General features: G+C 44.7%; 115 protein-coding genes, 1 other RNA gene and 2 pseudogenes (1 of these 118 cut by a window edge). 64 read left to right on the forward strand and 54 right to left on the reverse strand.

All coding sequences use genetic code 11. The annotated features are described in order from the left end of the window. Positions 1-62 precede the first annotated feature (62 nt). Positions 63-357, forward strand: a pseudogene (locus BOQ04_RS00005) (integrase core domain-containing protein); the annotation flags it as partial. A gap of 96 nt (positions 358-453) precedes the next feature. After that, positions 454-987, forward strand: coding sequence for a tyrosine-type recombinase/integrase (locus tag BOQ04_RS00010; protein WP_076022740.1), 534 nt, complete (start codon positions 454-456; stop codon positions 985-987). A gap of 12 nt (positions 988-999) precedes the next feature. Here the strand turns inward: BOQ04_RS00010 and BOQ04_RS00015 are convergent, their stop codons facing one another. The 14 genes from BOQ04_RS00015 to BOQ04_RS00080 form a co-directional block, all read right to left on the reverse strand. Beyond that, entirely contained in the window at positions 1,000-1,809 is an 810-nt protein-coding gene (locus BOQ04_RS00015) for a glycosyltransferase family 2 protein (RefSeq protein ID WP_198929258.1), read from the reverse strand. 21 nt (positions 1,810-1,830) lie between these two features. After that, a complete protein-coding gene (locus tag BOQ04_RS00020; RefSeq protein WP_076022742.1) occupies positions 1,831-2,187 on the reverse strand; it encodes an EamA family transporter in 357 nt (118 codons plus the stop codon). After that, on the reverse strand, positions 2,184-3,020 hold the full coding sequence (locus tag BOQ04_RS00025; RefSeq protein ID WP_076022743.1) for a sugar phosphate isomerase/epimerase family protein: 837 nt from the start codon (positions 3,018-3,020) through the stop codon (positions 2,184-2,186). The genes BOQ04_RS00020 and BOQ04_RS00025 overlap by 4 nt, the downstream gene beginning before the upstream one ends. Before the next feature lie 2 nt (positions 3,021-3,022). Then, positions 3,023-3,811, reverse strand: coding sequence for an NAD-dependent epimerase/dehydratase family protein (locus BOQ04_RS00030; protein ID WP_076022744.1), 789 nt, complete (start codon positions 3,809-3,811; stop codon positions 3,023-3,025). Continuing rightward, complete coding sequence (locus BOQ04_RS00035) at positions 3,808-5,595, reverse strand: hypothetical protein (protein WP_076022745.1); 1,788 nt, start codon at positions 5,593-5,595, stop codon at positions 3,808-3,810. The genes BOQ04_RS00030 and BOQ04_RS00035 overlap by 4 nt, the downstream gene beginning before the upstream one ends. After that, the gene (locus BOQ04_RS00040; protein ID WP_076022746.1) at positions 5,582-6,700 is read right to left on the reverse strand and encodes an NAD(P)/FAD-dependent oxidoreductase; all 1,119 of its coding nucleotides are present in this window, start codon (positions 6,698-6,700) and stop codon (positions 5,582-5,584) included. The genes BOQ04_RS00035 and BOQ04_RS00040 overlap by 14 nt, the downstream gene beginning before the upstream one ends. 2 nt (positions 6,701-6,702) lie before the next feature. Then, positions 6,703-7,731 carry a glycosyltransferase gene (locus tag BOQ04_RS00045; RefSeq protein WP_076022747.1) on the reverse strand — a complete coding sequence of 343 codons (1,029 nt, stop codon included), beginning with the start codon at positions 7,729-7,731 and terminating at the stop codon, positions 6,703-6,705. A gap of 179 nt (positions 7,732-7,910) precedes the next feature. After that, positions 7,911-9,896 carry a hypothetical protein gene (locus BOQ04_RS00050; protein WP_076022748.1) on the reverse strand — a complete coding sequence of 662 codons (1,986 nt, stop codon included), beginning with the start codon at positions 9,894-9,896 and terminating at the stop codon, positions 7,911-7,913. Beyond that, on the reverse strand, positions 9,889-10,662 hold the full coding sequence (locus BOQ04_RS00055) for a class I SAM-dependent methyltransferase (RefSeq protein WP_076022749.1): 774 nt from the start codon (positions 10,660-10,662) through the stop codon (positions 9,889-9,891). Before BOQ04_RS00055 ends, BOQ04_RS00050 begins: the two co-directional genes overlap by 8 nt. A gap of 1 nt (position 10,663) precedes the next feature. Further along, positions 10,664-11,944 carry a rhamnosyltransferase WsaF family glycosyltransferase gene (locus tag BOQ04_RS00060; protein WP_076022750.1) on the reverse strand — a complete coding sequence of 427 codons (1,281 nt, stop codon included), beginning with the start codon at positions 11,942-11,944 and terminating at the stop codon, positions 10,664-10,666. A 2-nt stretch (positions 11,945-11,946) separates the two neighbouring features. Continuing rightward, positions 11,947-14,895: a rhamnan synthesis F family protein gene (locus BOQ04_RS00065; RefSeq protein WP_076022751.1), complete on the reverse strand. Its 2,949-nt coding sequence runs from the start codon at positions 14,893-14,895 to the stop codon at positions 11,947-11,949. Next, positions 14,888-16,255 carry an ABC transporter ATP-binding protein gene (locus BOQ04_RS00070; RefSeq protein ID WP_076022752.1) on the reverse strand — a complete coding sequence of 456 codons (1,368 nt, stop codon included), beginning with the start codon at positions 16,253-16,255 and terminating at the stop codon, positions 14,888-14,890. The genes BOQ04_RS00065 and BOQ04_RS00070 overlap by 8 nt, the downstream gene beginning before the upstream one ends. Then, positions 16,245-17,087, reverse strand: a complete 843-nt coding sequence (locus BOQ04_RS00075; protein ID WP_143742126.1) for an ABC transporter permease — start codon at positions 17,085-17,087, stop codon at positions 16,245-16,247. The genes BOQ04_RS00070 and BOQ04_RS00075 overlap by 11 nt, the downstream gene beginning before the upstream one ends. Positions 17,088-17,102: 15 nt before the next feature. Further along, a complete protein-coding gene (locus BOQ04_RS00080; RefSeq protein WP_076022753.1) occupies positions 17,103-18,095 on the reverse strand; it encodes a glycosyltransferase family 2 protein in 993 nt (330 codons plus the stop codon). Positions 18,096-18,331: 236 nt separating this feature from the next. On the opposite strand from BOQ04_RS00080, the gene BOQ04_RS00085 reads away from it, so the two are divergent. Genes BOQ04_RS00085 through BOQ04_RS00095 form a run of 3 tightly spaced genes read left to right on the forward strand, consistent with a single transcriptional unit; the run spans position 18,332 to position 19,259 of the window. Next, the gene (locus tag BOQ04_RS00085) at positions 18,332-18,610 is read left to right on the forward strand and encodes a type II toxin-antitoxin system RelE/ParE family toxin (RefSeq protein WP_076022754.1); all 279 of its coding nucleotides are present in this window, start codon (positions 18,332-18,334) and stop codon (positions 18,608-18,610) included. An 11-nt stretch (positions 18,611-18,621) separates the two neighbouring features. Next, positions 18,622-18,945, forward strand: coding sequence for a HigA family addiction module antitoxin (locus tag BOQ04_RS00090; protein ID WP_083657483.1), 324 nt, complete (start codon positions 18,622-18,624; stop codon positions 18,943-18,945). After that, positions 18,945-19,259 (forward strand): hypothetical protein, encoded by a 315-nt coding sequence (locus tag BOQ04_RS00095; protein ID WP_076022756.1) that lies wholly within the window; start codon positions 18,945-18,947, stop codon positions 19,257-19,259. The genes BOQ04_RS00090 and BOQ04_RS00095 overlap by 1 nt, the downstream gene beginning before the upstream one ends. A 196-nt stretch (positions 19,260-19,455) precedes the next feature. Here the strand turns inward: BOQ04_RS00095 and BOQ04_RS00100 are convergent, their stop codons facing one another. Further along, positions 19,456-20,154: a M23 family metallopeptidase gene (locus BOQ04_RS00100; RefSeq protein WP_076022757.1), complete on the reverse strand. Its 699-nt coding sequence runs from the start codon at positions 20,152-20,154 to the stop codon at positions 19,456-19,458. Positions 20,155-20,297: 143 nt separating this feature from the next. Between BOQ04_RS00100 and BOQ04_RS10680 the strand changes: the two genes are divergently transcribed. Together BOQ04_RS10680 and BOQ04_RS10970 are read left to right on the forward strand one after the other, a co-directional pair. Continuing rightward, positions 20,298-20,450: a hypothetical protein gene (locus BOQ04_RS10680; RefSeq protein WP_158025464.1), complete on the forward strand. Its 153-nt coding sequence runs from the start codon at positions 20,298-20,300 to the stop codon at positions 20,448-20,450. Between the two features lie 467 nt (positions 20,451-20,917). Then, entirely contained in the window at positions 20,918-21,049 is a 132-nt protein-coding gene (locus BOQ04_RS10970) for a hypothetical protein (protein ID WP_269844376.1), read from the forward strand. 71 nt (positions 21,050-21,120) lie between these two features. On the opposite strand, the gene BOQ04_RS00105 is transcribed toward BOQ04_RS10970, so the two are convergent. Beyond that, on the reverse strand, positions 21,121-22,203 hold the full coding sequence (locus BOQ04_RS00105) for an MraY family glycosyltransferase (protein ID WP_076022758.1): 1,083 nt from the start codon (positions 22,201-22,203) through the stop codon (positions 21,121-21,123). 143 nt (positions 22,204-22,346) lie between these two features. On the opposite strand from BOQ04_RS00105, the gene BOQ04_RS00110 reads away from it, so the two are divergent. Beyond that, a complete protein-coding gene (locus tag BOQ04_RS00110) occupies positions 22,347-23,162 on the forward strand; it encodes a DUF3108 domain-containing protein (protein WP_143742127.1) in 816 nt (271 codons plus the stop codon). A 40-nt stretch (positions 23,163-23,202) separates the two neighbouring features. Further along, positions 23,203-23,436: a hypothetical protein gene (locus BOQ04_RS00115; protein ID WP_076022760.1), complete on the forward strand. Its 234-nt coding sequence runs from the start codon at positions 23,203-23,205 to the stop codon at positions 23,434-23,436. Between the two features lie 36 nt (positions 23,437-23,472). On the opposite strand, the gene BOQ04_RS00120 is transcribed toward BOQ04_RS00115, so the two are convergent. Next, entirely contained in the window at positions 23,473-24,492 is a 1,020-nt protein-coding gene (locus BOQ04_RS00120; protein ID WP_076022761.1) for a calcium:cation antiporter, read from the reverse strand. 98 nt (positions 24,493-24,590) lie between these two features. Between BOQ04_RS00120 and BOQ04_RS00125 the strand changes: the two genes are divergently transcribed. Beyond that, positions 24,591-24,956, forward strand: a complete 366-nt coding sequence (locus BOQ04_RS00125; RefSeq protein WP_076022762.1) for a sirohydrochlorin chelatase — start codon at positions 24,591-24,593, stop codon at positions 24,954-24,956. Here the strand turns inward: BOQ04_RS00125 and BOQ04_RS00130 are convergent. From BOQ04_RS00130 to BOQ04_RS00160, 7 genes are all read right to left on the reverse strand, one after another. Continuing rightward, the gene (locus BOQ04_RS00130; RefSeq protein ID WP_076023138.1) at positions 24,949-25,734 is read right to left on the reverse strand and encodes a MipA/OmpV family protein; all 786 of its coding nucleotides are present in this window, start codon (positions 25,732-25,734) and stop codon (positions 24,949-24,951) included. The two genes, BOQ04_RS00125 and BOQ04_RS00130, sit on opposite strands and share 8 nt — an antisense overlap. A 190-nt stretch (positions 25,735-25,924) precedes the next feature. Next, positions 25,925-26,725, reverse strand: coding sequence for a uroporphyrinogen-III C-methyltransferase (cobA, locus tag BOQ04_RS00135; protein ID WP_076022763.1), 801 nt, complete (start codon positions 26,723-26,725; stop codon positions 25,925-25,927). 8 nt (positions 26,726-26,733) lie between these two features. Then, complete coding sequence (locus BOQ04_RS00140; protein WP_198929259.1) at positions 26,734-27,276, reverse strand: DUF934 domain-containing protein; 543 nt, start codon at positions 27,274-27,276, stop codon at positions 26,734-26,736. Then, positions 27,276-28,991 carry a nitrite/sulfite reductase gene (locus BOQ04_RS00145; protein ID WP_076022764.1) on the reverse strand — a complete coding sequence of 572 codons (1,716 nt, stop codon included), beginning with the start codon at positions 28,989-28,991 and terminating at the stop codon, positions 27,276-27,278. Before BOQ04_RS00145 ends, BOQ04_RS00140 begins: the two co-directional genes overlap by 1 nt. Before the next feature lie 143 nt (positions 28,992-29,134). Continuing rightward, positions 29,135-29,527 carry a type II toxin-antitoxin system HicB family antitoxin gene (locus tag BOQ04_RS00150; protein ID WP_076022765.1) on the reverse strand — a complete coding sequence of 131 codons (393 nt, stop codon included), beginning with the start codon at positions 29,525-29,527 and terminating at the stop codon, positions 29,135-29,137. A 10-nt stretch (positions 29,528-29,537) separates the two neighbouring features. Continuing rightward, positions 29,538-29,672, reverse strand: a complete 135-nt coding sequence (locus tag BOQ04_RS00155; protein WP_420875815.1) for a type II toxin-antitoxin system HicA family toxin — start codon at positions 29,670-29,672, stop codon at positions 29,538-29,540. Positions 29,673-29,855: 183 nt separating this feature from the next. Beyond that, positions 29,856-30,074 (reverse strand): hypothetical protein, encoded by a 219-nt coding sequence (locus tag BOQ04_RS00160; protein WP_076022766.1) that lies wholly within the window; start codon positions 30,072-30,074, stop codon positions 29,856-29,858. A gap of 120 nt (positions 30,075-30,194) precedes the next feature. Here BOQ04_RS00160 and BOQ04_RS00165 point away from each other — a divergent pair, with 120 nt between their 5' ends. The 6 genes from BOQ04_RS00165 to BOQ04_RS00185 all read left to right on the forward strand — a co-directional run bounded on the left by BOQ04_RS00165 (position 30,195) and on the right by BOQ04_RS00185 (position 36,257). Beyond that, positions 30,195-30,776: an HdeD family acid-resistance protein gene (locus tag BOQ04_RS00165; RefSeq protein ID WP_076022767.1), complete on the forward strand. Its 582-nt coding sequence runs from the start codon at positions 30,195-30,197 to the stop codon at positions 30,774-30,776. Between the two features lie 19 nt (positions 30,777-30,795). Next, complete coding sequence (locus BOQ04_RS10685; protein ID WP_158025465.1) at positions 30,796-30,966, forward strand: hypothetical protein; 171 nt, start codon at positions 30,796-30,798, stop codon at positions 30,964-30,966. Positions 30,967-31,011: 45 nt separating this feature from the next. Continuing rightward, positions 31,012-33,183: a TonB-dependent receptor gene (locus tag BOQ04_RS00170; RefSeq protein WP_076022768.1), complete on the forward strand. Its 2,172-nt coding sequence runs from the start codon at positions 31,012-31,014 to the stop codon at positions 33,181-33,183. A gap of 162 nt (positions 33,184-33,345) precedes the next feature. Continuing rightward, positions 33,346-34,572: a PQQ-dependent sugar dehydrogenase gene (locus BOQ04_RS00175; protein ID WP_233126589.1), complete on the forward strand. Its 1,227-nt coding sequence runs from the start codon at positions 33,346-33,348 to the stop codon at positions 34,570-34,572. Then, a complete protein-coding gene (locus BOQ04_RS00180; RefSeq protein WP_076022769.1) occupies positions 34,569-35,171 on the forward strand; it encodes a c-type cytochrome in 603 nt (200 codons plus the stop codon). The genes BOQ04_RS00175 and BOQ04_RS00180 overlap by 4 nt, the downstream gene beginning before the upstream one ends. Before the next feature lie 21 nt (positions 35,172-35,192). Further along, positions 35,193-36,257 carry an acyltransferase family protein gene (locus BOQ04_RS00185; protein ID WP_076022770.1) on the forward strand — a complete coding sequence of 355 codons (1,065 nt, stop codon included), beginning with the start codon at positions 35,193-35,195 and terminating at the stop codon, positions 36,255-36,257. 3 nt (positions 36,258-36,260) lie between these two features. Here the strand turns inward: BOQ04_RS00185 and yjgA are convergent, their stop codons facing one another. Next, positions 36,261-36,788, reverse strand: coding sequence for a ribosome biogenesis factor YjgA (yjgA, locus tag BOQ04_RS00190; RefSeq protein WP_076022771.1), 528 nt, complete (start codon positions 36,786-36,788; stop codon positions 36,261-36,263). 163 nt (positions 36,789-36,951) lie between these two features. Here yjgA and BOQ04_RS00195 point away from each other — a divergent pair, with 163 nt between their 5' ends. From BOQ04_RS00195 to BOQ04_RS00225, 7 genes are all read left to right on the forward strand, one after another. Continuing rightward, a complete protein-coding gene (locus BOQ04_RS00195; RefSeq protein ID WP_076023140.1) occupies positions 36,952-38,577 on the forward strand; it encodes a GMC family oxidoreductase in 1,626 nt (541 codons plus the stop codon). Between the two features lie 7 nt (positions 38,578-38,584). Then, complete coding sequence (locus BOQ04_RS00200) at positions 38,585-39,496, forward strand: EamA family transporter (protein ID WP_076022772.1); 912 nt, start codon at positions 38,585-38,587, stop codon at positions 39,494-39,496. 165 nt (positions 39,497-39,661) lie between these two features. Continuing rightward, the gene (locus BOQ04_RS00205) at positions 39,662-40,858 is read left to right on the forward strand and encodes an ABC transporter substrate-binding protein (RefSeq protein WP_076022773.1); all 1,197 of its coding nucleotides are present in this window, start codon (positions 39,662-39,664) and stop codon (positions 40,856-40,858) included. 140 nt (positions 40,859-40,998) lie between these two features. Beyond that, entirely contained in the window at positions 40,999-41,877 is an 879-nt protein-coding gene (locus BOQ04_RS00210; RefSeq protein ID WP_076022774.1) for a branched-chain amino acid ABC transporter permease, read from the forward strand. A 2-nt stretch (positions 41,878-41,879) separates the two neighbouring features. Beyond that, positions 41,880-43,811, forward strand: a complete 1,932-nt coding sequence (locus BOQ04_RS00215; RefSeq protein ID WP_076023141.1) for a branched-chain amino acid ABC transporter ATP-binding protein/permease — start codon at positions 41,880-41,882, stop codon at positions 43,809-43,811. Between the two features lie 31 nt (positions 43,812-43,842). Beyond that, positions 43,843-44,565 carry an ABC transporter ATP-binding protein gene (locus tag BOQ04_RS00220; protein WP_076022775.1) on the forward strand — a complete coding sequence of 241 codons (723 nt, stop codon included), beginning with the start codon at positions 43,843-43,845 and terminating at the stop codon, positions 44,563-44,565. A 101-nt stretch (positions 44,566-44,666) separates the two neighbouring features. Next, complete coding sequence (locus tag BOQ04_RS00225) at positions 44,667-45,281, forward strand: carboxymuconolactone decarboxylase family protein (RefSeq protein WP_076022776.1); 615 nt, start codon at positions 44,667-44,669, stop codon at positions 45,279-45,281. A 3-nt stretch (positions 45,282-45,284) separates the two neighbouring features. On the opposite strand, the gene BOQ04_RS00230 is transcribed toward BOQ04_RS00225, so the two are convergent. Genes BOQ04_RS00230 through BOQ04_RS00245 form a run of 4 tightly spaced genes read right to left on the reverse strand, consistent with a single transcriptional unit; the run spans position 45,285 to position 48,012 of the window. Beyond that, entirely contained in the window at positions 45,285-45,710 is a 426-nt protein-coding gene (locus tag BOQ04_RS00230) for a hypothetical protein (RefSeq protein WP_076022777.1), read from the reverse strand. Then, on the reverse strand, positions 45,707-46,540 hold the full coding sequence (locus BOQ04_RS00235) for an FAD:protein FMN transferase (RefSeq protein ID WP_076022778.1): 834 nt from the start codon (positions 46,538-46,540) through the stop codon (positions 45,707-45,709). The genes BOQ04_RS00230 and BOQ04_RS00235 overlap by 4 nt, the downstream gene beginning before the upstream one ends. Continuing rightward, positions 46,537-47,085 (reverse strand): FMN-binding protein, encoded by a 549-nt coding sequence (locus BOQ04_RS00240; RefSeq protein WP_076022779.1) that lies wholly within the window; start codon positions 47,083-47,085, stop codon positions 46,537-46,539. The genes BOQ04_RS00235 and BOQ04_RS00240 overlap by 4 nt, the downstream gene beginning before the upstream one ends. A gap of 12 nt (positions 47,086-47,097) precedes the next feature. Further along, positions 47,098-48,012: a DUF6662 family protein gene (locus BOQ04_RS00245; RefSeq protein WP_076022780.1), complete on the reverse strand. Its 915-nt coding sequence runs from the start codon at positions 48,010-48,012 to the stop codon at positions 47,098-47,100. A 141-nt stretch (positions 48,013-48,153) separates the two neighbouring features. Between BOQ04_RS00245 and BOQ04_RS00250 the strand changes: the two genes are divergently transcribed. After that, the gene (locus BOQ04_RS00250) at positions 48,154-48,393 is read left to right on the forward strand and encodes a DUF3820 family protein (protein ID WP_076022781.1); all 240 of its coding nucleotides are present in this window, start codon (positions 48,154-48,156) and stop codon (positions 48,391-48,393) included. A gap of 22 nt (positions 48,394-48,415) precedes the next feature. On the opposite strand, the gene BOQ04_RS00255 is transcribed toward BOQ04_RS00250, so the two are convergent. Beyond that, on the reverse strand, positions 48,416-49,423 hold the full coding sequence (locus BOQ04_RS00255) for a DNA/RNA non-specific endonuclease (RefSeq protein WP_076022782.1): 1,008 nt from the start codon (positions 49,421-49,423) through the stop codon (positions 48,416-48,418). A 394-nt stretch (positions 49,424-49,817) separates the two neighbouring features. Here BOQ04_RS00255 and BOQ04_RS00260 point away from each other — a divergent pair, with 394 nt between their 5' ends. Then, on the forward strand, positions 49,818-50,822 hold the full coding sequence (locus BOQ04_RS00260) for a transglycosylase SLT domain-containing protein (protein WP_076022783.1): 1,005 nt from the start codon (positions 49,818-49,820) through the stop codon (positions 50,820-50,822). Between the two features lie 80 nt (positions 50,823-50,902). On the opposite strand, the gene BOQ04_RS00265 is transcribed toward BOQ04_RS00260, so the two are convergent. Further along, positions 50,903-51,250, reverse strand: a complete 348-nt coding sequence (locus BOQ04_RS00265; protein WP_076022784.1) for an FKBP-type peptidyl-prolyl cis-trans isomerase — start codon at positions 51,248-51,250, stop codon at positions 50,903-50,905. A 245-nt stretch (positions 51,251-51,495) separates the two neighbouring features. Between BOQ04_RS00265 and BOQ04_RS00270 the strand changes: the two genes are divergently transcribed. Next, positions 51,496-53,733 carry an NADP-dependent isocitrate dehydrogenase gene (locus BOQ04_RS00270; protein ID WP_076023142.1) on the forward strand — a complete coding sequence of 746 codons (2,238 nt, stop codon included), beginning with the start codon at positions 51,496-51,498 and terminating at the stop codon, positions 53,731-53,733. A gap of 45 nt (positions 53,734-53,778) precedes the next feature. On the opposite strand, the gene BOQ04_RS00275 is transcribed toward BOQ04_RS00270, so the two are convergent. After that, positions 53,779-54,552, reverse strand: a complete 774-nt coding sequence (locus BOQ04_RS00275; RefSeq protein ID WP_076022785.1) for a sulfurtransferase — start codon at positions 54,550-54,552, stop codon at positions 53,779-53,781. A gap of 88 nt (positions 54,553-54,640) precedes the next feature. Here BOQ04_RS00275 and BOQ04_RS00280 point away from each other — a divergent pair, with 88 nt between their 5' ends. The 5 genes from BOQ04_RS00280 (at position 54,641) to BOQ04_RS00300 (ending at position 59,689) form a co-directional block, all read left to right on the forward strand. Beyond that, positions 54,641-55,498 (forward strand): pirin family protein, encoded by an 858-nt coding sequence (locus tag BOQ04_RS00280; RefSeq protein WP_076022786.1) that lies wholly within the window; start codon positions 54,641-54,643, stop codon positions 55,496-55,498. Next, a complete protein-coding gene (locus BOQ04_RS00285) occupies positions 55,498-56,667 on the forward strand; it encodes a 50S ribosomal protein L11 methyltransferase (RefSeq protein ID WP_076022787.1) in 1,170 nt (389 codons plus the stop codon). The genes BOQ04_RS00280 and BOQ04_RS00285 overlap by 1 nt, the downstream gene beginning before the upstream one ends. 109 nt (positions 56,668-56,776) lie before the next feature. Beyond that, a complete protein-coding gene (locus tag BOQ04_RS00290) occupies positions 56,777-57,349 on the forward strand; it encodes an energy transducer TonB (protein WP_076022788.1) in 573 nt (190 codons plus the stop codon). Between the two features lies 1 nt (position 57,350). Then, positions 57,351-57,527, forward strand: a complete 177-nt coding sequence (gene hemP / locus BOQ04_RS10590; RefSeq protein WP_083657454.1) for a hemin uptake protein HemP — start codon at positions 57,351-57,353, stop codon at positions 57,525-57,527. Positions 57,528-57,610: 83 nt separating this feature from the next. Then, entirely contained in the window at positions 57,611-59,689 is a 2,079-nt protein-coding gene (locus tag BOQ04_RS00300; protein ID WP_076022789.1) for a TonB-dependent receptor family protein, read from the forward strand. 91 nt (positions 59,690-59,780) lie between these two features. On the opposite strand, the gene BOQ04_RS00305 is transcribed toward BOQ04_RS00300, so the two are convergent. The 5 genes from BOQ04_RS00305 to ompA all read right to left on the reverse strand — a co-directional run bounded on the left by BOQ04_RS00305 (position 59,781) and on the right by ompA (position 64,314). After that, complete coding sequence (locus BOQ04_RS00305) at positions 59,781-61,751, reverse strand: acyltransferase family protein (RefSeq protein ID WP_083657455.1); 1,971 nt, start codon at positions 61,749-61,751, stop codon at positions 59,781-59,783. 101 nt (positions 61,752-61,852) lie between these two features. Beyond that, positions 61,853-62,212: a transfer-messenger RNA gene (ssrA, locus tag BOQ04_RS00310) on the reverse strand. A 61-nt stretch (positions 62,213-62,273) separates the two neighbouring features. Beyond that, on the reverse strand, positions 62,274-62,960 hold the full coding sequence (locus tag BOQ04_RS00315; RefSeq protein ID WP_076022790.1) for an HAD family hydrolase: 687 nt from the start codon (positions 62,958-62,960) through the stop codon (positions 62,274-62,276). After that, on the reverse strand, positions 62,957-63,646 hold the full coding sequence (ubiG, locus tag BOQ04_RS00320) for a bifunctional 2-polyprenyl-6-hydroxyphenol methylase/3-demethylubiquinol 3-O-methyltransferase UbiG (RefSeq protein ID WP_076022791.1): 690 nt from the start codon (positions 63,644-63,646) through the stop codon (positions 62,957-62,959). Before ubiG ends, BOQ04_RS00315 begins: the two co-directional genes overlap by 4 nt. A 95-nt stretch (positions 63,647-63,741) precedes the next feature. Further along, positions 63,742-64,314, reverse strand: coding sequence for an outer membrane protein OmpA (gene ompA, locus BOQ04_RS00325; protein ID WP_076022792.1), 573 nt, complete (start codon positions 64,312-64,314; stop codon positions 63,742-63,744). A 158-nt stretch (positions 64,315-64,472) separates the two neighbouring features. On the opposite strand from ompA, the gene gyrA reads away from it, so the two are divergent. The 15 genes and pseudogenes from gyrA (at position 64,473) to cysM (ending at position 81,791) form a co-directional block, all read left to right on the forward strand. Continuing rightward, positions 64,473-67,187 (forward strand): DNA gyrase subunit A, encoded by a 2,715-nt coding sequence (gyrA, locus tag BOQ04_RS00330; protein ID WP_076022793.1) that lies wholly within the window; start codon positions 64,473-64,475, stop codon positions 67,185-67,187. A gap of 31 nt (positions 67,188-67,218) precedes the next feature. Next, positions 67,219-68,316, forward strand: a complete 1,098-nt coding sequence (gene serC / locus BOQ04_RS00335) for a 3-phosphoserine/phosphohydroxythreonine transaminase (RefSeq protein WP_076022794.1) — start codon at positions 67,219-67,221, stop codon at positions 68,314-68,316. Beyond that, positions 68,316-69,398 (forward strand): prephenate dehydratase, encoded by a 1,083-nt coding sequence (gene pheA / locus BOQ04_RS00340; RefSeq protein ID WP_076022795.1) that lies wholly within the window; start codon positions 68,316-68,318, stop codon positions 69,396-69,398. Before serC ends, pheA begins: the two co-directional genes overlap by 1 nt. Before the next feature lie 26 nt (positions 69,399-69,424). Beyond that, positions 69,425-70,549, forward strand: a complete 1,125-nt coding sequence (hisC, locus tag BOQ04_RS00345; RefSeq protein WP_076022796.1) for a histidinol-phosphate transaminase — start codon at positions 69,425-69,427, stop codon at positions 70,547-70,549. 7 nt (positions 70,550-70,556) lie between these two features. Further along, on the forward strand, positions 70,557-71,438 hold the full coding sequence (locus BOQ04_RS00350; protein WP_076022797.1) for a prephenate dehydrogenase: 882 nt from the start codon (positions 70,557-70,559) through the stop codon (positions 71,436-71,438). After that, complete coding sequence (gene aroA / locus BOQ04_RS00355) at positions 71,438-72,766, forward strand: 3-phosphoshikimate 1-carboxyvinyltransferase (RefSeq protein ID WP_076022798.1); 1,329 nt, start codon at positions 71,438-71,440, stop codon at positions 72,764-72,766. Before BOQ04_RS00350 ends, aroA begins: the two co-directional genes overlap by 1 nt. 5 nt (positions 72,767-72,771) lie before the next feature. Further along, complete coding sequence (gene cmk / locus BOQ04_RS00360) at positions 72,772-73,440, forward strand: (d)CMP kinase (protein WP_076022799.1); 669 nt, start codon at positions 72,772-72,774, stop codon at positions 73,438-73,440. Between the two features lie 122 nt (positions 73,441-73,562). Next, the gene (gene rpsA / locus BOQ04_RS00365) at positions 73,563-75,236 is read left to right on the forward strand and encodes a 30S ribosomal protein S1 (protein WP_076022800.1); all 1,674 of its coding nucleotides are present in this window, start codon (positions 73,563-73,565) and stop codon (positions 75,234-75,236) included. Positions 75,237-75,287: 51 nt separating this feature from the next. Further along, positions 75,288-75,626, forward strand: a pseudogene (locus tag BOQ04_RS00370) (integration host factor subunit beta); the annotation flags it as partial. A gap of 66 nt (positions 75,627-75,692) precedes the next feature. Next, complete coding sequence (gene lapB / locus BOQ04_RS00375) at positions 75,693-76,904, forward strand: lipopolysaccharide assembly protein LapB (protein ID WP_076022802.1); 1,212 nt, start codon at positions 75,693-75,695, stop codon at positions 76,902-76,904. Positions 76,905-76,973: 69 nt separating this feature from the next. Next, entirely contained in the window at positions 76,974-78,338 is a 1,365-nt protein-coding gene (locus BOQ04_RS00380) for a UDP-glucose dehydrogenase family protein (RefSeq protein WP_076022803.1), read from the forward strand. Between the two features lie 27 nt (positions 78,339-78,365). Then, positions 78,366-79,295, forward strand: a complete 930-nt coding sequence (rfaE1, locus tag BOQ04_RS00385; protein ID WP_076022804.1) for a D-glycero-beta-D-manno-heptose-7-phosphate kinase — start codon at positions 78,366-78,368, stop codon at positions 79,293-79,295. Next, complete coding sequence (gene rfaD / locus BOQ04_RS00390; protein ID WP_076022805.1) at positions 79,292-80,311, forward strand: ADP-glyceromanno-heptose 6-epimerase; 1,020 nt, start codon at positions 79,292-79,294, stop codon at positions 80,309-80,311. The genes rfaE1 and rfaD overlap by 4 nt, the downstream gene beginning before the upstream one ends. Before the next feature lie 98 nt (positions 80,312-80,409). Continuing rightward, positions 80,410-80,838, forward strand: a complete 429-nt coding sequence (locus tag BOQ04_RS00395) for a ComEA family DNA-binding protein (RefSeq protein WP_076022806.1) — start codon at positions 80,410-80,412, stop codon at positions 80,836-80,838. A gap of 41 nt (positions 80,839-80,879) precedes the next feature. Next, entirely contained in the window at positions 80,880-81,791 is a 912-nt protein-coding gene (gene cysM, locus BOQ04_RS00400) for a cysteine synthase CysM (RefSeq protein ID WP_076022807.1), read from the forward strand. A gap of 24 nt (positions 81,792-81,815) precedes the next feature. On the opposite strand, the gene mltB is transcribed toward cysM, so the two are convergent. Further along, entirely contained in the window at positions 81,816-83,045 is a 1,230-nt protein-coding gene (gene mltB / locus BOQ04_RS00405) for a lytic murein transglycosylase B (RefSeq protein WP_076022808.1), read from the reverse strand. Between the two features lie 81 nt (positions 83,046-83,126). Here mltB and BOQ04_RS00410 point away from each other — a divergent pair, with 81 nt between their 5' ends. From BOQ04_RS00410 to BOQ04_RS00430, 5 genes are all read left to right on the forward strand, one after another. Next, a complete protein-coding gene (locus BOQ04_RS00410; protein ID WP_076022809.1) occupies positions 83,127-84,047 on the forward strand; it encodes a histone deacetylase family protein in 921 nt (306 codons plus the stop codon). Positions 84,048-84,073: 26 nt separating this feature from the next. Beyond that, entirely contained in the window at positions 84,074-85,726 is a 1,653-nt protein-coding gene (locus BOQ04_RS00415; protein ID WP_076022810.1) for an acyl-CoA synthetase, read from the forward strand. A gap of 91 nt (positions 85,727-85,817) precedes the next feature. Then, the gene (locus tag BOQ04_RS00420) at positions 85,818-86,567 is read left to right on the forward strand and encodes an electron transfer flavoprotein subunit beta/FixA family protein (protein ID WP_076022811.1); all 750 of its coding nucleotides are present in this window, start codon (positions 85,818-85,820) and stop codon (positions 86,565-86,567) included. After that, positions 86,568-87,503: an electron transfer flavoprotein subunit alpha/FixB family protein gene (locus BOQ04_RS00425; RefSeq protein ID WP_076022812.1), complete on the forward strand. Its 936-nt coding sequence runs from the start codon at positions 86,568-86,570 to the stop codon at positions 87,501-87,503. A 56-nt stretch (positions 87,504-87,559) separates the two neighbouring features. After that, complete coding sequence (locus tag BOQ04_RS00430; protein ID WP_076022813.1) at positions 87,560-89,347, forward strand: acyl-CoA dehydrogenase; 1,788 nt, start codon at positions 87,560-87,562, stop codon at positions 89,345-89,347. A 36-nt stretch (positions 89,348-89,383) separates the two neighbouring features. Here BOQ04_RS00430 and BOQ04_RS00435 read toward each other — a convergent pair whose 3' ends face one another. Continuing rightward, on the reverse strand, positions 89,384-89,824 hold the full coding sequence (locus tag BOQ04_RS00435) for a hypothetical protein (RefSeq protein WP_076022814.1): 441 nt from the start codon (positions 89,822-89,824) through the stop codon (positions 89,384-89,386). A gap of 38 nt (positions 89,825-89,862) precedes the next feature. Next, positions 89,863-90,348, reverse strand: a complete 486-nt coding sequence (locus BOQ04_RS00440; protein WP_233126592.1) for an META domain-containing protein — start codon at positions 90,346-90,348, stop codon at positions 89,863-89,865. Between the two features lie 281 nt (positions 90,349-90,629). Between BOQ04_RS00440 and rpsP the strand changes: the two genes are divergently transcribed. From rpsP to BOQ04_RS00470, 6 genes are all read left to right on the forward strand, one after another. Next, positions 90,630-90,875, forward strand: a complete 246-nt coding sequence (gene rpsP / locus BOQ04_RS00445) for a 30S ribosomal protein S16 (RefSeq protein WP_011902362.1) — start codon at positions 90,630-90,632, stop codon at positions 90,873-90,875. Between the two features lie 93 nt (positions 90,876-90,968). Beyond that, positions 90,969-91,532: a ribosome maturation factor RimM gene (rimM, locus tag BOQ04_RS00450; protein WP_076023146.1), complete on the forward strand. Its 564-nt coding sequence runs from the start codon at positions 90,969-90,971 to the stop codon at positions 91,530-91,532. Positions 91,533-91,534: 2 nt separating this feature from the next. Next, entirely contained in the window at positions 91,535-92,281 is a 747-nt protein-coding gene (gene trmD / locus BOQ04_RS00455; protein WP_076022815.1) for a tRNA (guanosine(37)-N1)-methyltransferase TrmD, read from the forward strand. Between the two features lie 127 nt (positions 92,282-92,408). Next, the gene (rplS, locus tag BOQ04_RS00460) at positions 92,409-92,801 is read left to right on the forward strand and encodes a 50S ribosomal protein L19 (protein WP_076022816.1); all 393 of its coding nucleotides are present in this window, start codon (positions 92,409-92,411) and stop codon (positions 92,799-92,801) included. A 64-nt stretch (positions 92,802-92,865) separates the two neighbouring features. Then, a complete protein-coding gene (locus tag BOQ04_RS00465) occupies positions 92,866-93,600 on the forward strand; it encodes a CoA pyrophosphatase (protein ID WP_076022817.1) in 735 nt (244 codons plus the stop codon). After that, complete coding sequence (locus BOQ04_RS00470; protein ID WP_076022818.1) at positions 93,597-94,556, forward strand: CobD/CbiB family protein; 960 nt, start codon at positions 93,597-93,599, stop codon at positions 94,554-94,556. The genes BOQ04_RS00465 and BOQ04_RS00470 overlap by 4 nt, the downstream gene beginning before the upstream one ends. Here the strand turns inward: BOQ04_RS00470 and rsgA are convergent. Then, positions 94,501-95,514: a ribosome small subunit-dependent GTPase A gene (gene rsgA, locus BOQ04_RS00475; protein WP_076022819.1), complete on the reverse strand. Its 1,014-nt coding sequence runs from the start codon at positions 95,512-95,514 to the stop codon at positions 94,501-94,503. The genes BOQ04_RS00470 and rsgA overlap by 56 nt on opposite strands. 6 nt (positions 95,515-95,520) lie before the next feature. Beyond that, positions 95,521-96,771, reverse strand: coding sequence for a M48 family metallopeptidase (locus BOQ04_RS00480; protein WP_076022820.1), 1,251 nt, complete (start codon positions 96,769-96,771; stop codon positions 95,521-95,523). A 15-nt stretch (positions 96,772-96,786) separates the two neighbouring features. Here BOQ04_RS00480 and orn point away from each other — a divergent pair, with 15 nt between their 5' ends. Beyond that, positions 96,787-97,371 (forward strand): oligoribonuclease, encoded by a 585-nt coding sequence (gene orn, locus BOQ04_RS00485; protein ID WP_076022821.1) that lies wholly within the window; start codon positions 96,787-96,789, stop codon positions 97,369-97,371. Here the strand turns inward: orn and mog are convergent. After that, the gene (gene mog, locus BOQ04_RS00490; RefSeq protein ID WP_076022822.1) at positions 97,352-97,984 is read right to left on the reverse strand and encodes a molybdopterin adenylyltransferase; all 633 of its coding nucleotides are present in this window, start codon (positions 97,982-97,984) and stop codon (positions 97,352-97,354) included. The genes orn and mog overlap by 20 nt on opposite strands. A 26-nt stretch (positions 97,985-98,010) precedes the next feature. Between mog and pmbA the strand changes: the two genes are divergently transcribed. Beyond that, positions 98,011-99,357: a metalloprotease PmbA gene (gene pmbA / locus BOQ04_RS00495; protein ID WP_076022823.1), complete on the forward strand. Its 1,347-nt coding sequence runs from the start codon at positions 98,011-98,013 to the stop codon at positions 99,355-99,357. A 57-nt stretch (positions 99,358-99,414) separates the two neighbouring features. On the opposite strand, the gene BOQ04_RS00500 is transcribed toward pmbA, so the two are convergent. Genes BOQ04_RS00500 through fdxA form a run of 4 tightly spaced genes read right to left on the reverse strand, consistent with a single transcriptional unit; the run spans position 99,415 to position 102,157 of the window. Continuing rightward, complete coding sequence (locus BOQ04_RS00500) at positions 99,415-99,903, reverse strand: dihydrofolate reductase (RefSeq protein ID WP_076022824.1); 489 nt, start codon at positions 99,901-99,903, stop codon at positions 99,415-99,417. Between the two features lie 7 nt (positions 99,904-99,910). Beyond that, a complete protein-coding gene (locus tag BOQ04_RS00505) occupies positions 99,911-100,705 on the reverse strand; it encodes a thymidylate synthase (RefSeq protein ID WP_076022825.1) in 795 nt (264 codons plus the stop codon). Between the two features lie 37 nt (positions 100,706-100,742). Beyond that, positions 100,743-101,786 carry an NAD(P)/FAD-dependent oxidoreductase gene (locus BOQ04_RS00510; RefSeq protein WP_083657456.1) on the reverse strand — a complete coding sequence of 348 codons (1,044 nt, stop codon included), beginning with the start codon at positions 101,784-101,786 and terminating at the stop codon, positions 100,743-100,745. Positions 101,787-101,833: 47 nt separating this feature from the next. Beyond that, a complete protein-coding gene (gene fdxA / locus BOQ04_RS00515) occupies positions 101,834-102,157 on the reverse strand; it encodes a ferredoxin FdxA (protein WP_076022827.1) in 324 nt (107 codons plus the stop codon). A 120-nt stretch (positions 102,158-102,277) separates the two neighbouring features. Between fdxA and BOQ04_RS00520 the strand changes: the two genes are divergently transcribed. Next, positions 102,278-103,288 carry a 2-hydroxyacid dehydrogenase gene (locus tag BOQ04_RS00520; protein WP_076022828.1) on the forward strand — a complete coding sequence of 337 codons (1,011 nt, stop codon included), beginning with the start codon at positions 102,278-102,280 and terminating at the stop codon, positions 103,286-103,288. 23 nt (positions 103,289-103,311) lie between these two features. Here BOQ04_RS00520 and BOQ04_RS00525 read toward each other — a convergent pair whose 3' ends face one another. The 5 genes from BOQ04_RS00525 to BOQ04_RS00545 all read right to left on the reverse strand — a co-directional run bounded on the left by BOQ04_RS00525 (position 103,312) and on the right by BOQ04_RS00545 (position 109,382). Beyond that, entirely contained in the window at positions 103,312-103,605 is a 294-nt protein-coding gene (locus tag BOQ04_RS00525; protein ID WP_076023147.1) for a DUF3566 domain-containing protein, read from the reverse strand. A gap of 10 nt (positions 103,606-103,615) precedes the next feature. Then, positions 103,616-104,938 carry a molybdopterin molybdotransferase MoeA gene (gene moeA, locus BOQ04_RS00530; RefSeq protein ID WP_076022829.1) on the reverse strand — a complete coding sequence of 441 codons (1,323 nt, stop codon included), beginning with the start codon at positions 104,936-104,938 and terminating at the stop codon, positions 103,616-103,618. 5 nt (positions 104,939-104,943) lie between these two features. Then, the gene (gene mobA / locus BOQ04_RS00535; RefSeq protein ID WP_076022830.1) at positions 104,944-105,549 is read right to left on the reverse strand and encodes a molybdenum cofactor guanylyltransferase MobA; all 606 of its coding nucleotides are present in this window, start codon (positions 105,547-105,549) and stop codon (positions 104,944-104,946) included. After that, positions 105,549-106,664 carry a GTP 3',8-cyclase MoaA gene (gene moaA, locus BOQ04_RS00540; RefSeq protein ID WP_076022831.1) on the reverse strand — a complete coding sequence of 372 codons (1,116 nt, stop codon included), beginning with the start codon at positions 106,662-106,664 and terminating at the stop codon, positions 105,549-105,551. Before moaA ends, mobA begins: the two co-directional genes overlap by 1 nt. A gap of 81 nt (positions 106,665-106,745) precedes the next feature. Beyond that, complete coding sequence (locus BOQ04_RS00545) at positions 106,746-109,382, reverse strand: ribonuclease E/G (RefSeq protein ID WP_076022832.1); 2,637 nt, start codon at positions 109,380-109,382, stop codon at positions 106,746-106,748. A gap of 453 nt (positions 109,383-109,835) precedes the next feature. Between BOQ04_RS00545 and BOQ04_RS00550 the strand changes: the two genes are divergently transcribed. The 3 genes from BOQ04_RS00550 to sppA are packed head-to-tail and all read left to right on the forward strand — an operon-like array spanning position 109,836 to position 112,525. Next, entirely contained in the window at positions 109,836-110,849 is a 1,014-nt protein-coding gene (locus BOQ04_RS00550; RefSeq protein WP_076022833.1) for an RluA family pseudouridine synthase, read from the forward strand. 15 nt (positions 110,850-110,864) lie between these two features. Then, a complete protein-coding gene (locus BOQ04_RS00555) occupies positions 110,865-111,545 on the forward strand; it encodes an HAD-IA family hydrolase (protein ID WP_076022834.1) in 681 nt (226 codons plus the stop codon). A gap of 26 nt (positions 111,546-111,571) precedes the next feature. Next, a complete protein-coding gene (sppA, locus tag BOQ04_RS00560) occupies positions 111,572-112,525 on the forward strand; it encodes a signal peptide peptidase SppA (protein ID WP_143742128.1) in 954 nt (317 codons plus the stop codon). A gap of 14 nt (positions 112,526-112,539) precedes the next feature. Here sppA and BOQ04_RS00565 read toward each other — a convergent pair whose 3' ends face one another. Next, positions 112,540-113,313: an SAM-dependent methyltransferase gene (locus BOQ04_RS00565; RefSeq protein ID WP_076022836.1), complete on the reverse strand. Its 774-nt coding sequence runs from the start codon at positions 113,311-113,313 to the stop codon at positions 112,540-112,542. Continuing rightward, the gene (locus BOQ04_RS00570; RefSeq protein WP_076023148.1) at positions 113,310-113,927 is read right to left on the reverse strand and encodes a Maf family nucleotide pyrophosphatase; all 618 of its coding nucleotides are present in this window, start codon (positions 113,925-113,927) and stop codon (positions 113,310-113,312) included. The genes BOQ04_RS00565 and BOQ04_RS00570 overlap by 4 nt, the downstream gene beginning before the upstream one ends. Positions 113,928-113,970: 43 nt before the next feature. On the opposite strand from BOQ04_RS00570, the gene BOQ04_RS00575 reads away from it, so the two are divergent. Continuing rightward, positions 113,971-114,532 carry the 5' portion of a YceD family protein gene (locus tag BOQ04_RS00575; protein ID WP_076022837.1) on the forward strand. It continues 20 nt past the right edge of the window, so the window shows 562 of its 582 coding nt (coding positions 1-562); the start codon lies at positions 113,971-113,973; its stop codon lies off the right edge, out of view.

Genomic DNA, 114,532 nt, shown 5'->3' on the forward strand with positions numbered 1-114,532 from the left:
GATCTCGCAATCACCAGCATGGCTTAAATTGCTGCGGCTGACTACCATTCTGCATGTACTATGGGCCCGAACTCGTCAGTGGCAGACTCATGGAATGGGCAGCAAAGCATCAAATCCACATACAACATATCCAGCCAGGTAAACCACAGCAAAATGCCTATGTGGAACGCTTTAATCGTACCGTCAGATATGAGTGGCTATCTCAGCATTATTGGGAAAGCATTAACGAAGTTCAGGAGTTTGCAACGCAATGGATGTATAAATAGACCGAAGGGAATCCCGCGGGACAATCATCAACGTCCAAATATGGCATTGGGCGGCATTACCCCGAAACAGCGACTGGCCATGGTTGCTTAACTAATCCTACTTTTAGGCTCGGTTAAATAAGGGGGGATTACCCTGGGGCGATATAGCCAGCAAGCATTCGGGATTACTGCGCCAATCCTAGAGAAAATGCTTGGTGCTACAGCAAGTAACTTAAGAGGCATTCGGGATAGGGCTCTAATATTGCTTGCCTATGACAGTATGTGCCGGCGCAGCGAGCTTGTCTCTTTAAGAGTTTCTGATATTCATCTTATTGAGGAAGGCAATTCCTCTGGAATGAAAATACGCCTTCGTAAAAGTAAAACAGATCAAGAATTACAAGGTAGGTGGATATTCCCAAGCCAAAGATCTGCTGAGGGAATTTCACTATGGATTGAAAAAGCAAAATTGACTGATGGGTACTTATTTAGAGGAATCAATAATGCGATCGATATCACCTACGAATTAAAGAGCAGCCAAATTAATCGAATTTATAAAAGATTGGCAAAAGATGTCAAACTTTCCAAAGAAGTAATTGACCAAATCAGCGGGCATTCGATGCGCGTCGGGGCAGCTCAAGACCTGATGAAATCTGGGGCCAGCATGCCGATAATTATGAACAGAGGTCGTTGGTCAAAAACAGATACCGTGATGCGATACTTGGAATGCGTTAATCCAAATTAATTCTTTAAAACTTTATCGTGGATCATAACCACCAAAGCAGGCGCGAAAAAGTACTGCCAAAACCAATAAATTGCCCTTAAAGGCACTTATCTTGGTAGGAACCTCACCCTTTGGATAGCGACGTATTGTTGGGATTTCTAGGCACTTATAACCAAGCCTAGGTGCAGAGTACGATAAATATGCCAACAACTCATAGGTTTCAAATACATTGCGAAATGGAGCTATCTTTTCATCTAGCAACATTTTTCGACTGTAGGCTCTAAAGCCTTGGGTAGTATCAGTCCACTTAAAACCAGATGCCCAACTTAACATTGGAGCATGAATATATCGAATAGCAAAATCGCGTGACTTCGGTGTATTTTCAGCTTGACCGCCAGAAATAAAGCGCGAAGCCTGAACAAAATCAACCCCTTGATTTAGCGCACCTATGAAGGATGGAATTGCTTTCGGATCATCCTTATCATTACCATCAATGCTAATAATGCCTTCATAACCCTGGTCTAGGGCAAATGCATAAGCACAACGTAGTTGAGCACTTAATTTTCCAGCCCCCGTCTTTAAAATAAGTCCGCGAACACCATTTTCTTGCAATAAATCCAACTTCAATGAGCCATCTGTACTGCCGCCATCAACAATAAGAATATCGGCCATTTCTTCAATTTTTAGCGCTTTCATTTTGGAGAGAAGATTTTGGATTCTGCTCCCTTCATTAATTACCGGAACCACAACACACCACTGACTCTGACGTCCAAGCCATAGGGGAGTTTCAAATTCTGGCACAACCCAAGTTGAGCGTATTTCTGGAGCAATGATTGAGTCCACTATCTAATTCCTTGAGAAAAATCAGGCCAAACGAGCTGTAATTAATGCAACCCCGGCTATAACCAAAAAAATTCCTAGCCCTGTGGTCCATGGGAATGGCTCTTGAAAAATTATTACTGATGAGAGCGCAACTGCAGCGATAGCACCTGCAGTTAAGATTGGATGTGCGACATTCAAGGGAAGATGGGACAAGGCTGCCGCATATAACAAGAAAGCACCGCCGTAAAGACCCAAGCCCAACCAAAATGGCCAATTACTTAAAGCCTCTAGAGGCTCAGCTAAAGATGGAAATTTACGAGGCGGTATCATAGCCATTTTGATTAAAACGCTTGCAGCAGCATTGGATGCAATACCGATAATAAGGATTACCCACTTCATGCTTCTGCCTCGTTGAGTTTATTACGATAGAAATGAACTGCTGCAGCTAAGGCCCGCTCAATTGATACTGTATGTGATTCATTTTTGGTTGCTAACATCTCGATAGAAACTAAATGCCTTGGCAAATGCCGTTTAAGAACAGTAGCGATTTCAATATGATCAGTCTTACAGTCGCCCAAAGGAACAAGCTCGGGTTCACTTGCATGTATATGGCGAATAAGGGATGCGCATTCTTGCACTACGGAAGCAGCACTTTCATGATTAATAGTTAGTGCACCAATATCCAGTTGCATTTTGATGGCCGGATGATCAACTTGTCGCACTACATCTGAAGTTTGAGCACTAGTGGTCATGAAATTTGCGTTGTAACAGGTTGGATTCGGCTCAAGGCAAATTACTACGCCATTAGCCTGGGCTATATCGCCAAGCCGCTGAAAAAAAGGAATGGCTACCCTCATAGCCTCCTCATCCGTTAAACCAGATCGATCACGATTCTTGGGTGAGCCAAATACAAGCCGGGTTGCACCTAAACCTTTAGCAATACGACATACGGCCGCTAAATGGCTGAGCATCGCGTCTTGAGACGCTTGCGATCCAAAGATATTTAAACCGGAGGTACCAAACAGAAGCGCCTGCATGCCAGTAATTTCAATTCCACGCTTTAGCCACCAATTTTTGACACTAGAAATCTCCTCATTAGTGGCATTGATAGGATCAGGGAAGTATTTTCCCGGGGCTATATCTATAGCATCGATACCATAGCGATAAAGCAAGGATGCGACCACCTCATCCTCTTTAACATCCCAGGCGATATTTGAGATTGCAATTCTCATTATTATTTGCTCGACTCAAGAATGTTTTTAGGAAGCTCTGATTGAGCATAAGCTCTGACCGCTTGAATTGTTTCACGAGCACTGTATTGATAAAGCCCAGAGGCACCAAAGATGCTGGCATAACAAGTGCGCATATCGTACCTAGCTGGAGCATTTGATATGTGATTCTCAAATATCCTTCCAAAACCCTTATTTGCGACTTCGGACACGCTTATTGGCTCAGCAGTTAAATGAATCAACTTGAGGCCAGCGCCTATTGCCGCCTGTATATCGGACCAAAGATTTACCATGGGATAAAACTGAAATATTCCCCTAGATTCAATCGCATCCAGATTATTTTCATTCAAAAAGTCGAATATGACATTCTTCCTAAGTCTGGGACCAACCAGACCCGGCAATCTGACTATTAAATAATTAGGGAATTGCTCCTCAACAAACTTTTCAAGCAAGCGGCGATGTAATCCATAAGCATGGAGCCCAGACTCCTCAACTGATGATTTTTCATCCACCTCAACTGGATGTTTAAATACATCAATAGTGCTGATTAAAATAAATGTGCTGCACTTGACAGTTTTGAGGTGCGAAATTAAATCGTTAATTTTTTGCAGATCTTCAGCAGGATTTTTATTGGCAATCCACTTTTGCGCAGGAGCACCAGCACAAATCACAATATCAAACTCAAGATCCTCAATTTCATTAATGTTAGAAGATCGATAAAGTGCGGAAAAAGACGCCTGCTTAAGAAGTGTACCTCCAACAAAACCCGAAAAACCGATCAAGGCGTTATTCATTTAGCAACCTTAAATTTACTTGGAAATCCAACTTCGTTTGGATTTAGAATATCACCGTCGACCCATACATTCAAATAAAAGCCGTTTTCAGAAATTTTTACAATTTTTCGTATGTCCCCATTTTGAAAAAGTATAGAATTACCCACCTTGAAATTAGCTCGGTCTATAGATGTATTGCTCGTGTAGAAACCAGCCCATCTACGAGCCACTCCATTGAGCCAATTACCATCCGAAAGAAAAAAATCCTCTAGCTTTAAAACTTTTACATTGCTATAACTTGGCAAGTCTGGATACGCCACATTCCCCTCGAGAAAAATTGATGCGCATCCGCCCTTTTCAATATTTAGAGCAATGACTTGTTCGGGGGTTGAACGTGCATATACAGATCTGCCAATCAATAGGTTGGCATATGCTCTAACGCCTAAATTAGATCCAAAGGTCGCACATTTAAAGTCAACCTGTTCTTTTAGGCGCTGTATGAGAGCAATGTTTGCGTAATGATGCTCAGGCCATCGTGAATAGTTTTTCATATGGTCATTATGCGATGCATATCCATGGAAACTAGCTAAAACAATTAATGCAAATAACAGCAATCGAAACCAAACCCCACTAAATGCAAAACCTAAAGAAATTAAAATTGCTGATGGAATAATAAATTTCAATCTATCAAAAGAGAATTGGGTAGCATGCTCAAGCATTATAAAATTTTCAATCAATGGAAAAATCGAGGCCAATAATACTGTTCCTACTATTTCCGACTGTTGAGCAGTGGTTGTTGGCTTCTTGAAAATACCTAAACCTAATAAAGAACCCCATATTAAAACCATTAATACGGCCATTAAGAAAAATCCGTAAGATAGAACATATCCAGCAATTAGCCCTGAAACATTTCCTGCATTAGCGTTCCGGCTAAGAAAAGCACGAGAAAGTGCATCAAAATATTCATGAAAACCTACTACAAGAGAATAATGCAAAATCGTGAAAACACCAGCCGCAATAGTAGTTAGAAATATTTTTATCGCTAACTTTTTGTATGTAACATTGTCAACTTTTAAGCTAAGTATAAGCACTAGTCCCAAGTTAAATATATACCCTGTCCACTCAGTCCAAGCACCAAAAAAAAGGAAAGGGAGTAGGATATTTGAGGATTTTTTCCAATCATCACTATAAACTGGCTTAGTAAAAATATTAAAGAGCAGATGCAAACTGAAAATCAATGAAAGCTGATAAAGGGCATGAGGCCAGTAAATTAATCCCGTCGATAGCAGCGCCTCCCTACTGAAGAACGCAATACTCACACCCACCAAACCAGCAGCAATAGAGATCCTTTTAGAGCAGCCTAGTACTAATAGCATCCTTAAAATTAATAAATACAGGGCGATACCGAGCATTCCGCCAATCGCCATGTTGAATCTCGCAAGATTTTTAACTGTTACATCAAGGTCCAGCATTTCAAATACTGCATATGGCAATACGAAACCCGGAGATGTAAAGCTCGTATAAATATGATCGCCTGAATTTGTTGGTACAGTTGCGCCCCATGGAGCAAAAGCATCATTTTCTTGGCCAAGAGTGACAGTTGGTAGCAGCCAGTGATCCTGCATTTTATTTTGTCTAAGCGACTCTATAGTAAAAAGCGCATGATAAGTCGCCTCAAGATTCTGCGCACCCGCTTGGGTTCGAACATCGCTTTCTTTTAATAGCAGCGCAAGACAAATCATCACACAAATGCCGAAAATACCTAAAGTGCGAGATATTTGTATATTAATTTTAAAAAGGCTCACTATCCAACTTTTCTAAAACGTCATATATATTGTCAATCTTCCCTCCTAGCACTGAATAACAGCCTGGGAGCTCCATATGTTTTTCAAATAGTATTGGGCGACCATCATCTCCTTCGTTTTTTGTAAGAATAGTTTTAACCTCAAAGAGAGAATCCACATACTTCGCTTCACGTATGGCTGGCAGATACCTACCTACATCCCTTAGCATCCTATCAACCCTAGTTTCTCGGTCGTATTCATCAAGCATCTTGTATGGGTTAATTCCCCGGTCGTCCTTCCAGCTAAAGTGTGGGGTGTAACGAACGTGGGACAAGGTGTGTAAGCCTCGAGCTGGAAATGGCATCATTGAAAAAAATGGTCCGTCCATGACCGTAACCCCAATTTCCTTCAGAGCATGCGGCACTTGCAAAAGTGCCATTTCAGCGACCTCATGCTTGATACCTGTTCGTATACCAGGGAAGTCGCCAAAAAGCTGATTAAGTCCACTATAAGTGCAATTGAAGACATATCGGCACACTATAGAGGTACCCCCTGATCCTGCATCAGTCACCACGATTAAATTTTTGGAGTCTTTAGAGCGATTGACTGCTAAAGCACGTGAGGAATAATAAACATCAACACCTGAATCTTGAAGCTCCTTAAGAGCCCATTCTCTAAGTCGATCCGAATTAAAGGCATACTCCTCAACGAGAAAAACATTTTCAATTAGGCGCGGATCAAAAAGACTTTTTAAACTAACTTCAGCGGGCTTAATCTTCGCGCCGATCTCGTGACAAAACCGATTAAATTGCTTGGCAGTTACTTTAGAGTTGCGGCCAGCAATTGCATAAAGCTGCTGAAAATCAGAACTAACAGCCTGCGGCCAATCACGAACAAATCGAGGAAAATTAACCCTACTCCGAAAGGCCGTTGTAAAACTCCTAGGATAGTGGTATCCATTGTGCACACGTGCCTGATTATTGTATGAGGCGCGGCTCAAAAGTTTTGCATCTTGCTCCAAGAGTATCACTCGACGCAGCCCTCGACTCTTAGCAAGATAAATCGATATTGCAGCCCCGTAGAAACCGCCTCCGACGATAACTGCATCTGCAGTGAAATGATCCACGACTACCCAATGGCTCGATGTGAATTACTCAAGGAATCACTCTTGACGGAAGATGAAACCACTTCAATATTCAACCTCTCCCGACGCATCATACGCGCGCTGGTAAATTCTTGACCAACGTGATATAGAGGCCCCTCATTACTAAGGCTAGCCATGTGTAATATGTACTCGCCCAATACTAAAAGAACAAGGGAGATTAGGAAAAACATGCCAGATTGCTGTAAAGACATACTCACCCAGCCAGGGGCAACGTCAGCTTTGAAGATCCCAACGGAAAGAACATAAACTGAATAAATTAAGTTAGCAGCAGCACCAAAGAGGGATAGTGATGTTACAAGACGCATTGGAGCTTGTGTTGTGGACACGAGGAGACGCATGCCTCTATCAATACTTTCTCCCAATTTTTTTTGCTTTAAGGTGAGTGGGTTTGCACTATAGTCAATGTTAATTCGAGCGAATCCTCCTGTAACCGGCAAATGTCGATAAGTAAGGGCCGGCTGAGGGTGCTGTAAAATAAAGTTCACAATGCTCCTACTCAGCAATCTGCATGGAGGCGCTTCCTTCGTCAAATGTATCCCATTAAACGATTTGTATAGAAAATTAAAGGCCGCAAGAGCCATTCTGTAAGTAAAAGTCTGATGCGGTTTCTGCAAATTATTTGCAAAAACAACATCTGCACCGTTAACGGCTTTATCTAGAATTTCAGGCAAAGCCCCGATATCGTCAAGCATTGGATCAAGTACAGCAACAAAATCACCAAGTGCATTCTCAAGCCCCACCCATGAAGCTATATCCTCATTAACCTCCTTGGTGAGAACATAAACTTGCAAGTTTGGATAACCAACCTTTCCTGTTAAAGTTTTTAGCTCATTAACTGTTTCATCATTCGAAGCATTGTCCACAATGATCAACTCGTAATCAGTAACAAGCAATCTCAATTTTTCAGAAGCACGCTGAACAATGCTTTCTATGAGATCAACTTGATTACGTACTACATATATAACCGACAAAAATACTGGAAATGAATTCATATAAGGGCCTAATATCTGGTCATTTGAAAAATAGATAGCAGCTATATTAATTAATAAAAAACCATAAATTATTGAAAATTATTATGATTTATTAAAATAATAATAACTACAAAAAAAATTAATAAACATATATATAAGAAATAAATTAATAAGAAAATATGTACAAATTAACTTTACATTTATTTACCAGACGATAGCGCAGTTTCACGAGCGTAATTAGCAGGTAAATCAAAGAACCATCCCTGAGGGAACGTAGTAATTCTAAAAGAATTAGCGGAAGGGTCAGACATGTACTGCCTTAAAACCGCCTCCTTAAAAGACTCATTCACAATAAATTTCGCCCTGGGCTCATAAAATTCAAACGCATTTAACCAACTAATAAATAAAGGAAGAAAACAAATTGAAGCAGCAACAAGAATATAAACTTTGTATGAACAATGCCACCTATCATAAATTTTTTCAAAAGACCAAATTAATAAAATTAGACTGAGAATGTATTGACCCATAAAATATCTCTCTGGATATACACCCCTGTAACCACCTATCCACTCAGTTAAACCAGGTCTCATAAGAATTACAATTAAAGAATAAATCAAAAGAGAGATAAAAATTGTGATTCCAAAGAAACGACTTTTATGGTCGCTTTTATCCAAGCTAAATAGTGCAGTTAAAAAAATACATAAAAAGGTAAAAAACAAAAAGACAACAATATAGTTATTTAAATAATTATAAATAGGTGAAACTATGGGAAATAATATAGACCTGGCTATAAATATCTCGAAAAAGTGTCCAGAAATAAAAGGCCTACCTACCAAACCATTCTGGCTAATATTTAAATTAATCCTATATATAATTAATACCGAAATTATTATTATTAATGCTGTATTTAATAATCCTGAAATTCCTAATATTTTAAATATTTCTTTAAATTTATTCTTATTAATTAAAATACAAGCTAGTTCAAGCAACACGTAAGAAAACCAAATTGCAATGCAAATAGGATTAGTTAATGCGCAAATAAATATTATTATATCTAAAATATATTTTCTTGTATTTTTAAGATTTCTTCTATTAAATAATAAAACTATTTCAAACACAGGAAGAATAAATCCAATGTTAGAGATCCGCCCCAAAACTTCGTTTGAGCTATTTCCAATAGTAATTAATACAATAGATAAAAACAAAAGCAAACGAGCTTTTGCGGAGAGATAATTTTTTGTTCCAAACCATAAGTAGGTCGCAAAAATTCCAAAGAAAATATAAGATAAAAAACCTAATATTCTAGGATAAACACTTAAATCATCACCATAAAATAACTTATTCAACCAGATACCTATTTGAAGCAACCCTAAATTTCCAAAGACAAAGTAATCACCTCTGACTAGCCATTGGGATAATAAAAAACCTTTATCCAAGAGCATGCCTGACCAGAATCCATCCTCAGTAACAATATTATTAGAAAAAATTGGATCAGGATTCCTTAGGAAAAATATAACAATTGATAATATTAATAAAAAAGGGGCTAAAGTTAAATCATTAATATTTGAGTATCTATTAAATATTTTTTTCTTATCAATAAAAAAACTTCCAGCAATTATCAAAAATGAGAGTAAGATTAAAGTATAGTTATTTGAAAATTTACTTTCGGTATCATTTTTAAGAATGACTGTGTCGAAAATTATGATTGGCCTGCCTTGCATAGCATTCGAACTTAAAAATAAAGAATCATCAGCTCCCATCACAAACTTGCTGAATTGATTATTTGGCAGTGCTTTGCTCAGATCAACTTTAATAATGGATTTGTTTTTATTATCTGAAATCCAAATTTTGTATATTTTTATATCAGCAAAGCCATTTTGAATAGGATTGAGGACTGTATCCAATCGAATGTTTGACTTGTACTCTCCAGCGGGTAAATGTAATCGAATTACCTGTTTTTTATTCCCACCACTATATGTACTTCTGACTGACTCAACCTCGTTATAACCCTTACCAGAATCAAGATATAGCTGTATATATCCAGAAATGTTAGATTCTAAAAGTATGTCAATTTCAAGACCATCTACTTTTTTATTGCTGCCAATACAAATATAGGCTGCTAATATTAATAATATAACGCTTGTTATAATATTAAATTCATTATTCAATATTAATTTTTTAATCATGGTTTATTTTAAGAACCATAACATCCTGCCCAAAACCTAAGCCACTATTATTCCCCCACCACTGGCCTGTTAAGGTTTGTCCCACCTTCACAAGACCGGAGCCCTCAATTATTTCCTGTAACTTTTGCTCTTCATAAGCTACCGCACCAGTTGGGTAATCAATATTGTTGATAAAACAACCATCAGCATGTTTATGCTCAAACCGTAAACTCCAAGGCGTTAAATCAACCATTCTTGCTTGCCTCAAAATCTCATCATTTACGATAAAGCAAGTGATCAGAATTTTTCCTTCTGGCTTTAATACCCTATGAAATTCTTTTAGGTAATAGGAGATATCCAATTCAAACATATGTGTAAATACACTCCATAGAAAAATTTTATCTACAGATGAGTCTTTACATGGAATACTGTATTTATCTAGTCGATCCTTGCCAGTTGGGTTGTGTAATTGATCCTCTACATCAAAGTGATGAAACTGAAAGTTGGTAAATTTTGATTGAATATTTTCTTTACACCACTCGATACTTCGCCCAATAATATCAATCCCATCATATGTTCCTGTGGTTACAAATTGCGTTAACGGAATTGCGTCCCTTCCGATGCCACAGCCTATTTCAAGAATGGAATCCGTTGGCCGCATATCGACATATTTTTTTAAATACTCGAAATGGCCGAAAGCGATATCATCAAAGTCTGAAACTCCTCCACCAGTCATATTAAGTAAATCAATGGGTATATCAAAACCTAAAAAATTATATGTTTCCATATCAAACGTCCTCGTTATTAATTATTGTTAAAAATTTATCTGCAATTTCTTTTGCATAAGCACTCTCAAAAATATAAGAATTATTAGCAATCTTGGCAATTGGTTTTGACCCACTCTCAAAACATAAAACTGCATTTTCTATTTCATTCGCAAGCCTTTGAGGTGAAACCTTTTCAAGACTCAATATATTATTGTGATGAAGTGCTAAGTTTTTGTTTTCAAAATTATTTGTTATGGTTACACAACCAGCATTGGCCATCTCCAAAGGAGGATAACTGGGGTGAGGACTCAGCATCAGTGAAATTCCTATGGCAGATCTGCTTAACAAATCCGCATATTCCATAAACGGCAGCTTACCCAAAATGCATTTATTTTCTAGCTCATTAACCAATAAATTGGAAAAATTCTCACCAACAAATATCACTTGATAACCGAGATTCTTCGAAGGCTCACTAAATTGCCATAGCCTCAAAGCTTCAACAATAACTTCAAAACAATTTCTAGCTACGGATGGCCTTCCATACACAAGTATGATTTTTTCTTTTTTACATTCTCTCAGGGCTCTAGTAATTTCCTCATTGACAACAAATGGAATTAAATATTGACTTTTAAACTTGTACTTATCAGTCATGAAATCAAACAATTCCTGCGAATTCATCAAAGCAATAGTTTGATCTTCATTATGGTATGTTGCCTCACTAATGGCATAGTGATTTGACCATTGATAAAAACCAGGTTCAAAATCTTGAATTAAATATATTAGATCCAAAGAGCGTCTAAACATTGATTTTTGCATTTTTGCAAGCCGAAAACCTAACTCAGCTGTCCACCAAGCTGTCGCAAAGAAAATATCGTTTTTTCTAATGGAAATTGGGTTAGCTTTATATTCGAAAAGATCAACTACCAAACAACCTTTGGGATCCTCATTGGGTCTGCCAACTAGAAAGGTTTTGTTTAGTCGTCTAGAAACCTCAGAAATTGATTCCCTATTTACGGAATCAGAAGTAATTATGATTCTGATGTCAATATTTTCTGGTAAGCTAATAATTATTTCATTAGCTACTTTTAAGGCCGTCGCAATGCCACCATAAATCTTTTCTGGCTTTGCGGTTGGAAGCAGGATATTAAATCTTGGTCGCATATTATCCGAACGTGAAGCATGAACCGGATAAATTTCACTTATGAAATTGTAGAATTTTGATCTACTCCCCTCGCCCCCCGTTAACCAGGGGCGAGCTCGATCTCTTAATATACGCACAAGATCTTTGCTAGTAATTTTCATCTCTAATTGCCTTTAATATTGCCTGAGCTAACTGGCAAACTTATATAACCACTTTTTTCCACAACAAATAACATTGATCTCTCAATGGAGTGGGCTAGCGTTCCATCTGTCTGCCCCTTTTCTTGCTCAAAATCATCGTAGGACAACCCCAAATCAAGCAATGGTTTAATGGCATCTCTTTTTGCCCAAAACATAGTGCTAGTTGGAAATTCCAGTAACCCAGCCCCCGAAACCTCAACTCCAATCTTTTGGAGTAATTTTTTAGCCGCCAAAAAGTCATAGCCCCAGTTTCTCAAATCTTTAACAGGGCCATAATGTTCTGAATATACAAGACCTATACTCTGCTCCTCAAAAATTTTAAGAATAGATTTAACGATATCAGGTGAACCTATCAAATTCTTCCTTAGAAATCCACCCCACTCTGAGTATTTTTTATCGTGCGTTGATTTCTTAGTGTGGAGATGAAGAATGACCTCTTCATCTTTGATATATTTTCCAGTCTCAACAACAAATGGAGCTACGTCCCTCCCACGATTTTGACACAACACTACATCACCTTGTAATCCAAACTTTTTAATAGTTTTGACTAAAAAAATTTTTTTTTCTTCGGAGTCCGTGGTGACTAGCAACCTCATAGGCATGGATAAATTAGATATTTCTCCTAGAATTTCCTCTGCAACATCAATATAAAAACAATGAATGACGGCCAGTATTTTAGGTATTTTTAATTCGAAATCATTAACATCAATTAGCGGAAGTTGTATGGGTTTTGAATGTCCGTCCAATGGATTGAAGGCTTGTTGAGCGCCATTTTCGCCAAATATTATTGCGTCGGCAATGGCTTGTTGTGAAAAAGAATCAACATTCTTTTTCTGCAATTCCGTCGCCTTGGCAATGCTCCTCCTTGAAAAGCAATGAGTGCTTATATAGGAAACAATATTATTATCAATGTAACCATGAAGCTCGTTACTTTCTATGCTTAAAAGCCCCGTAGTCAAAATTTGAATTTTGAAATACGGGAATCCCATGCCTATTAACTGTCTCCACGAGTGAATTGTTGGATTTTTTATCGAACCCAAGCCATCCGTAATCTCATAAAGTTCTTTAGAAGTAATTCCATATTCAGCTAGCTTTAAATGAAAATTAATCTCAACCTCTGTAATTAATTTATCTTTATTTGTATAGTAAGGCAGAGATGCGAGCACATCGAGTGCCTTCTTATTTATTCCCCGCTCATTTATGCAAAAAAAATAGCTCTGATAATGCGGGGTGATTTCATTATTTTTTGTTAAAAATACAACATCTGAATTTATCTTTTCTATGCTGTTTTTTTGCTCTAAGAGCTGCTCCATTGATCCAACAATACAAACACTATCGTTTGTAAATGTAATTGACTTAGCTACCTCTAAACACCCAATTATGTTTACACAATCTTTCCAGGCCCCAAAATCGAATGCGTAATTTTCTCGTGTAATTTGAAAGTCTGATTGATTGTCCCCAGCATCAACCGTTTCCTCAAAATGATCCGTATTAATAATTAAAATTAGCTTATAACCAACATCCTTATATTGCTGTATTTGTAATACCTGCATCCTACTCAAATAACCTTTTGGTGAGTAAGCAACGTATACGAGCAAATCATCTTCAGCTGTAATATTTCCCGTTTTATCAATTCTATAGTGGGCTCTTTTGCTAGCGTGAGGCAAACCCATCATGATTGAGTCAAATTCATATAGATTTTCTTTTGACTCGTGGATCCCTTGTTTTTCTTGTAATTTAAAAACCAAATGACGTCTAAAGCCATACCACCCTTCAGCTTTTAATAACTTAATTGCATAGGGAATTCTTTTGTATAAATTTAGATTAAAAAAGTATTTAAAAATACCTCTTGAATTGGTTAAAGCTTTCACTACCCTACTTGCCAACCTCAATGGCTTAGTGATCTTCCAGCTTGTAGAATTTAGTAGACTATTGTTTGTATATTCAGAATTTGCAAGCTGAAGATCTAAAATTTTATTTCGGTTTTTTTCACTAAGAACAAGCTCTTTAAGTCTAATTTTTTCTTCCAGCAGTACTGCATTTTTCTGGCGCTCGACTTGAGCCATTCTCTGACTTTGAAAAACGTCTTCATCTGACGACATGGCCTTATTCGACCATAAATTATTCTTTTGGTGATAAATTGGGTCTAATAAATAAGATAGGTTACTGAGTTCCAAATGTCCGGTTATTACACTTTCATCTTTTCCAGAGATTACTCGCCTACCTAGCGAATTATTACGCTCATCATTTTTTCTAACAACACAAATTGAGTTAATAAATTCTATGGAGTGTATTTTAGAAAGTGTCTCTGAACTAATGCTAAATTTGTACTCCTCAAAAAAAGGACGCAACACATCTTCCCTGGATTTATCTAGACCCCAATGTTCGTAATTAATAACATCGGCTAACCTTTTAAAAAAAGATATGGATGACAAGGGGTCGTATAGTCCACCTTCAAATGAGCTCCAATAGCTACAATGAAGATCCTCGACTATGTAAAGACCTCCATTAGATAGCGCCGAAAAATATATTGAAAAAGACTTGATAATGTCACTTGATTTATGCGAGCCATCATCAATAATGATGTCGTAATATTGACTACATTCTTTTATTTTACAAACGACTTCGCTAGAATTTGCATCCCCAATAAAGACATTGATGCGTGAGTCAGAAAAATGAAGGTTGGCACATCCTGGATTAATATCGCACCCAACAAAAACTCGCCCCTTTTTAAAGTACTCCGCCCATAACTCTAAAGATCCGCCATTTTGAATTCCAATCTCCAAAAGATGCAATTCATGATTTTGGAATTCATCAAATAATCGAGAGTACTCAGATAAGTAAAGCGACCACTTATCAGATAACTTTCCAGAACGTCTAAGGCATATATCCTCCAAAAGATTGTTAGTCATGAGTCACTTTCATCTGCACCTTCTCTACCTGAATCCCTACCAAGCCATATCTAATTTTGCTTGATGAGACATTGATAATTAACGCGTCGTGCAACCAATGATGCTGCAGATTATCGTAATAATCTCCATCCGCCACTGACACCATTACCGCATACTCACCATTAGGCAACATTGGCAAGGAGAATTCAAAAAGGCCTTTAAAAGTAAGGCCAGCGCTTATTTCAATTGGATTGATGCTTGTATAAGGAATAGTATTTTCACCAAATAAGTCCTGCCCCAAGCGATCTCTAACTAGAAAACCCAATATGGGGCTTTTGAGAGTTTCCCGAGCAACAGCCTTTATTTCCAAGCAAACCCTCTCGCCGCCTACAAACATCGTACCTTTACCATCAGAAAGCTTGGTTAGTTTGACAGCCAATATTTCAGCGCCACCAGTACGCCATCCTTTTGCGGCATCGAGATTATTCTCAACATCAAGAGTAGCTATATCGCACACAATCACTGGGGGACCCTCAAAAAAGTTATTTGCATCATCAATGAACTCTGGTTTTGCAGCGCCAGACAATGTAGATGAAAGCCGAACTTCGTCACCATATATTTCTTGCAGGGTAAATTGCAAATAAGCTTCAGCAATTAGTTTTGTAGCTCCAATCTGCTCAATGAGCCCTTTCTTAAGCCATAGAGCTGACTGGCATAAATTTTGTACTGCTGCAATATCATGACTTACAAAAATTAGTGCCCCGTTTTTTTGAAAATTTCGTATAAATCGCATGCATTTTTGAGTAAAAACTGCATCACCGACCGCCAGGGCCTCATCAATTACTAGTATATCTGCATCTACATGGGCTATGACTGCGAAAGCCAATCGCACAAGCATTCCACTGGAATACGTTTTTACTGGTTGTTCAATAAACTCTCCGATATCAGCAAAGCTCTCTATCTTTTGAAAGCGCTCGTCAATTTCAACCTTACTTAATCCAAGTATTGAGGCATTAAGGTAAACATTTTCACGCCCTGTAAACTCAGGATTAAAGCCAGACCCCAACTCCAAAAGTGCTGCAACCTTTCCATGAACTTGAACAGTGCCGTTTGTTGGGTTCAACGTCCCACAAATAATTTGAAGTAGAGTTGACTTACCAGATCCATTGCGCCCTATGATTGCTAAGGTCTCACCTTTGCGAAGCTGAAAAGATACATCGTTTAATGCCCAAAATTCTCGAAAATAACGCTGATTATTCTTACCTAAAAGTCTTGCAATTTTAGGCAGAATAAATTGCTTTAATCTATCGCTCGGACGATCATAAATTTCATATCGCTTACCGAGACCAGTGACGTTAATTGCAATTTCCTCAAATGACATCAGCAAAACCTTTTCTTGTTTTCTGGAACCATGCAAAACCAAGTAACATAACCGAAATTGCTATCAACGTGTAGGCTCCAAGTCCTATCCAAGAAGGCGGCTCCCCAAATATCAGCACAGCTCGTGCCTGCTCAATAATAAAACTTAATGGATTAAGCATGATCCAAATTTGAAACTCTGAAGGCACAGCTGTAATTGGATAAAAAACTGGTGATAAAAACATAAGAAGGGTAGTTAAAATGTTAACTGTCTGACCCACATCTCTTACGAATACACCAATAGATGCAATAAACCAAGAAATACCCATAATTAATAACATCAGAGGAAATAGCACAATTGGCAAAAAAATAATTGTCCAATTGATAAAACCATTAATCAATAAAAAACCTAAAATGAGCACACCAAATCCGACTAGAGAATGGAAAAGAGCAGCACCAAAATTAATTACTGGCAATATTTCCAATGGGAAAACTACCTTCTTGACATAATTTGAATTTACCAACATTAATCCGGGAGCCCGGTTGATTGCCTCTGAAAATAATCCAAATACAATCATTCCTACAAATAATATCAGTGCGAATTCAGCCTTACTATTAGAGCCCGCCGAACCCCAGCGCGACTTAAAAACTACCGAAAACACAAAAGTGTAAATTACAAGCATCAGAATGGGATTAAAGAATGACCATGTCAACCCCATTACCGAACCTTTATAGCGCCCGATCACCTCACGCTTTGTCATCTGGTAAACCAGCTGTCTATTTTTAATTAAACTACTGAATAATGCCTTTAATGAGGCAGGCGGATGCGAGTGTGGATTAATTATTTGACTCATAACAATTTATAATTTTTATATTTTCTTAATTAGGGCTGCAAAAATTAGACTCAGGGTTCCGCGACGTGTTTGACGATACAAGCCACAAATTTCCATCAAATGAAATCGATCTTTTAATTCTGCACCCCTTAGAGCCTCAAACATCTTCAAAATTTCTTGGTGATTTTTTACCAGCAAATGCTTCACCTCTTTTAAGGCAGCAATGTTTAGACTATTCCAATCCTGGAAACGCCCTTGCCAGAGCATCTTCACCCGCTCCATTTTTGCCGAGAACGAATTATTCCCACCCACCAAGGCGCCATTATGTTGACGATATAAAAGATATGGCACTGGGTCATAAAAGACATCGCCTTCAGCACCTGAGATCAATTGATAGATCCACCAGTCATGCGAAGGTACATTCAGCGGGCCCGCTTTTTCAATCAATAGTTTTGCGGCCAAGTTAAACACCATCGTATTGCCCCCGGCGATGCTTTGCACTAAAGCATTGCGAAAGCTTGGCGGAAACACAAAAAGCGGCGAAATACCGCAAGACTTTAATTGCTCGGTAACGTAAGTTGTGCGACCACAGTAAATAAAGGGCACGTAAATATTTTGATTGGCAGTGATCGTTTGCACAGCAACTGTGAGCTTTTCAGGGAGCCACACATCATCTTGGTCACAAAAGGCGTAGTAATCAGCCTTAATTTCAGAATCGCACGCTAAGGATAGAAAGTTCTGGCAAAAGCCCTTTTGGGGACCATTGCGAATGGCCATTTTCCCCTGGGGCCATTTCGCTTGATATTTGAGCAAAATATCTAAAGTGCCATCTTTTGAGCCATCATCACTGACCATCAACACCCAGTTTTGATGGGTCTGGGCTTCTAGGGAGTCAAGCTGCTCAGCTAAGAAGCACTCACCGTTATAGGTACACAGCAAAATCGCGATTAAGGGCTGGGCCACAATCTGATCCAAAGGAAGCTCTAAATCAGAGTTTAAAGAGAAATTTTCATTAATAAAATCAGTCACTTACAGTATTTCTCGCAAGTTATAAATAGTGATTAAAGACAAAATTTCCCCAAAGGCATCGCGCCCATCTTAGATTTAATAATTATAACGAAATAAGCCTTAAAACAGTGCGCTAAAGCACGTAAACCTCAGCTAAATCATCAAAAATAGGGGGTAAGGAGTGCTAATACCGTGTATCGGGCATGGTCTATGTAATGTATATATTTACATTGTAATTATATACATTACAATTAGATATGATCATATCGTTTCATCATAAAGGGCTGGAAAGTTTTTTTACTAAGGGTAGCTATCGCGGCATCCCTGCGCAGTATGCCGCCCGAATTGAACGTATGTTAGATCGCTTAGATGCTGCTGTTGTGCCTGAGGATATGGATGTGCCCGGATTTAAGTTTCATGAATTAAAGGGTAAGCGCAAAGGTGTTTACTCGGTTACCGTTTCGGGGAACTGGCGAATAACTTTTAAGTTCGATGGCGAAAGCGCAATCGAAGTGGATTTGGAGGATTATCACTAATGAAGAAAACAATGCGAAGTTTGAGAAACGCAAACCGTAGGCCAACCCATCCAGGCGCTATATTGCGCGAGGATGTTTTGCCGGAACTCGGTATTACCCAAGCAGCTTTTGCAAATCATTTGGGTGTGAGTCGTTTGACGGTTTCCGAGATACTGCATGAAAAAAGAGGTATCAGTGCTGAAATGGCAGTAAGGATCTCCAAGGTTATTGGCGGAACACCCGAGAGTTGGTTGCATATGCAAGAGGCTGTTGATTTATGGGAGGTTGAGCAGAGATTTAAGAGTAATCCTGCAATTGCTCCAATGGCAATGAAGCCTTTAATGGCGGCAGCCTAATGTCTAATAAATTGCAAGATCGGCTAATCGATTTAGGTGAGAAATTGAGTAAGGGGTACGAATCCTATCAGGAGGAAGTATTGCTGTTGATATCGGATGTTAGAAAAGATCTGATAGCAAGATTTGGAATGATTGCCCCATGGGAATCTGAGGAATTAGATCTTGCGGAAAATTATGTAGGAGCAAATTTTCTCAAGGCATCACTATTGGCAGTCTATACGGCTCTTGTTGTATCTGAGTATTCGGATGAGGAGTACTGGGTAGGGTATCGCTATACACATAAAGATGTTAAGAAAGTTCCTAGGAGAGCTTAAGATATCTTGGTTTAGCAAATATAGGCTCGCTATGGACTAATATCATTTCAAAGGGCAAGAGGCCTACTATAGCTTGTGGGTGTCGCCTGATTGGTTAGCTGGGCAGGCCAAGATATTGCTAACTAAATCTACTGATAAAGTAGGCTATTTACATAGCAAGGATAAAAAGGATTGCTAATGCCTCGTGTGTGTCAATTTAGCGGTTGTCCGCTGGGGTACTAGTACGTGATCTGACTAAAACGAAGGGTTCACCCGAAGAATGTTTGCCAGTGGAAGTGTAAAGAATATGGCTGGGATATTTGCCTTGGGCTAGTTCTTGTAATTGCCAGGGAGCTTTGAGTTTAGTAGCAGTAAAAGTAATCACGGATCGATTGGACGTTTTGCTATCAATAAAAGCGCCGCCCAAGAGTATCTTGGGATCAAAAGGCACTTTATTGAAACTGACTTCAAAATGTAAGTGAGGGCCTGTAGATCTGCCAGTGCTCCCCACGGTAGCAATGATTTGTGACTGCTTTACTGTATCGCCAGTTTTCACTAAGAGTGTTTGAGCATGGCCGTAGCGAGTGGCATAACCTTGACCGTGATCGATTTCAACGAGGTTACCGTAACCGGGGGCATACCCAGCATAAGTTACTTTTCCATTACCAGTGGCTAAAATGGGGCTGCCTGCTTGTGCTGGGATGTCGAGCCCTTCATGTTGTTCATGTTCGCCACTAAATGCGCTGACACGAGTACCAAAGGCGCTAGAAATGATCAGTTTTTGATCTAGTGGTTTTGTGACTACCGGGCTGATAGTTGGGGTGCTAGCAGAAATAGTCTGTGCGCTGGAAAGGGCTGAACCTAACAAGAGGCTTGTAACAAAAAGTGGCGCTAAGCGAAGTTTTTTAGATGGCATGCACAGGCAATTTTAAATTAGTAAAGGGGAGTCATGTGATTGAGGGAATCATCCATTGCTTGGCACTGGTTTTGCTCAGCGCATCGTTAAGTGCATGTCTATTTACTGCGCGCCAATAAGCGTTTCTTCTCCATAAGGCATTGGTGATCACCGGCAAACCGTCGCCCACTTTATTGGGTCAGGTGCAATTTGATATCTTGACCTATATTGATATCAAGGTTGCAATCAGTACTAATGATGCCGATTTGATTGTAGAAATCTTGGATGATGTACTGAATAGTGCTATCGCTTCATAAGGAGCTACTGGGTAATTTGTGCTGATGATTTCAATGATGTGGTGGTGTTGAGGGTTTTTGATCAAGAGGGACGAGAATTCATTGCACCGATGAAAATTTTTTCCGTGCGTAATATGAACTAATTTCCCCACACAGTCCTGTCATCGAATACACAATAGGTGAACATGATTGAAGATATGCGCAAAGCGTTGGCGATGCAGATCACTATGCACTTGATGTCTTTAGGCTAGCGCAAGGTGAAGTAGGTAAGGCATATCTCAATTTTTTCGGGTATTGGGTTAATAGACTCTGTAACTTTGGGGTTGGAGGCATTAATAATCTTTTCTGGCTTCTTCGGATTACATAGTCTGCGCTAATTCTCCTAAATGATTCAATTGTTTCTGACCCCAGCCTCAGTTAAGCACCACTCTTATTTTTACCTTTTCGTTTTATGCTGAGCTTTTACCCAGCAAAATAAAGGAGAGGTAATGCTTTCAATCGAGTATGTTCACAAGCGCGTGAAGCTCTTTAGGATTGAGTTGAGTTTGATGATTGTTGCCAGTATGGTACTAGTCTTCTTTGTTTGGCAAATATTGCAGGTTTTGAAGATTATCAAATAGCAATCACTATGGATGCATTGGCTCGATGGGTGCTTATATCGAATCTATGAATTTAATTACTTATTGAGTATCTACCCTAGATGCATCCACTTGGGCGTTCTAAAGGACACAATTCTCTTGTAGAGCCAGACATAAGAGCTGGCAAATAAGAGAAAGAATATCACCTGTAATGGTGTTGAGTTCCAATACAACACAGCGGGTACCACTGCGAAGGCACTTAACACCCAAAGATAAGGAGATGTTTTTGCATTGGTCAAAAAGAAATCATTTTCCGATTTAATTTGGGTGTTATTGAGAATGCGCCGAAAAATCAGAGAATGAAAGTGAATGCCATCGGGATGGCCAGGACTTTTCCCTTGATGAAATTTTCTGCGATAGATTGTAAAAATAGTTTCCCAAATAGGATAAGCATTGATCAGTACAGCAAACCAAGTTGAAATCTCCAGATGCCTTGCCACAATGAGCACGCTTAAAGTGGCAATCCAAAATCCAATTAAATACGCTCCACCATCGCCTAAAAAGATTAAGCCTCGTGGATAGTTCCAAATGAAAAATCCCAAGATGGCAGCTACCATCGAAAAGCTCAGATAAGTAATGAGCGGGTCATTGACCTCAATACCTACATAACCGAGCGCTAGCAAGGTAATCATGCCCACCATGCTCGATAGCCCATTAAAGCCATCAATAATGTTGTAAGCATTTGCAAGGCCGGTAATAGCAAATACAGAAAAGACGATGGAGATTGGACTAAGTAAAAGCAGCAGATCAATCCCCGGAATATCTAGGCGGATGATTTGGGTGCCCAAAAAATAAATAGCCAAAAATGCACCCAGCGCTGTAAAAATTAAACGTGTTCTGACACTAATTTTTTTAGTCAAATCTTCTAAAAGGCCGATTGCAAAGACAGGTGCTGCGCACAGCAGCATAAAGAGTTCTTCATTGGCAACAGCTTGCAGATTGTAGTGATAGAGGATTGCCAAAGTTAGGCCCAAGGCAATACCAAGACCGCCGATGCGTGGCACTGCAGTTTTGTGAAATTTTTGGGGGCCATTTAAGTCTAAGTCAGCTGTAAAGCGCTGATGTATCTTTTGTGAGCGAATAACCACTATCGTGCAAACAAAAGAGACAAAAAAGGCAATTAATAAACTTGACATCCGATGATTATAGAATTTAAATCCAAATACCAAAGCCCTATTTATCTAAATCGCTTAAATTACTCGAATTTATTGGGGTATTTACTTTCCCAACAGTTTTTGGTGTCGGTTATACGCAACCTTATTATTAGTAAAATGTGGTGATGAAAACCATATTCAATTACCCGTCTTTGGTCAAATCTTTTATTGTGGCGTTATTGGCAATGGCCGGATTGACTGCCCATGCCCAAACCGCCCAATTTGAATACGATCTGAAAATTACTGCTGATCCCGCCAAGCGGGCGGCATATTTAAAGCAATCTGGCGAAGCCCCCAGTCCCTACGAGCAAGTTTTTAGCTTGGTTAAAGGGTCGATGCAGGTCGCCACCGTAGTCGATAAAGTTGATCTTCGCAAAGATCAGTACCACATTAATTCCACGGGCACCTTGGCTGCCGTCCTCGCTACTGTATTAAATGACCAAAAGTTAATTCGTGATTCAGTGGGGGCAAATGGTCCTAATGGTTTGGTAACCAACACCTATCAAGAAAAGCGCGGTAATACTGAGCTGCTGATTGCTAAAGTCGATGCCCCGAAGAGCATCATTAATTTTTATAAAGTCTCTTCTCGTAGCGCGCCAATAGGAACAGCCCCCTATGCTGGTAAGTTACTCGATATGCTCACGGTAGGTTACCAATTTATTGGTCGAGATTTGCCTGCCAAATCGGTGGTCTTACCTGTTACCGATGGACGTTCGCTCAAGACTTATACCTTGGTACGTGGAGAGCCATGGGATTTTCCATTTGATGGCGCCAAGGTAAAGGCAATCCGCTATTACAAAACTACCTCAAAGGATGACACCGCGACATTTGAAATTTGGTTTTCAGAAAAAGAGCATGTGCCACTGCGTTCGATGATTGGTTTAAATGCACAGTATGGCGCCACCATTCAAGTGGATTTGAAGAAAATTCCCAAACTCTAATATGACTTAGGTGCAATCACCATGATGAGATTCGATAGCGATGAATAAAAAGATACTCATTTGGATGATTGCAGCAATATTGGTGTTTTTTGTACTTATCAAAGTACTCGTTTATCAGTTTTGCCATCCAGAGCAAACTAATCAAATAAGCCATTTAGTGTCCGATACCTTATCCCTATCTTCAAGCCAAGCGAGCTCAAATAGAGAGCCCCTCTCTTGGGAGCCGCTATTGCATCAACTGGCCATCTTCTTTTCTAAGGCGTGCGCTCGCTAGATAAGTAAGTAAGTCTTCTCGTTTTGTACTCTGTCTTTAGGGCACCAAGCTCAAGAATAAGTACTCCAAGAAAATAATCAGATGCAGCACGCCCTGTAAGAGGGTGGTCTTACCAATGGCTAGAGTCAGTGCACCAATAAAGAAAGACAGGTACATTAGGACCATATTAAGATCGCTGATACCTAAGCTCAATGGCAGATCAAAGAAAATGGCAATGGCTGCTACCGTGGGGATTGTCAGACCAATGCTGGCTAATGCTGATCCCAGCGTAAGATTCAAACTACTTTGCAAGCGATTGGCATTGGCGGCTCTGACCGCTGCAAAGCTCTCTGGTAACAACACCAAAAGCGCAATGGCAATACCCACCACCGTTTTAGGTGCTCCCGCATTATTGACTGCAGCCTCAATGGCAGGACTGAGTAACTCAGCTAATCCCACTACCGTGATCAGTGATATCAATAAGAGAATAAGACTGACTGTGGTCTTGAGATTGCTCGGCTTATCCGCGTGCACTGTCTCGTCCGCTTTGTGCTCTGCACTGACCGGCAAGTAGTAATCGCGATGACTCACAGTCTGAAAAAAGAGAAACGCGCCATACAAAGCAAAAGACGCAATGCCTGCAAAGGCCAATTGACTATTGGTAAAGTCAGGGCCAGGTGTACTGACAGTGACTACTGGCATGACCAAAATAAAAGTAGCTAAGGCGGTGAGTACCCCCAAGGAAGAGAGCGCTCCCTCATTACGAAAAGCCATTTCATAATGTTTGAGACCGCCTACAAAGATACACAAACCAATGACCCCATTGATCACAATCATCACAGTAGCAAATACGGCATCACGGGCAATAAATTGCGAGCCCTCATGACCTGTAAGCATCATAGAGATAATGAGTGAGACTTCAATAATCGTCACGCTAATGGACAGAATCGGCATGCCATAGGGCTCCCCCGTTTTATGAGCCACCACTTCTGCATGATGCACGGCAGTGAGAACGGCGCCAATCAAAATCATGCCTAATAAAGCAATAAACCAGGTGTGATTAAGCAGAGCTGACATAGAGGATCTTTTATAAAGGTACTGCAGTTCGGTGGAGTGATTGAATACAGGGTAAGCTTATAGCAATTTAGAGCGGTATTGAAAGGGATTGGGTAAAGATGCAGGCAATTATTTTATTTGGCCATGGCGCCCGTGATATTCGTTGGCGTGAACCCTTTGATCGCATGGCTACTTTGTGGAGGGAGCAGCATCCCACTACTCCCATGGCACTGGCATTTTTAGAGCTCATGCAGCCCTCACTGGCAGAGGCGATCGCTGGTTTGGTTGATGCTGGAGCCACTAGTGTGCGCATCATCCCAGTCTTTTTTGGTCAAGGCGGCCATTTGCGTAATGACTTTCCAGTACTGCTGGCTGACTGTCAGGCCAAGTTTCCTGATGTGCAGATTAGCGCCGCACCTGCAGTGGGCGAAGATCCCCATATTCTGCAAGCCATTATTGATTTTGGGGCTAGAGAGCTTACTTAAAGCGATAGACCAGAGAGGCAATGAGGCTGTCCTGGTAGGAGTTTGCCATGATGGGACTGTTGCTGATACCGCTGCCCATGAACTTGCGCTTACCAAAGACATTGAAATACCAATCATCCACAATTGGTACCTCTACCATTAAGCCAGCTACATAATTCGTTGTGCCAGGCACTGTGTATTGAGAATAGCCCAAAGTTTGCGAGGCTTTAGGGCTTACGCCATAGTAGTAATTAGCATAAGACTGAGTAAGGTATTCAGCGCCCAGGAGTGGATAGATTTTGATATTTGCAGGTAATTCAAACTCGGCAAAATAAGACAGCTGATAAATTTGTCCTTGTGAGCGATTGATATCCTGAAACGCATACATAAAAAACCCACCAATGGGCGTTTCTTGAAAGCTACCAAGTCCAAGTGGCACGGGATCTAATTTTGAAAAAGTGGCGCCCGTAATAGTAGATTTGCGATTGTAGTTATCCAGGTTCACCTGACCGGCTACCTCAAGATAACCATACCCCATTTTGATTGTTTTAAATCCAAAAGTATCAATGCGCGCAAAGAAGCGTTCGTAATCAAAAAAGGCATAAGGTAAAGGGTAGGTTTGAGTGCCGGTAGCGCCAATCGACATATTCGAGCTATACACCGCGACACCAAGATCACCCACCAGATGATTGGGCAAACCATCTGGCACATCATTGGGTACTTCGTATTGGGCAATGTCAGTTACCGCTACCGAGGGCACACTCGTGGATGCATTACTCGCGTTATTTTCTGCGGCCAATATTGGTGTGTGTAGTGTTGCAAAAAACAGTACCACACCAAAAGCGCTCGTTATGAACTTTATAAGCTTTTGCTTTGCACCGATTGATTTGCTAGAGCAAAACAATTGGAACCAACGAAAATAGTTGGGGCAGAGCATGGGGACTATTCTACATAGAATTGCTCACCCTCAGGGCACCCTCAATCCCTGCTTAGGTGCCTGTCTTTTGGTGCTGCGCAGCAATTACATCGGACACATTCACTTTGAGGGCCTCGCCAACCATGATCAAGGCGGGCGACTGGGTATCGAACCAATGATCTGCTGCACCGAGTGCTAGTTCTTGCAAAGTACTGGACCAGTGGCGCTCTCGCTGGGTGCTCACTGCCTCCAGAATATGAACGGGTGTGAGTGGCGAATGATTGGGACTATGGCTAATAAGCTCTTGAGCAATGCGCGCCGCATCTTTGCGGCCCATGTAATACACCAAGGTGTCGGCTGTGGGGTATTGGATGGGCGAGTGACTTATTTCAAGGTGGGGCTCAGCTGCTTGGGCCAGGGTCACAAAGGCCACGCTGCGAGAGACACCACGCAAGGTGAGAGATTGGCCAATTGATGCTGCACCAGCTAAGGCAGCAGTAATGCCTGGAACAATTTCCACAGCAATACCAGCAGTCTGTAAAGCCTGGAGTTCTTCATCCGCACGCCCAAAGAGCATGGGATCACCCCCTTTGAGTCGCACCACTACCTGGTGCTGTTTGGCGGCATCGACCAGACGCTTATTGATAAATTGCTGTGCAGAAGAGAGCTTGCCACAGCGTTTGCCAACCGGTACCTGAATAGCTTGGGGACACAATGCCAACATCTCCGGCTCGACCAAAGCATCATGAAATACCACATCAGCCTGCGCTAATAATTTGGCCCCCCGCACTGTAATCAGATCAGCAGCGCCCGGGCCAGCGCCTACTAAGTAGACCTTGCCGTAAGCGCTATTGATCGATGCTGGCTTTTGCATGGACGCTCTCAAAGGCTGAGGGTAGTGCGCTTACCGCGCCAGCTATTTTGCGTAGTCACGCTAAATAGATCAAACTGCTTGAGTGCAACATCCTTGTCTTGATCAGAGCGCAAAGCAAAGCTATCAAAACCCACTCGAGCACCTTGTAGTAGTTGATCAATCAGTACATCGCCAATAGCACGAATTTCTCCATTCCAAGAGTAGCGCTCGCGCAGCAGCGCCGCAGTACTAAAGCTGCGACCATCTCTAAAAATAGGGAAGTGCGCTGCTACTAGCGGCCACAGCGTTTTACCTTCTTCAAGCAAATCTGCATGCTTAAGGATGTCATCATCGGCAGCAAACCACACACCAATTTGACCGGCTTGGGCGCGGGCCAGAATGTCTTGTTCTTTATGGTGTTTTACCCACCACGCAAACGGTACCAAGACTTTACTCGGGCCATGCTCTAAATCCGGAATGCCACCCTCATCTTGATCCCAGCTGAGAATCTGCCATTGATTTGGCGCAAAATGGGGCTTGCCATCTTTGGGGAAATGGAGGATTTCGTTCATCATGCCGCTCCACCAGCAGCTTGCTCAGAGACTACTTTTTTCTTGGCATGCGAGTAAGCCGCTTCCTTGAATGGCGCGACACCTAAACGACGATAGGCGCTAATGAATGACTCATCCTCATGGCGTTGGCCCACATAGGTATTAATAATGTTGGTCATGACATCAGGGATTTCATCGGCATAAAAAGAGGGGCCAATGACTTTACCAATCGCAGCATCGTTGCCTTGCTCGCCACCTAAAGTAATTTGATACCACTCTTCACCGTCTTTATCGACACCGAGTACGCCAATATTGCCAACGTGATGGTGACCACAAGAATTAATACACCCAGAAATATTCAGAGTGATCTCCCCTAAGTCATAGAGGTAATCCAAATCATCAAAACGTTCTTGGATGGCTTTAGCAATCGGCAATGATTTGGCATTAGCCAATGAACAGAAGTCGCCACCAGGGCAGGCGATGATATCAGTCAATAAACCAATATTGGGCAGAACCAAATTTTGTTTCTTAGCTGCGCGCCAGAGCTCTACCAATTGCGCTTGCTCTACGTCAGCCAGCACGAGATTTTGTTCGTGGGTTGCGCGTAATTCACCAAAGCTATATTGATCTGCCAAATCTGCAATGGCATTCATTTGGGCGCTGGTGACATCGCCCGGTGGCACACCATGCGGCTTTAAGGACAGAATGACTGATGCATAGCCGGGAACTTGGTGACTACGTACATTGCGCTCCAACCAGCGGCTAAATGCAATCCGCTCATTACCCTCAACTGAACCAATCTGCGCGAGCAACTGTTCAGTACTCAAAGGCAGCAAGGTTTTGTATGCGGGCTTGGTAAAGTGCTGGGCTACCCGCTCCCACTCTGCTTGCGTGAAGTTATCATCGCCATCGACGATGTGAGCCCATTCACCTTCTACTTGGCGAGCAAATTCTTCTGGGCCTAATGCCTTGACCAAAATCTTGATACGCGCTTTGTATAAATTATCGCGACGGCCAAAGCGGTTATAGACCCGCAGTAATGCTGTGAGATAGCTTGGCAGTAATTGCCATGGCAAGCCTTGCTTGATGAGGGAACCCAGAATAGGGGTGCGCCCCATGCCACCACCTGCATAAATATCAGCCAGCAATTGACCGGCAGCATCTTTCTTTAATTCAATGCCAACATCGTGGCATAACAAAATAGTGCGATCTTCTTTCGCGCCATTGATGGCGAATTTAAATTTGCGTGGTAAATGCGCAAACTCAGGATGCAGGGTGGACCATTGACGCAGTAACTCACAAATCGGACGGGGATCGACGTATTCGTCGGCAGCAACCCCAGCAAAGGCATCGCTAGTAATGTTGCGAATACAGTTGCCAGAAGTTTGTATGGCATGCATCTCCACCTTGGCTAAATCAGCCAAGATATTGGGAGTCCCTTCTAGCTCCACCCAGTTGTATTGAATGTTTTGGCGGGTAGTGAAATGACCATAACCCCGATCGTATTTATCCGCGATGAGAGCAAGCATGCGTAATTGCTTGGCACTTAACAGTCCATAAGGAATAGCCACGCGCAACATATAGGCATGACGTTGGTGATAGAGACCATTTTGCAGGCGCAGTGGTCGAAATTCTTCTTCAGGCAAGGCACCATTGAGGCGGCGCTCTACTTGGTCTCTGAATTGGGCAACCCGTTGATCTACAAGGGTTTGGTCAATATGGTCGTATTTGTACATAGCCCCATATTGTCTAGGATTTTGATTATTACTTCAAATACTCAAATATTGGCTCTTTATATCTAAATTGGTATAAAGAGGGCAGTAAAAATATCATTGTTGTGACTTATATCTTGATGGGGTAGCAGTCACTTTTAGGGTTATTAAGTGCTAATTGCCATGTGGGCAATATATCCAGATCTATTTTCGCCTGCTGACTTTGCCTTGGCGTCCAATCTTGCCAAGACTCTTTTTGGTAAGGAAATATTGACTCTTTCAATGTCATCAGATAGTAAAGCGGGATTTATCTCCACAATCGCCCAGATAAAACCCTTGAATTCTTTTTTCTTCTGAAGATCGGTAATTAAGCTAGGTTTGGGTACATCTTTGGCGTTATCAAGCGCTATCTCGATCCAAAGCTCAATGGCTTCCTTAGCCTTTTCGATGGCCTCATCAATCCCGCCATCAGCAGCGGAAAAACATCCAGGTAGATCGGGGACAACGACACCCCAGGCTGTCTTGGAACTTCCGGGTTCAATTGCAATTGGATACTTCATAAGTGCCTCTTTATTTGACTTGAGCTTGTTTCAGTACTTTTTGAACTAATCCGACTCCTAAATCTTTTTTGGGGTGTGGTACCACGATGTGCCCAGATTTAAATGAATGATGAAAGATATGGTGAGAACCTTTCGAACCACGCAATGCCCAACCATCTTTTCAAGTACCTTAATTAGCTCTTTACTATTCATCCCTGCATTTTATATACACACTATACACACAAATGAAGAAGGGGTGTTAATTAAGTTAAATTTTTGGGGGGTTATGCAGATACTTCAATTGATTTACTCGGAAATGCTTTCACACATCCATCTTTTGCCTTTTGTCCTATTGGGTATTAAAAACTACACCCATCCCAATCCAGAGCAATACAAAGGCGAGTAGGGCAGTAGCGCCTATTTTCTTCAGAAAGTAGGGGAGGGTGTCTTGATAAGCCTCATCATTGCGGCCAAAGTACTGATCAAAGCGGCGCCACACTAAGCGCCCTGCAAATACAGGCAGCAGCATGGCAATGATGCCCATCACAATGGTCGTACTGTCGTTCATCTCATTCTCCGGTAAGTCTGGCGGACTGCATAAAGAGACAGCATACTGGTTTTATTACCTTGTTTTACATCTAGGGCTGATACAGTAGAGGCTCTAACCCTGTTGAAGAAAGAAAGTCATATGACCGATTTATCCGTTGCCCAATTAAAAGATATTCGTGCAGCTGTCATGGGTGCTGCTGCTAAAGCACCTGGCTACCTCATTGGCTTAGGCATCCTATTTATTGTTTTGGGCATGATTGGTGTTGCTGGACAAGTCTTGTTCTCCTTTTTGACTGTCAATGTGTTAGGTGCATTTTTGGTAATTGGCGGCGGTTTGCAATTCGTGCACGCGATTCAATCTAAAGGATGGAAGAGTGTGGGTATTCAAGTGATCTTGTCTATTCTTTACATTGCTGCTGGACTCTTTACTTGGGTATTTCCAATTCCGGCATTAGAGGTGATTACCCTCTGGTTAGCTGCCATCTTCTTTATTACCGGCTTTTTACGTTTGGTATCTGCATTTCAGCACCGTCACTTCAATGAGTGGTTTTGGATGGCTCTCTCTGGCTTGATTTCAATCTTGATGGGTTTCTTGATCATGAATGGCTATCCTGCTTCAAGCCTCTGGTTACCTGGCCTCCTCATTGCTATCGAATTACTCTTGCAGGGTTGGTCAATGCTCTTCTTGGGCTTTGCGGCGCGCTCTTTAACTCAGCAATAAAGAAAGCGCTTATTGCCTTATGAAGAAAACGGATTTGTATAAGAATCTTGCCTTGAAAACTGCGCAAGAAATGAAGAACGCTGCTAAGTCTCCAAAACTCGGCGCGGTTGCGAAGGCAAAATCCAAAAAAGAACTCGCCGAGGCCAACCCTTTGTTGGCCTCGTTGATGGGTAAAACAAAATCAAAATAAACTGTTGCTGATTCGTTTTATCTAGTGAAATAGGCGTGAGTAAAAATGCGTAGTCGATATGGTGTTTTTTTACTCACGCTGCCCTCAGCGCTTACTTGGGCACAAGTGGCGCCACCCCCCAATTACGATCAAAAGTTAAGTGATGTAGTGGTAACTGCGACACGTGCAGGTACGCCACTCGATCAAATGACGCTCAACACCACGATCTTGACTGGGGAGGTGCTTGAGGCAGCGCCTGACCAAACAATTGATCAAGTCTTAAAAAATGTGCCGGGCGTATTCTTAAACGATGTGCCTTACTATCAAAAGGATCCCACCGGCCAAAGCATCAATGTGCGTGGTTTAGGTTATGGTCGCACGCTGGTATTAATTGATGGACTGCCTGCCAACGATGCCTTTTATGGCACCGTGCAGTGGAACTTAGTTCCCATGTCAGCGATTGATTCTGTTGAGTTTGTGCGCGGCGGTGTATCGAGTTTGTATGGTAACTATGGCATGGGCGGCGTCATTAATATCAATACCAAGACACCGCAAAATAGCTCACAAGATATTGCTGCAAGTTATGGTGCATTTGGCACTGGTAATGTTGCGGTGTCCAAAGATATTGTTGCCTCTGATGCCTATCAAATGCGCTTATCAGCGGATTACTTTTCTACAGCTGGTTTTCAGAATTACGCGACCATTTTTCCAGCATCGCCAAACAATATTAAAAATGGCATGGGGACCGACTCCGCAGCCAATTCCAATATTCGCTTAGAGAACTTTTTTAAGCCAACGGCAGATACGAATGCTTTTTTGCGTTTGGGCTATGGCACGATGGCTGATCTAAGTACAAACTATGCCATTGCGCCTAACCTGATTCAAACGGCTAATTTTGCAGGTGGTACAAATACGCAAATAGATGTAGATAAAAAAACGCAGGTCAATGTGTTTTATCAGCAGACTCAGTTCTACAAGCAAAGTGGTTCTACCGCGACATCGGGGGTGGATAGAAATCAGCCCTATATCAATGCCAACTACACCGATCCTTATTCCACGCTTGGGGCTTCTGCGCAATATACCCAGGATCTTCATGCCGCCGGAATTGATCAATATATTCTGGGGATAGATGCGCGCAATATTACCGCCTCAAACACCACGAATAATCTCAATGCCAATGGCTCAGGTCAGGTGGTTTCGGTGGATTATGCCCAGGGGCAACAAAATTTTTATGGGATATTAGGGCAGCTTAAGTCTAAGTCTTCAGCTATTCCGCTCGAGGCGACATTGGGCGCGCGCTTAGATTACTGGACCAGTCAAACCCCCACCTTATATAACGCTGGGGCCAATGGCATTAATCCGCAATATCAAAACGTAAACAGTCAAAGCAAAACGCAATTGAGTCCTTCTTTAGGGCTGCTCTATCAAGCTACTAGCGATTTAGATTTGCGGGCGGCAGCATATCAAGCCTTTCATGCGCCGAGCATGAACAACACACTGCGCAGCTATGGTTCGCAAACCAGCTGGAATTTTGCTAATCCCAATTTGACTCCAGAAACCATGACTGGATTTGAGTTGGGTTCCGACTACCGCTGGGGTGCTGGTTTTGCCCAGATCACTACTTTTAATAATTACGTCCAAAATGCGGTAGCCAGCTATGCCTTAAATGCCAATAACGCCGGTGATGTTGCTTTGGCGCAATCGCTTTGTAATGCCACAGGTAATCCACTAACAGGGGTGGGAAACGTGGGTATTTGTAATTCCAAATCGGTTAATTACTTTACCAATCGCCAGGACTTATTAAGTCAGGGGGTGGAGTTTCAGTATCACCAAGATCTAGATGTGCATTGGGCGGTCGATAGTGGCTATACCTATACCAACACCCGCCTGACTTGGAATGCAACCAGCGATCCAACGGGCAGTCAGCTTGGGGGTGTACCGCGCAATATGTTTAATTCTGGAGTGACGTATTACCCTGCGCCATCAGCCAGCCTGTCTGCAACCATGCATTATGTGGGGAACTCATGGATGGATACCGCCCACCTCTATCCAGTACCGGCCTACGCCATTATTGGTTTGCGGGCTAATTATCAAGTCACGCAGAATGCCTCAGTCTTTGCTTCTGTTGTGAACTTACTCAATCGCCAATACATTACCTTCAATCAAGCCACCTCGAGTAGCTCCTACCAGGCTGGAATGCCGCAGGCCATTAGTGTTGGGGCGCGAGTGAGCTTTTAGGGTGCTCGGGCTTGGGTATTTATTGTGCACCGCGGTAGAGGCGATCTCAAGCCAAGCCTTTTTCACAAAATTAATAAAAATGCTTTAGGATTGCGTTAGAAATTTGAATTGCATCAAAATGCAAGATCAATCATTTAAAACCAAAATATTTGGAGACCTTTTATGAAGTTCAAAGTAATTTATTCGCTGATGTTCGCTGCTGGTATGACCTTGACAGGCCTAGCCAGCGCTCAAGCACCAGCTGCTCCAGTTGCGATTCCCCCTACTTGGGCGCAAGGCCGCACTGCGGATGGTATGAATCCTTCTTTAGCTCCCAGCCCACCTGGTATCTCGGCAATGCCTGTAGAAGATATCCCGGTAAGTAAATTAAAGGTGCCACCTGGTTTTAAGATTGAGCTCTGGGCAGCTGGTATGCCCAATGGCCGCTCTATGACTGAGGCGCCAAGTGGTACTGTGTTTGTTGGTACCCGCTTTACAGGTAACGTCTATGCGGTAGTGACTAAAAATGGCAAGCGTGAAGTCAGGACGATTGCCAAAGGATTGCATCGTCCAAATGGCGTCGCATTTATTGATGGCTCATTGTATGTGGCCGAGTTGTCACGCATTATTCGCTACGACAACATTGAGCAAAATTTAGATAATCCACCTGCACCCGTAGTAGTGTTCGATGCGCTGCCAAAAGATGAGCCACATGGTTGGAAGTTCATGACAGTCAGTCCAGATAAAAAGTACCTCTATTTTCAGATTGGTACCCCTTCGAATATTATCATTCCACCTTATACACATGCAGCTATTGTGCGTTTGAATCTCAAAACCAATATCTTGGAATATGTTGCTACGGGCGTGCGTAACAGCGTTGGTATGGATTTCCAAAAAGGCACGAATGAATTGTGGTTTACCAATAATGGCCGCGATTGGGTTTCTGAAGATTTACCAAATGACACTTTGAATCGTTTAGTGCGCCCTAAAGGAATGAACTTTGGTTATCCGTTCTGTCATCAAGGCGACTTGGTTGATCCAGATTTGGGTAAAGGTCGTTCATGTGATGAGTTCGATAAGCCAGAAATGAAATTGGGTGCACACGTAGCTGCCTTGGGAATGCGTTTTTATAATGGCCAGCAATTCCCAGCAGAATACAAAGGCAATATCTTTATTGCCGAGCATGGTTCTTGGAATAAAACCAAAAAATCAGGCTACCAAGTGGTGCGTGTAGTGTTGGATGCCAAAAATAAGCCGATCAAGCTTGAGCCATTTGTCACGGGTTGGTTAGATAGCAGTAATAACGAGGCCTGGGGTCGCCCAGTCGACGTGCAAGTACTCAAAGACGGATCGATGTTGGTATCCGATGATGAGACTGGCTCCATCTTCCGTGTGTCTTACGCCAAATGAAATTGATCTTTAAGACGAAGGCCATCCTCGTGGTGGCCTTTTTTAATAGCCTCTTATTAATATCGAGTTTGGTTCATGCCGCGCCAGGAGATGCTGTGGCCGGAAAAGAAAAAGCACAAATGTGTTTTTCATGTCATGGCGAGAATGGCATCTCTATTGGGCCATCTATACCCAATCTGGCTGCGCAACCAGCCCTTTCTCTCAGTTATCAATTGATTCAGTTTCGCGGTGAGCAGCGCAAGGGCGGTGGCATGGAAGGGATTGCGCAGGCATTGAGCGATCAAGATATCCGCAATATTGCTGCCTACTATGCTGCCTTACCGCCACCACCAGGTAAGCCTGGTAATCCGGATTTGATTGCCATAGGGCAGAAGCTGGCGGGTACTCTGTACTGCAATTCTTGTCATGGAGCCCAGTTACAGGGGCAAAAACATATTGCCCGCTTAGCTGGCCAATGGCAAGAATATGTAGTAACCCAGCTAAAAAATATCCGTTCTGGTGCACGTATCGATATGGACGGCACCATGGGCAGTGCCGCAAAGGGTTTAAGCGATGAGGATGTAGAATCACTGGCTACTTACGCCGCATCCCTTAACTAGTACCCCTTTTAAGTCACCTCATTGCAAACTAAGAATCACTACCTATTTATTGATTTTTTAAAGGTTTTTGCTGCTTTCATCATCATCCTTCACCATCTATCGAGCTATGGGCAGATGGCGCAGGATGCTAGAGAATTGTTACCTGGAGTGATGGGATGCTTATTTGAGTATGGACGCTATGCTGTCCAAATATTCTTGGTGATGGGTGGGTATCTCGCCGCACAATCCTTGATGCGCGCCAATGCCGTTGATAAGCCCCGCAACACGCTTAAATTAATCATTAATCGTTATTTGCGTCTTTTTGCTCCTTATGTGGTTGCCTTGGTATTTACTATTGCCTGCGCTTGGGTGGCGCGCTTCTGGGTGAGCGATGAGTTTGTTGGCGAATCAGAAACGCTCAAGCAATTTTTGGCACATCTATTTTTCTTGCAGGGCGTCTTGGGCTTGGATTCGATCTCTGCTGGCGTGTGGTATGTGGCAATTGATTGGCAGCTCTATGCCGCGCTCACTATCATGTTGGCGACATTTCCTGGTTATCGCTCGCTAATCTGGATGGCTACTATTTTGATCGTCGCATCGCTGTTGTACTTCAATCGCCTCACGCAGTATGAAAATTATTTCTTCTACTTTATTGGCTCTTATGGCCTGGGTGTATTGGTTCATTTGGCGAAAGATCATGCCGATCCAGCGATTAAAAAACTGTCACAAGTCTTGCTTGCTTTGATTGGGGTGATTGTGCTGATCTCGAGTTTTCAGGATCTGTGGATTAGAAATATTCTGGCCTATGTAGTCGCAATTGCCTTGGTGCTGTGGGGCAGTCGGGCCTACAAGGATGAGAAACACCACAAAATGCATAACCTCGTCTTCTCTATCCTCTGGGGTAGTCGTCGGTCTTACTGTGCTTTCTTATTGCACTTCTCATTTATTTTGATTGCCAACACCATTTACATCGCTTCAGGCTTGAGTTTGCTTAATAATGGCTTGATCGCGATTGGGTTTATGCTAGCCACCATGATGGCGAGTTGGTTTACCGCAAACTACCTATATCGCTATGTTGAAGTGCCTGCGCGCCACTTCAAGCTCTAAGTATTAGAGACCTAATTCTTTGAGGCAGCGGAAGATTTCTCGGTACGCTTTTGGCGGCTTATTCTGCTCTTTTTCTCTACGCGCATTTCGGATTAAAGTGCGCATATTCTGAATATCCATCTCCGGAAACTGTTCAATCAGTTTGGTGAAGGCGGCATCATCAGCAATTAAGCGGTCACGATAGCTCTCTAAAAAATGCAGTTTGGCTGTTTCAGCTTTACTCACCCCTTGGATCGCGTCAAGACGCTTCTGAATAGCCTCTAACTCTGTTTCATCCAAAAAGCGCATCAGCTTTCCGAGGTATTGCTTGTGCCTACGGATTGCTTCAAAACTTTTGATTTTGTTTGTTTCTGCGATGGCCGCCTTGATTGCCTCATCCATTGGAATGGTTTTGAGTGCGTCGCTACTTAAAGCGGCTAAAACCTCAGCCAGCTTTTGACGTTCAGTCATTTGCCGCTTTAGTTCGGATTTGCTGGGCCCGTCATTTGGATCTTCCAGTTTTGGGGTGCGATTTTTCTCATTGACGTGCATTTGCTCATTTTAGACGGGTATTGGTTGGAATTAGTCTAAAAGCAGTTTTTGCTAGCGTTAGCGCGGAAAGCCTGTTTTGGTAAATAATGTTTCCAAAGTAATAGAATTTACGCAATAGCTGGCAAAAAATAGAAAAATGACAACAGAGACCCCATCCGCTTTTATGAGCAGCGCTTCTGCTTATGACTACATCATTATTGGCGCCGGTAGTGCAGGCTGTTTGCTCGCCAAAAGCCTTTCGGCTAATCCCAATAAGAAGGTCTTATTGATTGAGGCTGGCAAAAACGACAACTACATCTGGATCCATATTCCGGTTGGCTATCTTTACTGTATTGATAACCCGCGAGCAGATTGGCGTTTTAAAACTGCTAATGAAGCTGGATTAAATGGACGATCCTTGCTTTATCCTCGCGGCCGGGTGCTGGGTGGCTGCTCTTCAATCAATGGCATGATTTATATGCGTGGTCAGGAAGGTGATTACAAAGCTTGGGTTACAGCAACGGGTGATGAATCTTGGTCTTGGCAAAATGCCCTCAGACGCTATAAGGCAATTGAGGATTACCACGGGCCTGCCAATGAATGGCATGGTAAGGGTGGCGAGTGGACAGTATCTAAACAACGCCTGCGTTGGCCAATCATGGATGTGTTTAAGCAGGCTGCTATCGAGACCGGAATTCCGGCAAGCGATGACTTTAATACTGGCGATAATTTTGGTGTGGGTTATTTCGATGTGAGTCAGCGTGATGGCTGGCGCCTCAATGCCGCTAAGGCCTTTTTGCGTGATGCTGCTAAGCGCAGCAATCTCACGGTTGTGACGCAAGCGCTGGTTGATAAATTACTGATTGATCCGGCCACTAAAAATTGCTACGGCGTTCAATATCTTAAAGACGGCGTATTGACCAAGGCTTTGTGCCATATCGCTGCGCAAGGTGAGGTGATATTGAGTGCCGGTGCGATTGGTAGCGTTCAGGTTCTGGAGCGCTCTGGTGTTGGCGCTGCAGACCGCTTAAATGCTTTAGGCATTCCCGTAATGAGTGATTTGCCCGGTGTTGGAGAAAACCTGCAAGACCATTTGCAATTGCGCATGATTTACAAAGTAAACGGTATTAAAACGCTTAACACCAAAGCAAATACTCTGTGGGGCAAAATGCTCATTGGTTTGGAGTATTTCTTTAAGCGCTCTGGCCCTATGTCGATGGCGCCATCTCAGTTAGGTGCTTTTGCATTCAGCGCTCCTGATCAAGAGCGTGCCAATGTGGAGTATCACGTGCAACCACTTTCTTTAGAGAAGTTTGGTGAAGATTTGCATTCTTTCAACGCGTTTACTGCCAGTGTATGTAATTTGCGCCCAAGCTCTCGCGGTAGTGTGCACATTAACTCCTTGGATCCCGAGGCGCCTCCAGTGATTGCACCCAACTATCTCTCTACCGAGGAAGACCGCAGAATTGCAGTGGAGTCTTTGCGTCTCACGCGCAAGATTGTGCAAAGCCCAGCACTGGCGCCCTACACCCCGGAAGAATACAAGCCAGGTAGTCGATATCAAAGCGATGAAGAGTTGGTTAAGGCGGCGGGCGATATTGGTACTACCATTTTCCATCCAGTAGGCACTTGCAAGATGGGGTGTGCAGATGACCCAATGGCGGTACTCGATTCGCAATTGCGTGTGCGGGGTGTTGGCCATTTACGGGTGGTGGATGCTTCGGCCATGCCAACAATTACCTCTGGTAATACAGCTGCTCCAACCATGATGATTGCTCAGCGCGCTGCTGAGTTAATTACCGGTAAGTAAGTACACTTTGACGACACACAAAAGTAATCACTTACCCTTAAGTCATTTGCTATTGGCATTAGCGATTGTGGCGGTGTGGGGTACCAATTTCGTGGTGATGAAAAATTGCTTGAGTAGCTTTCCACCATTTTTATTTGCCACGCTGCGCTACGTCTTTTCTTTGTTGCCAATGGTATTTTTTGTCGCCAGACCAAAAGTTTCTTGGCGTAATCTCTGCTTGTATGGCCTGTGTACTGGGGTAGGGCAGTTTGGTGTGCTCTATTACGCCATTGAATCTCAAATTCCACCAGGCTTAGCTTCTTTGGTAATCCAAACCCAAGTATTTTTTACCATTGGTTTTGCCATGTTCTTTGCAAAAGAGCGGCTCAAACTCTATCAGGCTATCGCGGTTTCCATTGCTTTAGTGGGTTTGATCATCATTGCCTTGCATACTGATGCTAATACGACCTTCTTGGGCTTATCTTTGGTGGTTTTTGCTGGATTTTCTTGGGGGGTTGCTAATACCGTCAGTCGCCGGGCCGGCGATATTAATATGTTCTCGTATGTTGTGTGGGCAAGCGCATTTTCTATTCCACCATTGATTTCGCTTACCCTGATTTTTGAGGGTGGCTGGCAGCAAGTTGGCTCAGCGCTTGTAAATGCTTCGCTAGCAGCTTGGATTGGCGTCTTTTGGCAATCATGGGGCAACACTTTATTTGGTTATGCCGCCTGGGCTTGGTTACTCTCCAAACATCCTGCTGCCTTAGTAGCTCCGGCCCCATTATTGGTGCCAATATTTGGCATGGGGGCATCAGCCTATTATTTGGGGGAGCCATTACCAGGCTGGAAACTATTGGCTGCAGGCTTGGTGATTACTGGGCTGGTAATTAATCTGTTTTGGCCCAATCTGCGTGAGCAACTTTACAAGCGTAACCCTTAATTTTTTTACCTTACTTTGCATGGTCAATCATCACCTGCTAAGGTAAAACCCTTATTTAAATAGCTGCCACACCGACTGCAATGAATGTAAGATAGTTTTCAGTTCTTTGCAGTCAATATATATAAAAAAAGTAATTTAATTACTTGTTCTAATCATGGAGATATTATGAAAATTCGCCGTCATATTTTTGCAGTTGTTACTGCTGCAATGCTTTCATCTGGTGCCTACGCCGCTGATATCAAAGTTGGTGTAACTGGCCCCTATACTGGTGGCTCATCCTCAATGGGTGTCAGTATGCGAGACGGCGTACGTTTAGCTGTCAAAGAAATTAATGCTGCTGGCGGCATTAATGGAAATAAAATTGTCTTAGTCGAGCGTGATGATGAGGCAAAAAATGAGCGCGGCGTCCAGATTGCACAAGAGTTAATTAATAATGAAAAAGTGGTTGCCACTTTAGGGTTCATTAACACGGGTGTTGCCTTAGCTTCTCAGCGTTTTTATCAAGACGCAAAGATTCCCGTCATCAATAACGTGGCAACTGGTACATTAATTACGCACCAATTTCCAAACGCCCCAGAAAACTATGTTTTCCGTACGGCAGCTGCTGATGATATTCAGGCGCCGATGATTGCCAAAGAGGCGGTCGAGAAGCGTGGCTTGAAGAAAGTCGCCATTTTGGCTGACTCAACCAACTATGGGCAACTAGGTCGTGAAGACTTAGAAAAAGCACTTAAGAAATATGGCGTTACCCCAGTTGCTGAAGAGAAATTTAATTTAGGTGATGTCGATATGACCTCCCAATTGCTAAAAGCTAAAAACGCTGGAGCAGAGGTAGTGTTAACTTATGCGATTGGTCCCGAGTTGGCCCAAATTGCAAACGGCATGGCTAAATTGGGTTGGAAAAAACCAATCATTGGTAGCTGGACTTTATCCATGGCTAGCTTTATTGATACGGCAGGCAAGAACGGCAATGGGGCCACCATGCCAGAAACGTTTATTCAGGCGCCAGCCACTACACCAAAACGTAAAGCATTTGTAGAGGCCTATCTTCATGACTTCAAGCCAAAGAACGGCATCATTGCCTCGCCAGTGTCTGCGGCGCAAGGGTATGACTCTGTGTATTTATTGGCTGCTGCGATTAAGCAAGCAAATAGCACTGAGGGACCAAAGATTTTGGCGGCTTTACAAAACTTAAGCGCTCCAGTCGATGGCGTGGTGATGACTTATAACAAGCCATACACGCAGGCAGATCATGAGGCAATTAAAGCAAAAGATGTGGTGATGGGTGTTGTTGAAGATGGCCACGTCGCTTTCTTGAATTCTGAAGATGCCGCTCCAAAAGCTGCTGCTAAGAAAAAATAAATAAGCAACCTTCAGTTTTGGTTCAATATGAAGCGATATTGCTCCGGCTGATTCCTTGACAAAACGCCGCCTCAATAGCGGCGTTTTGTCAGCATTCTTAGAAATATTAAAACAGCATGTGTTTTTATTAGGTCAATACCATGGAAATCCTTTCACAGATTCTGACAAGCGGCATTGCAGTAGGAATGATCTACGCTGTTATTGCTTTTGGCTTTCAGCTCACCTTTGCAACCTCGGGGACCCTTAACTTCGGTCAAGGCGAAGCTTTAATGTTAGGCGCTTTGGTTGGGCTAACGTGCGTTACAACTTTAGGCATGAATTACTGGCTCATGATTCCCGTGGTCTGTATATTTGGGATGATGCAAGGCGGTTTCGTGGAGTTAATTGGTGTGCGTCCTGCCATCAAAATTAAATCCGAATTTGGCTGGATTATGTCCACTATTGCACTTGGAATTATTTTTAAGAACGTAGCTGAAAACATTTGGGGTCGTGATGCGTTGCCATTTCCATCCCCATTAAGCGATGAGCCAATAAATTTTCTTGGAGCAAATGTGCTGCCGATGGAAATCTTGGTAGTAGTAGGGGCCTTAGTGATGATGTTACTAGTCGAGTTCTTTAATCGTAAGACTATTTATGGGAAAGCCGTAGTTGCAACAGCTAATGATCGTGATGCAGCGGGCCTCATGGGTATTAATACCAGCCTAGTGATCACTTTCTCTTATGCACTCTCCTCTTTGACTGCAGCGTTTGCGGGGGTTTTAATTGCACCGTTGACTTTAACTGGCGCCACGATGGGTGGTGCACTCGGATTAAAAGCCTTTGCGGTTGCGATTATTGGCGGCCTCTCTAGTGGCCTTGGCATTATTGTTGGCGGCCTGATTCTTGGTATTGTTGAAACGGCTACCGGTTTCTATATATCAACTGGCTATAAAGACGTTCCAGGTTTAATTTTGCTACTGCTTGTGCTTGCATATAAACCCTCTGGCCTCTTTGGTAAATCTGCAATTAAGAAAGTTTAATGATGAAATTGAAGTCCGCTCTTCCTGTTCTGATTGCGGTTTTTGCCTTGCTAGGATTTTCAGTTGCAGTGCATAACCCGTACTATATTCATCTAGCTGAAACCATTTTGATTTATGTGATTCTATTGTTTGGCTTGGATATTGTGGTGGGTTATGTCGGCCAAGTTTCCCTCGGGCATGCTGGATTGTTTGGTATTGGTTCCTACACTGCTGGTGTTCTCTTTATGCACTTTGGGGCGCCTATTTGGATGACGATTCCCGCAGCTATTTTCGTTACAGCATTTTTTGGCGGCCTGTTGGCATTGCCTGCTCTGAAAGTGGTCGGCCCGTATTTGGCGATGGTGACTTTAGCATTCGGAACGATTGTCCAAATCTTGATTAATGAAATGACTTGGTTGACCGAGGGTCCCCTCGGTATTAAGTTGCCAAAACCAGAGTTATTTGGCAGCACCGCTACTGAGCTTGAGTATTTTTGGATAGTTGCGATTTTGATGCTCGCGAGTATGGTGGTGGTGGACCGTTTCTTAAAGTCACAAATGGGACGAGCATTCGAAGCTTTGCGTGACAGTCCCATTGCCTGTGACTGTATGGGCGTTTCCGTATATCGCTACAAAGTAATTGCTTTTGTTATAAGCGCTGGCTTTGCTGGCTTGGCCGGTTGTCTCTATGCTTATTCTGAGCAATATATTTCGCCAAATACTTATAACAATGAGTTGGCTGTGCTATTTCTATTGGCGATCATCATGGGAGGGCGGAAATCGCGCACAGGAGCCATTATTGGCGCCGCGATCATCGTTTTATTACCCAAGTTGCTAGATGATATTCATCTGTTCCGCATCGTAGCGGCCACCATTGCAATTGCTATGATTGTTGGATCAATTATTGCGATTGGTAAAAAAATTACAAGCTTCAAGCGGGTCGCTATTCCGCTGGCTGGCACGGTTGGCTTAGCTGTTTTTTCTTTTTGGCTTGATAGTATTGCTGACTGGCGCTTAAGTATTTTTGGGTTCATGATCCTGCTGGTTGTGTATTACCTTCAAGATGGCATTGTGGGATTCGCGAAGAACTTCTACTTTGCCCTCTCTGGTAAGACTAAGACAGCGCGCGGTGGAGTATCCATAGAAGGCGTAGATGAATCTGTTGGTTTTATTCGTGATGTTGGCGGTAAAAACATAGGGGCTGAGCTCCTTAAGGTTGACTCTGTTTTAATGCAGTTTGGTGGTTTGAAGGCTCTCAATAATGTCAGCTTAAGTATTAAACGTGGCACTATTCACGGCTTAATTGGCCCGAACGGCTCTGGTAAGAGCACGATGATGAATGTCTTGACTGGTATTTATATTCCAACTGCTGGCAACGTTTTGTATGCTGGCAAGAGTGTAGTTGGTAGCACCTCTTCGAATATTGCTTTATCAGGTATTGCACGTACCTTTCAGAATGTTCAGCTCTTTGGTGAAATGACTGCGCTACAGAACATCATGGTTGGACTGCACCATACCTTCAAATCTAATCTCATTGAGATTGGGTTGCACTTGCCTGCTTATTTAAAGGAAGAGCGAGAAGCGCGTAAGCGCGGTATGGCTTTATTGAAGTTTGTTGGACTTGAAGAGTTGGCCAATGAAGAGGCTCGTAATTTGCCATATGGTAAGCAGCGCCTTTTAGAGATTGCACGAGCCTTAGCCTTAGATCCAGAGCTTTTGCTTTTAGACGAGCCGGCAGCTGGCTTAACGGCGCCAGACATCAAAGAGTTGCTTCGTATTATTCGTAAGATCCGCGATAGCGGTGTGACCTTTATTTTGATTGAGCATCACATGGATGTGGTGATGTCGCTTTGCGATACCGTTTCTGTATTAGATTTTGGGCAGAAGATTGCAGAAGGCAAGCCAGCTGAAGTTCAGGCAGATGAAAAAGTGATTCATGCCTACTTAGGTGCTTAATTACACGAACCTTATTGAATCGACAAACAACATGTTATCCATCAAAAATTTAGAAGCGGGCTATGGCAAAGTAAAGGTGCTCCATGGCATCAGTATCGAGGTACCCAAGGGACAAGTGATCACGTTGATTGGCTCTAATGGTGCTGGTAAGACAACGACCATGCGCGCAATAACAGGCATGATTAAACCTACCGCTGGAGAGGTTACTCTAGGCGGTAAAGATATTGCAGGAGCTGATTCTCATGCGATTGCTCGCTTAGGTTTGGCGCACAGTCCCGAGGGGCGCCGCGTATTTACCAATATGACAATTACAGACAATCTTTTGCTTGGCGCGTTTCCTCGTTTGACCGGCAGTCGTACCAAGGGTGATGTGAAGCTTGATCTTGAGCGGGCTCTTGAAATGTTTCCGCGTCTAAAAGAGCGTCGTAACCAGCTTTCCGGCACCTTATCGGGTGGGGAGCAGCAAATGCTGGCAATGGCTCGTGCGGTAATGCTCAATCCCGAAGTGATTCTCTTGGATGAACCGTCAATGGGGCTTGCTCCAATTTTGGTTGAGGAGGTTTTTAAAATCATCTCAAACTTAAAGTCGCAGGGGGTCACAATGCTCCTGGTTGAGCAATTCGCGGCCGCTGCGCTGAATGTGGCTGATTATGGCTATGTGCTTGAAAATGGTAGGATTGCCGCTCATGGCCCCGCTCACGAGCTTAAAGATGATCCAGCGGTTAAGGCGGCTTATCTCGGTGGCAGCCACTAACTCAATTTGGTTCTTTCATCCCGACTTGTATTAGCTAATCTTTTGATGCGATTTTTAATCAATCTCAGTAATTTCAATGGTAGAAAGTAATAGGACTAAAAATGAAAAAAACTATATTTGCTTTAACAGTAGCCGTATTGAGTTTAAATGTGTTGGCCCAGGATCGCTTGCCAACGATTGCCCCGGAAAATTACACCCCCGAGCAAAAGCAGGCCGCAGATGAATTCATGGCGGCTAGAAAAAGAGCGGTCTTTGGTCCATTTGAGCCGCTGATGTACAGCCCTGAAGTGATGACACAGGCGCGTTCCATGGGTGATTATTTGCGTTACCACTCTGCCATTGGTAATACCCTAAGTGAGTTTGTGATCTTAATTTCTGCGCGTGAGTGGACTCAAGATTATGAGTGGTATGTGCATGCTCCAATCGCATTGGCTGCAGGTATTAGCGCAGATAAGATTGCGGCGATTAAAGAAGGTCGACGTCCTGAGAAGATGTCTAATGATGAAGAGATGGTCTATAACTTCTCAACTGAATTGCATCACAATAAGAGTGTTTCTGATGTGAGCTTCAAGCGCGTAGAGCAACGCTTTGGGAAAAAAGGCGTGGTTGACTTAACTGGAATCAATGCTTATTACACTTTGCTAGCAATGCAGATGAATGTGGCCCAATACCAAGCCCCAGGAAATGTACCTTTGCTGCCTAAGTTTCCAAATTAAGCCCTACGTCTTAGTGCGTGTAAGCAAAATAGAGAAAAGAACAGCATACCCACTGACCAGTGGGTCTGAATAGCCTTCTCTCGAAAGGCTTCTGGACCGTAATAGAGTAGGAGTCCAGTAATCATGAGGATGAGTAATGCGAGGAGCTGAGTGATGCCGCTCAGCCTTTTTTTGTTTTGCTCTCCAGCCAGCCTTAATGTGAAAAGTCAGGACTGATCCTAATCCCATGATCGCAAACACTGCCGTACTGCCGTGTAAGCTCAGCATAGTGTGGCCGCCAAAAATTTTCTTTTGTAAGTCAAATAGATCACTCAATAAATAAGCAATACCGCTAAGAGAGCAGCTGAGCATGCTCGTAAGTATGAGGACTTTTTGCCAGCCAGGCATCATACCTACAGTTCTTTTACTGACATGGTTGATATTTTTCATGCGGCGATTCGAATGGCTTTCGCCTTGAAATGATCAAAGCAGGCATGATGCGCATTTTCAGAAAGAATAAATACTTTTGTCAGCGCATCTGCGTAGATACACTCTTGGGCTAGCACTGAATAGGATCCTAAAAATTCGTGATGAATCTGCTCGAGTGAATTTGCAGTGGGGTTGATGATATGACTAGGAAAGCAGGAGTCTCTTCTTGCAAAATAAAGTCCGCTAGTTGCGATTGCACCATTTTGCAATTTCCCAATGTCGATTGGTGGCCTGCGACCCTCGGGATCTCGCAGAAAAATAGTTTCAGCTGCATCGCCAAAGACTCTTAAATCACCGCCAGCATTGACTACACCTCCTGCAATTCCGCCTGATTGCAATATTTGAACTGCTTGATCTACTGCAAATCCTTTAGCAATTCCACCAAGGTCAAGCCGAATAGGGCGCCGAGAATAAATGAGATGTGGTTCAAGAAATTCTAAATCGTCAAGACCACCAAAATGAATTTGCTCTAAGGAAAGATGTTGGGGCAATAAACCTGTCGCAATGAGTCTATGCCCAATGCCACAATCAAATAATCCCCTCGAGTGATGATGAATATTCTTTGCAGCGAGGAGAACTTGAGCGGTCCATGGGTGAATCTGAATAGGGCGCAGATGCGCCGCATGATTTATTTTAGAAAGCTCACTTTGATGCTGATGAAACCCCATTAACTTTTGTACTAACTCTATTGATACAAATGCTTCGGATATCAGTTCCATGTGGAATGCCTCCATATGATCTTTAATCTCAATCTCTACAAACGTGCCTAGTAAAGGCCTGCATCGTCTCATTTGGTTTTGGAAGATTGCTCTTTGAGAGCGAGCTCGTAGAGCATGACAACTCTCTTGACACCATCGGTCAAATGCTTGCAGGAGAGGGTAGCACCACCAATGTTTTGAATATCTTGATTGAGTTTGATGGGATCATTTGCTTGCTTCCCAATGAATTGTTTGCGCCAAGCGGGATCAGCTACTTCATAGCCATATGACTCAACATACTCCAGAATCTCAACACCTAAAATTGCCCCGCTTGGGCTCAAAGCCACCGCGTATTGAATCATTTCGTGTTTACCCACCACCTCGTCCACCACAAACCAACTCCCATCCTTTGCTTTCCAGATTCGATCCCCTTGAAAGGGGTGTCGAATACTTGAAGCTAAGCGCAATTTTTCCTGCAGGCCCTTGCTGATTAAGATGGGTGATTGCGTAAGCAATTGATTGGGCAAGAGTAAGACTTGCGCCTGCTCAATTGATACATAGATTTTGGCTTGCGAGGTGATCGGCGCTGCTAAAGCAGCAATTCCAAGCAAGCTGATCGTGTGAGGGTGCCAATTCATTGGATTAATTTGTTAATTGAGAGGAAAGCCTACCTTCACGATGAACTCATTGACTGAGTGACTATCCCAGACACGTGCGCCGGAGCATTCCGCTTCACCGCCACCCATGCAGGTTCCGCCTGCAAGCTGATAGCGCCATGCGCCAGTGATCCACCAATCTTTACTGGCATAGTGAATATTAGGACCAAGAAATGTTGCTCTTTGAACTTGGTTTTTTAAGTTCAGTTCTGAGTAATCATTATGAAAGCGCGCCTCCACACCAGCAGACCACTTCGGGGCAAAGCGATAGCTTGCACCCACTAAAAAATCTAACATCGATTCTGGAACATTGCCATTCTCTATAAATTTGAGGCGCTCATTTGCTGCAACGATATTGCCTGCCAAAATGAGTCGATCATCAATAAAATTCGATTGCAATAGCACTCTTGCTTCGAGCTCGTCCTTATTCTTACCCCATGTTGGCTCTAGGTATAAACCGAGACCCACAGGAGATGTCACTGGATTGGTGATGCGGTAAATTGCTTCCAGAGATCCGCCCTCTAAACCTCCTTTTCTGTAGGGAGTTGCTGGATCATGGCTTGAAGGTACGCCGTACCCTCCCGTACAGCTTGATGCCTCTTCGCACGCTTCGGGGTTGGTGTAGTTTTGGTTAGCGCTTGTGAAGTAGGAATTGACGTAGCCTGCAAGCTGCAGATCATTCGTGGCGCCATATTCCAGCTCTGTTCTGGCCGTCCAGGCATCATAGTTTCCGGCTGCTTGCTGTTGATTTAATTGCAGGCGCTGTTCAAATTCCCACTTCCCTTGGGGTTGAAGGTCTAGGGTATAAATCCAACCAAAAGCACCTTCACCAGCATAGGCAAAGGAAAAGCTGAGGGCGGTAGCAATTAAGAGGCAAAACGTGAGTAGTCTTTTGATGGTTAATTTCATGGTCTTCATTTGATGGTGGTGATTAATTCTATTAATCTAAATAGTAATCATTCTCATTAAAATAAAAAACCATGAGTTGCAAATTGGATCAGCCTGTAGGGCTTATGAAGATTGCCTGGGTGGACTTGTTATATTGGCTGCATGAACCCAGAAGCACTTGAAAAGCTTGTAACCATGAAGATGCCTTTTGGTAAGTACGCAGGACGTTATCTTGCGGATTTACCAGGCAACTATCTAGCCTGGTTTGCGCGTGAGGGTTTTCCGAAAAGTGAGTTGGGGCAGTTACTCGAGTTGATGCACACTCTGGATCACAATGGTCTGCGTGGCTTACTCGCTCCAATACAGCGTGCACATGGTGTTAGTACCCGTATCCATCCTTAAAGATTGGGTGTGGCGTCAGTCGTTATTTTTGGTGAACAATCACACTAACCCGATTACGTTCATTTTGAACAGTTGATGAGGCAGGTGGACTATTTTGTGTGAGCTCAATCCGCACGCCATTGTCTGTCTCAAGTGCTGCTGCAATCCGCTTTGCTAAATCTGCGTTTTGGTCATATTCAATCTGAATGCGCGCTACCTTGCCTGCTTTGATGTGTGCGTTTAACTCATCCACCTTTTTAGTGGCGTAGACATCAAAAAAGACGGGATACCAGCCACCCACAGTGTGGGCTGGTTTTATTGCATTTGATTTTGTTTCGACTAAGGGTAGATGAAAATCAATACCGGTTCTTTCAACTAATTCTGAGTAGCTAATAGGCGGAGTCATGTGCGCCTCATTGGTATTGTCAATCCAAAATGCCCATGCTCGTTTAGTGCTGGAGTCGAACACCAACTTATATAAATGGCTGGGAATGGTGACTTTATTCGAACCAATGTTGCCTAAGTCTCCCGTCGAACCTGTAAATACATAGACATCACTATGCGCTCTTTTAACGTAATGGCGGGTAGGCTCTTCAACCTGCTTGGCCCAGATGCCTTGATTATTTAAACGCGCCTGCGGCATCATATTGGCTAGGGAGAAGGACTGAGCCATCCCTTTTTCAGTATGCATGTCACCTGCCGGAACATTGTGGCCGCGATCGTAGCCGCTACCGCGGTAATCTGTAAGAAGAGCCCGCTCACTGCGAGGAAGTCTTGCCTCTTCATAAAATCGGTTACTCCTACGGGGGTGTTTACCTTGAAATTGCTCTGCGTTCAAACGTTCAACGGTATAGATCGGTTTCTTATCTATTGGAGAGTAATAGACTGCAAAATCATCAAAGCAGAGGTCTTTGCCAATCTGGGAGCTTGATGGAATTTGCTGGTTAGGAAAAAATTGCGCGCATCCTTCAAAGAGGGCAAATGCACTGAGTGGAGCAAAAAGTGCTGCCAATAAGATTGTTTTAGCGGTCAATCGAAGAGTCAATTTCATATTTCACCAGTGTAGGCTGTGAGTCTATTCAATGCCATCACCCGTAGGCAATTTCTACTACCAGTAGAGCGACTGTGTGGCGCCAAACACTAGATGTACGGTTTAGAAATCTTTTTTTTGCAGCGAAATTGCAAATAAAGGAGATTTTGAGCGATTTTTTATAGCATGAAATTGGTGACCACTAACTTTTATAAGTATCTGATTTAAATGAAATTAATTAAGTAAGAGGTTCATTCATTCGGCTTAATGCTAAAAATGAGACTCATAAGTTATTAAAAGTACCCCTCTTATTCTTGACTTGATATAAGAACTTTCTTAGGATGACCCATGTTTTTAACTTATTGCATTGCAGCATAAATCAGCAGTTTGATTTTTGGGTAATGCAACAGACTGAATGAGTAAATGTATTTCTTCCTATTCGAGTGACTTTCAAGGTGAGCAACTAGAAGCTTCTAGTTCAAGCGCCTTGTTGGCAAATGCTATGGTTCCGGTCTATCGGTTGCTAAATGGCTTACTCGTTATCACCGTTTTTCTTTTGGTTGGCCTCTGGCTTTCAGGCAATGGAACCAATGCCGGTGCCTTCGACTTTGCTCGCATTCTCGTTCCAGATGAGGCGCGTCAGGTAGTTTGGCAAAACGGCTTTGGCATGCTCGATCAATATAAAGATCAGACCCCCCAAGCTGCTGCAGATAAAGATATTGCCGCTGTCATTTACAACAAAGGCGCCACTAGTAACAACACCAAGATTCCCCTTGGGATTGCTAAGCACCAAACGGTTGCATTATTAATGCCCTCAGTAGCTCATACTCAGGTAAAGCCAATTTCTGCCTTAGCTGATCAAATCCCAACTTCCAAAGTAGATCCGCAGGCTTTAGATAGCAAGCTTTTGATCTCTGTCCAGAATCAGCGCTCGGTTGCCGACTTCTTTGAGCAAAAATACAAGTTAGATCGCGCCAAGATTGAGGAGTACGTCTCCAATACCGTGTTGATTGCAAAAGAGGTCAATATTGACCCGATCCTTTTACTGGCCGTTATTTCAGTTGAATCGAATTTCAACCCCCTTACTAAGAGTCAAGCCGGGGCAGAAGGTCTGATGCAGGTGATGACATCCATCCATAAGGAAAAGTATGCCCTCTATGGCGGAGCTTCAGATGCGATTAAGCCCGAAGTGAATATCCGCATCGGCGCTTATATTTTGAAGTACCTCATTGCCACTTCAGGATCGCTGCGCAATGGTTTGAAGTTTTATGTAGGCGCAGGTAACACAGACACTGATGGCGGCTATGTGGATAAGGTTATGTCTGAGCGTAATCGCTTGATTGAACTCTGCAAGGGTTCTACGCTCCAGGCAAACTCTGGGCGTAAGCTCATTCTGAATAGTAAAAACGTTCGCTCTTAAGCTTGCTGCTCATTAGCAAGTTTGGATGAATAAAGGCCACCAAAGGGTGGCCTTTTCATTTGCCCGATGAAATCTAGGCTTTAGTTGACGCCATGGAGCTCAACATCAAATACGAGGGTAGCATTCGGTGGAATGACCCCGCCGGCTCCACGAGCTCCATAACCCATATCAGCAGGGATGATAAGGGTGCGTTTGCCACCAATCTTCATGCCAACCACGCCTTGATCCCAGCCTTTAATCACATGCCCAGCACCAAGCGGGAAGCTAAATAGCTGTCCGCGGTCCAAAGAGCTGTCAAATTTTTTGCCCTTATGATCGGGCGCGCTCTCATCAAAGAGCCAGCCGGTGTAATGCACATCGACATGATTGCCGGCAACAGCCTCTGTGCCATCACCAACCAAAGTATCTAATTTCTGAAGCTCGCTCATTTTATTTTTCCTGTTCAACTTAAAGGGAGTGCTAAGTATATTCGGAGGCTTATCACCAGATAAATTTCAAATTAGTTACAAAAACCTCTTGGTGGAATCCCTTAAATTGGGCATCTTATGCATCATTAGCGCCCAAAACGGCCAATTTTGGAAGATCCCATGATTTAAAATGAAGTTCTTGCCTCATGGCGTCCAAGCAAGCTTAAGCAGTGCTGGGAAAATTTATCAATATCGAGGAAATTTCAATGGCTTCAGAGAAATCAAAGATCATTTATACGCTGACAGATGAAGCGCCATTTTTGGCCACTAGTTCATTTTTGCCAATTATTCGCAGCTTTACAGCACCCGTTGGAGTGGAGGTTGCTACAAGTGATATCTCTGTTGCGGCACGTATCTTGTCTGAGTTCTCTGATTGCCTGACCGAGGAGCAAAAAGTTCCAGATAATTTAGCTGAGCTAGGTCGCCTCACCTTGCTTCCAGACACCAACATCATCAAGCTGCCGAACATTAGTGCTTCAGTTCCGCAACTACTTGCCGCTATTAAAGAATTACAAGCGAAGGGCTACAAGCTCCCGAACTTCCCAGAAGATCCGCAAACGGATGAGGAAAAAGCGATCCGCGCTCGGTACTCAAAATGTTTGGGCAGCGCTGTGAATCCAGTTTTGCGCGAAGGTAATTCAGATCGTCGTGCACCAAACGCAGTCAAGCAATTTGCACGCAAACATCCACACTCAATGGGTGAGTGGAGTCAGGCATCGCGTACCCACGTTTCACATATGCATGGTGGCGATTTTTACGCCAGTGAAAAGTCCATGACGATGACTAAGGCTTGTGACGTCAAGATGGATTTGGTAACCAAGAGTGGCAAGACCATTGTGCTCAAGCCAAAAGTCTCATTATTAGCTGGCGAAATTATCGACAGTATGTATATGAGTAAGAAAGCGCTCTGCGAATTCTATGAAAAAGAAATTGAAGATGCCTATAAGACAGGCATGATGCTTTCATTGCACGTGAAAGCGACCATGATGAAGGTTTCGCACCCCATTGTGTTTGGTCACGCTGTGAAGATCTTCTACAAAGAAGCATTTGAAAAGCACGCGAAGTTATTTGAAGAGTTGGGTGTCAATGCCAATAACGGCATGAGCAGTCTTTACGACAAAATTAAAACCTTGCCTGAATCGAAGCGCGAAGAAATCATTCAAGATTTACATGCATGTCATGAGCACCGTCCAGCATTGGCGATGGTTGACTCTGCCAAGGGGATTACCAACCTGCATTCTCCTAGCGATGTGATCGTCGATGCATCGATGCCAGCAATGATTCGCGTGGGCGGAAAAATGTGGGGTGCTGACGGACGTTTGCACGATACCAAAGCAGTAATCCCTGAAAGTACGTTTGCCCGTATTTACCAGGAGATGATTAACTTCTGCAAAACCCATGGCAACTTTGATCCTACTACTATGGGTACGGTGCCAAACGTTGGTCTGATGGCTCAGCAGGCTGAAGAGTACGGTTCGCACGACAAAACTTTTGAAATCTCTGAGGCTGGTGTAGCGCGTATTGTTGCCGACGATGGCACCGTACTGCTTGAACAACATGTAGAAGAGGGTGACATCTGGCGTATGTGCCAAGTAAAGGATGCCCCAATTCGCGACTGGGTCAAGTTAGCGGTTAATCGTGCACGTCTCTCTAATACGCCAGCAGTTTTCTGGTTGGATGAGTACCGTCCGCATGAGGCTGAGTTGATTAAGAAGGTCAAGACATACCTGCAGGATTACGATTTGACTGGTTTGGATATTCAAATCATGTCTCAGACGCGTGCAATGCGCTTTACTTTAGAGCGCATCATTCGCGGTAAAGACACCATCTCTGTGACTGGCAATATCTTGCGTGATTACCTCACTGACTTGTTCCCGATCATGGAGCTGGGTACCAGTGCCAAGATGTTATCGATCGTGCCGCTAATGGCTGGCGGCGGTCTCTTTGAAACAGGCGCTGGCGGATCTGCTCCTAAGCACGTTCAACAGCTTGTTGAAGAAAACCACTTACGTTGGGATTCTTTGGGTGAGTTTTTGGCTTTAGCGGTTTCCCTAGAGGACATCAGCGATAAAACCGGTAATCCAAAGGTGAAAATTTTGGCTCGTACTTTGGATGAGGCTACCGGTAAATTATTGGATAACAATAAATCGCCATCTCCGCGTACGGGTGAGCTTGATAACCGCGGCAGTCAGTTCTATTTAGCAATGTACTGGGCTGAGGCTTTGGCTGCACAAATGGAAGATAAGGAGTTACAGGCGCACTTTGCACCTTTGGCGAAAGCCTTGGCTGACAATGAACAAAAAATCATTGCCGAATTGACGGCGGTACAAGGTAAGCCAGCTGATATTGGTGGTTACTATGTGCCAGATATGCAGAAGTTAGAAGCCGTGATGCGTCCAAGTCAAACCTTAAATGCAATATTGGCAAAGGCTAACGCAAGTTAACCTGCAGTCAAGTAAGCAGAAAGGCAAACCTCAGGGTTTGCCTTTTTAATTTTGTAGCTTAGCTTTTTTGCGAATAGAGTGTTCGACTGGGATGGAGTCCAGTGTCGGCTCCAAAGCTTCTCGCTCATCAAACACAAAGCAGCTTCCCTTGTAATGGGCTGAGCCTACTTCTTCAAAGTATTTCAAAATCCCACCCTCTAATTGGTAGCTATGCTCCATACCTATCTCGCGCATGTAAAGCCCCGACTTTTCGCAGCGGATACCTCCCGTGCAAAAGCTCACCAGGGTCTTGTCAGCCAATTCATCTTTGTGGGCGCTAATTGCCTCAGGAAATTGTGTGAATTTTTCAATATTAAAGTGCAGGGCATTTTCAAACGTGCCGTAATCCACCTCAAAGGCATTGCGAGTATCAACCATCACCACTGGCCTACCAAGATCATCCGTGCCACGATCTAACCATTCTTGTAATTTCTTAGGGGTAATAAAGTTAGCCCTACCTTCCTCGGGCCGAATGGTGGGATGATTCATGCGAATGATTTCATTTTTCAGCTTAATGAGCATTTTCTTGAAAGGTTGCTCCTCGGACCAGCTTTCTTTGGCTTGTAGTGGTTTAAAACGAGGATCAATGCGTAACCAGTCTAAAAAACCACGCAACGAATCAGCCTGACCCGCTAGGAACATATTGATGCCTTCAGGTGTCAGTAGGATGGTGCCCTTGAGTTCGCGAGCATTGCATTGATCTAGCATACGCGCACGCAATTGAACGAGCTCATCTAGACTGACAAATAAATAGGCGGCAACATTTAATATGGGCTTCATGGGGATTCTTTTCTAACTACCCTCTATTATCAAACAAAGCCTCATGGAGATGGTAATCTTGCTTTTTAGCCAACCTAATTTTATATAAATGATTCGCACAATCGCACGTATTATTCCGGGTATACCCACATCAGATGGCGCTGGTGTGCAATTGCGCCGCAGTCTCGGTGGTCAGCAGCAATTACGCTTGGATCCCTTTTTAATGTTGGATGAATTTTCATCGAACGATCCCAATGATTATGTGGCAGGATTTCCGGCACATCCACATCGTGGCTTTGAGACGGTGACATACATGCTTGAAGGGCACATGCTGCATGAGGATCATTTAGGTAATCAGGGGCATCTTAAAAGTGGTGGGGTGCAATGGATGACTGCTGGTCGAGGGATCATTCATTCGGAAATGCCACAGCAAGAAAGTGGCGCTATGCGTGGTTTTCAGCTGTGGATTAATTTGCCCTCGCATGAAAAAATGAAAGAAGCTGGCTATCAAGATATTCAGGCGGATGATATTCCGGTAGCGAAGTTGGCAAATGGTGGATCTGTCAAGGTGATTGCAGGCATCTATCATTCTGCAGATTCAAGCATCGCTGGGCCCATTCATGGCATTACTACTGCCCCTTTATTTTTGGATGTACATCTTCCTGCACATGCCCAGTTTGAACACCCTATTCCGATGACACACAGTGCCTTTTTATACGTCTACGAAGGGGAGCTATTGGTAGGAAATCCCGCTCAAGCAGTTCCAAAACAAGCGGCAATTGTGCTGGGGTCGGGTGATCAGCTGCATGTGAGGGCGGGGCCTTCTGGCGCACAATGTATTGTGCTTGCTGCCATGCCCTTGGGTGAACCCATTGTTCAATATGGCCCATTTGTCATGAATACCCGTGCTGAAATTGAGCAGGCTATTGCTGATTATCAAAACAATCAATTGGTCGCGGCAAAGTGATGTCTTCAATCTCCTGGGAGGAGGCTGGGCAATCATATGAGGCAGATTGGCGTTCAGAGAATGGGATTGCTGCCCATAAAAAAGTATTGGTGGTTGATGACACACTAACTGCAGATGCAGCTTATCAATTGGCTTGTGAGGGAACTGCAATGTTGTGGCGCGGCGATTTTCAGAATGCGCGCCAACTTTTGCAAGCCTTAGCCAGAAGAGTGGACCGACCTTCCAAGAAATCTCGGCGAGCTCCAAAAGCGGCTTATGGAGCTGCCAATAAAAATCCTATAGACATTTTTAATCTGCATCGCTTATCCCAATCCCAACGTGCGCGAATATTGGGGATGTTATTGGTAGAGTGTGATGCGCAACATACAATTTCTTTGAGCCGTGCTCCAGATATTGCTCAGGCTTGTTTGGAGGCTTATGGAGCAGTAAAGCGCCCATACCTCGTTTCTTTGAGAGAGTTATTGGGGGTGGTTAGTGCATATGAGTGGCGCAAGAATGGGGTAGTCATTCCGGCACTGTCGCATACCAATGAAATACGAATCTTTCCGCATTACGGCGTTTTCTCTCCCATTCGTGGTGAATATATTGATTTGGTCTGGGAAGCGCCTCTTCCAGAATCCATTCACAATCATTCAATTGCATTTGATATCGGCATGGGAACTGGTGTGTTGTCGATTGCATTAGCGCAACGTGGGATTGAAAAAATCATTGGGACCGATTTGGACAATCGAGCTCTGATTTGTGCAAAAGAAAATATTGATCGTCTCAAACTTAGATCAACCATTGAAATAGTTCAAGCTGATTTGTATCCACAAGGTAAAGCTTCATTAATTGTTTGCAATCCGCCATGGCTGCCTGCAAGGCCAAGTTCTTCACTAGAGCGAGCGGTATATGATCCTGAAAGCCAGATGTTAAAAGGCTTTTTGAGTGGTTTGGCCGATCACTTGTTTGATGGTGGTGAAGCTTGGTTGATTATTTCTGATCTTGCTGAACATTTAGGTTTACGTACTCGGAAGGAATTACTCGAGTGGATAGAGCAAGCTGGACTATTCGTTCTGAGTCGCATGGATACCAAGCCGAAACACAAAAAGGTATTCGATAAAAATGATGCCTTGCATTTAGCCCGTGCTGCAGAAGTTACCTCTCTGTGGAGATTGAGCAAGAAGTAATAGCCCTACGCTATTCACCATGATTAGTAAAAGGGTTGTATCTCAATGCCTACTTGCCTAAAATTATTTAGAAGATTTTCTTTTTCTGTAATGGTGAGTAAGGTTCAATTTGCACTTAAAGCGCTGGTTAATACATCAAGATGGCTTGCTTAGCTGCGTAGTTTTACTGGCGCATATTGCCTTGCTCGCTACCGGTATTTTTCTAAGCAGTAAGCCGCCAAACATGGAGCAAGACCAAATTATTCAAGGTCAACTTCTTGGGGTAGCGGTAGAAAAAAAGGGGCATCCATCATCAGCCTCTATTCTGAAAAAACAGTCCCTTGTCCGCCCTGATGAACTAATAGAGGGGCAACTTGGGTCATCTGATGGAGGCATTTCCAAAGAAAATGAAGCTCCTCTTTATGGAGCTGCAAACTCAAGGCTAGCATCTCATCAACCACATCCCAGTTACCCACTTTCTAGCAAGAAATTACGAGAAGAAGGTTTGCTGATGCTCAAATTCTGCGTTAATCCAGCTGGTACTGTAGATGCCGCCCATATTATTACCAGCTCCGGTTATAGTCGTCTTGATGAATCAGCCCTTGAAGCCATTCGGCGATGGCGTTTTCCACATGCTTTACAGACAAGCCTGGCTAGCTCGGATTGTTATCGCATGCCAGTTCAGTTCAGTTTAAGAGCATGAAATGATTGCACGACAAAAGCCTGAGGATTGTTTCGCCATTGATTCTAAAAGCTCCCATCCCAAAGTGATCTTAAGTAAGACTTTGTTTGGAAAAGATAAGCAAATTGTGATTTCGCATGAAGGACAGCATTACCAATTACGACTGACTAAATATAAGAAATTAATTTTGACAAAGTAATACCCATCACCGTATTAGCCAGCAAGCGCAATTTCATATGCCAGTAGCCAGCGATTTTTTTGATTTATCTCTGGAGGTAGCATATGAAGTATCAACAGTATGGGCGTATTCGCGCGCCATTCACGCTGGCATCATCAATTGCATTGGTATACAGCATTTCTTTTTCAAGTATTACTGGCGCTCAGGAGATTGAGCTTCCGCGGATGGATATCGTTGGCCGGGAGGAAGATTCTCGTAAAAAAATTCCAGGAACAGTTGATGTCATTAATCAGAAGCAATTAGAAATACTCCAACCACTCTCACTGCAGGATGCATTAAAGACTGTACCTGGGGTTAATGTCCGCGGCGATGAGGGCGGCTTGGGTGCCATTCCAAATATTGGGATACGTGGTTTAAATCCAAGCCGTAGCCAAAAGGTTTTATTGCTTGAAGACGGTGCGCCGATTGCTCCTAGCTTGTTTATTTCTAATGCCTCCTACTACAGCCCGCCAGCCAATAGAATGAGCGGCATTGAGGTGCTTAAGGGAGCATCGGGACTTAAATATGGACCATCGAATATTGGGGGTGTGATTAACTATCTTAGTAAAACCCCTGAAGATGGATTTAAGTTAACAGGGAAGGCTGGAGATTATGGATATCAATTGATGGAAATTGAGGCTGGCGGCAAATCAGAATCAAATGGTGCGCTGGCAGGATTAAATATCATCAAATCCGATTCTCAGGGCTACCAAAATAATGGTTACCAAATGTATGACATTCTCATTAAGGGGGGTGTTGAAGTCACACAAGATCAATGGATTGGTTTGAAATACACTCATTACGACAATAACGTCAACACTTCCTATGTTGGCCTCAGGCCTAATCAATATGCAAGTGGTATGACTGCTAATCCAGCGCCAAATGATAATTTTCTCGCACAGCGTAATGCGGTTGATTTAAATCATTCCTGGGAGATTAATAGCGATGCCAAGCTCAATAGCTTAATTTATTGGAGTCAATTGCAACGAGATTATTGGCGACAAAGTGTGCTTAGTCGCAATGCAAATGAAACAATTTATAAAGCATGTAGTGCAAACGCCGAATGTTATTTTGGGCGCAATCGTCAGTTCAATATGCTTGGCTTAGACACCCGTCTTTCTGTTCATTATGATGCTCTGGGCATCAAGAATGAATCTGAATTAGGCTTACGTTTGCATACTGAGACTCAAAGCAATCAGATGGTCGCCTCTAAAACATTTGCTAGATCTGGGCGACTATCGAGTCACGAAGAAAATAAAGCAAATTCAATCGCCCTTTATGCTCAGAATAGTTTTTATATTACCGATGATTTTGCAGTGATACCCGGGGTAAGGGTGGAGAGCTATCGGCAAACACGATCAAATATATTTACTGGAAAAAGCGGTAATGCGCAAAATATTGAAACTGTTCCGCAATTGGGTGCAACTTGGCAGTTAAGTCCACCGGTTCAAATTTATAGCAGCATTTATAAGGGGTTTTCTCCAGCTCAAGTAGCAACAGCAATCGACGAGAAAGGGGTGGATCAGCAACTGGCACCTGAGCGTTCAACCAATATGGAATTAGGCTTAAGAGGTAAGGCTGACGCTTTTAAATATGATGGCGCTATTTTCAGTATGGACTTTAGCAATCAAATTGTGAATCAAAGTCTCGCTGCCGGCGTCACAAAGGCAAATGGTGGCAAGAGCCTGCATCAAGGTGTTGAGTTAGCTCTAGGTTATGAGTTAGGTGGGGGGTGGAGCTTGAATGCAAATGGAACCTATATACCAGTAGCAAAATTTGTGGGAACGAGTTCCTTGGGTCGAGATGGAAATCGTATTCCATACACGCCCGATTTGATATCCAATGTGGGCATCAATTATGAGAAAAATGGATTTAATACCTTAGTCACCCTGAATTACGTTTCTCCCCAATATGCTGATTCAGCCAATACACTAGCACCTAATAGCATTGGGACCTTGGGTGAGCTACCATCTTTCACCACTATTAATTGGACGGCTAACTACACCGTGAATAAGGCATGGAAAGTATTCGCTGCTATCAACAATGTATTAGACAAGCGTTATATTGCCAGTCGCAGTCCAGATGGCATCTTTCCTGGGGCGCCAATGAATTTTCAGGCGGGGATGAGTTATCAGTTTAACTAAGAAGGTGCTTTAAAAGCCTTTATATTTAAATAAAGGATTAAAAAGGAAAACGCCGCCGATGCAGGTGGCGTTTTATCTGAGAGTGTGATGATTAACGAGTGTTTCGAAAAAATGGATCAAGAATTTTTGTTTTTAAATCGGTAGCAATATATATTGCGGCTGCAGCGGTAGGATGAAACTCATCAAATGTCACAGGAGCCTTATCTTCTTCTGGTAAAAGCATCATGCATCCCTCTTCATTACATAATCTTTGATATGGTGAGTAGTACATCACACCATTTTCTTTTGAGAACTGTTCAAGTGCCCTGTCGACCAATGCTGGGTATGCAACCAGATTTTTGTTGTAAAAGAGTGGTGGCAGAGAGTGATGGTCCTTCCAATATTTATAAGCCAGACGAGAAACATCTTTATCCCATCTCGGTGGTGGCCCAATAATCAGAACGGGGATATTGTTCGAATGAAGTATTGCGATAGTTTTTTTGGCTGTTTCGAAATCAGGGGAGTGTAGTAAAAATGCGATATCGTTTTGAGTCTCGAGAGGGCCGGGATCCCAAGTTTTACTGATGACAACTAGATTTGGTTTTAGTTTAAGTATTTCAGATAGAGCTAATTTATTCGCCTCTATACAAAAATTACTTTGGTAGTTTGTTGGCATTAGACCGCCGCAACCTGATGCCGTAAATTGGGTAACCCCAATCCTATTATCCTGCTCTTCTATATAACTAAAGCCCGGATAATAACTTGCTCCAACGGAATCTCCCCATAAAACAAGCTCGATGGGCCTATCCCTACGAATGCATTTTGTAGAAAAATTAGTAAGATCATCACCTGTATCCATAAGAAAGCAGGTTCGCTGTCTTTGTGCTGCAACTTTATCAAACTGATATGTTGTCACCTGCTTTAAGAAAGCCCTGTTTCTAAATTCCAAGCCTTTGCGGTCATAGCTATTAAAGCCAAGATACCCCACCAAGAGAATTAAAAAAAACAGAGAGCTCACCTTTAGGCGATTGTGACCACCCTTGCGAATGGGGGTCTCAATGAAGCGGTAAGTCAGCCACGCCAATCCAATCGATATCAACACCAGTCCAGCCCGCAATGGAAGGCTAACTTCTGCTTGTGTAATGTGCGCAAAGGATAGAAGTGGCCAATGCCAGAGGTACAAGGGAAAACTAATTAAACCAAACCATACTAAAACTGGGTTTGACAGAATCTTTTGATTAACCCAAGCTTTGGGTCCGGCAAGGAGGATGAGGGCACCTCCACAGGTTGGGAGTAAGGCCCACCATCCTGGGAAAAGGCTATCCTTTGCAAGCAATCCAACTCCGACCACAAAAAGACTAAAACCAAGAACCGAGAGGGCATCACTTGACTTAATCGAGCAACTCATTAAATCGTTTTTATAGAGCACGACATAAGCGAGAATTGCGCCGATGAGGAGTTCCCAGAAGCGACTTAAAGGGGAGTAAAAGGCGGCTACAGGGTTTATATAAACTGACACTATGTTGATAGCAAAAGAGCCCAAAGCTATCAAAACAGTGATGGTTAAAAAATTAACTCTGCGCTTCCACGTTAGCCAAAGTAACACTGGCCAAACGATATAGAACTGCTCCTCTATTCCAAGACTCCATAAATGTAATAAGGGCTTGGTGTTGGCGCTGCCATCAAAGTAGCCACTTTCATTCCATAGGAATAGATTGGAGAGAAATCCAGCCCCACCGGCAATGTGTTTGCCTAAAAATGCAAAGTCGTCAGAAAGCAAATAAAGCCAGCCAAATCCATAGCAGGTAAAAAGTACCAGTGCTAGTGCTGGAAAAATACGACGAATGCGGCGACTATAAAAATCACTAAAGCTAAAAACATCTTTATCGAGATTCTCAAAAAGAATGGTCGAAATGAGATAGCCGGAAATAACAAAGAAAATATCTACCCCAATAAATCCACCCGAAATCCATTCTGGAAAGGCGTGAAAGGCAACCACTGATAGCACTGCAATTGCCCGCAAACCATCTATATCTGGACGATATTTAGGGTGCAGTTGGGGATGTATGGAATTATTTGTCATTAATGCGAATGATAACGAATTCCTAAGGTGAATTATTTCGTATTTAGCTCGCAAGATGCCAGTAGAAAAGGGCCCAAAGGCCCTTAATCTACTTGACAAAATGGTGGAGTCGGCGGGAATCGAACCCGCGTCCGCAAATCCTCTACAGCAAGTTCTACATACTTAGTCATATCATTTAATTTAGCCGGTTAGTCACAGATTGACATGTTCCACACCAGCGATTCACTAAATTTTTCGAACTATCCCTCGTGACGCGAGCTAGTCTTATCTCTTGTAAATGACCCTGATGTAGCTTTCGCTACCTGACCCAAGAGAGAATCAGTTCAGGGGCAACCGCAATTAAGCGGCTAGTGCGTAACGTTCGTCGTTAGCAGTTATTACATTCCCATTGATTTACGAGATAACGGGTCCTCGGTATGCCCTTGATGCTTTGTAATCCACGTCGAAACCATGTCGACCCCGGAGTTCATGCATAAGAGGTTCTATTTTAAAGCCGCTGGCCTCAAATTTCCCAATATCTTTTTATTCCCTGCTGGGAAAGATGATTTGCAATAAATCGAGAGGGTGATGAATGATGTAATCGGCTCCCCAGGCCTCTGGAGGCTCTTTGCAGCCACAGTAGCCATAGGCGGCAGCAACAGTTTGCATGCCCGCTGCCTTGCCTGCAATCACATCTCTAATGTCATCTCCCACATAAATTGATTTCGCAGGATCAATATTTGCGATTCTGGCAGCATGCAAAATGGGCTCTGGGTGTGGTTTAGAGTGTGGCGTAGTGTCGCCAGAAACGGTTGCAATAGATCTATCATGCAAGCCCATTAGTTTTATTAAAGGATTGGTAAAGCGCTCACTCTTGTTGGTGATGATTCCCCATGGCAGTTTTGCGTCATCCATTTGATTAAGTAAATGCTTGATACCATCAAATAGGGTGCTATCGACCAGGAGACCTCTTTCATAATTAGCCATGAACTCATCTCGCAGACCAATGAAATCAGGGTGCGCCGGGGTGATTCCAAAGGCGCCTTCGATTAGGCCGCGGGCACCAGCAGATGCACATGGCCGAAGAATGTCATAGGGCTTTAATGGTTGATTACGCACTTCAAGCAGTAGATTGGTTGCGGCAACCAAATCCGGGGCGGTATCAGCTAAGGTGCCATCCAAATCGAAAAAGACCCCATGGTAAGGGCTTTGATGTGCCTCAGAAGTCATTTGCGCACTGCAATCATGTAGTTGACTGCAACATCCTCACCCAAGCTATAAACCTGAGTGAGCGGGTTGTAACTCAAGCCCTTAATACCAATCATTTCTAGGCCCGCTTGTCGTGTAAATGCCACTAGTTCAGAGGGTTTAATAAATTTGGCGTATTCATGAGTGCCTTTAGGTAGTAGTTTGAGGATGTATTCCGCGCCAATAATGGCAAATAAGTAGGACTTTGGGCTGCGATTCAAAGTGCTAAAAAAGAGCGTACCTCCTGGCTTACAAAGCTTGGCACAGGCTCTGACAACTGAGGCTGGATCGGGGACGTGCTCAAGCATTTCCATGCAAGTGACTACATCGTATTGTTCTGGCTGCTCTTGAGCCAAATCTTCGGCTGCAATAGAGCGATAGGTAAGTTGTGCTCCTACTTCTAGGGCATGTAATTGAGCTACTTTGAGGGCTTTTTCGGATAAATCAATACCGCAGGTGTCTGCTCCAGATTGAGCCATGGATTCAGCTAATATGCCACCGCCACAGCCAACATCGAGCACCTTCTTCCCGCTGATATCTACAAAAGATTGAATCCATGACAGACGTAATGGATTAATGGCATGCAAGGGCTTAAATTCACTTTCAGGATCCCACCAGCGATGGGCTAGAGCGCTAAATTTGGCGATTTCAGATTGGTCGACGTTCATATAAATTATTTGAGCAGGTGGGGCAGAGAATGCTTACGAATATAGCGGAAATAAAAAAGCCCGGCATGACCGGGCTTTTTTAAGTGAGACGCGAATTACTGCTTAGGTGTCCCAACAACTTCGATGTCAGTACGGCGGTTCTTAGCGCGGCCTTCAGCAGTTGCATTGCTTGCAACTGGATTGCTCTTACCTTTAGATTCTGTGTAGATGCGGCTACCGTCAACACCTTGAGCTGTCAAATAAGTCTTAACAGATTGTGCGCGACGCATACCCAAAGCCATGTTGTAAGCATCGGTACCAACGCTGTCAGTGTTACCAACAGCAACGATTACTTCCAAGTTCATCTTCTTCAAATCAGCAGCAATTTTGTTCAAGGTTGCTTTGCCTTCTGGCTTCAAATCAGACTTGTTGAAGTCATAAAGTGTGTCAGCTTGCAAAGTGATCTTGTTTTGGCTTACGCCTGCAGGAGCAGCTTTAGGGCCGATCCAACCATCGCAACCCTGAGCAGCAGTTGCAGGTGTCCAGTTGTTATCACGCCAGCACAATGTGCCGTCGCCATTTTTCCAGTTCAATTGGCCATCGCCGTTTTGCCAGTTATCAGAAGCCATTGCTGCAGTTGCAGAAACGGTAATAACAGAAGCGAGCAACAGTTTTAGGGTTTTGTTCATTTTTAGTCCTCAAAAATCTCTTTTTAATTAAAGTCAAACTTAAATGTAATTCGCCCTACTTTGAAGCAAAAACCGCAAAGCGACACATCTCAATTTCGTACAAACTGACAGAATCTTAGCATAGGGGCTATCAGTCATCAAAATGATATTATTTCTAAATGGAACAAGCCGCTAAAGAAACACTACCAATATCCCTCGAAGACGAAATGCGGCGGTCCTATTTGGACTACGCAATGAGCGTCATCGTCGGCAGAGCCCTGCCAGACGTACGCGATGGCCTGAAACCCGTGCATCGACGCGTCCTATTCGCGATGTATGAATTAAACAACGATTGGAACCGTGCTTACAAAAAATCTGCCCGTATAGTTGGCGATGTGATCGGTAAATACCATCCACATGGCGATTCTGCGGTGTATGACACGATTGTTCGTATGGCTCAGGATTTCTCTCTACGCTATATGCTCGTTGATGGGCAGGGTAACTTCGGCTCCGTTGACGGTGATAATGCCGCCGCAATGCGGTATACCGAGATCCGCCTGCGCAAGATTGCCCATGAGCTTTTAGCTGATTTGGACAAAGAAACGGTCGACTTTGGCCCCAATTACGACGGTAGCGAGAAAGAACCCCTGATTCTGCCGGCAAAAGTGCCGAATTTACTGATCAACGGTAGCTCTGGTATTGCTGTAGGTATGGCGACGAATATTCCGCCACATAACCTCGATGAGGTTATTTCTGCCTGTTTGCACGTGTTGCATAACCCTGAGTGTTCGATTGATGAGCTCATTGAGATCATCCCAGCGCCTGATTTCCCAACTGCTGGGATTATTTATGGGGTTCAGGGGGTTCGTGAGGGCTATCGCACCGGTCGTGGCCGGGTGGTGATGCGTGCCAAGACTCACTTTGAGGATATTGACAAAGGATCTCGCCAGGCGATCATCGTCGATGAGCTTCCTTACCAGGTCAATAAAAAGAATTTGCTCGAGCGTATCGCTGAGTTGGTTAATGAGAAGAAGGTCGAAGGCATCTCTGATTTGCGCGATGAATCAGATAAGTCAGGTATGCGCGTTGTGATTGAATTAAAGCGCGGTGAAGTGCCAGAGGTTGTGCTCAATAATTTGTACAAGAGTACCCAGTTACAAGACAACTTCGGCATGAATATGGTGGCTTTGGTGGATAACCAGCCACGCCTGCTCAATTTGAAACAGATGCTCGAGTACTTCTTGCAGCATCGTCGTGAGGTTGTTACACGTCGCACTATTTTTGAATTACGTAAAGCGCGTGAGCGTGGCCACGTATTAGAAGGTTTGGCGGTTGCCCTGGCAAACATTGATGAATTTATTGCCATTATTAAAGCGGCGGCAAATCCAGTGATTGCCAAACAAGACTTAATGGGTAAAGCATGGGATTCATCCATGGTGCGCGAGATGTTGGCACGTGCTGAGACCGATACCCCAGGCGGTCGCAACGCGTATCGCCCAGAAGGTTTATTGCCTGAATACGGTATGCAAACTACTGGCTTGTATCGCCTCTCCGATAGTCAGGCGCAAGAAATTTTGCAAATGCGTTTGCAACGTCTGACAGGTCTTGAGCAAGACAAGATTGTGAATGAGTACAAAGATGTGATGGCAGAAATTTCTGACTTACTCGATCTGTTAGCCAAGCCAGAGCGTGTCACTCAAGTGATTGAGAGCGAGCTTAAAGAGGTGCAGACTGAGTTTGGTATTGCTGGAGGTGATAGTGGTCGTCGTTCATTTATCGAGATGAATGCAACTGAGTTGTTTACTGAAGATTTGATCACCCCGCAAGACATGGTAGTAACACTATCGAATACTGGCTATATGAAGAGTCAGCCCCTGAGTGAGTACCGTGCACAGAAGCGTGGTGGTCGCGGCAAGCAAGCAGCGGCAACCAAAAATGAAGATTGGATCGAAACTTTATTCGTTGCCAATACGCATGACATTATTTTGTGTTTCTCCGATCGCGGCCGGATGTATTGGCTTAAGGTGTGGGAAGTTCCACAAGGTAGCCGTACTTCTCGCGGCAAACCTATTGTCAATATGTTCCCCCTGATTGAAGGTGAAAAGATCACAGTGATCCTGCCGATTAAGGGTTACCAAGACGATCATTACGTCTTTATGGCAACCAGCCTAGGCACGGTTAAGAAAACACGTTTGTCTGATTTCTCAAATCCTCGCAAAGCTGGAATTATTGCGGTCGATTTGAATGAGAATGATTTCTTGGTTGGAGCAGCCATTACCGATGGTAAGCACGATGTGATGTTGTTTTCAGATGCAGGTAAGGCTGTTCGCTTTGATGAGAATGATGTTCGTCCGATGGGTCGAACTGCGCGCGGCGTACGCGGTATGAACTTGGGTGAAGGTCATCAGGTGATTGCGATGTTGGTTGCTCCTGCTGAAGCGGCTGAAGGTGCTGAGATCAATACAGTTGATGCTGCAGGTAACGCCATTCCAAGTAGTGTATTAACTGCAACTGAAAACGGTTATGGCAAGCGTACGCCAATTGGTGAATACACCCGTCATGGTCGTGGCACTAAAGGAATGATTGCAATCCAAACAACTGAGCGTAACGGCAAGGTAGTGGCTGCATCTTTGGTTTCGCCCGAAGATCAAATTATGTTGATTACCACTGGCGGAATTTTGGTGCGTACTCGTGTATCGGAGATTCGTGAAATGGGTCGCGCTACACAGGGTGTTACTCTGATCAACGTCGATGAAGGCACTCGTTTGTCTGGCTTGCAGCGCATTGCTGAAAGCGATTCGGATGATGATAGCGAAATCGATGACGGTGAAGATGGCGATATGACTGCTGATCCAGCGACTGATACTGGCCCTAGTGAAGCGAGTGATGCCTAATCGGCATTTCTAAAGGGCGAGCATATTCATCATGACGTTTGATAACCGCATTTATAACTTCGCTGCGGGGCCTTCAGCTGTTCCCGGTGAAGTTTTAAAGCAAGCTGCTGACGAACTCCTGAACTGGCGGGGGCTCGGCACAAGCGTGATGGAAATTAGCCACCGCAGCAAAGAATTTATGGCGGTCTATGAGGAGACGCTGGCGGATCTGCGTACCTTAATGAATATCCCCGATTCTTATGAGATCTTGCTTTTGCAGGGTGGGGGCATTGGTCAAAATGCTGCTATACCTATGAACCTGATGGCATTGGGTCAAAATGGCCCCAAAGCAGATTTCATAGTTACTGGTATTTGGTCTGAAAAATCTCTTAAAGAAGCTGAGAAATATGGTGTCGCACATTTAGCTGCTACATCGGCAGATTTGCAATTTAATACCGTGCCACCAGGTTCAAGTTGGCAGTTATCGGATGACGCTGCTTACGTACATTACTGCGATAATGAAACTATTGGTGGCGTTGAATTTTCTGATGTACCAGATGTTGGTAACAAACCCCTAGTGGTGGATGTCTCAAGTAGCATTCTTTCTAAAGAAATTGATGTCACTAAGGGTGGTGTTTGGTTTGGTGGAGCGCAAAAAAATATTGGCCCATCTGGCGTAACGATTGTCATCGTACGCAAAGATCTACTTGGGCATAGTATGAAAATCACCCCATCGATCTGGGATTGGTCTAAGCAATCAGCCAATCAATCCATGCTCAATACCCCACCCACCTTTTCGATCTACATGGCTGGCTTGGGATTCAAGTGGTTGCTCAAAAAGGGCGGTGTAAAAGCAATTGCAAAGATCAATCAAGAAAAAGCAAATTTGCTTTACAACTTCATTGATCAAAGTAGTCTTTATGAGAATCGTATTGCCAAGGAATACCGTTCCAGAATGAATGTGACCTTTTTCTTAAAAGATGAAAATTTGAATGCTGCATTTTTGGCGCAGTCTAATGCTGCTGGCTTGGTTGCATTGCGCGGACATAAGGCGGTAGGTGGAATGCGTGCCAGTATTTATAACGCTATGCCCTTAGAAGGCGTTCAGGCTCTAGTTGAATTTATGCGTGACTTTGAGAGGCGTGCTTAATGAGTAATGAAGAACAGCGTTTAGCCCCACTACGCGAAAAAATTGATTCTTTAGATGCACAAATTCTAGAATTGCTGACACAACGTGCGCAAGCGGCGCAAGAGGTCGGGCACGTTAAAGGCGGATTTTCCTCTCCCGTTTTTAGGCCTGAGCGTGAGCGTCAAGTAGTCTCTCGCCTGCAGTCAATCAATCCAGGGCCTTTATTGCCTGATGGTATCGCTGCGATTTGGCGTGAAGTGATGTCTGCATGTAGAGCACTAGAGGCTCGCCAAACAATCGCCTACCTTGGGCCTGCTGGCACATTTTCCGAGCAGGCTGCACAAACCTATTTCGGTCATTCCATAGTTGGATTGCCTTGCGTGAGCCTAGATGAGGTATTTAAGGCGGTTGAAAAAGGCGCAGCGCAATTTGGCGTAGTCCCAGTTGAAAATTCTAGTGAAGGCGCGGTCTCGCGCACTTTGGATTTGCTGCTTGATTCTCCAATGCAAATTAGTGGTGAAATCGTTTTGCCCATTTGCCATCACTTGTTAACTAAGAGTGGTAATTTAGACGGTGTTACGACTGTATGTGCGCATGCTCAGGCTCTAGCGCAGTGTCAGCAATGGTTGAGTCAGCACGCACCGCAATTAAAGCGCCAAGCAGTTAGCAGTAATGCTGAGGCAGCACGCCTTGCCGCCGCTGATCCAGCCATTGCGGCAATTGCAGGCGACCCAGCGCAAATTACTTATGAATTACAGGCTGTAGCCTCGCGCATTCAGGATGATGCGCATAACCGTACCCGTTTTGTTGTGATTGGCAATTACGCTTGCCAAGCTACGGGACATGATCAAACCTCTTTGGTGTTATCGGTTGATAACCAGCCTGGCGCCGTGCATAGTTTGTTAGCGCCTTTAGCCAAGCATGGCGTCTCTATGAATCGCTTTGAATCCCGTCCGGCGCGTAAAGGTACGTGGGAGTATCACTTTTACATTGATATCGCAGGTCATGCGGATGATGAAAAAGTAGCGAAGGCAATGGATGAGCTAAAGAGTATTGCTGCTTTTTATAAAAAACTGGGCTCCTATCCGCGTTCAGCTGCTTAATTGCTTTCTTACGTAATGTATTGACGATGACTTCAAAACTAGGTTTAAAACACATTCAAGCGATTGCTCCTTATATAGGAGGTCGCCCGATTAGCGAGGTAGCGCGCGAGTACGGTTTAGATGAAGGCAAGATTGTAAAGTTGGCTTCGAATGAAAATCCTTTGGGCATGCCCCAATCTGCCAAGGATGCCATGCTCAAGGCAGCGAGTGACTTAGGTCGTTACCCCGATTCCAATGGCTTTGAATTAAAAAATGTATTGGCTGCGCGTTTGGGTGTTCCAACCGATTGGATTACCTTGGGCAACGGTAGTAATGATATTTTGGAATTAGCTGCTCGTGCGGTTGCGCAAACTGGCGATGAGGTTATTTTCTCTAAACACGCTTTTGCGGTCTACCCCCTAGCTACTCAAGCAGTTGGTGCGAAGGCAATTGAGGTGGCTGCTACAGCAATGTACGGCCATGACTTGCCAGCCATGTTAGCGGCAGTCAAAGCATCAGGCGATAAGGCTAAATTAGTATTTGTGGCTAATCCCAATAATCCAACTGGCAGTTACTTAACTGCAAAAGAGATTGAGGCGTTTTTACTGGCGGTGCCATCCGATGTGTTGGTAGTTTTGGATGAGGCTTATAACGAATACCTCACTCCAGAACAGCGCTACGATGCGATTGCGTGGGTCAAGCGCTTTCCCAATATGATTTTGTCGCGTAGTTTTTCTAAGGCTTATGGTCTGGCGGGTTTGCGCATTGGTTATGGTGTAGCGCAGCCGGCATTGACTGATTTACTCAATCGTATTCGTCAGCCATTTAATGTTAATAGTCTTGCGCAAGCTGCTGCAATTGCAGCATTTCAAGATACAGAATTTTTGCAGCAAGGTTTTGAGCTTAATCGTGCGGGTTACGCGCAACTTACCCAGGCTTTTGATGAGTTGCACCTTGCTTACTTGCCATCCGCTGGAAATTTTGTGTTGGTTCAGGTTGGTGAAGACGATCAAGCTGGTGCACGCATTAACTTGGCTTTACTTAAGCGTGGCATCATTGTTCGCCCGGTTGGTAACTATGGATTGCCGCAATGGCTGCGTATATCGATTGGTTTGCCTGAAGAAAATGCTGCTTTCATTGATGCCTTAAAAGATATTCTGGCGCAAAAGTAAATTTCTTATGACCATCATTCATTCTGCGAGTAATTACGGAACCGTCACCATTGTTGGCGTAGGTTTGATTGGCGCTTCCTTAGGTTTGGGTTTAAAGCAGGCTGGTGTTGTTACCAAGGTCTATGGAGTTGGTCGCAGTAAGTCAAACTTGGATGAGGCGCTTAAGTTAGGTGCGATTGATGCGGTTATTGATTTGGTGCAGGCTGCCAAACAATCCGACGTCATCGTGCTCTGTGTGCCGGTAGCGCAAATGCGTTCTGCTTTTGAGGTTATTGAACCCTATCTTGAATCTCGCACCCTGATTACCGATGCTGGTAGCACTAAAGGTGACGTGATATTGGCAGCAAAAGAGGTTTTAGGTAAGAAGGCCTGTCAATTTGTGCCTGCACACCCAATTGCTGGTGGCGCTCAGCATGGAGCTGCTGCAGCTAAGGCCGATCTCTTTAAGGGGAAGCAAACTATTCTTTGTCCTTTGCAGGAAAACTCAGCGCAAGACACCGATTTGATTGCAGGGTTTTGGGAGTCCGTTGGATCTGATGTGAAAAAGATTGGCAGCGTACAGCATGATGCAATTTATGCCGCCGTGTCGCATTTGCCGCACATTCTTTCTTATGCGCTAATGGCTAGCGTTGTGAACTCAGAAGATGCGGATCAAAAATTGGGCCATGTGGGCGCTGGCTTTAAAGATTTCACTCGTATTGCAGCCTCTAGTCCAGAAATGTGGCGCGATATTTGTTTGGGTAATCGCACTGCGATTTTGAAAGAGTTAGATCAATATTTGTTGATTGTGAACCATTTGCGTAAGCTGATTTCTGATAATGATGGAGCTGGTCTAGAGAAGTTATTTAATAAGGCAAGTAAAGCACGCCAAGATTTGGATATGCTTTGATGGGTGCTTTATCTGATATCACGATTGGTCCATTCACACGAGCGCAAGGTTCAATTGATCTACCTGGCTCCAAGAGTATTTCCAATCGAGCACTATTGCTGGCAGCCTTGTCCTCGGGAACAACTACCCTCAAGAATCTTTTAGATGCCGATGACACACAGGTGATGCGCAATGCATTGCGTCAGCTTGGCCTTGCAGTTGAGGATCAAGCAAATCATATTTGTGTTGTGCAAGGTTGTGGTGGCCAGTTCCCGGTGCGCTCTGCCGATCTCTTTATGGGTAATGCAGGCACGGCGATTCGCCCATTGACAGCTGCTTTGGCAATGCAGGGTGGCAACTATCGATTGTCTGGTGTGGCCCGTATGCATGAGCGACCTATTCGTGATTTGGTCGATGGTTTACGTCAGGTAGGTGCTGATATCGCTTATGAGCTAGAGGATGGGTATCCGCCAATCCAGATTAACGCAGCTCATATTCAAATCAATGATGTTGTAAAAGTGCGTGGCGATGTATCAAGTCAATTTTTAACTGCACTACTGATGGCACTCCCTTTGGTAGCAAAAGACCCGGTTCGCATTCAAGTCATTGGCGAGTTGATTTCTCGTCCTTACATTGAAATCACATTGAAATTAATGGCGCGCTTTGGAGTTGCAGTCGACTGCCCCGATGCTCAGTCTTTCATTATTCCAGCCAAGACTTCTGAGTCAGTTTATGTCAGCCCAGGCAGTTTGCTAGTTGAGGGGGATGCCTCTTCGGCTTCGTACTTCTTGGCCTTGGGTGCAATTGGTGATGGCCCCGTTCGTGTCTTAGGGGTGGGTAGTGACAGTATTCAAGGCGATGTCGCTTTTGCAGACGCGCTGGTGATGATGGGGGCTAGGATCACTGCTGGCGAAGATTGGATTGAGGTGTCCGGCGTCAAGAATGTCAGTGGAAGATTAAATGGCATCACGATTGATTGCACTGAGATCCCAGATGCAGCGATGACTTTGGCGGTGGCTGCTTTGTTTGCTGATGGGCCAACCCGCTTGAATGGCATTGCAAGTTGGCGCGTCAAAGAGACGGATCGCATAGCTGCAATGGCTAAGGAGTTAAAGAAAATTGGTGCCCATGTGGAAGAGGGTGCCGATTACATCGTCGTGGAAGCACCCAAGAGCCGCTCTGATTGGCAGTCACCTCCAGAGGGAATTGATACTTACGATGACCATCGCATGGCAATGTGTTTCTCACTTGCCGCCTTTGGTCCTCATGCTCTGAAAATCAACGATCCAAATTGTGTGGCAAAAACATTCCCGACCTACTTCGGCGAATTTGCGGCAATCGTCTCTTAAAGCAAATGAATGTGCCCCAGATACCTGTTATTGCTATTGATGGACCCACTGCATCAGGCAAAGGCACGGTTGCAGCTATCGTTGCCGAAAAACTCGGTTTTCATTACTTGGACAGTGGTGCGCTCTATCGATTGGTGGCTCTTGCAAGTGAAAAACAAGCAATTGACCCTAAAAATGCCCCTAAATTAGGTGTTTTAGCCCAAAATTTACAGATTTCCTTCGAAAAAGGGCAAATTATTCTGAATGGCGAGGTGGTAACAGATGTTATTCGTACTGAAAGTATTGGCTTAAAAGCCTCCGCAATCGCTATTTATCCAGAAGTGCGGCAAGCTTTGGTCGGTTTACAGCATCGATTTAGGCAGATTCCTGGCTTGGTTGCTGATGGCAGGGATATGGCGAGTGTTATCTTCCCCGATGCGGTTTTAAAGGTTTTTCTGACTGCAACAGCAACTGCTAGGGCCGAACGACGCTATAAGCAATTGATAGCTAAGGGAATTCCTGCTAAACTTGAGGACTTACTGCAGGATTTGCAGGAGCGCGATGCCAGAGACAGTAGTCGAGGAACAGCGCCTTTGTTAGTTGCAGATGGTGCAAAAGTGCTTGAAACGTCAGATTTATCGATTGAGCAAGCAGTGAAGACAGTTCTAGATTGGTATCAATCCGCGATTGCCTGATTTTGTAAGTAGTAGTTTTGGTGTCTTAAGAAACCCCACAACGCGATTATCAATTTAGCGTGTTTCTTAGGGCTTTTTTAACCTAACCCGTCAGGCCTTCTGGCGGCACAAAGTGAATATACATGTCTGAATCATTTGCAGAATTATTTGAAGAATCATTAACCCGATCGAATATGAAGACCGGCCAAGTTATTTCGGCTGAAGTTCTTCGCATCGACCATAACTTCGTCGTTGTTAACGCTGGCCTGAAGTCCGAAGCGTTTATTCCTGTTGAAGAATTCCATAACGACGCTGGCGAAATTGAAGTGAGCCCTGGCGATTTCGTTTCTGTTGCTATTGACGCTCTTGAGAACGGCTATGGCGATACTATCCTCTCTCGTGATAAAGCTAAACGCTTGGCATCATGGATGAATTTGGAAAAAGCTCTCGAGCAAGCTGAAATCGTTACTGGTACTGTTACTGGTAAGGTTAAAGGCGGCTTGACTGTGATGGTTAACGGTATCCGTGCATTCTTGCCTGGATCACTCGTTGATACACGTCCTATTAAAGACACCAGCCCTTACGAAGGTAAGACAATGGAGTTCAAAGTTATTAAGCTTGATCGTAAGCGTAATAACGTTGTGTTGTCACGCCGTGCTGTGGTTGAAGCTAGCCAAGGTGAAGAGCGCGCTAAGTTGATGTCTAACCTCAAAGAAGGTAGCGTTGTTCAAGGTATCGTTAAGAACATTACTGACTACGGCGCATTCGTTGATCTCGGCGGTATCGATGGTCTCTTGCACATTACCGATTTGGCATGGCGTCGTGTGCGTCACCCAAGCGAGATGTTGACTGTTGGTCAAGAAGTAACTGCAAAGATTTTGAAGTTCGACCAAGATAAGAATCGCGTTTCACTCGGTGTGAAGCAACTTGGTGATGATCCATGGGTTGGTATCGCTCGTCGTTACCCACCAAATACCCGTTTATTCGGCAAAGTAACCAACTTGACTGACTACGGTGCATTCGTTGAAATCGAAAGCGGTATCGAAGGCTTGGTACACGTTTCTGAAATGGACTGGACCAACAAGAACGTTGCCCCAAGTAAAGCAACTGCATTGGGAACTGAAGTTGAAGTTATGGTTCTGGATATTGATGAAGATAAGCGTCGTATTAGCTTAGGCATCAAGCAGTGCAAAGCAAATCCATGGGAAGAGTTCTCACGTGCCCAACAAAAAGGCGATAAGTTAAGTGGCGCCATCAAGTCTATTACTGACTTTGGTGTGTTCATTGGCTTGCCTGGTGGTATCGATGGTTTGGTTCACCTCTCAGACCTCTCATGGAATGAGCCAGGCGAAGAGGCTGTTAAGAAATACAAAAAAGGTGACGAAGTTGAAGCCACCGTATTGGCAATTGATGTTGAGAAGGAGCGTATCTCTCTTGGTATCAAGCAATTGTCTGGTGACCCATTCAATAACTACACATCTGTAAGTGACAAGGGCAGCCTTGTCACTGGCACTGTGAAAGCTGTTGATGCTAAAGGTGCAACCATTCATTTGGCTGACGAAGTAGAGGCTTACTTGCGTGCTTCTGAGATCTCAACCGATCGCGTTGAAGATGCACGCAATGTATTGAAAGAAGGCGATAGCGTAACTGCAATGATCATTAATATTGATCGTAAGTCACGTGCCATCAATCTTTCAATTAAAGCAAAAGACAGCTCTGATCAACAAGACGCTATGAGCAAGCTCCAAGGTGATGCGCAGTCCGGCACTACCAATTTGGGCGCTTTGTTGAAAGCGAAATTGGACAATCAAGGCTAAATCAATATCGCCGCTTACCACTAGGTGAGCGGCGGTTTTAATTGATAGATCATGTCAGATCAAGAGCAACAAGCAATCACCCGCTCCGAACTAGTGGAGAGCCTGGCGGAACAGTTTCCCCAGCTACTGCCTAGGGACGTGGAGTTGGCGGTCAAAACATTGCTAGACACAATGACGCATGCTTTAGCTGAAGGTAAGCGTATTGAGTTACGCGGTGTTGGTAGTTTTGTATTGCATCATCGTCCTGCTCGTGCTGGACGTAATCCAAAGTCTGGTGAGAAAGTTTTGATTCCAGAAAAGCGAGTGCCACACTTTAAGCCAGGCAAAGAATTGCGTGAGCGTGTGGATTACAAACCGCTAAAACCAGCGGGCCCTAAAGAGGGTTCTGGTGCCTAGTCAAATAGCACATCAGCAGTGGTCCAAGCGGGCCATTTTTTTATTTAATTTCTGTACATCATGATTCAGATAGCCACCTCCTGGTTATTACTTCTTCCAATTATGTTTGGTATTGGTTGGTTGGCATCCCGTTGGGATTTGCGTCTTGAAAATCGCATGGATGAGCGTGAGCGCATGCGTCAGCAGCGGTCCACCTTTAAGGGTCTTAGTCTTTTGCTCAATGAGCAACCCGATCAAGCGATTGAGGCTCTGGTCAAAATTGCTCAACTCGATCCAGAGACGATTGAATTGCACTTTGCCCTCGGTAATTTATTTCGACGTCGTGGTGAAACCGAGCGCGCCATACGGGTTCACCAACACTTAGCCAATCGGGATGATTTAAAGCCGCGCGATCGGGATCAAGCTGCCTATGAGTTAGGTCGTGATTTTCTGCGTGCAGGACTTTTAGACCGTGCCGAGGCTTCTTTAAATCAAGTGGGTGAGGGTAAATATGCCGCTCCCGCCAAAGAGAGCTTGCTGGAGATGTATCAAGTCGAGCGTGATTGGGAAATGGCAATTTCAGCTGCAACTAAGTTAGAGGCTTTGCAGGGTAAGTCGCATCAAATTGAGATTGCACAATTCAATTGTGAAATGGGCCAGGATGCCTTGCGTCGCAATGATTTACCCAAAGCTGCTCGTTCTATTGAATTGGCTCTCCAAGCTGTACCAAATCATGCGCGCGCACTGATTTTGCAGGGAGATTATCAGGTTGCATTAAATCACCCAAACCAAGCTATTGCAGCCTGGGAGTTGGTTGCGCAAATGCATCCCTCTTATATGCATCTGTTGGCAGATCGCTGGATGACTGCTCATGTAGCCTTAGGTCGTCAAGAGTTGGGGCTCAATCGTTTGTGTGAGTTGCTCAAAACCCAGGCTTCAGGTGAGTTGCTGGATATCGTACAGAAGTACGTTACTAAGATTCGCGGCCCTCAAGCCGCCGATCAGCTGTTAGTCGAGGTAATGCAATATTCCCCGTCACTAAGCGCTCTATCAAAATTGGCAGAGGTTCGTTTGGCACTCGCTGAGAGTAGTGGCACGCCCGAAAAAATATCCGAAATACAGGCGGCCCTCGGATTATTAAAGCAGCGCACAACTAGCCTGGCCCGTTATACCTGTGGGAACTGCGGTTTCCGTGCAAGACGTTTTTATTGGCAGTGTCCTGGATGTAATCATTGGGAGGCATCATCCCCAAGGCGTAGCGAAGGCGCACTTCCAAGTGGGCCTTCGATGTGATCATTAACTAAACCGTCATAGATTGAGGGTTTAATAATGCGATTAAAAACAAAAAATAGGGGAAGCTAAGTGAAAGTCACAATCATCGGCAGTGGTTATGTAGGGCTTGTAACAGGAGCTTGTCTTGCTGAGCAAGGCAATTCCGTTTTTTGCCTGGACTTGGACCCTAAAAAAATTGAGATTCTCAATTCGGGTGGCGTACCAATTTACGAGCCTGGCTTAAAAGAAATGATTGACCGCAATCGCGCAGCAGGGCGCTTGCAGTTCTCTACCGATATTGCTGCTTCTGTTGCCCACGGTGATATTCAATTTATTGCTGTTGGTACTCCTCCAGATGAGGATGGCTCTGCTGATTTGCAATATGTCGTAGCTGCAGCGCGCAATATTGGGCGCCACATGACTACTGCCAAAGTAATTGTTGATAAATCAACTGTGCCGGTCGGCACTGCTGATAAGGTGGCAGAAGCCATCATTAAAGAATTAAGCATGCGTGATCTCTCCCCAGAACTCTGTTCAGTCGTCTCGAACCCCGAGTTTTTGAAAGAAGGTGCTGCAGTCGATGACTTCATGCGTCCCGATCGGATTGTGATTGGCACATCAAGTGATCCGGCAGGCCTGCGGGCTAAAGAGCAAATGCGTAAACTCTACGCCCCATTTAATCGCCATCATGAGCGAACCTATTACATGGATGTCAAAAGTGCTGAGCTCACAAAGTATGCAGCCAATGCGATGTTGGCTACCCGCATCTCTTTCATGAATGAACTTGCCAACCTAGCCGATCTGGTGGGGGCTGATATTGAAGCGGTACGCCAAGGGATTGGTTCAGACTCACGCATTGGCTATGGCTTCCTGTACTCTGGAACTGGCTATGGCGGTTCATGCTTTCCAAAAGATGTATCTGCACTATCTAAAACAGCCATGGAATATGGCAGGGATCTGAAGATTCTGGAAGCGGTTGAATCGGTAAATGAAACGCAAAAAATGATTCTGGTGGAGAAAATCGAAAAGCGTTTTGGCAGCGATCTGACCAATATGAAATTTGCGATTTGGGGTCTGGCGTTTAAACCAAATACGGACGATATGCGCGAAGCGCCAAGCAGAGTCATTATTCGTGAGCTTGTTAAGCGTGGCGCCCAAGTAGTAAGCTATGACCCAGTTGCCATGGAAGAAGCAAAGCATTGTTTTGAGATTGACTTCAAAGACAATCCTGAGGGTCTTAAAAAAGTCGCAATGGTACAAGACCATATGGCGGCCTTAGATGGCTGTGATGCCCTAGTGATCGTGACGGAATGGAAAGCCTTCCGCAGTCCTGATTTTGATCTTCTCATGCAAAAGCTCAAACGAGCGATCATTTTTGATGGCCGTAATTTATATGAGCCAAGCGCCATGCGCGAAGTTGGTATTGAGTACCACGGCATTGGGCGTCATAATTAAACCAATTTATATTTGAAAAGTAGCCCTGTGGAAAAAGCAAACCGAGAACAGTTTTCAAAGACCCGCTTACTGGTAGTGGGCGATGTCATGCTCGATCGTTACTGGTTTGGCGACACTAACCGGATCTCACCAGAAGCCCCAGTTCCAGTAGTTCAAGTCGGCAAGATTGATGAGCGTTTAGGTGGCGCTGCAAACGTGGCCCGTAACGTAGCTGCTTTAGGTGCTAAAACAACTATTCTTGGCGTTATTGGAGATGATGAGTCAGGCCGTCGTGTTACCGATTTACTGGGGTCTAGTGGTGTTGATAGTCAACTCGAGATCGATGCAAAGGTTCCCACGATAGTGAAGTTGCGTGTCATTGCACGCCAACAGCAACTGATTCGTTTGGATTTTGAAGAAACTCCTAGTGAGGCAGCTTTAGCTCATAAATTAGAGCGTTTTGAAAAATCATTAGGTGATGCCGATGTAGTGATCTTGTCAGACTATGGCAAAGGTGCCTTAGGTCAAGTTGCTCTCATGATTGAACAAGCAAGAAGCCAAAACAAAGTGATTCTGGTTGATCCCAAGGGTGAAGACTACGAGAAGTATCGTGGTGCCACGGTCTTAACCCCTAATCGTAGCGAGTTACGACAAGTGGTAGGTCAGTGGACTAGTGAGGAAGATTTAACGCAGAAAGCGCAAGCATTGAGAAAATCGCTCAACCTACAGGCCTTATTGCTGACTCGTTCAGAAGAAGGGATGAGTCTCTATACCGATTCAGGTGTGACGCATGTTAAAGCGCAAGCGCGCGAGGTATTTGATGTTTCTGGTGCTGGAGATACTGTGATTGCCACGCTTGCAGTAGCATTGGCGTCTCAATGGCCTCTAGAGAAAGCAATGGCGCTGGCCAATCGAGCTGGTGGTATTGTCGTTGGTAAATTAGGAACCGCAACCGTAACAGCAGAGGAATTGCAATGACCATCATTGTCACTGGCGCAGCCGGTTTTATTGGTGCAAATATCGTTCAGGCCCTCAACGCACGTGGCGAGAAAAATATTATTGCCGTAGATGATTTACGTCCGGCTGATAAGTATCGCAATCTTGCTGATTTAGACATCATTGATTACCTGGATAAAGATGAGTTTTTAGAAGCTTTTAGAAGTGGGCGTCTTGGCAAAATCAGGGCAGTCTTTCATGAGGGAGCTTGCTCTGACACCATGGAGACTGACGGTATTTTTATGATGGCGAACAACTATCGCTACACCATGGATTTACTCGATATCAGTACTGAGCAAAAGGTTCAATTGCTATACGCTTCTTCCGCTGCTACTTATGGTGGCTCTGATGTATTTGTGGAAAGTCGTGAGCATGAGAAGCCATTGAACATCTATGGCTATTCTAAGTTTTTATTTGATCAAGTCATGCGCAAGCGTTTTGCAGAAAAGGCCACGAGCGCTCAAGTAGTGGGTTTTCGTTACTTCAATGTCTATGGTCCACGTGAGTCACACAAAGGCCGGATGGCATCAGTTGCTTTCCACCAATATCATCAATACAAAGCCAATGGCCAGGTCAAACTCTTTGGTGAATATGGTGGCTATGGTCCGGGCGAGCAAAGTCGTGACTTTGTCTCAGTCGAAGACGTTGTAAAAGTAAATCTCTTCTTCTTGGATCACCCTGAAATTAGTGGCATATTTAATTTGGGTAGTGGCCGTGCGCAACCCTTTAATGATGTTGCGCACGCGGTGGCCAATGCGATGCGCAAGCTTGATCAAGCGCAACCAGCAACCCTACAAGAGTTAGTGAAAGAAAAAGCCATTGAGTACATTCCATTTCCGGATGCACTCAAAGGAAAATATCAATGCTTTACGCAAGCAGATTTAACTCAGCTTCGTTCTGCTGGGTATACCGAGCCCTTCTTAAATGTAGAGCAGGGTGTAGGTAAATACATTGAGTGGCTATCAGCTAATGCTGATTTTCTGGCCAATCCGCTTTAGGTACCCCTATCTAGTCAACACCTGCTTTAGTTCTCCGTTGTTAATGATCCATGTGCACTCTGTGCCCATGGATTTTTTTATTAATCAATGGAGATTCGATGACTACATATCAGAATTTAAATAAGCTAATTGGTTTAGTAAGGTTACTTGCAGTGTCCAGTACACTCGCATTTACTTCATTAAATGGGGCTATAGCCGCACCTGTCAATGTCAACACAGCAACACAGTCTGAGCTTGAAAGTATCAAGGGGATCGGCCCATCAAAAGCAAAAACGATTATTGCTGAACGTTTGGATGGGGGTCATTTTCAAGATGCCAATGATTTACAAAAGCGGGTGCGCGGCATTGGGATGAAGTCAGTAGAAAAGATGGTTGATAACGGCTTAACCATTGAGGCTCCTAGCGCGTTTCGTGAACCAAACGGCAAAACTAGCAAGGAAGCGGCTAGTTCTAATAGACGTGGTTCACGCAATCAAGCTGGCTCTCGCAATAACGCGGATCGTACAGGCTCATCTCGCAGAAATTAAGCCTGTTCGTATCGATGGGAACTTGTGGCTAAAATGACTTAATGAGCAGACCTTCATACTTAACTATTTCACAAACAGTGGGCAATACTCCGCTCGTTCGTTTACAGCGCATTCCAGGTGCGGAAAACGATATTCGAAATAATGTGATATTGGGTAAGTTAGAGGGTAATAATCCAGCCGGGTCGGTGAAGGACCGACCTGCGCTGTCGATGATTTTGCGTGCGCAAGAGCGCGGTGAAATTAAACCTGGCGATACTCTTATAGAGGCGACCAGTGGCAATACAGGCATCGCATTGGCCATGACTGCTGCGATGCTTGGTTATAAGATGGTATTGGTGATGCCGGAGAATCAGAGTATTGAGCGTCGCCAAAGTATGGCCGCTTATGGTGCTGAATTAATTCTGACTGCAGCATCTGGCGGCATGGAGTTTGCTAGAGACTATGCCTTGCAATTGCAAAAAGAAGGTCGTGGAAAATTACTGGACCAGTTTGCTAATCCAGATAATCCGCGCGCTCATATTGAAACCACTGGTCCAGAGCTTTGGCGTGATACAGATGGACAGATTACCCACTTCATTTCTGCGATGGGCACTACCGGCACTATCACAGGCGTGTCTACCTATTTGAAGTCGATGAATCCTGCTATCCAGATTATCGGAGCGCAACCAGAAGCGGGTTCGCAGATTCCGGGTATAAGGAAGTGGGCGCCTGAATATTTACCTAAGATCTATCAAGGCGATCGGGTTGACCGCATTGAGTACGTTACACAGGCAGACGCAGAAGAGATGGCGCGCCGACTAGCGGCTGAGGAGGGTATCTTTTGCGGTATCTCTGCCGGAGGTGCATTGGTTGTTGCTTTGCGAGTGGCAAGGCAAGTTGAAAACGCGACTATCGCCTTTATTGTGTGCGATCGTGGCGATCGTTACCTGTCGACAGGCGTCTTTCCAGCCTAATTGTTAGCTTAGCTCAGAGTGGATTTAATTCTGACTCTGCTTAGGCTTTTTCTTAGTGGACGATTTTTTCGATGTGGATTTAGCCGGCTCAATTACTGGAACAGCACTTTGATTTTTATATCCCAAAGCTTCTGCAAATTCAGCAACACTTTGTGCGTAAAAGTAACTGCGGTTGTATTGCACAATGGCTAAGAAGTTATTTAAACCCACAAAATATTGCGCTTGATCATTTCCATCTTTATCAGGGTAAGGAAGATCGATAATGAATGCTTTACTTTGCGGGGCAACACCTCCTTGCTGAAGGTCCCCCTGGCTAGGCTTGAGGATGCCCTTGCTAATGAGGTCTTGCACGGTGTATTTCAGGAGGGGCTCACCATCAGCTAGCGCTTTGGCTTGAGCAATGCCTGCTTCTTGAACCGGGAAATAAATTGGCATACCCGCTTGCCAGCCTTGGGCTTTTAGAAAGTTGGCTACGCTTGCAATGGCATCCTTAGGATTTTGTCGTAAATCAATATGGCCGTCGCCATCACCATCTACAGCGTAAGTACGAATGCTGCTAGGCATAAATTGCGGCAGACCAATAGCGCCTGCATAAGAGCTATTTTGATTTAAACAGGCATTTAGTTGAGCCTTGTTGACTCCCAAATTGCTATTTTGGGAGGGTAGTTTGCCGCCCGCATCATTCCAGCACATCAAAATCAACTCTTTTAATTGATCTTTAAATAATTGCTCTCTACTTGATTTATTGGGTGTATCTGGATAACTAAATGCTAGGGTAGCCAATACATCCTTCACCCTAAAATTGCCCATCTGGCGACCATAAATGGTCTCGATTCCAATGATGGCAACAATGATTTGAGCTGGCACCCCGGTTTCTTGTTCGGTTTTGCTTAAAAAGGCCTCATTTTGCTCCCAGAATGCCCTACCAGCCTTCAGTCGGACGGGTTCCACAAAGCGCTTGCGATAGGAAAGCCAGTTCTTTTTGAATGTGCTGGATGGGGGTAATACCAATTTGCGTATTGAGGGAATCGTTTTAGCATCTAGAAAAGCAGATTGCAGGGTATTTAGAGGGATTTCTTGGGTTTGTGCCACCTGAACTAATAGTGACTCCAGATTCTGGCTAAAGTGCGCCTCGCTGGCTGCGTCATCTGCTAGATTTGGAATGGTCTCAGACTTGGTGGTTTGCTGTGTGGGTGTGCTAGAACAGGCGTTCAATAAGAGAATAAAAATAAATGTAATGAAGCGGAATTTCATAGCAAGTCGCAGCCAATGATGATGAAGTAATCATCTATTAGATTATAAAAACAGTAATTTTGATATTAGGGGTTTTGCTTTATGGCAACAGGATACATAACTCATTCAGATTTCTTAAAGCACGAGATGGGTAGTCACCATCCAGAATGTCCAGAGCGGATTCAGGCAATCAATGATCAATTGATTCGAAGTGGGATCGATGGCTTCCTGCAGCATTTAGAGGCCCCATTGGCGACGGAAGAGCAAATTGAGTTAGTACATACTCCAGAGCATGTCGCCTTCGTTAAAGAACGCTCACCAGAAAGTGGTTACGCCATGATTGATGGTGACACGATCATGAACCCCCATACATTGAGGGTGGCGTTACGCGCTGCTGGCGCTGCAATTGCAGGGGTTGATGCGGTGATGAAGGGAGAGGTTGAAAATATTTTCTGTGCAGTAAGACCTCCCGGTCATCATGCCGAGCCAGATCGTTCCATGGGTTTTTGTATTTTTGATAGCGTGGCGGTAGCTGCTCGCTATGCAATTGAAACCTATGGCATCGAACGTGTAGCTATTATTGATTTTGATGTACACCATGGCAATGGTACCGAAGCCGCTTTTTTTAATGATCCCCAGATTTTGATGTGTAGTTTTTTTCAGCACCCCTTTTATCCATATAGCGGTCTGGATGGCAGCAAGAATATGGTGAATGTACCTTTACCAGCATCAACACGCGGCGATGTAGTGCGCTCAATTGTTGAAGAACGATGGTTGCCAGCATTAAGAAACTTTGAACCTGAGCTCATCATGATTTCTGCTGGCTTTGATGCTCATCGTGAAGATGATTTGGGGCAAATGGGTTTAGTAGAAGATGACTATGCTTGGATCACTAAACGGCTCAAAGAGGTGGCTGACGAGTTTGCCCAAGGCCGCATTGTGAGTTGCTTGGAGGGTGGTTACAACTTATCCGCATTAGGGCGTAGTGTAGTTGCGCATATTAAGGCTTTGGCCGACCTATAAGAACAAAACAAAGACGAGAACGAGACATGCACAATCAGTTTGAGCAGGGCTTAGAGCGTAATGCGGCTAACTTCACGCCAATTACACCTTTATTATTTATAGAGCGGGCAGCCCAAGTTTATCCAGAACGAATAGCAATCGTTCACGGAAATTTACATCAGACTTGGAAGCAAACATATGAACGCTGCTGTCGCTTCGCAGATGCCCTGCAAAAGAATGGAATTGGCCTTGGCGACACCGTTGCTGTCATGCTGCCCAATACACCGCCAATGGTTGAGGCGCATTTTGGTGTGCCCATGTCAGGCGCTGTTTTAAATGCCCTCAATACCCGTTTAGATGCAGAGTCGCTCGCTTTCATGCTGAACCATGGTGAAGCTAAGGCAATCATCGTTGATCCAGAGTTTGCTGGAGTCATGAAAAAAGCGATCGAACTAGCAAAGCAAGAGAGTGGCAGAGAGTTTTTGGTAATTGACGTTGAGGAAACTCAGTTTGACATTGCCGGCGAGAAGCTGGGCAGCTTAACCTACGAGCAACTATTGGATTCTGGTGATCCAAACTTTGCATGGCGGATGCCTGAAGATGAGTGGCAGGCAATTTGTTTAAATTACACCTCTGGCACCACAGGAAATCCAAAGGGGGTGGTGTATCACCATCGCGGCGCAGCGATGAATGCAGTCTCCAATGTTTTGGATTGGGATATGAATAAACACCCGATTTATTTGTGGACGCTACCCATGTTTCATTGCAATGGTTGGTGCTTTCCTTGGACGGTAGCTGCGCGTGCAGGAGTGAATGTGTGCTTAAGACGAGTTGATGCGCAGCATATATTTGCAGCAATTAAAGAACATCAGGTGACTCATTATTGTGCGGCGCCCATCGTACACAACCTGCTAGTCAATGCGCCTGCAGAGATGAAGCTAGGGGTTCCTAAGGGCGTAAAGGGTCTGATTGCTGGTGCCCCACCGCCGGCATCGATCATTGAAGGCATGGAAAAACTTGGCTTTGATTTGACTCATGTCTATGGCTTAACTGAGACCTATGGGCCTGCCGCAGTTTGTGTAAAGCAGGATGAATGGAATGATTTAAATATTGGTGAACGCGCTCGTCTCAATGCACGTCAAGGAGTGCGATATCACCTGCAGCATGCAATTTCAGTAATTAATCCCGAAACAATGGAGCCGGTTCCCGCTGATGGTGAAACCATGGGTGAAATTATGTTTAGGGGCAATATCACCATGAAGGGTTACTTAAAGAATGAGCACGCTACCAAAGAAGCTTTTGCAGGGGGGTGGTTTCATTCGGGAGACTTAGCTGTCATCAACCCCGATGGCTATGTAAAAATCAAAGATCGCAGTAAGGACATCATTATTTCGGGTGGAGAGAATATTTCCTCTATTGAGGTGGAGGATGTGCTTTATAGACATCCTGCTGTAATTGCGGCAGCTGTTGTGGCCATGCCGGACCCAAAATGGGGAGAGACCCCTTGTGCCTTTTTGGAGATTAAGCCCGGGGTCGAGGTCACCGCTGCCGATATAGTGACCCACTGTAAACAGCATTTAGCAGGCTTTAAAGTGCCTAAAGCAGTGGTTTTTGGGGATTTACCAAAGACTTCAACGGGGAAAATACAGAAGTTTGAATTACGCAAGAAGGCAGGTTCAACTGGCGCAATCGATGTTTGATATTGAATCTTAGTGATCAGTTAAAATAAAACGATCGTGCTTTTTGAAGTAGCTTTATCTTTATTACACATAAATCGAAGGAATTTCTTAGATGAAAATCTTAGTAGCCGTGAAACGCGTTGTTGATTACAACGTTAAGGTGCGCGTCAAGTCCGACAACAGCGGTGTTGATATTGCTAACGTCAAAATGAGCATGAACCCTTTTGATGAGATTGCCGTTGAAGAGGCTGTACGCTTAAAAGAGGCTGGCGTTGCTACTGAGATTGTGGTTGTTTCTGCAGGCCCCACTCAATGCCAAGAGACCTTACGTACTGCCCTTGCCATTGGCGCCGATCGTGCCATTCTGGTCGAGACTGAGTCTGAATTACAGCCTTTGGCAGTGGCTAAATTACTCAAGGCATTAGTAGATAAAGAGCAAGCTCAAATGATGATCCTTGGCAAACAAGCGATTGATGACGATAGCAATCAAACTGGTCAGATGCTGGCTAGTCTTTTGGATATTCCCCAGGGCACCTTTGCCTCTAAAGTAGTAGTTGCAGATGGAAAAGCTTCGGTTACCCGCGAGGTAGATGGTGGCCTAGAGACGCTTGCACTCACATTACCTGCGGTGATCACCACTGACTTACGCCTCAATGAGCCACGTTACGTTACTTTGCCAAATATTATGAAGGCTAAGAAAAAAGTGATTGATATTGTGAAGCCTGAAGATTTGGGTGTAGACATTAGCCCACGTCTCAAAACGATCAAAGTGGAAGAGCCGCCAAAGCGCTCTGCAGGCGTGATGGTTGCTGATGTAGCGGCCTTAATTGAAAAACTTAAAAATGAAGCGAAGGTGATCTAAATGGCTGCTCTTGTTATTGCTGAACACGATAATCTTTCTTTAAAGGCTGCAACCTTAAATGCAGTGGCAGCTGCTCTGCAGTGCTCTCCTGAGGTGGATATTTTGGTAGCCGGAAGCCAATCTGATCCTGCTGCTCAGGCGGCAGCGCAAATTGCCGGTGTTCGCAAAGTAATTCAGATTGACGCTCCTAATTTAGTCGATCAATTAGCGGAGCCGTTGGCTGCGCAAATCTTGGCATTGGCCTCCAGCTACACCCATGTCTTAGCACCTGCAACAGCAAATGGAAAGAATGTCTTGCCTCGCGTAGCTGCTAAGCTAGATGTGGCGCAGTTATCTGATGTTACAAAAATTGTCTCGCCCGATACTTTTGAGCGTCCAATCTATGCTGGCAATGCAATTGCTACTGTGCAGTCAAGCGATCCCATTAAGATCATTACGGTTCGCACAACTGGTTTTGACCCGGTATCAGCTGCAGGCGGATCTGCTGCAATTGAAAAACATGCCGCCGCTGCTGATGCTGGCAAATCTGCTTTCGTAGGGCGCGAGTTGACTAAATCCGATCGTCCTGAATTGACTGCTGCCAAGATCATTGTCTCTGGTGGTCGCGGCTTGGGTTCGGGTGAAAAATATCAAGAATTGATTGCTCCCTTGGCTGATAAGTTAGGCGCAGCTTTAGGGGCATCGCGCGCCGCAGTCGATGCGGGTTATGTTCCTAATGACTATCAAGTGGGGCAGACTGGCAAGATTGTCGCTCCGCAGCTCTATGTTGCTGTTGGGATCTCTGGAGCCATTCAGCACTTGGCTGGTATGAAAGATTCCAAGGTGATTGTTGCGATTAATAAAGATCCAGAGGCGCCAATATTTAGTGTGGCTGACTATGGATTGGTTGCTGATTTATTTACTGCAGTGCCCGAGTTAACTAAGGCATTAGGCTGAGGAATGAATAGCCTTTTCTTGAATCACTTTTTGCTGATGAATTACTAGGAGTTGAAATGACTTACGTAGCCCCGGTCAAAGACATGCTGTTTGTGATGAATGAATTAGCGGGGCTTGCGGATATCGTTGCTTATCCCTCTTATGAACAAGCAGGTGCTGACCTTGATTTAGCTCCAGCAGTCTTAGAAGAGGCTGCAAAATTTAATCAAGATGTTCTTGCGCCTCTCAATTGGATTGGCGATCAAAATCCAAGCTCATGGAAAGACGGTGTAGTTACAACTACCCCCGGATTTAAGGAGGCGTTTGAGCAATTTGCAGCTGCGGGTTGGCAAGGTGTTATTCATCCGACTGAGTTCGGCGGGCAAGGTCTTCCCAAATTGATTTCAACCGCCTGCTTGGAGATGATGAATTCCGCCAATCTCTCCTTTGCTCTTTGCCCTTTATTGACTGATGGTGCCATAGAGGCCCTACTTACTGCAGCAAGCCCAGGTCTAAAGGATCAATTTATTCCTAATATGGTTGCTGGAAAATGGACTGGCACCATGAATCTCACTGAGCCACAGGCAGGTTCTGATCTTTCTTTAGTGCGTACTCGAGCGGTGGCTCAAGCAGATGGTACTTATAAAATTTCTGGTACAAAAATTTATATTACCTATGGCGATCACGATATGGCAGAGAATATCGTGCATCTAGTATTGGCGCGCACCCCAGATGCACCTGAAGGTATTAAAGGTATTTCACTGTTTGTAGTTCCGAAGTTTGTAGTCAATACAGATGGCTCTTTAGGCGAGCGCAATGATGTGCAGTGTGTCTCGATTGAGCATAAGCTGGGAATCAAGGCTAGCCCAACTGCGGTCCTTCAGTTTGGTGATCATGGCGGTGCCATTGGTTACTTAGTCGGCGAAGAAAATCACGGCCTGGAATACATGTTTGTAATGATGAATGCAGCCCGCTTTGCTGTCGGCATGCAGGGTATTGCTGTAGCCGAAAGAGCATATCAAAAAGCGGTTCAGTACGCTAAAGATCGCGTACAAAGTCGCGACTTAGCAGGCTCACCAGGCCCAGTTGCCATCATTCATCAGCCTGATGTTAAACGGATGTTAATGACAATGCGTTCATACATTGAGGGTTCTAGAGCATTGGCTTACTATGCAGCGGCTGCTTATGATGCGCAACATGCATCCCCCAATAAGGTGAGTGCGAAAGAGAATCAAGAGCTCTATGAGTTTTTGGTTCCGATTGTGAAGGGATTTTCTACAGAAATGTCGATTGATGTAGCTAGCTTGGGTGTTCAGGTGCATGGCGGTATGGGTTTTATTGAGGAAACCGGTGCTGCTCAATACTACCGTGATGCGCGTATTCTGACGATCTATGAAGGCACTACTGCGATTCAGGCAAATGATTTGATCGGTAGAAAAACGGTACGTGATGGTGGCGCAGTAGCAAAAGGAATTGCTCAAAAAATATTGCAAACAGAAAAAGATTTAGCTGCTAGCGGTTCTGCGGATGCTAAAGCAGTGCTAAAGCAATTAAGCCCAGCGCGAGAAGCATTTGAAACATCGGTAACTTATATTGTTACCCATGCGAAGACCGACATAAAGGCAGTCTATGCAGGCAGCTTTGCCTACTTACGTTTGTGTGGCTTGCTTTTTTCTGCCTGGCAAATGGCCCGGGCTCTTCTGGCGGCTGAGCGCTTGCTCGCTGGAGATCCTAGTTTCTTCGACGCAAAAATTGCAACGGCGCGTTTCTTTGCTGAAAATCAGTTGCCCCAAGTGCAGGCTTTAGCAACCTCTATTTTAGAGGGTGGGCATTCAACCAATGCACTTGCAGTAGAGCAGTTTTAACTGTGCTGATATTGATGCATTAAAACTATCCCAAACTTACTGGGATAGTTTTTTTGCTTCGTAAATCTGAGAAATAAAGAATTGCTCAAAAGCAATTGCAAAAAAAGTCATCATTACTCCCGCTCCCAATACCAATGACAAAATCACAGTCAGGATGGTGAGCCAGCCAGATTGGGTTTTACTCTCTTCGCCCGATCTAAACTGAGCATCCCAACGTTCGTCTGGGCGCAAGCCAAGCGCAATCGTGGTCAGCCAAGATGCCTCTATTGCGATAAAGCCAAGGGTAATGAGCACCCAACCTGGCGCAGAGTTAAAGTGCTCTAGCTTTAGTAGAGACCAGCCTAGGATGCCGCAAAGAAGCGCCAATAATTGAGACCAAGCCCAAAATGATTTAAGGCCGAGCAAATAAAAACAGTTCAAACCAGTGCCTGGAAAAAATAGTCCTAAGGAGCAAAAAATGAGTTTAGAGTTTTTCATAAGGTAATCGTAGTGCTACTAGTGGCGTGATTCTGAATTTATTTTTTAATGGGATTGCGCTGCGCAAAGGTGAGTACTTCACGGTCATTGCCAATCATCAGCATGCGGTCACCATCACGCACGATGGTGCGGTAATCGTTGAGCTCGTATAGAAAATCATTTTCTAATTCCATACGCGGGGCTGCACATGCCATTTTTGTAGCTGCAATTTTGTTTAAGGTGAATCCGCGAGAGTCTTCATCTAGAGCTGCCGTGAAACGATTACAGCCTGTAAAACCACTCAGCTGTTGGCCTGAGCTATCAAAAGACATTTGAATTGGGTTGCTGCTTTCGCCTTGGGGTATTTGCCTGGCTCGCACCTCACCAGAGCTATTGGGTGGTAAATTCCAACGAATTAACTCCCATTTGGTATTTCTGAGCTCGCTGCTAGGAGGGCTGGTTTTCGCTGTGCAAGGGGGAATAATGTTGGCGCAAGCGGTCAAAAGAGACAATCCCAGGCAAGAAAGCATTAAAAAAAAAGCCATTTGAGGGGCCTCGATATGAAAATAAAGTATCTTTTTTAACGGACATTTTTATGTAAATTACTGTTTTTAAAGGTTAATTTAATGATACTGGGTATTTATTCTATCTACTGGAAGTCTTAAATAGGTAGAACAAATAGGGGTTTTCGTCTAGAATATGAGGTTTTCCGCTTTACCGTGCATTTGTTTTGTTGATTTGCTTGGTAACGGAGCCCAAGATTTTTTGTAGAAACTTCATTGGGTTGTAATCAACCTGTTTTCATTTTAGATTTTAAGGAATAAGTATGGTCGTCATTCGACTGGCACGCGGCGGTTCTAAGAAGCGCCCTTTTTATAGCATCGTTGCTACTGATAAGCGCAATCGTCGCGATTCGAACTTTATCGAGCGTATCGGTTATTTCAATCCACAGGCAGCTGCTACTGAGCAAGCAATGCGTATTGCTCAAGACCGCTTGACCTATTGGACTGGTGTTGGTGCTCAGATTTCTCCAACTGTTGTGCGTTTGATCAAAAACAATCCTGCAGTCTAAAAATCTTTTAGATCCAGACTTTTTCGTAATGATGAAGTCGCCAGTTGTGGGATTGCAATGTCGTGTTATCTGGGGAAGATGGGTAACTTCACTATGAGTACACCCTCCCTAGATACTTTAATTGAGCTGGGCGCAATTGCTGATGCTCAAGGCTTGCAGGGTCAAATTAAGGTCAGACCGCATTCGACCGACCCTGTAGCGCTTCTCTCCTCAAAAGAAATTTGGCTATCTCTCATCCCTCGTCGGGATGCGGGAGTCTCTGCTTCTCATGAGCAGGCCTCTTTGCGCGCCTATAAAGTGAAACAGGCCAAGATGCATAGTGGTACTGTGGTGATGGCTCTGGATGGCGTAACGGATCGAGATCAAGCTCTTGCATTAAAGGGCGCCAGAATTTTGGTGGGTCGTGAAGTTTTTCCAAAAGCGCAAGCGGATAGTTTTTACTGGGTAGACCTCATTGGCTGCCAAGCTAAAAATCTCCAAGATGAAATCTTAGGCGAGGTTATTGATATGACTGAGCATGGTGCCCATGGCGTTATTGCAATTGGTGATGCCTCTACCAAAGTCATCAAGCAATTGGCGCCTTTTGTAAAAGAGGTTGTCCAAAATGTCGATTTACCCAATAAAGTAATCATCCTAGATTGGCAGTCTGACTGGTAACTATGCGCTTTGATGTTGTCACCTTATTCCCGGAGATGTTTTCGGCGCTGACTCAGTGGGGGGTGACGGGGCGTGCATGTGAGCATAATTTGGCAAGTGTCCACCTCTGGAACCCGCGTGATTTTTGTACCGATCCTCGCAAAACAGTAGACGATCGAGCTTATGGCGGTGGGCCTGGCATGGTAATGATGGTTAAGCCGCTGGAAGATACCGTTTGTGCCGTAAAAGCCACACATCTTACAAAGGGTATTCAAGGCGGCCCAATTTGCCTATTAGCTCCGCAAGGTGAGACCTTTTCTCAAAAAATAGCTGAAGATATCCTCAATTACGGTAATTTAACCTTCATTTGCGGTAGATATGAGGCTATTGATCAACGTTTTGTGGATCGGAACGTCGATTTACAGCTTTCCATAGGTGATTTTGTGCTCTCTGGAGGTGAAATTGCTGCGATGGCAATGATGGATGCTGTTATTCGCTTGATCCCAGGGGTCTTGGGAGATGGCCAGTCAGCGGTTCAGGATAGCTTTGTAAATGGCCTTTTAGACTACCCACACTACACCCGCCCAGAAATATATGAAAATTTATCGGTGCCGGACGTGCTTTTAGGCGGACATCACGCTAAAATAGCGGATTGGCGTCGGCAGAAGTCTTTAGAGCTGACGTTCAGGTTAAGGCCGGATCTTATAGAAACGGCCAGAGCCAAAGGGTTGCTAACCCGAGAAGATGAACAATATCTTCGTTCACTGTAAGCAATTACGGTAACGAATTCAGAGTTTTAATTTTGGTTTAGTGAAAATTGTTTTAACTGCATCCTCTATCAGGTCCGTTGATTGATATCTCGGGATTAAACGCTGACAAGATGTTTAAGGATTAATAATGAATTTGATCGAAAAAATTGAGCAAGAAGAAATTGCTCGCTTAAGCGCCAATAAAACGCTTCCTAGCTTTGCTCCTGGCGACACCGTGGTTGTTGGTGTAAACGTTGTTGAAGGTACACGTAAGCGTACTCAGGCATTTGAAGGTGTTGTGATTGCTAAGCGCAATCGTGGACTCAATTCCAGCTTTATCGTTCGTAAGATCTCTTCTGGTGAAGGTGTTGAGCGTACATTCCAAACTTACTCACCATTAATCGCTAGCATCGAAGTAAAGCGTCGCGGTGATGTACGTCGTGCCAAGTTGTACTACTTGCGTGATCGTTCTGGTAAGTCTGCACGTATTAAAGAGAAGTTGCCGGCTCGTAAAGTGGCTGCTACTCCAAACGCTGCATAAGAATTACGATGAGCAAATAAAAAGGCGACCGAGGTCGCCTTTTTTGTTGGCCTAAAATAAGAATATGCCTAAGATTGATACCGCCGAAGAAGTGCTCAATGTTGCTGCGCCTTTAGGGTTTGATGCACAAGCTATTCCAATTGAATCAATATGCACTGGGCAAGTTGAGGTTCCAAAACAGATGCTGCAGCCCGAGGCTATTAGGGCACGTTTGGCAGCTCCTCCTGCTTGGGATCCCGAAATCACCGATGAGAATCGACATGTCATTGCAGCAGACATTATTGCCAGGCGGCAGGCAGCCGGCAAGGTCACTCGCGCTGCCGTATTAATCCCCTTAGTTTTGCAATCTGAGGGTCTAGCGGTTTTGCTGACGCAGCGCACCAATCATTTGCGTGATCACGCGGGTCAAATTAGCTTTCCCGGTGGACGTATGGATGAGGGCGATAAAGATGCGATTGATACAGCTTTGCGTGAGAGCCAAGAAGAGATTGGCTTGAGTGCAGATCATGTCGAAATTATTGGATGTTTGCCAGAGTATTTGACGGTTTCTGGATATAGCGTTACCCCGATTATCGGTTTGGTAAAACCTCAGGCAGAATACGTATTAGATGAATTTGAAGTGGCGGATGTTTTTGAAGTGCCATTACGTTTTTTAATGAATCCGGAAAACCACCAAGTGCGGGTTTGGGAAAGTGCGCAGGGCAGTCGACGTTTTTATGCCATGCCTTATGAGAATCGTTTTATTTGGGGTGCAACTGCAGGTATGTTACGTAACCTTTATCATTTATTAAAAGTATGACTTTCTTTTCTATCCTCTTCGCATTAATTGCTGAGCAATATCGCCCGGTCACTGCCAATCACTGGATTCGGAGGGTGAGTGCGCGCTGGTTAGATTGGGTCGCGGGTGAATTTGGTGGAAAAACAGAAGCAGGTGCAAGCCCGATTGGTGCGCGTCTGGCTTGCATGGTTGCATTCATATTGCCAACTTTTTTTGTCTTTGTTGTGTATGTCAGTTGTATGTTGACCTACCCAATACTGGGATTTTTATGGAACATACTCATTGCCTATCTTTTCTTTGGTTTTCGCCAATTTAGCCATTCTTTTACGGCAGTTCATGAGGCGATTGAGAATCATGATTTGCCTGCCGCCCGACTTGCTTTGGGCCAATGGTATGGAGCAGATTTGGATGTTTCGGATTTAACTGAAACAGAAGTCATTACTTTGGCATTGGAACGAGCGATTATTGGCTCCCAGCACCATGTGTTTGGTGTCCTCTTTTGGTTCTTGATGCCGATCGGACCAGCAGGTATTGTTTTATATCGTTTGGCAGATACAGCCTCTATGCGCTGGTCCGAAAGAGGCGATTTCAATTTAAGCGAAGCGTCTCGCCATTTCTTTTACGTTTTAGATTGGATTCCATCGCGTATCACTGCGATGGGATTTGCAATTGTTGGCAACTTTGAGGATGCCGTCTATTCCTGGCGTCATCTGACACAAAAATGGTCTGATCCTTTATCTGCTGTGATCCTGGCAAGTGGCAGCGGCGCCTTGGGTGTTCGCTTGGGCGAACCCTTGACTGAGCCCGATAGTGATGAGGCTTTGCGAATGGCTGAAGCTGGTGAGCCACTCATTTATGAAATTGGTCTTGAGCCTACTGAGCGAACGATGCGTTCAGCCGTTGGCTTAGTCTGGCGCTTGGTTATCGTTTGGATGGCTTTATTGCTAATGCTGACCATCGCTCTTTGGCTTGGCTAATACCTTGAATTTGGGTGTCTGCTGTTTTTGAGTCAGACCACAATTGCCTAAATAGCGCTAGTCTCTCTGGCGCTATTTCATTTTTATCTACAGCTTCGCGAACGGCGCAATCAGGTTCACTGAGGTGTGCGCAATTATGAAAGCGACACTTGCCTAGATAATCTTTAAATTCTCTAAAGGCATGTTGCAATTCGCTTACCGACATATGGGCTAAACCAAATTCCTGAAAGCCCGGAGAATCAATCAGCGCTCCTAATTTGCCAGCCGCATTACGACCCCAAGATTGTGGCAATTCAAAATAGCGGCATGCTGTCGTGGTGTGTTTGCCAGTATCGAGTCGTACCGAATATTCTTGGGTAAGGGCGGCGGCATTGGGAACCCAGGCATTTAAGAGGCTGGATTTACCCATGCCAGATTGCCCAACAAATACGGAGACCTTGCCTTGGAGGGCGGGGCGTAGAGCATCAATTGATGCCCGATCAAATTTGGCTGACACCTCGCTCACAGGGTAGCCCATGCGAGCGTAAGGCTCAATTATTTTGCGTGCATGCGCTAAATTATCTTTGAGATCGCACTTATTCAATAGGATATGCAGGCCAATTTGATTTGCTTCTGCAGCTACAACCGCCCTACCAAGCAGGTCAGGTGAAAAAGCGGGTTGGGTTGCCAGTACTACTAAAATTTGATCGACATTAGAGGCAATTAATTTGCTTTTAAATGCATCAGAGCGATAAAGCAAATTTTCTCTAGGTTCAATCTGAATGATGCGTGCTTGATCAATCGACGTCATCTCCAGCAGCATGCGGTCACCCACGGCGCCGATATGTTGTTTCGCTGGCGTGCTTACTTGAATCAAATCGCCCTGTGGAGACTCATGACCGGTAGAATCGGTCACCAAGCGCTGCGCTAAATAGTGTCTTCCATAAGAAGCAATCAATAGCGCGTGAAATCGGTCCATGCCAGATTAATGAGGGCGCGCGAGGTTGGCAATGCGCAAAGGGGCTGGTGGATGGGAGCTATAGAAGGCAGTGTAGATTGGGTCTGGTGTTAAGGTTGATGCATTATCTTGATATAGCTTTACCAGCGCCGAGATTAAATCTTGCGCAGAAGATTTTTCTGCAGCAAAGTTATCCGCCTCATATTCATGTTTGCGTGATGCCAAGCTTGATAAAGGGGTGAAGAAGAAACTAAATACTGGAGACACCAGCATAAAAAGAGCCAATGCTAGACCACCATTAAAACCATAGGGATCAGGCATGACACCTAGGTCTAAATAAAACCATGCTTGCGTACTGAGCCAACCTAATAGGGCAAACATTCCAAAGCTCAATGCAAATGAAACCAGCAAACGCTTGCGAATGTGATTGCATTTGTAATGACCTAACTCATGCGCCAATACAGCCTCTACTTCGCCGGGATTGAGCTTCTCAATCAGGGTGTCAAAGAAGACAATGCGCTTAGCTTTGCCCATACCGGCAAAAAATGCATTGCCATGTGCGCTGCGCTTACTGCCGTCCATGACAAATAAACCTTGACTAGCAAAATCACAGCGTTGCAATAGGGCCTCAATCTGAGTTTTTAAAGGACCGTCTTCTAGGGCCTTAAACTTATTAAATATGGGCGCAATAAAGCTTGGGAAAATCCACTGCATGAGCAGGCTAAAGCCAGTAATGACAGCCCAAGCCCAGAGCCACCAGAGACTGCCAGCTTTGGCCATCAAGCTCAAGATTGCCCAGAGTAATGGGGTGCCAATCACAATAGCAAGTGCAATGCCTTTGATCATATCGGTAAAGAATAATTTTTTACCCATGCGATTAAAGCCAAACCGCTCTTCTAGTTGAAATTGCTTGTACCAAGAAAATGGCAGATCAATTGCTCCAGAGATAAGGGCGATTGAACCAAGTAAAGCAATTTGCTGAATCATTCCTTCGCCAAGCCATTGGAGTAAGGCGAAATTCAGAATCTGTAAACCGCCCATGAGAGTAAAGGCAATCAATACAATAGCACTCACACCATTTTCTAAAATACCAAGACGTAATTTCGCGATAGTGTAGTCAGCTGCTTTTTGATGATCGGCCAAGGTGATCTTTTCCGCAAACTCTGTTGGTACGGATTCACGGTTTTTGGCTACATGGCGAATTTGTCGTTGAGCAAGCCAATGGCGTAGGCCAAAACTGGCGATAAAGGCGATTAGAAAAACAATTGTGAATGTCATGAGATCATTATAGATATGAGCGAAATAAGCACACCAAGCAACCCCAAAACCCCATCCCCCAGCGATAATCTCATTTGGGTGGATATGGAAATGTCAGGCTTAGACCCTGAAAAAGAACGTATTTTAGAGATTGCCATCATTGTTACGGATGCGTATCTGAATACTATTGCCACAGCGCCAGTATGGGTTATTCATCAAGAGGATGCCCTTTTGGATGGAATGGATGCCTGGAATAAGGGCACGCATGGACGTTCTGGTCTGATTGATAAGGTGAAAGCCTCTACTTTGGATGAGGCAACAGCCGAAGCCCAGTGCATTGCCTTTTTGAAGCAATATATCAAACCAGGTATAGCGCCAATGTGTGGCAATACGATCGGTCAAGATAGGCGCTTTATGGCGCGCTACATGCCTAAGTTAGAGGCTTACTTTCATTATCGAAATATCGATGTTTCTACCCTCAAAGAGCTTTGCAAACGTTGGCACCCAGAATTGGTAAAAGGCTTTACTAAAAAGCAGGCCCACACGGCTTTAGCTGATATCGAAGAGTCTATCGAAGAGCTGAAGTACTACCGCGATACATTTATTGTGCCTTTGCCTTGAGGGCACTTTTTGGTCGAAAGGCCTTGATGAATGCTTCATTGGTTTGAATGTAAGGTCCACCTATCAAATCAATGCAATAAGGCACTGCCGCAAAGATTCCTGGAACAATAGATTTGCCCTCGGCATTTTTAAGACCTTCCAGCGTTTCTTGAATGGCCTTTGGTTGCCCCGGCAAATTAATCACGAGGGCAGCATGCCCAGGGATTTCTCTGAGAACAGCAGTTTGGCGAGACAGGATGGCAGTAGGGACAAAGTGCAGGCTGATTTGGCGCATTTGCTCGCCAAAACCCGGCATCTCACGCGTTCCAGCGTCCAGGGTAGCCTCAGGGGTCACATCCCGTCTAGAGGGGCCCGTACCGCCTGTGGTGAGCACCAAATGGCAGTGATGCTCATCTACTAGTTCCATAATCGCTTTCGTGATGGTTGCACGTTCATCTGGGATTAAGCGCTCTTCAAAAAGAGATGGGTTACTGATGGCAGCGCCGAGCCAATTTTTGAGGGCGGGCAGACCCTCGTCAATATAGACACCCTGGCTTGCACGGTCTGAAATCGAAATCAGACCAATTTTGACAGTATCTTGCTGCTCGTTGTCTGGGGTTTGGTTATGCTTCATGTTTCTATTCTAGCTATTATTAGGGTATGTTCACATACACATCAAATCAGTTCCAAGAAATCATTGATTTCATGCTTAAAGAAGCGCGTCGCCGCGGAGCCTCCGATGCAGTTGCCGAGGCTTCTGAGGGTCAGGGTTTATCCGTTACGGTTCGCAAGGGTGAGGTAGAAACCATTGAACAAAGTCTGGATAAGCAGGTCGGCGTCACCGTTTTTTTGGGCCATCGTCGCGGCAATGCCAGTACCAGTGATTTCTCGGTCGATTCATTACGTGCCACTGTAGAAGCTGCGTACCATATTGCTCAGCACACTGCTGAAGATGACTGCGCGGCACCGGCAGAAAAAGATTTATTAGAAAAAAATCCACGCGATTTGGATTTATTCCATCCTTGGGCTTTAGATGCGGCACTAGCAATTGACATTGCACGTACCGCCGAAGGCGCTGCTTTTGCAGTTAGTAAGCAAATTAAAAATAGCGATGGCGCATCAGTATCAGCTCATCATGCGCATTTTATGATGGGTACCTCTCAGGGTTTTATGGGGGGCTATCCATTTTCACGTCACTACATTTCCTGTGCGCCAATCGCAAGTGAGGGCGGTAAAAAATCTCCCATGCAACGAGATGATTGGTATTCCAGTTCACGCATTCCTGAGCAGTTAGCTGAGCCAGCCTCCATTGGTACGTATGCCGCCCAACGCGCACTTTCCCGCCTAAAAGCAAGATCATTAAGTACCCGGCGTTGCCCAGTCATTTTTGAAGCACCTTTAGCCGCTGGATTGCTAGGTTCTTTAGTGCAAGCAGTATCGGGAGGCGCTCTCTATCGACACTCTAGTTTCTTATTGGATAGCTTGGGCAAACAAGTGCTGCCTAAACACATCAGTCTTTTTGAAAATCCCCATCTTAAGTCGATGACGGGAAGTGCGCCATTTGATGAGGAGGGTGTCAAAACCTCTCCAAGAACAGTGGTGAATAAAGGTATTTTGGAAGGTTATTTTTTATCAACTTACTCTGCGCGTAAGCTTGGTATGAAGACCACTGGCAACGCAGGCGGTTCACACCATTTAACTTTGCAGAGCCGCAAGACACCCCAAGGTGGCTTACCTGCTTTATTAAAAGAAATGGGTACCGGTTTATTGGTCACTGAATTAATGGGTCAGGGTGTGAATTATGTGACTGGTGATTATTCTCGTGGCGCATTTGGCTACTGGGTTGAGCATGGTGAAATTCAGTATCCCGTTGAAGAGCTCACAATTGCTGGTAATTTAAGGGATATGCTATTAGACATTGAGCTCATAGGAAGTGATTCTTTAATTCGCGGTACCAAAGAAACCGGTTCGATATTGATTGGTTCAATGACGGTGGGTGGTAAGTAGTGCCCTGGGAAAACTGAGTGGCTCAAAGGAGAAATGGACCCTGTTGGGCCCATTTTTTTATTTTCGCTCGAGGGTGATAAATCGAAAATGAATATCACCTTCAGACCCCGGCGTCCTCTCGATTTCTTGCCAATTTTCAGGGTCAGGGATTTCAAAAAAGGTATCTCCGTCTACAATATCAATATCGATTTCTGTGAGGTATAGGCGATCTGCTTTAGCAAAACTTTGCCTAAATAGTTGTTCCCCACCAATCACAAAAACCCGTGGTGAGTCCGATAAGCGATTGAGCGCTTCATCCAAAGAGCTGGCTACTTCTGCGCCAAGCAAATGCAAATCAGTGTTTCTGCTGACCACAATATTGCGACGGCCAGGCAAAGGTCGACCAATCGATTCCCAAGTTTTTCTGCCCATGATTACTGGGTGGCCCATGGTGACGCGTTTAAAGAATTGCAAATCAGCGGAAATCTTCCACGGCATCTGATTATCTTTGCCAATGACGTGATTACGCGAGCGTGCAACGATCATAGAGATAGCAGCTTGTGTCATCTTGTTCTTAAACTGCTACAGGAGCTTTAATGGGTGGATGGGATTCATATCCGACAATTTCAAAGTCTTCAAACTCATAATCAAATAATGACTCTGGTTTGCGTAAGATATTTAATGTAGGTAATGGATAAAAGCCACGCGATAGTTGTAAATCAACCTGCTCGAGGTGGTTGCTATAGAGGTGGCAATCACCGCCAGTCCAAATAAAATCACCCACTTCAAGATCGCATTGCTGAGCCACCATATGCGTCAGCAAGGCATAGCTTGCAATATTAAATGGCACGCCTAAAAAAATATCTGCACTGCGTTGATACAGTTGGCAAGATAGCTTCCCATCGGCTACATAAAATTGAAAGAAGGCATGGCACGGTGCTAAAGCCATCCGAGGAATATCGGCAACATTCCAAGCCGAAACAATAATACGACGTGAATCTGGGTTGGTCTTAATTGTCTGAATGACCTCGGAGATCTGGTCAATATGCTGCCCATTTGGCGCAGGCCATGAGCGCCATTGGTAGCCGTAGATTGGACCTAGGTCGCCATCAGGCGCAGCCCATTCATTCCAGATTGATACACCGCGCTCTTTTAGCCAGTTATTGTCGGTGCTCCCTTTGAGGAACCAGAGTAATTCATAGATGATTGATTTGAGATGCAGCTTTTTGGTTGTCACCATGGGAAAGCCGTCGGCTAGATTAAACCGCATCTGATGACCGAATACAGAGATTGTGCCAGTACCGGTTCTATCGGACTTTTGAGCTCCTTTGGCAAGGACTTCCTTCATGAGGTTGTGGTATTGGCGCATGGGACTAATTTATCAGTGATTAAGTATTAGCAAGAGCTTACTCGATATTGGGCGAACTAACACCAAGCGCCTTATGGAGCTTGGGCGAGGTCGTGGTGTACTGCAATGGAATCTGTTTTTCCGGTTGGAGATAGGCTGCAGCAGCAAAGGCGGCTAGAGCAGCTTCATGAAATCCTGACAAGATCAACTTCTTTTTTCCTGGATAAATATTGATGTCACCAACTGCATAGATTCCGGGAGTATTAGTTTGAAACTTTTCTGTGTCGACGGTAATTTGTTTGCGATCAATAGTTAAACCCCAGTCAGCAATAGGTCCTAATTTTGGTGAGAGACCAAAAAAGACTAGTAAATCATCGACGGGGATTGTTTGACTTAGCCCATCAATATCGGTGACTTGAAGTGCGCAGAGACGTCCATGCATCGTCTCAAAGCTGGAGATTTGACCAATGAGCAGCGCCATCTTTTGTTTGGCGCAAAGTCTGCGCATTTCGCCAATAGCCTTAGGCGTTGCCTTGAAATCGTCCCTGCGATGAAGGAGGGTAACGGATTTAGCTTTACCTACCAAATGCAGTGCCCAATCCAGCGCGGAATCACCGCCACCACAAATTACGATTTGCTTATCAGTAAAACGCTCGGGATCATTGACGTGATAAAAAAGTTGTTTACCTTCAAATGCTTCAATGCCCTCAAGCTTAAGGGTGCGTGGCTGAAAGGCGCCTACTCCAGCAGCAACAAAAACCGTCTTACTTAAGAATTGGTTGCCTTGTGAAGTGCTCACCAGAAAGCGCCCATCACCTTGACGCTCAAGGCTTGCAACTTCCTGTCCCAGATGAAATTGTGGGGCAAAAGGTTCAATTTGCTTAAGTAAATTATTGGTGAGTTCTCGTCCAGTGCAAACTGGAATAGCCGGTATGTCATAGATGGGTTTATCTGGATACAACTCGATGCATTGGCCGCCTACTGCTGGCAGGGAGTCAATGACATGGCTTTTTATTTCCAGCAAACCAAGCTCAAAAACTTGGAAGAGGCCCACTGGACCTGCGCCAATAATCAGGGCATCGGTTAGTGTGGGCTGATTCAAACTAAATCTCTTGGATATAGCTTAGTGGGTGGAGAAGTAAATAAACCTTACTTCACCAATTGATCTAATTTATTTTTAATATCTTTCCATTCATCGGCCTCAGGCAAGGCGCCCTTAGATTTGGTAATGGAAGTCCATGAAGAAGCTAACTCTGCATTGAGCTTGATAAATTCTTGTTGATCGCCAGGTACGTCGTCTTCGGCATAAATTGCATTGACTGGGCACTCGGGAACGCAAACGGCACAGTCGATGCATTCGTCCGGATCGATAACTAAAAAATTAGGACCTTCGCGAAAGCAGTCAACTGGGCAAACATCCACACAGTCGGTGTACTTGCAGCGGATACAGGATTCGGTAACAACGTAAGTCATGGCGGAGTAGTTTCAATGGCCCATTGAAAATGGGCTGACAAGTTATAAAAATACAATTTTAGCCGAATTAGCCTATTTTTTAGGTAAAGTGAGGGCTATTACCACTTCAATTGAATGCATATGAACACCTCAGCACAATCCCATTCCCTTCAAAAACCCAAAATTTTGGTAGCAAGAGCTATTTTTCCGGATCAATTAGCAAAACTAGAGGAATCTTTTGAGGTTCAGTCAAACCAGGAAGATCGCATTTATTCTGCAGACGAGTTAAAAAAAGCCCTGTCTGGTGTAGTCGGCGCCCTAGTTACCGGCAGCGAACGAATTGATGCAGGCGCCTTGGCCGATGCTAAAGATTTGAAAATCGTGGCCAATATTTCAGTGGGCTACAACAACTTTGATGTGCCAGCAATTACGGCGGCCGGTGTCATGGCATCCAATACTCCTGACGTTTTAACGGATACAACTGCAGACTTTGGCTTTGCTCTTTTGATGGCTACCGCTAGACGGATTACAGAATCTGAGCATTGGGTGCGCGCAGGCAATTGGAAGCAATGGTCGCTGATCAATAATCCACTTGGGATGGACTTGCACCACACTACCATTGGCATTATTGGTATGGGGCGGATAGGTCAGGGGATTGCTAAGCGTGCCTCAGGTTTTGGTATGAATGTCATTTATCACAACCGCAGTCGTTTGCCCGAGGCAGATGAAAAAGCATGTCGTGCTACTTATGTTTCTAAAGAAGAGTTGCTAAAAACTGCCGACCATGTGGTCTTGGTGCTGCCTTACACCCCAGAAAATCATCACACTATTGGTGAGAAAGAATTAGCCCTCATGAAGCCGACTGCGACCCTCGTCAATATTGCGCGCGGTGGTATCGTAGATGACTTGGCTTTAGCGCAAGCCTTGAAGGCAAAAAAGATATTTGCAGCAGGCCTAGATGTGTTTGAGGGTGAACCAACAGTTAATCCAGAATTGCTTAAATTGAGCAATATTGTGTTGGCACCTCATATTGCTAGCGCAAGCGAAAAGACGCGCAGAGCCATGGTGGATTTAGCGGTGAAAAATCTCACTGCAGCAGTTGCTGGAACTAAGCCACCAAGCTTAATTAATACTGAAGTCTTTAAGGGCTAAGTAAGAAATAAATCGAAGCCGATTTATTCGGTTTCGATTTCTTCTGGTAATTCTCTTAGGGCTACTTCAATGCCACCAAAGGTATCTGCAACCCAGTTATACACTTTGCAGGCAATCCATAAGAGCGCAAAGCCAAGCAAGGCATTCAGAATCAGGGCTGATAGAACGGTGAATCCTGGGATTGCACCATCACGGATGAAAGCCACAAATAGTGCCAAGAGCACAATTGGGAATGAGAAACAGAGATAAACCAGAACCAAGGTTTTGGCGGTATGGACTGGATCGACGAAGACAATTTCTTTTTTGGTGAGTTTCATAGCCGCAATCTTAAAGCAGTCCCTCAAAAAGTGCCACATCTACCCACTCTCCTGCGGCTACATTGCCTTGCTCGTGATTGAGAATGACAAAGCAATTTGCCTCACTCATGGAGCGTAATATGCCGGCACCTTGACTTCCAGTCAGCCTGACAGTTGGCCTGCCATCCTTATTGCGCCCTAGAATGGCGCGCTGAAATTCTGTTCGACCCGCCTTTTTGCGAATGGGAGCTTCAGCAATAGCCTGCATCAGCGTTGGTTCAGTTTGTGAGGCGCCATTCAGAGCAAGCAGCGCTGATTGCACAAATTGATAGAACGTCACCATGACTGCTACGGGATTTCCTGGAAGGCCAAAAAATAGCGTTCGTTTTTTATTGGCTTGCCCATCTACTGGCTTGAGTGTGCCAAAAGCCATGGGCCGACCTGGACGCATGGCAATCTTCCAAAAGCCAACATCACCCAGTTCTTGCATGATTTGTTTGGTGTAATCGGCTTCACCCACTGAAACGCCGCCCGATGAAATCAATACGTCTGCTTGTTTGGCTGCATCACAAAAGGCTTTTTTGAGAGAGGCGGGATCATCACGGACAATCCCGCAATCAATGATTTTGAAATTGAGGCGATTTAATAAGCCAATCAGACTATAGCGATTGCTATCGTAAATTGTCCCGGTGCTTAAAGGCTCTCCGAGTGGGCGTAATTCATCACCGGATGACAGAATTGCCACTTTTAATTGAGGGCGTAAGGGCAGCTCTTTGATACCAAGGGAGGCTGCCAAACCCAAATCAGATGGCCGTAATATTCTTCCTGCCGATACCGCAGCCTTCCCCTTTTGTAAATCTTCACCGCGCAGACGACGATTATCGCCAGCCTTGAGCAGCTTTTTCTCAAACTCAATAGTAGCCAGATTGTTTGATGACTCAATTATCAATTCTTGTGGAATGACGGTGTCGCATCCCGCTGGCATGAGTGCGCCTGTCATGATTTTGACGCATTGGCCACTGGAGACTACTTTATCAAATGGCTTACCAGCAAAAGCTGTGCCTACTATTTGGAGCCGAGCGAGATCGCCATCATCTTTGAGGCATGCGCCATCAAATGCATAGCCATCCATTGCAGAATTGTCTGCTGCTGGTACATCAATAGGTGAAAGTAAATCACTACCCAAGATGCGATTAATAGATTGATCTAGAGGTGTTAATTCAAAATTAAGGGGAGTCTGCTTTTGAGCCTCCTCGAGCAATTCCTTGACTAAGTCAGCGATAGCCTCGCGGGCCTTTTCCACTGGCAAAGCAGGGTTTAAAAGTGGGGGTCTGTTAGGGGAATGCGGTTCCATATAGCTTATTTTGCTGCATTCTCTAGTGCATGTAATTCTTCAGGCGTATTGACGTTGGCAAAAGCATCTTCATTTTCAAAGACAACGGTACTGGTGCGTAACTCTGTAAACCAGTGATCAATCTTTAAATCACCCTTGCTCAAGAAGGTGCGTAAAGAATCTGCCAAATCACTGCGCATCAAACAAAAAACCGGCTGAGCCCAATGTCTGCCATTTGCACTCTTGGTGGATGCATAAACTAGTTGTGCATTGGTCTTCTCCAGCTCTACGGCGAGCATCTGAGCTAGATCTATGGGAAGCAATGGAGAGTCACAAGGTGAAGTGAGTAGGTAAGGTGTTTGAGCTGCCTTGAGACCAGCCAAGAAACCCGCTAAAGGGCCCGCAAAGTCTGGCGTCTCATCGGCAATCACTGCGTATCCATACACTGAGTATTTTGTGATGTTGCGATTGGCGTTAATCATGATCGGCCCAACTTGCTCCTTTAGTCGGGTAATGGCGCAGTCAATTAAAGGTTTTCCTTGAAAAGAGATTAAGCCTTTATCAATACCGCCCATGCGTTGGGCACGACCACCCGCCAAAATCAAACCAGTAATCGCTTCTTTTTTAATCATTAGCCGCCAATATAAGACATCTCGACCTTGCGGCCATTGGATATCTTTTCTTCAGGGTGTGAGCCCCTCATTTCTGAGTAGTTATCCGTGCGCTGTGACCAAGTGCTCATAATGGCATTGGCTATTTCAAGATCTGATTTTCCCGAACGCAGTAGCGTTTTAAAGTCAAAACCGGAATTGGCAAATAGACAAAGATACATTTGGCCATCAGTGGAAATGCGTGCACGCGTGCATTCATGACAAAAGGTTTGTGTAACGCTGGAGATCACACCGATCTCTCCAGAACCATCTTGATAGCGCCAGCGTTGCGCCACTTCGCCAGCATAGTTTGCCTCAATGGGTTCAAGCGGGAAGACGGTATTGATCTGGGCAATCACATCTTTGGATGGAACAACTTGTGCCATATCCCAACCATTTGAACTGCCAACATCCATGAACTCAATAAATCTCAAAATGATTCCGCTGCCCTTGAAGTGTTTGGCCATTGCCAAAATTTGATGTTCATTGCAGCCCTTCTTAACCACCATATTCACTTTAATGTCGGTGAAGCCGACATCTTGTGCAGCCAGAATGCCATCTAAAACATCGGTAACAGGAAAATCGACATCATTCATTTTTTTGAAAATGGCATCATCTAAACCATCTAAGCTTACGGTGATTCTGTGCAGCCCTGCTGCTTTTAAAGCCGCAGCTTTTTTTCGTAAGATGCTGCCATTGGTTGTCAGCGTCAGATCAAGCTGTTTGCCTGATGGCGTGCGAATCTTTGCCAACATCGCTATCAGTACCTCGAGGTTCTTACGAAGTAAAGGCTCGCCGCCAGTAAGGCGAATCTTTTCGATGCCAGTAGTGGCAAAAATAGTGCTGAGCCGCGTGATTTCCTCAAAGCTCAATAATTCTTGATGAGAAAGATAGGGGTAGTTCTGATCAAAGATCTCTTTGGGCATGCAATAGGTGCAGCGAAAGTTGCAGCGATCGGTTACAGAGATGCGTAGATCACGTAGCGGTCTGCCGCGAGTATCTTGAGTGAGGTTACTTGTGGGAAGGAGTGCGGTTGGAATGGACGGCACAAGACCTGCACCTTCAGCAATTCGTATTGGGATTACTTTTTCAACCATGGGTGAATTATGGCTGTGAATGAATGTTTCTGCCAAACCGCCATAAATCCTTTTGAGATCTATGGCAGCCTGGAGAAAAGTTTAAATAGTTTTTTCTTGCCCGCCGGTTTCAACAAGAACCATTGGACCTTCTGGCAGGCTAGCAGCCGGTTTGGGGGCTCTTCCTAAGTTCAGAGAGATTGGCTCTGCACTAATCTGATTCTGAGCTTCAGCATGCTTATTCGCATCGGTAGCAACCCAAACCATGCCCGCTGATTGAACAACATGATGCAAAGGAGTTTCCTCAAGCGCCTGGAAGGACACCTTTGGAAGCTCTGGCGCTGGTTTAGCGGCCACTTCAATTGGTGCTATTGCGTCCACTACTTGGGCTGGTGCTGTAGCTGTTTCAGTTGGGCGATTGTTTTGACGGGGCGCGCGTGGCGCTCTTTCAATTTTTGGCTCAATCGCGGGCGTGCTGACATGAAAGCTCTGCACAATATCTTTGATTGGCATAACAGAGGATGCACCCGACATTCCGGCAGGAGGTCCTGAGAAGCTTGGCGCTACAGCATTGCTAGGCGCTGTAGCTACATTCTCGTTGCTCGCATCTGTGTTGCCTTCGGTGCGCTCACCACGTTCGCGTTGACCACGTCCACGACCACGACGATTGCGTCCACGACCACGACGCTCTTCTCCCTCGGCTGTTACTGGAGTTGCTTCGTTTGCTGGCGCAGCTTGTGTTGCTGGTGTCACTACTGCTGGCTGTTCTGGCTTTGGATTATTGCGGTTACCTTGGTTGCGGTTGCCATTGCGGTTGCGACCTTCTTGGCGAGCTTTGCCTTCAGTATTCGCAGCAGCTCCCTCAGCATGATTGGATGTGCCCTCTGCGTTGGCAGCTGGACGATCACCACGATCATTGCGTTCGCCGCGACGACCACGATTCCGATTGCGATCGCCGTTGCGGTTACTTTGGTTGCGACCACGGGGCGCGCTTGGGGCTGGTTTTGCTTCTTCCTCAGGAGCAGAGACAAAGAGGCGCTTGATAAAGCCAAATAGACCACCAGAGCTTGCAGCGCTAGCTTTAGGTGCAGTACGGGCTGGGCGTGGCTGGCTTACTGGAGCAGGTTGATTGGGAGTAATTCCTTTAACAGCTGCCTCAGGGCGAGCTTTTAATTCTGCATCTTTGCGACTAACGGTAGTGTCAGTTTCCAATTCACGTGCAGCTTCTTCCGCCATCACATAGCTTGCCTTTTGGTCATCCAAACGAGGATCATCATGGCGCAAGCGCTCGAGTTTGTAGTGTGGTGTTTCCAAATGCTTATTTGGGACCATCAACACATTCACTTTGAAGCGAGTTTCAATTTTAATTACTTCAGCGCGCTTCTCATTTAACAAGAATGCAGCGACTTCAACTGGTACTTGCGTATGAATCGCGGCAGTGTTCTCTTTCATTGCTTCTTCTTGGATGATGCGCAAGACTTGCAATGCGGACGACTCAGTATCACGAATATGGCCTGTGCCATTACAGCGAGGGCAAGTCACATGACTGCCTTCAGACAGGGCGGGGCGCAAACGTTGGCGCGACATTTCCATCAGGCCAAATTTGGAGATCTTGCCCATTTGTACACGTGCACGATCATGGCGCAAAGCATCGCGCAAACGATTCTCAACGTCTTTCTGTGCCTTGCTTGACTCCATATCGATGAAGTCAATGACAATCAAGCCACCCAAGTCACGCAAACGCGCTTGACGAGCAATCTCATCGGCAGCTTCTAAGTTGGTACGGGTGGCCGTTTCTTCAATATCAGAGCCGCGGGTAGCTCGTGCAGAGTTGACGTCAACTGAAACCAAGGCTTCGGTGTGGTCGATCACAATCGCACCGCCAGATGGCAATGGCACGGTGCGGGAATAGGCGGTTTCTATCTGATGTTCAATCTGAAAGCGAGAGAACAAAGGCACATCATCTTGATAACGCTTTACTCGGGAGAGGTTGTCTGGCATTACTACAGACATAAATGCCTGAGCTTGCTCGTAAATGTCATCGGTATCGATCAAAATCTCGCCGATATCAGGCTGGAAATAATCGCGGATTGCGCGAATAACCAAGCTTGATTCAAGATAAATCAATAAAGGAGCTGAGTTGCCTTTGGCTGCTTCATCAATTGCACCCCAAAGTTGCATTAAGTAGCTTAAGTCCCACTGTAATTCAGTGGCATCACGACCAATACCGGCGGTACGGGCAATAATGCTCATGCCATCGGGCACCTCTAATTGAGCCATTGCTTCACGCAGCTCTTGGCGATCTTCACCTTCAATGCGACGCGAAACACCGCCTCCACGTGGGTTATTGGGCATCAATACCAAATATCGACCAGCCAAGGAGATAAATGAAGTTAAAGCCGCGCCTTTTTGGCCGCGCTCTTCTTTTTCTACTTGAACAATAATTTCTTGCCCTTCGCGCAAGGCATCTTTAATGGACGCATTGCGAACATCGATACCTTCTTTGAAATAAGTACGGGCTACTTCTTTAAATGGCAGGAAGCCGTGGCGTTCCTCACCATAATTTACAAAGCACGCTTCAAGCGAAGGCTCAATGCGGGTAATAACACCTTTGTAAATGTTGCCTTTACGCTGTTCGCGTCCGGCAGCTTCGATATCAATATCGATGAGTTTTTGACCATCGACGATGGCAACTCGCAACTCTTCTTGTTGAGTTGCATTGAATAACATGCGTTTCATAACACTCTCCTATGGGGGAGGGTGTCGCTGCGGCGGTGCGTTAGGGGACAGGTTAGATCGCTTAAGGCAGGGCCCATGGGCGAATGGTGAGTGTGGGTCAAGCTAATCTGGGCATATCTTGCCCAGTCCACCAAGTTCAATGTTTGTTAAACCGGTGCCACACTTGACGATCGCCGCAGAGACCTCCTTTAGGTCATCAATGCAGGCGCTCGCCTGAAAACTGTCTTCTAATCGCGGGTCGCGGCATACGGCACACCAACCCTGCGCCTCATTACAACGGGGGAGGGGCAACCCCGGGAGTCTATTAAGGGCGACTCCAAGCTCCACGATTCAAACCTGACTTCAGGTTGGGATCAAGCTAATAAATTAGCTAGAGCGTTGATTATACGGCACAAGTTGAATGACAATGGGGTATTGTTAAGTCCCTCGCCGAGGTGGCGAGAGAGATAAACTATGAAATCAACACCCATTCCGAAGACCCCACAGCCAAAAACAGCCATACCTGCATCCGTTCATTTGCAGACGATTGGTCCCGAGGAGGCTGGGCAGCGCTTAGATAACTATCTTCTTCGCTGGGCCAAAGGGGTTCCCAAGAGCCACGTATACCGGATTATTCGTTCTGGCGAGGTGCGGGTCAATAAGAAGCGGGCTGAGCCGACTACTCGCTTGATTGAGGGGGACGTGGTCCGTTTACCGCCCGTTCGCTTGGCTGAACCAGCTCAGATGGCGGCAGTCAATACAGCTCAAACCAAGTCACGTGCCCGGGGTTATTCAGACAAAATGCCCATTTTGTTTGAAGACGAGGCGCTCTTAATCGTCGATAAACCACCGGGTTTGGCGGTTCATGGTGGTTCCGGGATTGCGTTGGGGGTGATTGAGACCCTGCGAATCACTCGCCCAGAGCTCAAGTTCTTGGAGTTGGTGCATCGTTTAGACCGAGACACCTCCGGGGTCTTGCTGTTAGCTAAGAAAAGAAGTGCTTTGGTTGAATTACATCGTCAAATCCGCGAAGGTCAGACCGATAAGCGCTATTACTTGATTGCACATGGTGAAATTGTCCAGACTGCAGGGGTAATGCAGTTGAAATTTCCTCTCCATAAATACCTACTCCCTAACGGTGAGCGCCGTGTGCGGGTGGATCCGGATGGATTGCCTAGCCACACTGCCTTGCGGATCAGCAAAATCATGAAACAGGGCGACCTTGCTATTACTTTGGCAGAGGCGCAATTGAAAACAGGCCGTACCCACCAGATTCGGGTGCATTTGCAAAAATTAGGCCACGCCATTCTGGGCGACGATAAGTATGGTTTTGAGGATGAAGATAAGAAAGTAAAGTCCAAGCGCCTCTATTTGCATGCGCATTTGGCTGGGTTTACCCATCCAAGAACTGGTGAAAAAATGCGCATTGAATCACCTTTGCCGGACGAATTTACTGCCTTGATGAGTCGTTTTGAGTCACACGAGTAACGTAGTATTGCCACCATGAATGTAGATAAAAAGCTCGCTAGACGCTACGACCTGATTGTTTGGGATTGGGATGGCACCATCATGGATTCCACCCCAACGATTGTTCAGTGTATTCAGCAGGCCTGTCGTGATTTGGGTTTTAAAGAGCCCGATGATTCTCTGGCGAGCTCCGTCATTGGTTTAGGTATTCATGATTCTTTACGTCGTGCAGTTCCTTGGATTGAACCCGCGCATTTTTCTAAATTGACTGAACGTTTTCGTTATCACTATTTAGCTAAAGACCATGAGCTCCATTTATTTAAGGGCGTTCGCGATTTGCTAGAAAAATTACGTGCAGATGGTTATCTATTGGGAGTAGCTACCGGTAAATCACGCGTTGGTTTGGACCGCTCTTTGCAGCACCATCAGTTAGAGCATCTCTTCCATGAGACACGTACAGCAGATGAATCCTTTTCTAAGCCTCATCCTGGCATGTTGTTAGAGTTATCCGATGCTCTCCAAGTGCCAATGCGTCGCATGCTGATGATCGGTGATACCACGCATGACTTAGACATGGCAGTCAATGCTGGGGTGGATGCGGTTGCGGTGACCTATGGCGCACATCCACCGGATACCTTGAAAGAATCTACGTCACTTGCACATGTGGATGATGTGCCTCAGTTAGCGCAGTGGCTTGATACCAATTTAGTTATATAAGAACTGGGTTAAATGAAATGAGCGATATGAATCGTAATAACAATGACAGTGCAAATTGGGAGCGCCAAGCACTAGAGCACTTATTGCTTGAGAACTTAAAAGAGACGCGTAAAGCACGCCGCTGGAAAGCGGTATTTCGGGTGCTCACATTACTGATTTTTATTGGAATTGTGTTGGCGGTTTTTGATTTTCATTTGCCAGGCGGTAGCATGAGTGTTGAAAGACACACTGCATTAGTTACGCTTGAGGGTGAAATCGCTGCAGGTTCAATGGCTAATGCCATGGACATTAATTCATCGCTTGATGCTGCTTTTGAGAATGAGCATAGTGCGGGTGTGATTTTGCAAATCAATAGCCCAGGCGGCTCGCCAGTCCAAGCCGGCATGATTAATGATGAAATTCATCGCTTACGCAAGCTTTATCCAAGTAAGCCTTTTTATGTAGTAGTTGAGGATATCTGTGCCTCAGGTGGATATTACGTCGCTGTTGCTGCCGATCAAATTTTGGTTGATAAGGCAAGTCTGGTTGGCTCGATTGGTGTGATTATGGAAGGCTTTGGTTTTACTGGCTTAATGGATAAATTAGGTGTCACACGCCGCATGATCACAGCGGGTTCCAATAAGGGCATGATGGATCCATTCTCTAAAGAAAATCCTCAGCAAGTAGTCATGATGAAAAATATGATTGATGAAATTCATCAACAATTTATCGCCGTTGTAAAAGAAGGGCGCGGAGCACGACTCAAAGATGTGCCTGATTTATTTTCTGGTCGAGTTTGGACTGGTGAGCAAGCCGTCAAAATTGGTTTGGCTGATGGTTATGGCACAGTAGATTCAGTTGCCCGTGACGTCTTTAAAGCACCAAGCGTGCTTGATTACACAGTGAAAGAAAATTTTGCTGAGCGCGTAGCAAAACGCTTCGGAGCTGAAGCAGGAAATGCGGCCGGTAAAGCCTTGCTGAAAACTCCCGACCTCAGATAAGTTTGCTTTGTAAATTAGCCCAACAACAGAAATACAGTTGGTCTATTTTGCAGGCCTACACACGCAGCTTCATTAGGGTAACGTTTGCGCCACTCGGCAATAGTCAGAGTGGTAGTCATCTCTGATTTGAGACTCAGGTCTACTCCAAGGCAAAGTAGTGTTTGCGGAGCAAGGGCGCTCAGGCAGGCCATCAGCATGGCGGTATTGCGATACGGTGTTTCAATCCAGATTTGTGTTTGCTTTAATTTGCGCGACTCAATCTCTAGTTGCTTAAGGCGGTTAATTCTTTCCTGAGCATCATGGGGAATGTAGCCTTGAAATGCAAAACGTTGCCCATTTAAGCCGCTGGCCATGAGCCCCAGTAAGATTGAGCTTGGCCCAACCATGGGCCTTACTTTTGCTCCCAGTTGATGTGCAGCCAATACCAGTTCAGCGCCTGGATCAGCCACTCCCGGGACACCTGCTTCCGACATCAGCCCCACGTCATGACCCGCCAGCAAGGGCTTTAGAAGTTCGCTAGGTTTGACTGCATCACCATACTTTGCGTTACGCGTTGCACCACGCCACTCGCTCATTTGCATGGTTTGAATCGAGCACGCCAAAGGGGAGATAGTGTCAACTGCTTTTAAAAAGGCGCGCGCTGTTTTAGCATCTTCCACAATCCAATGAGTCAATTTAGCTGTTTGCAAAATTGTTTCATTAGGCAGAACCCAGGGCAATTGCTCCACTCGAGAATCCTCTCCCAAGGTGTTGGGAATTAAATATAAGGTTCCAAGTGAATGACTCATGAATTTGTTTCTATATTGGATTTTTTAGGCGGAATGGAAAATCCCGCATTACGTAATAAACCACTTAAAGCAATCAGGGGCAAGCCAATGAGCGCCGTCGGGTCATCACTCTTAATGGACTCCAGCAGGGAAATTCCCAAGCCTTCTGATTTGGCGCTACCAGCGCAATCATAAGGCTGCTCTGTTAGCAGGTAGGATTGCAAAACATCATCCGGTAGTTTGCGAAATGTGACTGCAGTTGGCACGCATAAGGTGGTGTGCTGATCACCTTTCATTAAACATAAGGCTGTTTGAAAAGTCACATCCGAGCCACGCATAAGTTGTAATTGCGCCATAGCCCTCTCAAAATTGCCTGGCTTGCCAATTGCGGCGCCACAAAGATCAGCCACCTGATCCGATCCTATCACCCAGGCATCCGGATGTGATTGCGAAACGGCTGCTGCCTTAGCTGTTGCAAGGCGCATCGCTAAAGCTAGGGTGCTTTCCCCGGGTAGCGGGGTTTCGTCAACCTTTGGTGAGATCACTTCAAAAGTAATGCCAAGACGGCTGAGTAGTTCCCGGCGATAAACCGATGTGGAGGCCAAAATGAGCTTGGTTTGAGAGGAATTGGGCATAACAACTTCGACTTTCTTAGGTGGCTTCATTTAGACTAATGTCATGAATCGTAATCAAGTTTTACCTCAAGTTGCACTTCCAGCCGATCCAGGCGCTTTGCGAAGGGTCGATCTTTCGTCCTCTCAAGCCTATCGAGGCGAGGGTTTCTTGGCAATTTCAATGCTGGCAAGGCTGGCACAAGAGGTTTCTACGATTGACTCTAAAGACGGAGTTAAATGGGAGGCGGAAACGTATTTTGAGGATTCTCCTGGGGAAGAGCCTAAGCAGTACCTCAATTTAGCTCTAAAAGGGCATCTCCATCTGCTGTGCCAGCGTTGTTTGCAGGATTACCCTCTCGAGTTAACTGAAAAGCGGCAATTTGCCTTGGTGGCTAGTGAAGAGGAGGCAGATGAATACCCAATGGACGATGACCTACTGGAGCCTTTGGTAGCTAGTCAGCATTTTGACCTTCTGGGAACGATTGAGGATGAGATTTTGTTATCTTTACCCTTAATTCCCAAGCATTTGGATGGCCAATGTGAGGCATATATCACGACATTTGGCGATGAGGAGCTAGATTTGGAAGCATCCGAAAAGCCAGAAAATCCTTTTAACATATTGAAAG

Origin of the sequence: Polynucleobacter sphagniphilus, from assembly GCF_001953355.1 — a bacterium.
Classification (GTDB): Bacteria; Pseudomonadota; Gammaproteobacteria; order Burkholderiales; family Burkholderiaceae; genus Polynucleobacter; species Polynucleobacter sphagniphilus.

Excerpts from the sequence above, each read along its gene's own strand:
- BOQ04_RS00105 (WP_076022758.1), bottom strand. The coding sequence starts at position 22,203 with ATGTCAAGTTTATTAATTGCCTTTTTTGTCTCTTTTGTTTGCACGATA.
- BOQ04_RS10685 (WP_158025465.1), top strand. The coding sequence starts at position 30,796 with ATGAAGAAAACGGATTTGTATAAGAATCTTGCCTTGAAAACTGCGCAA.
- BOQ04_RS00230 (WP_076022777.1), bottom strand. The coding sequence starts at position 45,710 with ATGAAAAATATCAACCATGTCAGTAAAAGAACTGTAGGTATGATGCCT.
- hisC (WP_076022796.1), top strand. The coding sequence starts at position 69,425 with ATGACTTCAAAACTAGGTTTAAAACACATTCAAGCGATTGCTCCTTAT.
- BOQ04_RS00435 (WP_076022814.1), bottom strand. The coding sequence starts at position 89,824 with ATGAAAAACTCTAAACTCATTTTTTGCTCCTTAGGACTATTTTTTCCA.
- BOQ04_RS00100 (WP_076022757.1), bottom strand. The coding sequence starts at position 20,154 with ATGCCATCTAAAAAACTTCGCTTAGCGCCACTTTTTGTTACAAGCCTC.
- rpsA (WP_076022800.1), top strand. The coding sequence starts at position 73,563 with ATGTCTGAATCATTTGCAGAATTATTTGAAGAATCATTAACCCGATCG.
- BOQ04_RS00415 (WP_076022810.1), top strand. The coding sequence starts at position 84,074 with ATGCACAATCAGTTTGAGCAGGGCTTAGAGCGTAATGCGGCTAACTTC.
- BOQ04_RS10970 (WP_269844376.1), top strand. The coding sequence starts at position 20,918 with ATGCTTTCAATCGAGTATGTTCACAAGCGCGTGAAGCTCTTTAGGATT.
- BOQ04_RS00350 (WP_076022797.1), top strand. The coding sequence starts at position 70,557 with ATGACCATCATTCATTCTGCGAGTAATTACGGAACCGTCACCATTGTT.
- BOQ04_RS00125 (WP_076022762.1), top strand. The coding sequence starts at position 24,591 with ATGCAGGCAATTATTTTATTTGGCCATGGCGCCCGTGATATTCGTTGG.
- ubiG (WP_076022791.1), bottom strand. The coding sequence starts at position 63,646 with ATGAACGTCGACCAATCTGAAATCGCCAAATTTAGCGCTCTAGCCCAT.
- aroA (WP_076022798.1), top strand. The coding sequence starts at position 71,438 with ATGGGTGCTTTATCTGATATCACGATTGGTCCATTCACACGAGCGCAA.
- BOQ04_RS00165 (WP_076022767.1), top strand. The coding sequence starts at position 30,195 with ATGACCGATTTATCCGTTGCCCAATTAAAAGATATTCGTGCAGCTGTC.
- rfaD (WP_076022805.1), top strand. The coding sequence starts at position 79,292 with ATGACCATCATTGTCACTGGCGCAGCCGGTTTTATTGGTGCAAATATC.
- gyrA (WP_076022793.1), top strand. The coding sequence starts at position 64,473 with ATGGAACAAGCCGCTAAAGAAACACTACCAATATCCCTCGAAGACGAA.
- BOQ04_RS00440 (WP_233126592.1), bottom strand. The coding sequence starts at position 90,348 with ATGGCTTTTTTTTTAATGCTTTCTTGCCTGGGATTGTCTCTTTTGACC.
- BOQ04_RS00395 (WP_076022806.1), top strand. The coding sequence starts at position 80,410 with ATGACTACATATCAGAATTTAAATAAGCTAATTGGTTTAGTAAGGTTA.
- BOQ04_RS00160 (WP_076022766.1), bottom strand. The coding sequence starts at position 30,074 with ATGAACGACAGTACGACCATTGTGATGGGCATCATTGCCATGCTGCTG.
- BOQ04_RS00270 (WP_076023142.1), top strand. The coding sequence starts at position 51,496 with ATGGCTTCAGAGAAATCAAAGATCATTTATACGCTGACAGATGAAGCG.
- BOQ04_RS00075 (WP_143742126.1), bottom strand. The coding sequence starts at position 17,087 with ATGAGTCAAATAATTAATCCACACTCGCATCCGCCTGCCTCATTAAAG.
- BOQ04_RS00285 (WP_076022787.1), top strand. The coding sequence starts at position 55,498 with ATGTCTTCAATCTCCTGGGAGGAGGCTGGGCAATCATATGAGGCAGAT.
- BOQ04_RS00280 (WP_076022786.1), top strand. The coding sequence starts at position 54,641 with ATGATTCGCACAATCGCACGTATTATTCCGGGTATACCCACATCAGAT.
- BOQ04_RS00045 (WP_076022747.1), bottom strand. The coding sequence starts at position 7,731 with ATGAATTCATTTCCAGTATTTTTGTCGGTTATATATGTAGTACGTAAT.
- BOQ04_RS00520 (WP_076022828.1), top strand. The coding sequence starts at position 102,278 with ATGAACACCTCAGCACAATCCCATTCCCTTCAAAAACCCAAAATTTTG.
- BOQ04_RS00265 (WP_076022784.1), bottom strand. The coding sequence starts at position 51,250 with ATGAGCGAGCTTCAGAAATTAGATACTTTGGTTGGTGATGGCACAGAG.
- rplS (WP_076022816.1), top strand. The coding sequence starts at position 92,409 with ATGAATTTGATCGAAAAAATTGAGCAAGAAGAAATTGCTCGCTTAAGC.
- fdxA (WP_076022827.1), bottom strand. The coding sequence starts at position 102,157 with ATGACTTACGTTGTTACCGAATCCTGTATCCGCTGCAAGTACACCGAC.
- BOQ04_RS00060 (WP_076022750.1), bottom strand. The coding sequence starts at position 11,944 with ATGAAAATTACTAGCAAAGATCTTGTGCGTATATTAAGAGATCGAGCT.
- BOQ04_RS00420 (WP_076022811.1), top strand. The coding sequence starts at position 85,818 with ATGAAAATCTTAGTAGCCGTGAAACGCGTTGTTGATTACAACGTTAAG.
- BOQ04_RS00195 (WP_076023140.1), top strand. The coding sequence starts at position 36,952 with ATGAGCAGCGCTTCTGCTTATGACTACATCATTATTGGCGCCGGTAGT.
- BOQ04_RS00055 (WP_076022749.1), bottom strand. The coding sequence starts at position 10,662 with ATGGAAACATATAATTTTTTAGGTTTTGATATACCCATTGATTTACTT.
- BOQ04_RS00240 (WP_076022779.1), bottom strand. The coding sequence starts at position 47,085 with ATGAATTGGCACCCTCACACGATCAGCTTGCTTGGAATTGCTGCTTTA.
- BOQ04_RS00140 (WP_198929259.1), bottom strand. The coding sequence starts at position 27,276 with ATGAACGAAATCCTCCATTTCCCCAAAGATGGCAAGCCCCATTTTGCG.
- moeA (WP_076022829.1), bottom strand. The coding sequence starts at position 104,938 with ATGGAACCGCATTCCCCTAACAGACCCCCACTTTTAAACCCTGCTTTG.
- BOQ04_RS00225 (WP_076022776.1), top strand. The coding sequence starts at position 44,667 with ATGAAAAAAACTATATTTGCTTTAACAGTAGCCGTATTGAGTTTAAAT.
- BOQ04_RS00255 (WP_076022782.1), bottom strand. The coding sequence starts at position 49,423 with ATGAAATTGACTCTTCGATTGACCGCTAAAACAATCTTATTGGCAGCA.
- BOQ04_RS00065 (WP_076022751.1), bottom strand. The coding sequence starts at position 14,895 with ATGACTAACAATCTTTTGGAGGATATATGCCTTAGACGTTCTGGAAAG.
- BOQ04_RS00215 (WP_076023141.1), top strand. The coding sequence starts at position 41,880 with ATGAAATTGAAGTCCGCTCTTCCTGTTCTGATTGCGGTTTTTGCCTTG.
- BOQ04_RS00465 (WP_076022817.1), top strand. The coding sequence starts at position 92,866 with ATGCCTAAGATTGATACCGCCGAAGAAGTGCTCAATGTTGCTGCGCCT.
- BOQ04_RS00025 (WP_076022743.1), bottom strand. The coding sequence starts at position 3,020 with ATGAGAATTGCAATCTCAAATATCGCCTGGGATGTTAAAGAGGATGAG.
- BOQ04_RS00525 (WP_076023147.1), bottom strand. The coding sequence starts at position 103,605 with ATGAAACTCACCAAAAAAGAAATTGTCTTCGTCGATCCAGTCCATACC.
- BOQ04_RS00115 (WP_076022760.1), top strand. The coding sequence starts at position 23,203 with ATGAATAAAAAGATACTCATTTGGATGATTGCAGCAATATTGGTGTTT.
- BOQ04_RS00480 (WP_076022820.1), bottom strand. The coding sequence starts at position 96,771 with ATGACATTCACAATTGTTTTTCTAATCGCCTTTATCGCCAGTTTTGGC.
- BOQ04_RS00020 (WP_076022742.1), bottom strand. The coding sequence starts at position 2,187 with ATGAAGTGGGTAATCCTTATTATCGGTATTGCATCCAATGCTGCTGCA.
- BOQ04_RS00300 (WP_076022789.1), top strand. The coding sequence starts at position 57,611 with ATGAAGTATCAACAGTATGGGCGTATTCGCGCGCCATTCACGCTGGCA.
- BOQ04_RS00090 (WP_083657483.1), top strand. The coding sequence starts at position 18,622 with ATGCGAAGTTTGAGAAACGCAAACCGTAGGCCAACCCATCCAGGCGCT.
- BOQ04_RS00150 (WP_076022765.1), bottom strand. The coding sequence starts at position 29,527 with ATGAAGTATCCAATTGCAATTGAACCCGGAAGTTCCAAGACAGCCTGG.
- BOQ04_RS00500 (WP_076022824.1), bottom strand. The coding sequence starts at position 99,903 with ATGACACAAGCTGCTATCTCTATGATCGTTGCACGCTCGCGTAATCAC.
- BOQ04_RS00305 (WP_083657455.1), bottom strand. The coding sequence starts at position 61,751 with ATGACAAATAATTCCATACATCCCCAACTGCACCCTAAATATCGTCCA.
- cmk (WP_076022799.1), top strand. The coding sequence starts at position 72,772 with ATGAATGTGCCCCAGATACCTGTTATTGCTATTGATGGACCCACTGCA.
- BOQ04_RS00235 (WP_076022778.1), bottom strand. The coding sequence starts at position 46,540 with ATGAGACGATGCAGGCCTTTACTAGGCACGTTTGTAGAGATTGAGATT.
- sppA (WP_143742128.1), top strand. The coding sequence starts at position 111,572 with ATGAATCGTAATAACAATGACAGTGCAAATTGGGAGCGCCAAGCACTA.
- BOQ04_RS00260 (WP_076022783.1), top strand. The coding sequence starts at position 49,818 with ATGAGTAAATGTATTTCTTCCTATTCGAGTGACTTTCAAGGTGAGCAA.
- orn (WP_076022821.1), top strand. The coding sequence starts at position 96,787 with ATGAGCGAAATAAGCACACCAAGCAACCCCAAAACCCCATCCCCCAGC.
- BOQ04_RS00010 (WP_076022740.1), top strand. The coding sequence starts at position 454 with ATGCTTGGTGCTACAGCAAGTAACTTAAGAGGCATTCGGGATAGGGCT.
- trmD (WP_076022815.1), top strand. The coding sequence starts at position 91,535 with ATGCGCTTTGATGTTGTCACCTTATTCCCGGAGATGTTTTCGGCGCTG.
- rpsP (WP_011902362.1), top strand. The coding sequence starts at position 90,630 with ATGGTCGTCATTCGACTGGCACGCGGCGGTTCTAAGAAGCGCCCTTTT.
- serC (WP_076022794.1), top strand. The coding sequence starts at position 67,219 with ATGACGTTTGATAACCGCATTTATAACTTCGCTGCGGGGCCTTCAGCT.
- BOQ04_RS00565 (WP_076022836.1), bottom strand. The coding sequence starts at position 113,313 with ATGAGTCATTCACTTGGAACCTTATATTTAATTCCCAACACCTTGGGA.
- BOQ04_RS00430 (WP_076022813.1), top strand. The coding sequence starts at position 87,560 with ATGACTTACGTAGCCCCGGTCAAAGACATGCTGTTTGTGATGAATGAA.
- BOQ04_RS00050 (WP_076022748.1), bottom strand. The coding sequence starts at position 9,896 with ATGATTAAAAAATTAATATTGAATAATGAATTTAATATTATAACAAGC.
- mobA (WP_076022830.1), bottom strand. The coding sequence starts at position 105,549 with ATGATTAAAAAAGAAGCGATTACTGGTTTGATTTTGGCGGGTGGTCGT.
- BOQ04_RS00030 (WP_076022744.1), bottom strand. The coding sequence starts at position 3,811 with ATGAATAACGCCTTGATCGGTTTTTCGGGTTTTGTTGGAGGTACACTT.
- BOQ04_RS00180 (WP_076022769.1), top strand. The coding sequence starts at position 34,569 with ATGAAATTGATCTTTAAGACGAAGGCCATCCTCGTGGTGGCCTTTTTT.
- BOQ04_RS00170 (WP_076022768.1), top strand. The coding sequence starts at position 31,012 with ATGCGTAGTCGATATGGTGTTTTTTTACTCACGCTGCCCTCAGCGCTT.
- BOQ04_RS00505 (WP_076022825.1), bottom strand. The coding sequence starts at position 100,705 with ATGCGCCAATACCACAACCTCATGAAGGAAGTCCTTGCCAAAGGAGCT.
- BOQ04_RS00570 (WP_076023148.1), bottom strand. The coding sequence starts at position 113,927 with ATGCCCAATTCCTCTCAAACCAAGCTCATTTTGGCCTCCACATCGGTT.
- BOQ04_RS00245 (WP_076022780.1), bottom strand. The coding sequence starts at position 48,012 with ATGAAATTAACCATCAAAAGACTACTCACGTTTTGCCTCTTAATTGCT.
- pmbA (WP_076022823.1), top strand. The coding sequence starts at position 98,011 with ATGTTCACATACACATCAAATCAGTTCCAAGAAATCATTGATTTCATG.
- rimM (WP_076023146.1), top strand. The coding sequence starts at position 90,969 with ATGAGTACACCCTCCCTAGATACTTTAATTGAGCTGGGCGCAATTGCT.
- pheA (WP_076022795.1), top strand. The coding sequence starts at position 68,316 with ATGAGTAATGAAGAACAGCGTTTAGCCCCACTACGCGAAAAAATTGAT.
- yjgA (WP_076022771.1), bottom strand. The coding sequence starts at position 36,788 with ATGCACGTCAATGAGAAAAATCGCACCCCAAAACTGGAAGATCCAAAT.
- BOQ04_RS00275 (WP_076022785.1), bottom strand. The coding sequence starts at position 54,552 with ATGAAGCCCATATTAAATGTTGCCGCCTATTTATTTGTCAGTCTAGAT.
- BOQ04_RS00175 (WP_233126589.1), top strand. The coding sequence starts at position 33,346 with ATGAAGTTCAAAGTAATTTATTCGCTGATGTTCGCTGCTGGTATGACC.
- cobA (WP_076022763.1), bottom strand. The coding sequence starts at position 26,725 with ATGCAAAAGCCAGCATCGATCAATAGCGCTTACGGCAAGGTCTACTTA.
- BOQ04_RS00095 (WP_076022756.1), top strand. The coding sequence starts at position 18,945 with ATGTCTAATAAATTGCAAGATCGGCTAATCGATTTAGGTGAGAAATTG.
- BOQ04_RS00315 (WP_076022790.1), bottom strand. The coding sequence starts at position 62,960 with ATGACTTCTGAGGCACATCAAAGCCCTTACCATGGGGTCTTTTTCGAT.
- rsgA (WP_076022819.1), bottom strand. The coding sequence starts at position 95,514 with ATGGACCGATTTCACGCGCTATTGATTGCTTCTTATGGAAGACACTAT.
- BOQ04_RS00110 (WP_143742127.1), top strand. The coding sequence starts at position 22,347 with ATGAAAACCATATTCAATTACCCGTCTTTGGTCAAATCTTTTATTGTG.
- moaA (WP_076022831.1), bottom strand. The coding sequence starts at position 106,664 with ATGGTTGAAAAAGTAATCCCAATACGAATTGCTGAAGGTGCAGGTCTT.
- mltB (WP_076022808.1), bottom strand. The coding sequence starts at position 83,045 with ATGAAATTCCGCTTCATTACATTTATTTTTATTCTCTTATTGAACGCC.
- lapB (WP_076022802.1), top strand. The coding sequence starts at position 75,693 with ATGATTCAGATAGCCACCTCCTGGTTATTACTTCTTCCAATTATGTTT.
- BOQ04_RS00470 (WP_076022818.1), top strand. The coding sequence starts at position 93,597 with ATGACTTTCTTTTCTATCCTCTTCGCATTAATTGCTGAGCAATATCGC.
- BOQ04_RS00205 (WP_076022773.1), top strand. The coding sequence starts at position 39,662 with ATGAAAATTCGCCGTCATATTTTTGCAGTTGTTACTGCTGCAATGCTT.
- hemP (WP_083657454.1), top strand. The coding sequence starts at position 57,351 with ATGATTGCACGACAAAAGCCTGAGGATTGTTTCGCCATTGATTCTAAA.
- BOQ04_RS00210 (WP_076022774.1), top strand. The coding sequence starts at position 40,999 with ATGGAAATCCTTTCACAGATTCTGACAAGCGGCATTGCAGTAGGAATG.
- ompA (WP_076022792.1), bottom strand. The coding sequence starts at position 64,314 with ATGAACAAAACCCTAAAACTGTTGCTCGCTTCTGTTATTACCGTTTCT.
- BOQ04_RS00555 (WP_076022834.1), top strand. The coding sequence starts at position 110,865 with ATGAATGTAGATAAAAAGCTCGCTAGACGCTACGACCTGATTGTTTGG.
- BOQ04_RS00250 (WP_076022781.1), top strand. The coding sequence starts at position 48,154 with ATGAACCCAGAAGCACTTGAAAAGCTTGTAACCATGAAGATGCCTTTT.
- BOQ04_RS00410 (WP_076022809.1), top strand. The coding sequence starts at position 83,127 with ATGGCAACAGGATACATAACTCATTCAGATTTCTTAAAGCACGAGATG.
- cysM (WP_076022807.1), top strand. The coding sequence starts at position 80,880 with ATGAGCAGACCTTCATACTTAACTATTTCACAAACAGTGGGCAATACT.
- BOQ04_RS00070 (WP_076022752.1), bottom strand. The coding sequence starts at position 16,255 with ATGTCATTTGAGGAAATTGCAATTAACGTCACTGGTCTCGGTAAGCGA.
- BOQ04_RS00550 (WP_076022833.1), top strand. The coding sequence starts at position 109,836 with ATGAAATCAACACCCATTCCGAAGACCCCACAGCCAAAAACAGCCATA.
- BOQ04_RS00120 (WP_076022761.1), bottom strand. The coding sequence starts at position 24,492 with ATGTCAGCTCTGCTTAATCACACCTGGTTTATTGCTTTATTAGGCATG.
- BOQ04_RS00085 (WP_076022754.1), top strand. The coding sequence starts at position 18,332 with ATGATCATATCGTTTCATCATAAAGGGCTGGAAAGTTTTTTTACTAAG.
- BOQ04_RS00220 (WP_076022775.1), top strand. The coding sequence starts at position 43,843 with ATGTTATCCATCAAAAATTTAGAAGCGGGCTATGGCAAAGTAAAGGTG.
- mog (WP_076022822.1), bottom strand. The coding sequence starts at position 97,984 with ATGAAGCATAACCAAACCCCAGACAACGAGCAGCAAGATACTGTCAAA.
- BOQ04_RS00425 (WP_076022812.1), top strand. The coding sequence starts at position 86,568 with ATGGCTGCTCTTGTTATTGCTGAACACGATAATCTTTCTTTAAAGGCT.
- BOQ04_RS00145 (WP_076022764.1), bottom strand. The coding sequence starts at position 28,991 with ATGTACAAATACGACCATATTGACCAAACCCTTGTAGATCAACGGGTT.
- BOQ04_RS00545 (WP_076022832.1), bottom strand. The coding sequence starts at position 109,382 with ATGAAACGCATGTTATTCAATGCAACTCAACAAGAAGAGTTGCGAGTT.